Here is a 111561-nt window from a genome sequence, read left to right on the forward strand (position 1 = left end):
GGGCATCGCGCAACACCTGGCGCGGGAAATGCCATTCCACCGTGATGGCCTCGTCGTCGTCGGGCTTTGCATAGGCCGGGCGGGTGTGGGTGGCGCGAAAGACGTGCAACTTCTCGTCGCAAAACCCTGGTGAGAGGTAAAAGCCCGTCAGGTATTCCAGATCTCCAGTGAGCTGGGCTTCTTCGGCCAGCTCCCGCCGGGCGGCCTCTTCGGGGGTCTCGCCGGGGTCAATCAGGCCTGCTGGAATCTCCAGGGTCTCGCTGCCGATGGCCGGGCGGTACTGGCGCACGAAAAGCAGCTTACCCTCCCGCTCAACCAGCACCGCCACCGCGTCGGCGTGCTCGACGATCTCGTAGCGGCCCTCGAGGGCCAGATTAAGAATGCGGCCTTTGTACAGGTACTGCCGTTCGGGCATGCCATCAAGCTAAAGGCAAACGGTACCGGCGTCAAATCGCCGCAGCGTCCTCGACAAGTCATATTGGGGAATCGCTTCCATACCGGTTAGACTATCGCTGGATGAACGAGGAAAGGCTGTTCGAACAGCTCAAACGCGAAGTGGACGTGCTGGGTCGGGCTTTGGGAAAGGCCATCCGCACACTTTCCGGGCCGCGCATCTTCGAACTGGAAGAACAGGTGCGCGAGCTGACCAAAAGCCTGCGACAGGGCTATTCCCCTGAGGCCCGGCAGCAGCTCCTCGAGATCGTGCGGGGCCTCTCGCTGTCCGAGGCCGAGAACGTGATCCGGGCCTTTTCGACCTACTTTCACCTGGTCAACCTGGCCGAGGAGCGCCACCGGGTGCGGGTCAATCGAGAGCGTGAGAAAAACAGCACCCTGGGGGCCCCCCGGGGGGAATCGTTTCTGGCGTTGGTCGGAACACTTAAGCAGCAAGGGCTGGACTACGAGCAAACCGTCGATCTGCTCTCCAGGCTCCGGCTGCACCTAACCTTTACCGCCCACCCCACCGAGACCCGCCGCCGCACCCAGCGCCACCACATCCACGAGATTGAGAAGCTGCTGGACAGCCTCTACCTCGATGACCTTACAACGGCTGCGGATAGCTCGGCCCTCGATGCGCGGGTGGCCCTGCTGTGGGGCACCTCCGAGCTGCGCAAATCCCGCCCGAGCGTGGAGGACGAGGTCAAGGGGGGGCTTTTTTATATCACTTCTACCCTTTGGAAGGCGGTTCCCCGGCTGGTGGATGGGCTCGAGCGGGCCGTGGAGGCCCATTATGGTCAGCGGCCCAACCTCTCACCCCCGCTGGTCTTTCGTAGCTGGATTGGGGGCGACCGGGACGGCAACCCCAACGTGCTGCCCGCAGTGACGAGCTGGGCGCAAACCTACGCCCGCGAAACCGCCCTGCGCAGGTTTGTGGAGGACGTGGACGCTCTGATCCGGGACTTATCCCTTAGCGATGAGCGGGTTACCATCACCCATGAGCTGCGGCTGGCCCTGGAGGATCACGCCAAACGCCTGGCGCTGCCTGAGCGGTTTCAGGGCGAGCCTTACCGGCAGTTTGGTATGGGCCTGCGCTACAAGCTGCGGGCGCTGCTGGGCGAACAGCCAGGCCCCGGCTATAGCAGCACCGGGGAATTTGTGGGGGATCTTGGCAAAGCCGAGCGCAGCCTGGAGCAGCTTGGCTTAAGGGAGATTGCCCGGGCCTGCCTCAAGCCCATCCGTCTCAACGCCGAGGCTTTCGGCCTGGATCTGGTGAGCCTGGATCTGCGGGAGGAGTCGCGCGCGCTGACCGAGGCGGCCGCCGAGCTGCTCAAAATCGGCGGTGTGCACGAGCAGTACGCCGCGCTCCCCCCTCAGCAAAGGGAAGCCTTGCTAACCCAGGAACTCGCCACGGCCCGGCCCCTGGCCCCGGTGGGCTACCGGCCCCAGAGCAAAAGCCTGCAAACCGCCCTCGAGGCCCTGCGCAACTGGAAAGCCCGCGGGGCCCACGTGGTCTCGATGACCCATTACCCCAGCGACCTGCTGGAGGTGATGTTGCTGGCGCGGGAGGTGGGGCTCTTCCGTCCCGGACGGGCCCTGCCCTTCGATGTGGTGCCGCTGTTCGAAACCCTGGACGACCTGCAAAACGCGCCGGAGGTGGTCGCGCGGCTGCTGGATAATCCGGTTTTCAGGGCCCATGTGCAGGGGCGGGGGGGCCTCGAGGTGATGATCGGCTACTCCGACTCCAACAAGGATGCGGGCTTTTTGGCGGCCAACTGGGCGCTGTACCGGGCCCAGGAGGCCATCACCAGGGTAGCCCAGGAACGCGGCGTGACGGTCTACTATTTCCACGGACGGGGCACCTCCACCGCCCGCGGCGGGGGCACCGCGGGGCGGGCCATCGCCAGCCTGCCGCCCGGCACGGTGGGCAGCCGGATGCGCCTGACCGAACAGGGCGAGGCCCTGGCCGACCGCTACGCCCACCCCGAGCTGGCCTACCGCAACCTCGAGCAGATGCTCTACCACATGGCCCTGGCCTCGGCCCGCGACCTCTACGGGCAGGCCCGGCCCCTCAAACCCGAGTGGCTCGAGGCCATGGAGCGGGCCGCCGAACGCTCCACCCAGGTCTACCGGGAGCTGCTGCTGCGCCCGGGCTTCTTCGAGTTCTACGAACAGCTCACCCCCATCCGCGAGATTGGCGCGCTCAACATCGCCAGCCGCCCGGTCTACCGCTCGGGGCGGGTGCGCGAGATCAAGGATCTACGGGCCATTCCGTGGGTAATGTCCTGGACGCAGGTTCGCTTGCTGCTGCCCGGCTGGTATGGGCTGGCCGAAGGATTACAGGAAATTCCGCTGGCGCTGCGCCAGGAGATGTTTGAACAGTGGCCCTTTTTTGCCACCACCCTGGACAGCGCAGCCATCGCTTTAGCCAAAGCCGACCTGGGCATCGCCCGCGAGTACCTGCGGCTGGTCAAGCCCGAGCTGGCCGAGCGCTTCTTCCCCGATATCGCCCGCTCGTTCGAGCAAACCAAGGCCATTCTGGAAGAAACCTTTCAGAACACCCTGCTCTTCAAACACCCCGTGCTGGCCCGCCAGACCGAGCTGCGCAACCCCTACGTTGACCCCATCTCGCTGGTGCAGGTCGAGCTTTTGGAGCGCTACCGCCGCACCCCGCCCGAGGCCCCCGAACGCACCGGCCTCGAGCGCGCCCTGATGCTCTCCCTGCTGGGTATTGCGGCCGGGCTGCGCAATGCGGGCTAGCGCGCCTTCTACCCATATCATGGGTACGGTATGGTCGAGGTACACAACCGTCACGTCACCTTTCACCCCCCCGCTGGGGCCCGGTTTCTGATTGGCGACTTCACCGACTGGAACCGCCGCCCCATCCCGATCCAGGAACCCCTGACCCTGGAGTTCCCCGCCGGGGCTTACGTGGAGTACGCCTTCCTGGACGAAAACCATCAGCCCTTCCCCGACCCCGACAACCCCCACAAGGCCCAGAACCCCTGGTGGACGTATCCCCGGGCTATCGAGCTGCCCGGTTTTCACTACAGCACGCCACCCCAGCCCTCGCGCACCGTGGAGGTGCAGCGGCACCGGCTGGAGTCGCGGGCCTTTGGCAGCACCCGCCGCTACTACGTCTACAACCCCGAACCGCCGGCCCAGGCCACCCTCTACGTCCACGATGGGGTGGCCTACTACCGCACCGCCCGGCTGGCCGAGGTGGCCCAGGGGCTTTTGGAGCAGGGGGAAATAAAACCGGTGCGGATTGTGTTCATCGAGCCCGAGGATCGCCGCAGCGAGTACTGGTTCAACAGCGCTTACGAACAGCATGTGCTGGAGGAGATTATTCCTGCGGTGGAGGCGCAGTACGGCCCCACGCCGGAAAAGGGCTTGCTGGGGGCCAGCCTGGGGGGTCTGGTCTCGGCCTGGCTGGGCTGGCGGCATCCCCAGACTTTCCAGAAAATCGCCACCCAGTCGGCCTGCCTGACCGCCTCACCCGGGGGGGGCGACTCCTTTACCGACCCCGAGTGGCTCACCGAGCAGTACCAGGCCACCCCGACCCTGCCTTTGCGCTTTTACTGCGAGACCGGACAGATCGAGTGGCTGCTGGCCCCCAACCGCCGTTTTGCCGCCATGCTGGCCGATAAGGGCTACCCCCACGCCTACCTCGAGCGCCCCTCCGGCCACAACTGGATGACCTGGCGGCAGGGCCTGGCCCCGGCTCTGGTGTACCTGTTCGGAAACTGAAGTGGGATGATAGGCTAGAGCTCATGGACTTTGGCTCAGCACTTATAGCCATTCTGGTTATCGTTGCGCTCGAGGCTGTTTTATCTGTAGACAACGCCATGGTGCTGGCCGTGATGGTGCGGCCTTTGCCGGAACACCTGCGCCCAAAGGCCCTGCTCTACGGCATCATCGGGGCCTATGTGCTGCGCGGGCTGGCCCTGCTCTTCGCCACCATCATCATCCAGATCTGGTGGATACAGTTGCTGGGCGGGCTTTATTTGGTCTATCTGGCCGTGAATCACCTCTTCCGGCACAAACCCTCCCAGGCTTCCGAGTCGGAGCAGGCCCAGCTACAACAGGCCGCCGCCGCCAGCTTTTGGCGCGTTGTGGTGATGATCAACGTGGTGGATCTGGCCTTCGCGGTGGACTCGGTGCTGGTGGTGATCGCCTTTAGCCGGGAGTTCTGGGTGATATTCACCGGGGTGGCCATCGGGATTCTGCTCATCCGGCTGGCCGCCGGCATCATGGTCACCATCCTCGAGCGCTACCCCAGGCTCGAGTCGGTGGCCTATGCGGTGGTGGGTTGGGCCGGGCTCAAGCTGATGCTCGAAGGCTGGGGCCACGGCAGCGAGGTCTGGCTGCACCGCCCCGAGCTGGCTTTGCACCTGCCCCAATCCTTTTTCCTCAGCGTCACCTTCGCCATCCTGGTGCTGGGCAGCCTGTGGGCCTTCCGCCGCTCATCCTGACCATGCCCAAAGACTGGGACGCCCACTACCTGAGCCAGCCGCCCCATAGCCAGCCCGCTCAGGTGGTAGCGGCCTATACCCACCGGCTTCCAGCAGGGCCGGTGCTCGACCTGGCCGGCGGCCTGGGCCGCAACGCCTTTTTTCTGGCCCGGCGGGGGCATCCGGTGATTTTGCTCGAGCAAAGCCGGGTGGCCCTGGAGTTCGTGCAACGTGAGGCCCTTCACCAACAGCTTCCGGTCTGGGCCCTCGAGGCCGACCTGGAAGCCCCCTCCCCCAGCCTGCCCCCGGGCCCGCTGGCTGGGATCGTCAAGTCGTACTTCCTGCACCGCCCCTTGCTGGGAATGTTTGTCGAGCGGCTGATGCCGGGCGGTCTGGTGCTCCTCGAGGGCTTCACTGTGGTGGAAGCCCGGCGGCGCGGCAGCCAGGCCGCACATTACTGGCAGTCTGGTGAACTCCTGCACCCGCCCCAAGGCCTCCGCCTGCGGGCCTGGGCCGAGGGCTGGATGGACGGGCACCACCGCACCTGGGCGGTCTGGCAAAAACCCAGCTAAATGGTGGCCTCATTCGCTTTTCATCCCGTAAACTCTGCTACCCTACAGGCTGGTTGGGGAGTAACCACCCGGTTTCGGGTTTGATTAATCGTCAATACGAAGCGAACGCTTCCGGTTAATCAGGGCTTATCGCCCAGGTGAGACCACCACGACACGAAGAGGCCGTGGTGGCTTTGTTATTTTTTGCCTAGCCACAACCAGAGGTGCTCATGGAACAAATCGGACAAGCGCTGATTGTTATTGGAATCCTGATTGTCCTGGAGGCGGTGCTCTCAGCCGACAACGCCATGGTGCTGGGGGTGATGGTCAGGCAGCTACCGCCGCCCTGGCGGCAGCGGGCCCTGTTTTACGGCATCCTGGGGGCCTATGTCCTGCGCGGGATGGCCCTGGTTTTCGCGGTATACCTGATCCAGTTCTGGTGGATTCAGGCCCTGGGGGCGGTTTATCTGCTCTACATCGCCATCCGGCACTTCAGCAAACCCAAGCCCAAAGAAGCAGTCCACCTCGAGGCCCCCCAGACCCTCCAGGTGGTCACCCCCCGCCAGTTCTGGACCATCGTAGCCCAGATTGAGCTGGCCGATCTGGCTTTCGCAGTGGATTCGGTTCTGGTGGCGGTGGCGCTTTCGGACAACCTCTGGATTATCTTCACCGGTGTGTTTATCGGCATCCTGGCCCTGCGCTTCGTGGCGGTGCTCTTTGTGGGCCTGCTGGAAAAATACCCGCGCTTCGAGAGTGTGGCTTTTGCAGTGGTGGGCTTTGCCGGGGTCAAGCTGGCCATTGGCGGCTGGGACAAGTTTGCCAAGGAAGTCCTGAGCCGCCCGGAATGGGTCACCGGCATTGATAAAACCCAGTTCTCGCTGTTTATTCTGGCAGTTCTGGTACTGGGCACGCTCTGGGCCATGAGCCAGAAGCCTCGAGCGACCCAAGAACCGCTCGAGCACTCATAAAGGCCCAGAAAACGCATGCCCGACAAATCCAAAATCTGGTAAGGTTGAGCCGATGGTTCTGGTTCTAGCAATTCTGGCCTATCTGCTGGGCGCACTGCCCCTCGGTTACTGGGCCATCCGATGCCTGACCGGGCAGGACCCTCGCCTGGCCTCGGCCTACAACCTGGGCCTCGAGAACACCCTGGAACGCCTGGGCCCAGGCCCGGTGCTCCTGGCCTGGGGGCTGGACTTTCTCAAGGGGCTGCTGGCGGTCTGGATGGGAGGGCAGTTTGGGCTCTCCTGGGCCGTAATCTTTGCGTTCCTGGTCTATCTGGGCCACCTCTACCCTCCCCGGTTTTTTGCCCAGGGAAACCTGCTGCGGGGGCGGGGTGCGGGCGTGCTGGTGGGGGCGGTGCTGGGCCTGTACCTGAGCGGCCTCTCCTACCTGCTCACCCTGGTGGTCTTGCTGGTAGCGGCCCTGGGCCTCGTACTCAGCCGGTACGCCTCGCTGGCTGCCCTGACCATCCCTGGCACGCTGGCCCTTCTGCTAAGCCTCGAGCCTATTACCGGCTGGGCCAGGCTGGCGGCCTGGGGGCTGTTCTTGGCCGCGCTCTGGCGCTACAAGGAGAACATCGGGCGGATGCTGGAGGGCACCGAGCCCCGCCTGGGCGAACCACCGCCGCTGCCCTCGGACAAGCAGGTGGTCTGCGCTTTCATGATTCATCCCCTCACGGTAGACGACCTGTTCCAGAGCCCCCGCTTCCGCTGGGCCCGACCGCTGGTAGAGCGGGGCCTCATCTCCCAAAGCCTGGTGGAAAACCTCGCCGAGGCCATCCGGCCCATGAAGGTGGGGGAGTTGCGCGGGGTCAAGACCAGCGACGGGCGGGAGATTCGCTGTCACCTGATCTCGGCCCCCCTTTTGCCCCACCAGATTACCGGCAAGCCCGAGCTGGCCACCCAGCGGGCCATCCAGGGGGCCCGGCTGGCTAGGGAGCTGGGCTGCACAGTGGTGGGCTTAGGGGCCTTCTGGAGCGTGGTGGGCGAGAAGGGCCGGATGGTGCAGGAGGCCGTGCCGGAGATCGAGGTGACCAACGGCGGGGCCTACACCGCCGGCACGGTGAAGGCGGCCATACCGGGCATCCTGGCCCACTTCGAGCAGTCCGGGCGCCGCCTTCAGGAGGCCGCCGCGGCGGTGGTGGGGGCCAACGGGGTGGTGGCCTTTGGGATTGCCCGGCAGATTGCGCCGCTGGTTGGGAAGCTGATTCTGGTGGGGCGCAACCAGGAGCGCCTGGAGAAAAGCGCCGCCACACTCAAGCAGAACCTCGAGCGCAAAGGCCAGCCCGTCCCTCAGCTTATCGTGAGCACCGATATATCGGCCATCCGCGAGGCCGACCTCATCTTCACCGCCACCTCCGACCCCCAGCCGGTCATCTTCCCCCAGCACGTCAAGCCCGGCGCCTGGATCTACGACGAAGGCGTGCCGCCCGACGTGGACGCCTCGGTGAAGCAGGTGCCGGGGGTGCGGGTGATTCCCGGTGGGGTGGTGCGGCCGCCGGGGGCCATGACCGGCAACCTCGACCTGCACTTTGGCGAGGGGGCGGTGCCGGCCTGCCTGGCCGAGACCATGATTCTGGCCGCCGAAAAGGCCTATGAGCGAAAGAGCCTGGGCGGCGAGACCAAAAGCGAAAACATCCAGTTTTTCGTGGAGCGGGCCGAGGCCCTGGGTTTCAGGGTGGTGGACTGATACCGCCTTTGCCTTATCCGCAAGGTATCCAGCTAGGTATACCGAAGCCAGCGCTTCCCGGGATGTCGGATGAGCAGCGAAGTGCTACTCGTGACCAAGAAGGCCCCGCTTTCTGGCCTCTCGGTCTGCAAGCTCAAACAATAGAACACCAACGCAGAGCACCGCCGTTGTCTCGGCGAGAAGCAGGATCCACCAGTAGGCTTCAACAGCACTGCCTTGCAGTAAGTCTCGAATTACCGAAGCACCCAGCACCAGCGGAAACCACTCGAGCTGTGGCAGGTTGGCAATGACTGCCGGAAAAACCAATAACTGCGCCAGCATAAAAAAGGTTCTGATCTCCTTGAACAGTAACGCTAGCGCCCCTACCACCAGACCCAGACCCAGGGCCGCAATATAAAACAAGCCGATGGCAGGGAGCATTTCCCAGCTCAGACTAAAGTTGATCTTATTGTGGTTGGTCAGTACCAGAAATAAAATTACCGTGTTGAGCAAAATTGGCGCGAGGCGGGCGAGGGCCTGCGTTACAAAAAAAGCTGTAAGGCCATGCCCGGACAGCACCATGTTCTCCAGCGTACCGGACTTTGCTTCCCTGCTAATTTGCGCGGCTATACCACTCAGAGCAGACATCGCAAGCAGTCCCAGCAGATAACCCACCAAAAGTCTGAAAATCGTTTCTGGATTCGAGCTTGATACCCCCGAGAGCTGGGCCACGCCTTTGAGCAAGAAGAAAATGAGGCCCATAAAAACCAGGCCCATCACAAACTGCAGCGGATAACGCACCTCTTCCAGCCAGGCGCGCCAGGCCTCGGCACCAAACAAAATAGCCAGCTTACGCACTGTGCGACTCCTTTCGGGCTGTGTAGCTCCTGAATATCTCGGCTAGCTCGACCTCTCGTTTCTCAATGGAGCGGAGCGGCCTGGGGTGCAGTCGCCTCATCAGTTCGTAGAGCTGCTCAGGATGATCCAAAATCACCTCGAGCACCCTACCCGACTCATCCAGCGTATGTTGAAAAGGCAGCTCGGGCAGGTTCACCGGCTCCTTGAAAGTAACTCGATAGCTTTGCAGGTCAAACATCTCTAAAAGCTCTTCTTTGGCTTTATCCACCACGATGCGCCCACCCGAAAGGATAGCGACTCGGGTACAAAGCCTCTCAGCAACCTCCAACTGGTGGGTTGTGAGCAGAATACCCTTACCCGCCTTTGCCATACCTAAAATTTGCGCCTCGAGCACCTCTGCCGCGTCAATGTCCAGACCCAGCGTCGGCTCATCAAGCAACACAAAAGGGGGATCGTGGGCGATAGCCACAGCAAAAGCCATCTTTGACACCATACCTTTGGACAGTGTTTGCGCTGGCGCGTTTCGCTTTTCCCACAAACCCAATAGGTCTAAAAGGTATTTGGCCCGCTCCCGGGCCTCCGGACGCCGCATACCCCGGACGGCGCAGGTATAAACTAGGTTTTCGAAGGGCGATAGGCGCGGGAAAAGTACTCGATTGGTGTCTATCAGAGCTCCCAACTGCGCCATGTAATTTGGCTGCCCAAATCTCAAACCGTTGATGCTTACCGAACCCTCATCTGGAATCACCAGGCCGCACACGGTGCGAATGGTGGTGGTTTTACCGCTTCCATTGCGCCCCAACAGGGCTACAATTTCACCTGGCTTTACTTCCAGGGAAACACCCGTGAGGGCTCTTACCACATTACGCAGCGAACGAAAGGTTTTACTTATTGAGTCAACCTTGAGCATTTGGACACCCTTACATTGTTTAAACACTCACGCAAAAGCGGTTGCCAGAATAGTTCCGGCAACCAAAGAGCTATTTTCGAAGGCGCTTAATGCAGTTTAGCACCAGCCTAAAACACACAAAACGAAGTCAACCAATGTATAAAGGTAGTCTCGCATTGCTATCCCCCTTAGCTATAACTTAGTCTTCTAGCAGACAGGAACCAGGAAGCAGAAACCTTCCACGATGATGGCAATTATCAAGTCACGCACAGTCGTGATACCCCTACGGTAGTTATTGAGGTAAAAAGTTCACGGCACTTAACACCACCAAGAAACAGAGCACACTATATCTTCAATGAGTTTGGCAATCACATCAATGAGACTCACCTGCACCCTCCTTGTTCTTGATATGAGAAGCTGCTAACGCACTTTCGGAGTTAAGGTACAACTTTCACTTCCTTTCTGAGGTACCTCGAGCGGAGGTTAGCATCTTATTTTTTTTTGTCAAGATGTTGACCATATTTTGATAGAGAGCAAACTAAAGTCAATGCTAAGATATTAAATCGTGCCCACCCTACCGTTGCTCCTGCTCTCTCCCACCCGCCTCGAGGCTCCCTTCCTCAAAGGCCAGAAGTTCGATTTTCACGGACGCGCGGGGCTGCGCGGGGCGGGCTGGGTCTGGCTCGAGTGCGGCATTGGCAAGGCCAACACCGCCGCCACCCTGGCCGCTTTCGTCCAGCGGCGCAGGTTCGAGCGGGTGCTGCTCTTTGGCATTGCGGGGGCCTATGCCGATTCGGGTTTGCAGATAGGCGATTGCGCCCTGGCCGAGCGGGAGATTCAGGCCGACCTGGGCGTGCGGGATGGGGGCCTGAAGGGCCTGGGCTTCCCCAGCCTGGTGGTGGCCTCCAGGCCCTACCACAACCGCTTTCCGCTGGACAAAGCTTTTACAGACGAGCTTAAGAGCAAACTGGGCCTGCCTGGCAAACAGTTTCTGACCCGCGACCTGGTCTCGGAGAACCCCAGCGAGGCCCACCAGCTCGCGCGCAAATGGGAGGCCGACCTCGAGAACATGGAAGGCGCCGCCTTCGCCCAGACCTGCTTGTGGCTGGGCCTGGCCGGGGCCGAGCTGCGGGCGGTATCGAACATAGCCGGTGTGCGCGACAAAGCCCAGTGGCGCATCCGGCAGGCGGTGGAGGCCCTCGAGCACCACATTTTGCGTATCATCGGGTCATGATCGACATCACCCGCCCCATCCACCCCGGCGTGCCGGTATGGCCTGGCGATACCCCGTTTAGCTACGAGCTGGTTGCGCGAATCGCGGGTGGCGACAGCGTGAACGTGGGCAAATTTACCACCACCACCCACCTGGGCACCCACCTGGACGCCCCCTGGCACTACGTGGACGACGGCGGCAAGCTGGAAAGCGTCCCGCTCGAGCTGCTCATGGGCCCCTGCCGGGTGGTGGACGCGCGGGGGCAAGGCCCGCTCACGGTCGAATTCCTCAAAACCATCCAGCTCGCCGAGCGCACCCTGTTCTATAGCGGGCAGCCCAATCGCTGGGAGACGTTTCCACTGGAGTTTATGCACGTCCTACCCGAGGCCGCCGCGTACATGGCCGCGCAGGGCGTCCGGCTCTACGGCACCGACGCCCCCAGCGTAGACCCCCTCACCTCCAAAGACCTGCCCGCGCACAAGGCCTTTGCCCAGGCCGGGGTGTATATCCTGGAGGGGCTGGCCCTGGAGGGGGTGGCCCCGGGCGACTACGAACTCGTCTGCCTGCCGCTGAAGCTCGAGGGGGCCGACGCCGCGCCGGTGCGGGCCATTTTGCGATAGAGCTGTTTCTCATCCCCTTCTGTCGTGCGATTGCGCCAATGCGCTAAGATGGTTCGGATGAAGTTTGGATTACCCGGCATAAAACTTTTCCGCAAACTGGGTTTTTTTCTCAATCAGGCCGCTCTAGGGGGTAGCGCGGCCCTCGAGGGCGTGATGATGAAGGCCGCCGATGCCTGGGCCCTGGCGGTGCGGCTGCCCAACGGCCAGATTCACGTCGAGCGGCACGAGGAAGAAGCCCTGACCAAAAAATACCCCTGGGCCCGGCTGCCCCTCATCCGGGGCGTGGTGGCACTGTGGGACGCCCTGAGCATCTCCTACAAGTCGCTTTCGCGCAGCGCCGAGCTGGCCGGGGAAGAAGAGGAGAAGGTCTCGGGAGCGGCCATGTACGGCACCCTGGCGGTCTCGCTGGTGATTGGCCTGGCCCTGTTTGTCTGGCTGCCGGCCCGGCTGGCGGGCTTGCTGGTGGACGAGGAGCGCTTCCGCTTTTTGTTTTACGTGGTGGCGGGGCTCTTCGAGACCGCCATTCTGATTGGCTATCTGGTCTTTATCGGGCGCATGAAGGAGATGCAGCGCTTCTTCATGTACCACGGGGCCGAACACAAGGCCATCGCCGCGTATGAGAAGGGCCTCGAGCTCACCGTGGAAAACGTGCGGGCCCAGCCGGCCTACCACCCCCGCTGCGGCACCAGCTTCATCGCCTTTACCGCGGTGGTGGGGGTGTTTGTGTACAGCTTCTTCCCGCCCCTTACAGTGGCCTGGTACTGGATCTTCCCGCGCCTGTTGATGATTCCGGTGGTGGCCGCGATCTCCTTCGAGGTGCTGCGCTACTCCGCCGCCCACCACGACCCCCTCTCGAGGTTCTTCCGCTGGCTGGGCTTCAAATTCCAGATGCTCACCGTAAGGGAGCCCACCGACGACATGATCGAGGTGGCCATCGAGAGCACCAAGGCCGCCCTGGCCCAGCAACCCGCCGAAAAGCCCGTAGCGGTGGCCTAAACACCCAGCTTCACCAACTGGGGTCTGGGGCTCGTTAGAACGCTGTACTCCTTCAAGATGGTCTGTAGTATGCTGGTTTTATGGTTGCTGAGGCCAGAAGGCACTCCTGCAGGAGCAACGGCTGTGGGCCTGTGAGGCAGACCATATCGCGGCAGGGGCAACCCTGCCGGGCCACTGTCAACTGGCCGAACGTGGGGGAAGCGAATCGTGTTCTGCATGGTTCTGTCCCTGCAAGCCCTGACCCGAACCTGTTAGGGTTGGGTCGGGGTAGTTGACTCCAGCGCCCGCCACAGATACCAGGCCGCATGAGAGCGGTAGGGTTTGAAGCGCTCCCCCAGCGCCACGAGTGCGTCCCGCTCGGTCACCCCGTACAGCTTCTGGGCTCCTTTACGGATACCCAGATCCAGCACCGGCCAGACATCGGGGCGGCCCAGGCCAAACATCAAAAACATCTGCACCGTCCAGACCCCAATGCCCTTAACCTGGGTCAGGTGTGCAACAAGCGCCTCGTCGGACAGGTGCTCGAGGCCCAGCAGCCCGCCCTCCAGCGCAAAGCGCGACAACTCCTGCACATAGCGGGCTTTGGCGGCGGAGAGCCCCACCGCCCGTAGTTCTTCCAACGGGGCCTGGTACAGCGTCTCGGGCTCGAGGCCAAAACGGCTTATAAGCCGCCCCCAGATGGTGTCGGCGGCCTTGCCTGAGAGCTGCTGGCCCACAATTGAGCTGAGGAGCACCTCGTAGGGCCTGCGCTGGGGAAAGGGGTGCGGTGCAAAGGGGGCCGGGCCGTGCAGCCGGGCCAGCCTCTGCATGATCGCATCGGAAAACTCGACCTGGAGCCTGGGAAACCTCGAGCGGGCCATGCCCAATACTACCCTTCCCGGCGCCACTCCCCCGACTTACCGCCCGATTTGTGCAGCAGGCGCAGATCGGTAATCTCCAGGCCCTTGCTGGCGGCCTTGAGCATGTCGTAGACGGTGAGGGCCGCCACTGCACAGGCCGTAAGGGCCTCCATCTCCACCCCCGTCTCGGCCTTGGTCTTGACGGTGGCGGTGATGTGCACACGGGCTTCCTCTGGGCGGAACTCCAGCCGCACCTCGGCGCCGGTGATGGGCAATGGGTGGCACAGGGGAATCAGTTCACCGGTTTTTTTGGCCGCCATGATCCCGGCCAGCTGCGCCACACTCAGAGGGTCTCCTTTACCCACCCCGCCTTCCCGCAGGGCCTCCACAGCTTCCGGGGTAAGCCGTACGGTCGCCTCGGCCTTGGCCGAGCGCAGGGTGGCGGCCTTTTCGCTCACGTCCACCATGCGCGGCTTGCCATCTGCAAAGTGCGTCAGTTTGCCCATAGACAAAAGCCTACTTCAGATGTCTTTGCGTTCAAAAATCAGCAGGGCCAGCACGGCAAAACCCACCGTATAGATGATGAGTAGGGGCAGGCCCAGCCCCACCGCCGCTGGGCGAATGTAGAGGTCGAGGTAGCTGGTCAGCAAAAACGGCTGAAGGGCCGGAAAAGCGATGAGAAGTCGCATCAGTAAAAGGGTCGAGACCGCTGCCAGGGCCGCCGAAGTGGTGCTCAGGAAGATCACCGCATAGAGCATCGCCAGTGCCGAAAGCGGCCAGAGCACCACCCCTGCCAGCGCATGGGCCCGCAGCAGCTCCAGCAGCGCCTCCGCAGGGCTGAGCTGCCCCACACCGGCAAAGCTGCCCGCCCCCAGGCCGGTGCCACCGAAAAAGCTCCCCAGGCCAAAGGGCAGGCCCGCCACCAACGAACCCGCCAGGCTGACCGCCAACAAAATAAAGGGGTAGGCCAGTACCACGATAATCTTAGCCAGCAACAGGCGGCTGCGGGGACTAGGGCGCAACAACACCGACTTGAGGGTGCCCATCGAGACCTCCGAACCCAGCACCTCCGCCGCGGCCATGGCGGTCAGGAACGGGAATAAGAAGTCCATCCCGGTCAGCAGGGATAAGGCCGGCACCTGCCAGCCCGAGACCAGCTCGAGGCCGTACTGGGCCCGCAGACCTGGGGCAAACGCCCATAAAACCGGCAGCACCAGGGCCGCCAGCAGACCAATCTGTACCGAGCGCAGCCGCACCAGTTTGCCAAACTCCCAGATCAATACCCGTAGCATGCTCTACTCCCAACGGAAAGCGTGTGGTTCTCAAGCCGCAGCCTGGCCTTGCTTCTACACATTTTTTATCCTTTCCCGGTAATAGTCGTACAGGTCGAAGTAGTCGGGTTCCAGGAACTGCACCTGGTAGTGTTCGCGCACCAAGGCGGCCAGGGCCACGTTGGGCGAGCCTTCAAAAATCACGTTCACACCGCGCAGGCTCACGTTTTGCACACCCGGTACAGTTTTCAGGAAGGCCGCCGCCCTGGCTGGATCGTCCACCCGCAGGCGGTAGGTCTCGCCTTTGGTAGAAAGCTTAACCTCCTCCAGCAGCCGTCCTCCGCCCAGAATGCCCACTTTGTCGACGTATGCCGAAACCTCGCGCAGGTGGTGGGTGGAGAGCAGCACCGCCACCCCCTTCCAGGCCAGCTCTGCAAGAATTTCGTGCACCTTGTTGATGCCCTGCGGATCCAGGCCGCTGGTTGGCTCGTCCAGAATCAGGATCTGCGGCTCGTGCAGGATGGCCGAGGCCAGTCCCAGGCGCTGGCGCTGGCCCAGCGAGTAGGTGCGCACCGGCTGGTCGGCCACCGATAGCAGCTCGAGCCGGGCCAGCACCTCCCGTATGCGGGTTTCCATTTTGCTCAGACCGGTCAGGAAGGCAATCATCTCGAGGTTTTGACGCCCGGTCAGGTGAGGGTAAAAAGCGGCCGGGGCCTCCACCACCGCCCCCAAGGCCCGCCTCGCCACATAGCCGCCGTTGTAAACGTCCTGGCCCAGCATCCGCACCACCCCGGAGGTAGGAAAGGCCAGGCCGGTCAGCAGGCGGATCAGGGTGGTCTTGCCGGAGCCGTTGGGCCCGGCCAAAGCGTACACCTCCCCCGGCTGCACGGCAAAGGTGATGTTTTCCAGAACAGGTCTGCGCCCGTACTTTTTCCCCAACCGCTCCGCCTCGAGGGCCGCCACTGCTTCGCTCATGGCTGAGATTATACGTAGGTAACGCGCCGCGATATGTTTAGGTTTGGTAGGTGGTCAAATGCCTCGGGTGGAACCATCAACAATCGGCGGAAGGTTCGGAGTAGACTGTTAGGCGTGATTTTTTCGCTCGAGCAAGCCCCGGCGCAACCCCTGGGCGAAGTGACCGATTTACAGCAGCTCCTCCGAGAAGGCCTGAGCGTGGTGCCCACCCTGGTGCTGCTGGGGGTGGAGACCGAGTTTTACCAACTGGCCAACCTGGCCGAGCAGATCCGACGGGCCTTTGAGGGGGTGTTTGGCGCACGGCTGGACGAGGACAAGCTGGAAAGGGCCTGTGCTTTCGCCGAGAGGTTGCTGCGCGAGTCGTACCTCCTGCCCGAGCGCGCCGAGGAGATTCGCGCGGCCCTGCCGGAAGGCCCGGTGCTGGTGCGCTACGCGGGCGAGGCCCCCTTTGGCCTCGAGACCGGCAAGCAAGAAACCCTGTGGGCGCTCAAGCGGCTGTGGGCCAGCCGCTGGCAGGTGGATGCGGTGCTGCTGCGGGGGCCCCACCTGGCCCCTCCCGAGGCGGCCAGCCTGGTGCAGGTGGCAGGGGATGAGCTGGTTCTGGATGAGTCGCTCTCGGCCCAGGCCAGCCAGATCCTGGGGCGTTCAGTCAAGGTCTGGGCCAGCCAGGGCCGGGTGGTGCGGGTGGTATAGGAGAAAAAATGTACGACAGCCACATGCACACACCCCTCTGCAAGCACGCCGTGGGCACGCCCACGCAGTACGTACAGGCCGCCCAGAAAGCTGGCTTGCAGGGCATCGTCATAACCGACCACAGCCCCATGCCGGCCTGGTTCGACCCCGAGGTGCGCATGGAGCTGGAGGAGCTGCCCTTCTACCACGCCCTGCTCGAGCGGGTGCGGGCAGAGGCCGGCGATTTTTACGTGGGGATTGGCCTCGAGGCCGACTACCACCCCGGCACCGAGTACTTCGTGAAGAGGCTTCTGTCGCGCTACGACTACGATTACATCATCGGCTCGGTGCACTACCTGGGGGCCTGGCCCTTCGATAACCCGCGCTATGCGAGTGAGTTCGAGGAGCGCGACCTGCGCGAGGTCTACCGGGCCTACTTCAAGCTGGTGGCCGAGGCCGCCCGCACGGGCCTGTTCCATGCCATCGGGCACCTGGATCTGCCCAAGGTGATGGGCTACCGCCCCCCCGAGGGCTACGCCGACCTGGCCGAGGAAGCCCTGCAGGTTATTGCCGGTGAGGGGCTGGCCCTGGACGTCAACACCGCTGGCTGGCGTAAAAAAGCCGGCGAGCTTTACCCCAGCCCCGAGCTCCTGCAGCAAGCCCGCGCCCTGGGGATTCCCGTGGTGCTGGGCTCCGACGCCCACCGCCCGGAGGATGTGGCCCACCGCTTTTCCGACGCCGTTGGGATTCTGCGCAGCGTGGGGTACACCGAGGCGGTGGTGTTTCAAGCGGGCCAGCCCCGGCCCTATGCTTTAGGCTGTGGCTATGAACCGTAAAGACCTGGCGGGGATGCTCGAGTACGCCGCCGACTTGATGGAGGTGCTGGGCGAGGGGGAGTTCCGGGCCAGGGCCTACCGCAACGCCGCCCGCAACCTGGAGCAGCAGGAGGCCGACCTGGCCGAGCTGGCCGCACGGGGCTTCAAGGGGGTGCCGGGGGTGGGGCCGGCGCTGGCCCCCCTGCTCACCGAGATTGTGCAGACCCAGGAGTTCCCCTACCTGGCCGAGCTGGAGGGCCGCGTACCGCCGGGGGTGCTCGAGCTCTTCCGGGTGCAGGGTCTGGGCCCCAAGCGCATCCGGGCGCTGTGGGAGAACGGGGTCGGTAGCCTCGAAGAGCTGGTGCTCTGGGCCGAACAGGGCAAAATCCGCGCCCTGCCGGGTTTTGGGGCCAGGAGCGAAGCCAGCCTGCTCGAGGCGGCCCGCTACGCCCTGAGCAGTATGCGCCGGGTGCTGCTGCCGGTGGGGCTGGAGGCCGCCCGGCTGCTACTGGCCGACCTGGAAAACGCCGGGCTGAAGGCCGAACTGGCCGGTAGCGTGCGGCGGGGCCTGGAAACCGTGGGCAACCTGGATCTGGTGGTGGTGGGCACCCCCCAGCAGGTGCGCTCGGTGCTGGGCCGGTTCGTGGAGGAGGTGCAGGGAGAGGTGCTGCTGGGGCGGCTCGAGGGCCTGCCTTTGCGGGTCTTCTGCACCGATGCGGCCTCGTTTGGCAGCGTGCTGGTGCAGGCCACCGGTTCGCGGGAGTGGCTGGAAGCCCTGGGCCCCGTTCCCCCTGCGCTTGCGACCGAAGCAGCGGTGTTCGAGGCCCTGAACCAGCCCTTTGTGCCGGCCTACTGGCGGGAAAAGGAGCACGTGGGGCTGAGCGCGCCCCAGGCCACGCTGCAACCCCCGCAGCTCCGGGGCCTGATTCACGTGCACTCCACCTACTCCGACGGCAGCGCCACCCTGCGCCAGATGGCCGAGGCCGCCATGGCCCAGGGCCTGGAGTACATGGTGATCTGCGACCACTCCCAAAGCGCCGCCTACGCCGGGGGCCTGCGCCCCCAGGATGTGCTGCGCCAGTGGGAGGAGATCGAGGCCCTCAACGCCGAGCTGGCCCCCTTCCGCATCCTGCGCGGCATCGAGTCCGACATCCTGCCCGATGGCTCGCTGGACTACCCCGAGGAACTGCTGGCCCGCTTCGAGGTGGTGGTGGGCAGCCTGCACACCGGGCTGGGCCTGGGCCGGGCCGAGCAGACCCAGCGCCTCCTGCGGGCCCTGGACAACCCCTACCTGAGCATCCTGGGCCACCCCAGCGGGCGCCTTTTGCTCCGGCGCAAAGGGGCCGAGGCCGACTGGGAAGCGGTGCTCGAGCGTGCCCAGCAAAACCACAAGGTGGTGGAGTTCAACTGCAGCCCCTACCGCCTCGACCTGGACTGGCGGCTCATGCTGGCCTGGCGCGACCGCCTCAACTTCTCGCTGGGCCCCGACGCGCACAGCCTCGAGGGCCTTTCCGATATCCAGTACGGCCTGCTCTACGCCCTTAAGGCCGGCCTGCACCCCGATCAGGTTGTGAACACCTGGCCCGCCGAACGGGTGCTGGCGCTAAAGAAGATGGGCTAGGGGTTGGTCTCGGCGCCCACCAAGAGTTCGGCCTCGCGCTGCAAGAAGGCCCGTAGCACATCGGTGACGGTGATGATGCCCACCAGCCTGCCCTCGTGCAGCACCGGCAGGCCCCCCACCTTGTGCTCGAGCATCAGCTTGGCGGCGGCCTGCAGGGGCAGGGTGTCGGCCACGGTGATGGGGTCGCGGGTCATGATCTCACCCACGGTGAGCTTGGAAATTAGGTAGTTGAGCTCCCAGATGGAAAGCGAGGTGGCATCGGAGGGCATGGCCTCTTTGAGGTCGCGGTCGGTCACGATGCCCACCACCCGGCCTTCCTTGACCACCGGCAAGCGGCGGAAACCGCCCTTTTTCATGATCTGCGCGGCCTCGGGCACGGTCGCCTCCGGGCTGACCACCGTGGGGTTGGGGGTCATGAAGTCTTTGACCAGCATGGTTATCACCTCGAGTTAAAGCTACCCCCCAGGGCGGGGGGCAGATGTCTCTACGGTTTCCTCGCTGCCGGAGGGCTCAGAAGACCCGCCCACCCAGGGGCACCTCGCGCTCCACCGAGAGCAGCACCACCCGCCCCTGTTCGTCGGGCAGACCCAGCACCAGCACCTCGGACTTAAAACCGGCAATGTTGCGTTCGCCCAGGTTGGTTGCGCAGATCACCAGCCGCCCCACCAGGGTCTCGGGGGTGTAGAGGTCGGTGAGCTGGGCGCTGCTCTGTTTGATTCCCAGCGGGCCCAGGTCTATCCACAGTTGGTAGGAAGGTTTGCGGGCTTTGGGGTGGGGTTCAGCTTTTTGAATGCGTCCGACGCGCAGCTCGAGGAGTTGAAAGGCTTCATAAGGCGTCATGGTGAAAGTTTCCAGGCTCGCCCGTGCGGCGTCAAGCCGGCCTTGGCCCTGGGGCCTGGCTGTGCTATGCTCGAGGTCGCGCCCTCGGTCTGACGCGGCGCACCAGCGTGAACCGGGTCAGGGCCGGAAGGCAGCAGCCCTAAGCGCCACGGAGCGGGTGCCGTCAGGGAGCCGGGGGCGCTTTTTTTGTTGGGCCTTCTCACTTGGCCGGGCTTTATACTTCGCTCTGGAATGTTGCAGCGTTATCTATTGCGCGAAACGTTGTCGCTGTATCTGCTGGGCGTGCTGCTATTCGTCGGGCTGATTACGTTTGATCTGCTCTCCTCGCTCTCGGGGGCCTTTTTGCGGGCTAAGACGCCTGTGACTGAAATCGCCCAGATGGTGGCCTACCGGGTGCCCTACACCCTGGGCATCGCCCTGCCCTTGGGCCTGGTCTTCGCCCTGCTGGTGGCGCTGGCCCGCTGGATTCGTCAGTCCGAGCTCAAGGCCGCCTATGCCGCAGGCGTGCCTCCGCGCGTTTTCATCGGGCCGGTGTTGCTATTGGGGCTAATAGTGGGAACCGTTGTGCTGCTTAACGAAGGCTGGCTCAAACCCATCGCCCAGGAACGCTTCGAGGCTTTGCAATACAAGATCTACTACGGCTCCGAGCCCTCCGGCGTCCTCACCGACCGCACCTACACGCCCCAGGGCTTGGGGGTGTACTACGCCCAGCGCATCTACCCACCCGCCAAGGGGGGTGAGGGTTCCCAGCTCGAGGGCATCCGGGTGGTGGAGCCGGGTGGCTCGATCTGGAGCGCCGACCGGGGTGTCTGGGTAAACGGGGCCTGGCGGTTGCAAAACGCCTACCGCGTAGACCCCAACGGCCAGATCTACCAGGAAGCCGAGCACCCCCTGCCCTTTCCCCTGGGGGTGCAACCCAAAGCCGTCTCCTACGAGGCCCTGCGCATGCCCGACCTGCACGCCGTAGCCAAGGCCGATCCCGCTGCGCAATTCCCGCTGGCCCGCCGCTACGCCAACGCCGCCGGTACGGTGGTGCTGGCCTGGCTGGCCGTCGTGATTGGCCTCTCGCTGCGCGAGTCGGCCTGGGCTTTTATTGCTGTGGTGGGACTTATTTTTGGTTACTGGACGCTTTTTACCCTCTCCGCCCAGTTTGCCCGCTTTGACCTGCTGGGCGCCTACGGGGCCTGGCTCCCCAACATCGTGTATGGTGGGCTGGCCCTGCTAGGAACCTGGAGGCTGGCCCGATGAGTCGGGGCCGGAGGTAGCTGTGAGCGTGCTGGATCGCTACCTGATCAAAGAAGTAGGGGCCTCGGTGCTGGGTGCCCTGGCCGTGGTGGTACTGGCCTTGCTGGGGGGGGCTTTGTACGAGGTGCTGGCACCCCTCCTGGCCCGTGGTGCCGATCCGTGGGTGGTGAGCCAGTACCTGGCCTTCCGGGTGCCCGAGGCGCTGGTGCGCGGGGCGCCGCTGGCCTTTTTGTTCGCCCTTTTGCTGGTGCTCTCGCGCATGGGGGAGGAGTCCGAGCTGAAAGCCATGCTGGCCGGGGGGGTTTCCAAGCTGCGGGTGCTGTTTCCACTGCTTTTGCTAGGCACCTTTTTGTTTGTGGTATGCCTGGCCGCCGCCGACAGCCTGGTACCGCGCAGCTTGCAGCAGGGCCAGAGTGTGCTGCGCCAGGCCGTGCTGCAAAAACCCAGGGCCCTCCTGCAGCCTGGCACCCGGCTGGTGGATGCCTACGGGCGCGTGGTGTACGTGGGAGAGGTAAGCGATACTGGCATTGGGCAGGTACGGGTGATCACCGCCGAGGAGATCCTGGTGGCCGAGCAGGGCCGCTTCGAACAGGGCACCCTGGTGCTCTCCCAGGGTATGCGGGTGACCTACGGCGGGGCCCGGCCCCGCACCGTCGCGCGCTTTGAACGGGCTACGGTGCCGCTGGTGGAGCTTTCCCTCGAGCCCCCCGGGGGCCTCTTTAGCCTGACCGTGGCCGAGCTGCGCCAGCGCATCGCCCAGTACCGCGCCCAGGGGCTGCCCTACCACGCCGAACTCACCGCCCTGCACCGCAAGTGGGCCGAGCCCGCGGCGGTCTATTCGTTCGCCCTCTTTGCCGTGGGGCTGGCCTTCTTCCTGCTGGGCGGCAGCCGCAGCCTGGGGATGCTGGGGGTGGTGGTGCTGACCTTCATCTACTACGCCACCTGGAGCGTGGGGCGCATCATGGGCGAGCAGGGGGCGCTGCACCCCATCCTGGCGGCCTGGGGGCCCAACCTGCTTTATGCGCTGGCCGGACTGGCCTTGCTGCGGCTGGGGAAACGATGAACAGGAACGGGCGGAGGGGGATTGGGCAACGCGGCGTGCAGGTTAACCCCTGCACAGGCACCTGCGCTGTCCTTCCCCTGTTCCTGCTGCTGTTGCTGTTGTTTTTCTCGCCCGCCTTCGCCCAGGAAGTCGAGGCACCCCAAGGCGGCGGCAAAAAACTGAAGATCCTCGAGGCCGAGCGCCTGGAGCTGCGTAACGAGGCGGGCGAGGAGCTGGTGATTCTGGTGGGCAGCCCGGTCAAGATGGATCGGGACGGCGAGCGCATCGAGGCCCCCCGGGTCATCTACAACCGCACCCGCAAGCGCCTGCTGCTCATGGGCGGGGTGCGCTACCAGGACAAGCAGGGCCAGCTGATCGAGGCTGGGGAGCTCGAGCTTTTCACCGACGACGAGAGCTTCGAGGCCATTGAGGTGAAGATTGAGTCGGGCGAGTTTTATCTGGAGGGCCCCATCTGCCAGCGGGCCGCCGGGCAGATTCTGCTGCAGCAGGGCTACCTGACCCCCTGCCAGCGCTGCGAGCAGGAGGTGGCCGACTACGCCTTCCAGGCCCGCGAGGTGGTGCTCTATCCGGGCGACCGGATCATCGCTCGGGGGGTCTGGGTGTTGTTGCGCGGGGAGCGCACCTTATACCTGCCGGTGTTACTGCTATTTTTGAACGACCGGCGGCCCAGGCTCGAGCTCGGCCAGAGCGAGAGCGATGGGGTCTTCGTGGTGGCCGACCTGCCCTATGTCTCCGACTTTGGCCTGGGCTTTACCCTGCTGCGCTACTTTGAGCGGCGGGGCTGGGGGTTTGGCTTCGACCACTTTGGCATCGGGGCCGCCCTCGAGCGCTACCAGTTCCTGTACCTGCCCCCACCCGCCGGGCCGGTGCTGCCCGACAGCGACCCCCGCAAGGACGGCATCTTCAAGTACCGCTTTAGCTACAAGCTGGAAGAACCCGACTGGCGGCTGGAAGGGCTCATCCTGCGCGACGACAGCGCCCTGGACGAGCCGCGCTTCCTGCAGGGGGCGGGGGGCCAGCCCGACTACACCACTTTTCTGATCGAGGGGGCCACCCGGGGTGCCGAGCCCCTCTACCGTCTGACCTTAGACGGCTACCTCGACCACAACCCCCTGGCCCTACCCAACGAGCGCACCACCCCCCAGCGGCTCCCGGAAGCCGAGGTTACGTTTCCCAGGGGCCTCGAGGGCGAGTTCCGCCTGAACGGGCGGGTTCTGCTGGGCTACTACCAGGCCCCCTCCAACCCCCTCAACCGCAGCGCCCGGCGGCTGGGGCCCTATATTGGGGCGGGCCGGCTCTGGGTGGAGCACCGCGAGAGCTACCGCCCGCTCAGTCCCCCCTGGCCGGGTCTGAGCTTTAGCCTCGAGAACACCTTCATCGGGCGCTACTACAGCACCCAGAACCTCGACGAAAACGGCAACCCCACCGAGTTCGAACGGCTCATCCGCTGGAGCACCAGCGCCAGCCTGGGCCAGACCCTGGGGCCGGTCAGCGCCAACCTGCGGGTAAGCCGCAGCGTGGTGGAAGGGGAAACCCCCTTTCAGTTCGATTACGAGCGGCCCCAGCGCAACAGCCGCCTGGAGGGCTCCTTCAGCTTCAATCCCGACCCGATTTTTTCCTTTACTGCACGGGCCAGCCGCGACCTCGAGCGCCGCGTCTTCGACCCGCTGGCCGAGTTCGCCCTCACCTCGCGCCCCTTCCCCTGGCTCAACCTGACCGCCAGCGCCAGCCGCGATATCGAGCTGGGCCGCTGGGGTCTGCTGCGCAGCAGCCTGGGCCTTTCACCCGCCCCCTTCAGCCTCAACCTGACCTACGAGCGGCAGCTCGAGCTGGGCCTCGACCGCCTGCTCACCCTGAGCGCAGCCTACAACCCCCAGCCCTTCAACTTCTCGCTGCGCACCGGCTACCGCTACTGGGACGTGCAGGAAAAAGAAACCCGCCCCCTCGAGCAGATTCCCCTGATCGCCCGCTACGATCCTCTCGAGCTTTCCGCCAGCTACAACCCCCCCGGCAACACCACCTCGCTCACCCACAGCCGCGACCTGAACAACGGGCAGGCCATCCGCACCGAGCTAAACGTGGTCTTGCAGGAAGCCCCCAACAGCTTCCGCTTGCGCCAGAGCTTTGCCCACCTCTACCAGCCCCTGCCCTCGCTCACCAACCCCAACCCCTTCCCCACCCCCGCCCTGCTGGATGGGCTGGCCCAGCTCACCCTGGGCCTGCATACCTTTGTGTTCGCGCATACCATCGGTTTCAACCCCGGCAGCGAGACCCGCTTCCGGCTGGGCTACCAGTACAGCGCCGATGCGTTGCAGGCCGACCTGCTGTGGAACTACAGCGAGGGGCTGCTGCGCAACCCCCGCCTCTCGCTGCGGGCGGCAGTGCGTGAACCCGAGATCTTCATCAACGAGGTCTCGGCGGAATTCCACTTCCCCGAAAGCGAAAACCCCCTGACCCTGGAGGACGACACCCAGGCCTTCCTGCGCTTTTTGCGCTTTAGCGGCGAGCTGGAGATTTTCCCCGCGCCCTTACGCCCGGAAGACCCGCCCGGCCTCTCGCTGCAAGGGTTTGTGGCCCTCGAGCGCCTATCGGGCAACAGCGGGCGCTTCCGCGTGACCCTGCGGGAGTTTGGCCCCACCATAAGCTTTATGGGCCGGGAAAAAACCCGCCTGTTCTACCGCATCGTTTGGAACGCCCCCGAAAGCGGTGGGACGAACCCCAGGGAGTTTTTTTTACCCAACCTCGAGGGCACCATCCTGCGCCCCCGCTTCGACCTGATCATCGACCGCTGCTGCTGGGCCTTCCGAGCCAGCCTCGATACCCTCAAGCAGGAGTTCAGGTTTTCCTTTGCCTTGGGCGGTGAGGCCGCAGAGTTCCTGTTTAACCAGAACAATATAATCCTGCCCGGCGGCATCAAACTCCCCAGCCCTGGAGGACGTTAGTTAGATGAAAAGGTATATCATACCAATCCTAAGCCTGTTCCTCACCGCCTGCACCGGCAGCCGCGAGGAGCCCACCCGCGCCCTGCTGGCTGCCAGCCTCAACAACCCCAGCGGCAGCACCTACCAGGTTCGCTTTTTTCAGAGCACCACGCTGCAACCCGGTAGCACCGACACCCCCCGCCTGGTCGGGAGCTGGAGCCTGGACGCGCCCATCGTAACGCTCCTTTACCGCCGCAGCCTGGGTGCGGGCAACGACCAACTCTGGGTGCTCACCCCAGACCGCCTGCGGCGCTACAACGCCAGCAACCTGACCATAGACGATGTGGGCACCCCCCAGCTCGACGGCTTCGACGAGGCCCTGGGTGTGGACTGCAGCCGGGGCTATCTGCGCCAGGGTCAGAGCCACATCCTGCTGGTCTGCCCACCGTCCCCCGCCACCCCGCCCCGCCCCATCGAGGAGTACCGGGCCTGGATCATCCCCTTCACGGCCACCGCCCTTCCCACCCCCATCAATTTTCTGGATGCCAACCTGGTGCGCCTGAGCACCCCGGCCCGATTTACCCTGGGCCCCAGCGACCAGCTGCTCTACCTGACCCCCACCCAGTTCGGGCAGTACGATTTTGTCAACCCTTTCATCGAACGGCCCCTGAGCCTGAGCACCTCGAGCCCCTCCGATCTGATTTTTGTGAACGGCCAGGCCCTGGGCCTCTTCGACGACAACGATGCCTTCACCACCGATACCACCCTGGCCGCCTGGAACCTGAGCGCTACCGCAGAGGTAGGCCTGAGCCGGGATAGCAGTATCGCCGCCCGCTCATTTGCCCGGGGGGCCCCGCCGGTCTTCGTGCTGGGCACCGGCCTGGCCCGCTTTGAAGGGGGCTTCCAGCTACCCCGCGAGAGCGAGACCGGGCTTTTGCTTTCGCGCACCCGCCGCTACAGCACCGCCGCCGTGGGGATCGACCAGTTTCTCTACCTGGCCGACCAGGACTCCCCCACCCTCCTGGTCATCGACCTGACCGTGAACATCGCCAGCGCCCTCACCACTGCGGGGGTTCGTTCTTCCTCGCTGGGCAGCTTCCAGGAACGCATCAGCAGCCTGGCCTTTATCCCGGTTGAGTAGTATGGGGCCTATGGAGATTCACCATATTGGCATCGCCGTAGAGGATCTGGAGCAGGCCGCCCGGCCCTACCTGGGCCTGGGGTATGCCCTCGAGGCCAGCGGCACGGTCGAAAGCCAGGGGGTCGAGGTCTGGATGCTCCGGAGCGGGGGAAGCCGGCTCGAGCTTCTCAAGGCCACCCGCCCCGACTCGGCCATTGCCCGCTTCATCGAGAAGCGCGGGCCGGGCCTGCACCACATCGCCCTCGCCACCCCCAACATCCAGGCCGAGCTGAAGCGCCTGGCCGCGGAAGGCACGCCCCTGATTGACACCACCCCCCGCCCCGGCTTTGGGGGCCACCGGGTGGCTTTTATTCATCCCAAGTGGTCGGGTGGGGTGCTGGTCGAGCTGGTGGAGGCCCACACCTGAGCTACCCCGTTCTGCGGCCGGGCCAGCGCAGGTGGCCCGCACGGTAGGCCCGCCAGGCCGCCAGGGCCACGCCAAAGCCCACCCCGGCCAGCAGAATCAGGTAGATGTAGCGCTCGAGGTGGGGAATTTTCGAGCCCACGTAGTAGGACAGCAGGGTCAGGCCCTGCGTCCAGAGCAGGCTACCCAGCAGGCTCAGCACAAAAAAACGCGGCCAGGGCATCTTCACCGTGCCGCACAGAAACGGCACCACCGCCCGAAAAACCGGCACATAGGGGCCAATCAGGATCGAGAGCGGGCCAAAGCGGGCCATAAAGCGCCGGGTGCGCTCTAAATCTTCGTTCTTTACCCTGGCTTTGCTAAGCAAGGCTGGCCCAATCTTACGGCCTAGAAAGTAGCCCAGGTTGTTGCCCAGCACCGAGCCCATAAACAGGGCCGCCAGGGCAATAGACAGTTGTAGTTTTTTGGCCGCCGCCAATAACCCCACCGCAATCAAAAGCGAGTCGCCCGGCAAGAAAAACCCCACCAGCAGGCCGGTTTCCACGAATACCGTGGCAAAAATGCCCAGATACCCTACGGCCTGCACATATGCAGTAACGTCCATAGGCTCCACCCTAAGGCAAAAGGGTGAGAAGCGACAAGCCAATTTGCACAGTAACCGGGGGTTACACCTGGGCTAACGGCAATCCAAAAAAGCTGCGCGACCGCAAGCCGTGCTCAACGCGGCGGGAAGATTTGCAGCTCCATCACCCGGCCCCTGGGGCTGCGGCTGGCCGCATACACCAGGCTCTCGCCGATCTCGGCGGGGTCTACCCAGGCCATGGGGTCGGCCTCGGGCATTTCCTTGCGGTTGGCCGGGGTATCCACGGCGCCCATGGGGTACACGATGGCTACGCGTATGGCGGTACCGGCCAGCTCGGCGTCCAGCGAGCGCAGGTAGGTGGCCACGGCGGCCTTGGCCGCGGCATACAGGGCCACCCCCGGCCCCACCCCATGCCAGGCCGCGGCCGCTGAAATCCCCGCAATAAAGCCATCTTTTTGGCTGAGCAGCTCGGGGATGATGGCCCGGGTCATGTAAAACAGGGTGCGCATGTTCAGGTCGAACATGCGGTCGTAGAGGCTGGGCTCGGTATCTTTGACCGGGGCGTAGGCAAAGCCACCCACCGTGTGAATCAGGCCGTCCACCCGACCAAACTGGGCCTTGACCTGACGCACCAGCATCTCAGCGTCGGGGTAGTGGGTCAGGTTGGCTACAAAAGCCCGCGCGCCAAACTCCTGGGCCCGCTCGGCAATGGTGGTCTCGTAGGCATCGGCCAGGGCCAGCTTGGCGCCGGCCTGGGTAAAAGATCGGGCAATCGCCCCGGCGATGGCGCCACCCCCACCGGTGAGAATATAGACTTTGCCCTCCAACGTCTGCATGGCTCAATTATCCGCACCCAACTCCAAACACCTGTCTTTGGGCTCACATTCAGCAGAATGTGCAGGAATGGAGTTATGTTACCCTCGCGCATCCAATATTATCGGGGGGGCTCCACGAGAGCCCGATCCTACGCTAAGGAGATGTATGGCAACGAAAAAGGTAGTACTGCACCGCTTGGGAGGACACCGGTTTGTGGGCATCAACGAGCAGGGTGACAAGGTCATGGTGGACGGCGACCAACCTTCCACCGGCCTGCGCCCCATGGAGCTCCTGCTGGCCGCGCTGGCGGGCTGCACCGCCTACGATGTGGTGGACATCATGGAGAAAAAGCGCCAGCCCCTGGCCCGCTACCGGGTAGAGGCCGTGGGCGAGCGGGCCGAGGAGCACCCCAAGCGCTATACCCACATCGTGGTGACGCACTACGGCGCAGGGCCCAACGTCACCAAAGAGGCCCTCGAGCGCGCAGTGGAGCTCTCCCACACCAAGTACTGCTCGGTCTCGGCCACCCTCAATGCCCAGATCGAGACCCGGGTGGTGCTGGAGCCCTGGGAGGAGTAGTTCACCAGTGGGCCCTTCCGGGCGCAATTTCGCTCAAGGCCGCCTCCAGGATGGCCTTGTCCAGCCGGAACACCTTGCGATGGCGCAGGTAAACCAGCCGCACCTCGGGCTCGATCTGCCAGGCCTGGCGAACGGCAGCCAGGTACACCCCTAGTTGCACGAAATACTGCTCGGGCCGCATCTCCTGGTCGGTCTTGTAGTCTTCCAGGTACCACTGCTCGCCTACCCGGTACAGCCGGTCGATCACCCCCTGCCAGACCGTGGAGCCCAGGGGCAGGGCCACGGCAAACTCGGGGTAGTCCTCGTCGCGGGGCCAGGGGAGTGCGCGGCCCAGGAGTTCCTGGTAACGCTCCAAAAGCATCTGAACCTCGGACATAATGTCTTCGCGCTCATCGGGGTCGAAGGGAAACATCACCTCCTGGGCCTCGAGGTTGGCCAGGTGTTGGGGGTTGTCGGGGCGCCAGTTCTGCCCGATGGCGTAGTGCACCAGCGTCCCGATGGCCCGGGCCCGGCCCGGAATTTCTTCCCCCTCCTCGGGGTCGGGCAGGGGCAGGGGTTCGGCCTCGAGGCGCTTGTAGGCCGAGGGCGAAAAGAGCGGTGGGAAGGGCTCGGGCTCGAAGCGGGCCTCCACCCAGGCCGAGGGCTGGAGGGGCTCCGGCCGGCTTAGCACGCGCACCGGGGCTACTGGCTGGTAGGGCCAGGTTTGCAGGTGAAAATCCGGGCGGCTGTAGGGCTTGCTGGCCGGGCCCAGGTTCATGGCCTCGAGCACCTTGCCCCAGCCCTCGGGCTGGCCGTGGCTGGCGCTGGCGGTGAGCAGCAGGATGTCGCGGGCCCGCGAGGCCGCCACGTACAGCAGGCGGTAGCTCTCCTCCTCCTCCAGGCGCTTGACCTGCTCCTTGAACCCTTCAAAGGCTGGGGTTTCCGGCAGGGCCACCCATTGCAGCAGGGGCCCCCCTTCGCCGCCCGGCCCCAGGTACAGCGGCTGGGCCTGGTGTACATGCTTCCGCCCCAGGTCGAAGACCGCCACCAGGGGCCATTCCAGCCCCTTGGCGCGGTGGACGGTCAGGATCTGCACCCCCTCACCCGACTGGGGCACATCGCCGGCATCGGCCTGCCGCGAGAGCAGCTCGAGCCGCTCCAGAAGCCCCTCGAGGTTCTCCGGCGGGTGCGGGGCGAAGTAGAAGAGCAGCGCGTCCACGTTCTCCCGCGCGCGCGGCTCGAGGAAGTCGTGGTAGGGGCGGCCGGCCATCAGGGGGAATCGGATCAGAAACTTGAGCACCTCGAGCGGGGCCATCAGGCGCACCTGGGCCTGTATCTGGCGAAGGCGTGCGTACACGCTGGGCCAGTGCTGGGCCAGGTGGCCCAGGGGGTCGTCGGCCCGCAACACCCCCTCGATCTGGGGAAGCTCGAGGGGCTTGAGGGGGCCAGCCTCGGTGTGCTGTCCAAATGGGCTGCGCAAGAAAGCCGCCAGCGACAGGCCCCTGGGGTCGAGGGCGGCCCGCAGGGCGTGGTACAGGTCGCGCACCTCCTGCCGCTCGTAGTAGCCCCGCCCCTGCAGCAGCACGTAGGGGATCTGGGCCTCGGCAAAGGCCTCTTCCAAAAAGCGCACGCTGTTGTACGAGCGCACCAGCACCGCCATCTGGCTGTACTCGATGGGGCCGCGCAGGGCCGCGAGCTGCCTGGCCAGCACCCGCGCCTCCTGCTTGCGCAGCTCCTCCAGCGGGAGCTCCCCCACCACCCAGTGCACCTCCAGCCGCCCCTGCTCAGGCCGCACCCCCTCGACCGGGGGGGCTTCCTTGAGGCCGAAGCCCAGCCCCTTTTCGGCCAGGTACCCGGTGAGGCCGTTCAGAAAGCGCACCAGCACCCGGCTGTGCCGGTAGCTGTGGGTCAGGGGGGGCAGGGGCTGGCCTTCCCGCAGGGCCTTGCGGAAGACCGAGACATCGGCGTTGCGGAAGGCGTAGATGGACTGCTTGGGGTCGCCCACGATCTCGATGGGCAGCCCGGCCCGCTCCAGGGCCGCAAAAAAAGCCCCTTGCAGAGGGTTCACGTCCTGGTACTCGTCCACCAAGAGCACCTCTACCCGCTCCAGAACCCGCTCCAGGGCCTGGGGGTGGCGGGTTAAGTCCAGCGCCCTTTGCTCGAGCTCGGAGGGCGAGAGCAGGTGGGCCCCCAGGCGGGCCTCGTAGGCAGCGTACACGCTCTGGTACACCCGGAGCAGGCGCAGGTTGGCCTCCCCTTCCGCCGGCTCGAACACCTCGGCCAGGGAGCGCTTGGAAAAAAGGTGCAGAAGGGGCTCGGTGAGCTCGTCGGAGGCCAGGCCATAAAACGGGTGGTGGGGATCCTGGGCCAGGTAGCGCAGGGTCTGCCACTCCTCCTCAAAGATGGCCTGGGCCTCCCAGTCGCCCAGCAGGGAAAAGTCGGGGTCGAGGTGCAGCAGCGGGGCCGAGAGGCGCAGGCACTGGGCCATAAAGCCGTGAATGGTGCTGAGGGTGGCCCCGGCAATCTCGCGGGCCGCCTCCTCAAAGGGTTCTAGGGAACCCTTCCGGTAATCAAATGTCAGGTGCCGTCTGCTCTGCAACACCTCCTCGATGGCGGATGCCACCCGCACCCGCAGCTCGTCGGCGGCCTTGCGGGTAAAGGTCACGCCCGCGATGCGGCGCAGCGGCGTACCGGAGGCGATGAGCTCGAGGTAACGCAAGACCAGGCTGGCGGTCTTGCCGGTTCCGGCGGAGGCGATGCGGACTTTCACAGTAGACAGCCCATCAGGCCAGAAGAATAACTGGCTCCCACCATCATAAACCAAACCACGCAACGCAAGCGTCTGTACGGTTTCACAGCCTTCATGGTTTCATATGACATTGAAGCTCGTCCAGCACGCGCGCTAGAATGAGGCTGTTGCACTTGGGCGAGAGCTCGAGTAGGGATTGAAATGTGAAATACGCCAGCATCAACGGAACCATCATCGAACACGACAAGGCCAGCCTGCACATCTCCGACCTGGGTTTGCGGCGGGGGTATGCGGTATTTGAGTTTTTCCGCGTTTTGCGGGGTGTTCCGGTGTTTTTGGAGGATCACCTCGAGCGCTTCGAGCGTTCGGCCCGGCTGCTGGAGCTTACCCCGCCCTTTGGACGGGAAAAGCTCGAGGCCCTGATTCGGGAGCTGATAGAACTCAACGACCTGCGGGAAGCCGGTCTCCAGATGCTGCTCACCGGGGGCTACTCCCCCGACGCCTTCACCCCCGGCCCGCCCAACCTGATTATCGCGCCCATCGCGGTCACCCCACCCCCGGCCCACCTCTACCAGCAGGGGGGCAAGGTCATCCTGCACAAAAACCTGCGCGAGCTACCCGAGGCCAAAACCACCGACTACCTCATCGCGGTGAAACTCGCCAAACGGATGCGGGCCGAAGGGGCCACCGAGGTGATCTACCACGATGGTGAGACCGTGTACGAGGGCGGGCGCAGCAGCCTGCTAATCGTCCAGCAGGGCACCCTGGTCACCGCCCAGGCCGGCGTGCTACCGGGCATCACCCGCAAGCACCTGCTGGAGGTAGCCCGTTCCATCCTGCCCATCCAGGAGCGGCCCATCACCCTGAGCGAGCTCTACTCCGCCGACGAGGTGCTGCTAACCGGGGCCACCCGGCAGGTCATGCCCATCACCCAGATCGAAGACAAAATGGTTGCAGACGGCAAGGTAGGGCCTTACAGCCAGCAGTTGATGAAAGCCTTCCAGGAGCACCTCGAGGCTTATCTAAACCGTCGCGCGGTGCTGCGCTGAGCACGGGTGCGCTTGAGAGGAATCCCGCTGCTTTCACTGCCCCCAGAGGCTAACCGTACTGCGCCTCGCGGCAGGCATCCCGAACGCCACAGCTACGACAACGAAAACCGGGGTTGGGTTCCACCACCCCGGTTTTGTACTGGGCGTAGGTCTCCTGCGCTTTGGCCAAAAGGTTTTCTAGCGCCCCCCAGAGCCGTTCGATGGGCTTGCCATACACCAGCAGGGGGTCGCCCAGCACCGGCCAGGCCCACAGGTAAACGCGTTGGACTTGGACGCGCTTAGGAATAGCCGAGAGCAGGTAACCGGCGGCCCAGCGCTCGCTCCAGCGCTCGCGCACCTGCCGCTCGGCCTCTTCTGCGGGGGTTTCGGGGGCTACAAAGCGGTAGATGTGCACCTCGGCACCCTTGCGCAGCACCCCATCCAGTCGGGCTTCCAGGCCCGCATCTTTCAGCGCGAAACCCAGGTTGAGTTCACTCAACAAAGCGTAGTGGTGGCGCATCCAGCCCTCGGTCTGGGGAAACTGCCGGGCCAGGGCCTCGAGGCGGGCCGGCACCAGCTTCCCGGCCTGGCGCAGCCCGCGTACCCACTGCTGCCACCACTCCAAAGAACCCTCGTCCCAGGTGAACTGCTGGGCCCAGAACTGAAAGCCGCACTCGCGGTAGCGCCGCAGGCTTTCCACACTAGGCGCGGCCAGGTTCACCCGGCCAAAGGGCGCCCGGTAGCCCCCGTTCTGGCCCAGCTCGAGCCGGCTGGCTGGGGGCAGCTTGGGCAGGTAGGACGGTGCGCTGCCCACCAGCACAGGCTCGGGTTCCAGGGGCCCCTCCTGGCTGGCCTCGGGGTAGGTGATGATCACCTCCTCGGCGCGGGTTTTGAGCTCCTGCAACAAGAGGCGGTCGCGCCCCAGAAAGCGCTTGGGCAGCCCCGCGGCTCTAAGGGCCTGCTCGAGGCCCACCCGCAACTCCTCGGGGACGAAATAGTCCTCCTGCTCGCCGGTGCTGTAGGCTCCCTCTACCGCATAGGTCAGGTAGAGCTTCTTCCAGCGCTGCCCCGAGGCCAGGTTGGGTGTGAGCACCGCCACCCCGCCCGCCGGCCGGTGGGCTTCGTAGGTCTCGGCCAGCAGGGCCGCCCACCAGTGCCGGAAATTGGGGCCCAGGGCGATGCGGTGGGCTTCGTAGGCCCGTTCCAGGAGGCTGGCCCGGCGGGGGCTGTGGCGCACCTCGGGCAGCGAGTCCAGCAGCTCCTCGGCCCAGGCCAGCGCGGGGTGGGTGTTGCCCCCCGGCTCCCGCCCTTCGAAGAGCGAACCCGCCTCGCCGGGGGGTTTCAGGCGTGAGAGCCAGGCCGCCCATAGGTCTTGCATCCCCAGCTCGGCGGCCAGGCGGGTGGTAGCCTCGAGGCCCACCAGGCCGCGCTCGAGCGCCGCCCGGCCCAGCGGGGCCAGGTCGGGCACGGCCATCAGGCGGCTGGGCGTGGGGTAGTCGGGCAGCTCGAGGAGCTCCAAGAGCAGCCGCCCCTCGGGGGTGTCGGCGGCGGTGCGGGGCCGGTGATCGATGAGGGGCAGGCCGTACTCGTCGGCCAGGGTGAGCAGGGCCGGAATCCGCGACTCCGGCGCCACCACCGCCAGATCCAGGGCCGCCATGCCCTGCGCCAGGTCGCGCTTGATGGCGCGCAGCACCCAGCGGGCCTCGCTCACCGGGTTCTGGGCCCGGTAAACCTGGACGGGAACCGGGCGCGGGGGCAGCACTTCATCGGGATCGAACCCCGGCGGGGCTTCGGGCAAGCTGACCCAGACCGGAACATGACGCGACAGTGCCCGCAACAGCCGCAACTCCTGCACCCCCAGCTCGCGGAAACCATCCACCACCACCAGGTCGGGCTCGAGCCGCACCGACGCCTGCGTCAGCAGTCCCAGCGCCCCCGCGCGAAAGTCGTCGTAGTCCCAGCGGCCCCAGTTGTTTTTAAGCTCCTCGTAGCGGGCATAGACCTGCCGCAAGCGCTCGGCTTCGGGGCTCTGCTTGGGAATCTCCTCGGGTTTTACCCCGCTGCGCTTGGCCTCGGCGATGGCGCGGGCAAACAGGCGGGCTTCACCGGGCTTGGGCAGCGTGCTACCCAGATCCCGGAGGGCCTCCCCCACCAGCGCCACCCGGCCCGGCCCGGGCAGGACGGGCTTCAGGCTATGGCTGGCCGCCAGCAAGCGGTAGTAGAGCTGCTGCGAGGAGAGCACCTCGAGGCCCAGCACCGCGCCCTTCTGGGTGGCCCGGCGGTAGACGTAGGCTTTTTGCGCGGGCAGGCAGACCCACCAGACCCGTTGGCGGGCGGCCAGATAGGTTTGGGCTAACTCGAGCAGGCGGGTGGTTTTGCCGGAAGCCGGGGGGCCAACCAGGAGGTGCACAGCCTCACTATAGCGAGCCGCCCTTGGCTTCGAAAAGTACTAGCGAAGCTCGGGCGGAAAGCGCACCGGCGAGCGCTGGTAGACCGCCCGCCAGCGGGGGTTGGGAATGGGCTCGAGGTTCGGCCCCAGCAGCAACACCCCCACCACCCGGCCCTGGTGGGTCAAAAAGCAGCGGTAGCCAGTAGGCGCGGCCACGTACCAGTTGCCCAGGCTCAGGCTTTGCGGCACGCCCTCCAGGCTCTGGGCCAGCCGGTTGCGCAAACGCACGGCATCCTGCACCGGACGCTCGAGCACCACCACCGCAATATCTTCCAGGCCCAGCGGAACCGGCCGCAGGTCTATATTGACGGTTAACCGGGTCAGGGAGGCCTCTCCAGCACCCAACACCACCCGCAGCAAGAAGCGCTGGGGGGCTACCCGCTCAGCGTAGGCGAACTGAAGGTGCAGGGCCTGAAAAACCCCCTGGCAGCGCTCGAGCACACCCGGCTCGCTCGACTGTGCCCAGCCCCAAACCCCCAACACCAGCAGAAAAAAACAGCGCCTCAAGCCGCCACCACCAAGCCTTACGACCAGACTGCACAGATACACTGCCCCCAATGCCTCGCTCTATCAATGGTTCCCCTGCCCCTCCCCAGCCCCCATTGGATCCCAGGCTTCAGCCCACTTTATGCGGTGTAGCTTAAGCCCACCTGAAAAGGCATCGGCCCTATAGAGCGGCCACAGCGGGTACCCGGCCAGGCGGAGCTGCTCCCTCAGGCCAGCCACCACCTCAAAGCTGCTGAGGAAGGTTCCGGGGTAGTAATAGCCTAGAATCTGACGGAAGTCCCAGCCCTGTAATGCCAGCCCTCGAGCCCCCCACTGGCTCATACCCACCCCGTGGCCGCTGCCCTGTCCAAACACCTGCCAACCCTCAAAGCGCACACGGGTGGATGGCAGCCCCAAACCCCGCAGCAGACGGGTGGATTGCGGCGCATCCAGCTCCACGCTACCGCTGCTTCCCACGATGCGCAGGCGCAGGGGGCGGCCGCTCTCGCTTACCAGCAGCGGGGTTACAGCCTGCACCAGCCCAACCTGCATGCCCAGCCCGGCCAGCCCCCGCGCCACCGCCTCGGGTGCCAGGGTGCGGCTCCAGCTACTGTTTGGACTCACCGCAAAGGGATCGGGCCGCGCTATCAGATAGGGTACGGTGTTGCCCCAAACTTCAGCAGAAGCCGCTGTGTAGCCGCCTGAGTCGGCGTGGTAGACCGCGGTAATGGGTTTTTGGTTGAAGCTCACGATCAGCGAGCGGGTCGTATACACCGCGCCCGTGTGCCGGGGGTTTTCCGCCGAGCGCCCCAGATAGACCTGGCAGCGTTCTGTAGCACATAGATCGTAGAGCCCCTTGGGATTAAGCCGGTATAAGGCAAACGTACGGGCCAGGATAGCCTGGGCTTGCAAGACCGCGTCCGGGAAAGAAGCCGGCACCTCGGCGGGCACAACCCCCAGCAGGTAGTCCTCGAGCCAAACCCGGTTGATCAAGAGCAGCCGCCCTGCCTGCCACACCACCAGCAGGTTCCCCCGGTAGCTCCGACCCTCCAGGGCAAAACCCTCGGCGGCCACAAACTCAACCCAGGGCCCTACGCCAAGCCCATCCACCAACACCTCGCCCGGGCCGGCCGTCACCCGAAGCAGGCCCGCGCCCCCATCTCGAGCCCCATAGGCTGTCTGCTGCCGATGAGGCCCCAGTCGAAGGCTAGCCGACGGGGCTTCGGCCAGCAAAACCCGCAGCAGCAGGTCTGCCTGGGCTTGTGCAAACCCCAACAGGAGCAGCCCCATCCATAAAAGGCGCATCATAGCAACCTTCTCAAGTATAGGCCCACCGCCAAGGCAATCCGGTTCATCTAGCCTTGTGTTAGCAGCCTCCCGCCCCACCAGCCTACAAAACCAGCGCAATCCGCCCTGCGCTACCCGGTAGGGTTGTGATTTTCATTCTGTTGTGGGATACTCTTATTAGTAATGATTACTATTTGCATGTTAGGCGAAAGGAACCACGTATGAATACAACCTTCACACCGCCAATAGCCGTACAAATGCAGCGGCCATCTTTTTGGAGCCACCAGGTCAACCGGGGGTTTTTACTGTCCGGCCTCACCCTGCTGGGGGTGGTGGGGGGCTTTCTGGCTAAAGGCTACGGGCTGGACTGGCTGCAAAACAGCCTGTGGACACTGGCTTTTTTAGCTGGCGGGATACCTGCCGCGCACAAAGCGATCCTGAGCCTGCTACAGCAACGGAAGCTGGACGTGGATCTCCTGATGGTGGTAGCGGCCCTGGGCGCCGCCTCAGTGGGCCGGGCGGGGGATGGGGCCATCCTGCTTTTTTTGTTCAGCCTTTCCAACACCCTGCAAAGCTGGGCCATGAACCGCACCCGGCGGGCCATCGAAGCCCTTATGACCCTGCACCCCGAGGGGGCGCATGTGCTTCAACCCGACGGTAGCGAGCAGTGGAAGCCCCTGGAGGCGCTCTCACCCGGCGACATCCTGGTTGTACGCCCAGGCGAGCGTTTCGCCGCCGACGGCTTAGTGGTGGATGGCTACACCGACGTCGACGAAAGCGCTCTTACCGGCGAGAGCGTTCCGATAGACAAAAAACCCGGTGATCCTGTGAGAAGCGGTACCCTCAACGGGCACGGGGTGGTGCGGGTGCGGGTGGAGCGCCCGGCCAGTGAAAGCACCCTAGCCAAGCTCATCAAGCTGGTGGAAAGCGCCCAGGCCAGCAAAAGCCGCACCGAGCGCTTTGCCGAGCGTTTTGAGGGCCCCTATACCATTGCGGTGCTACTCTCGGCCCCGGTGGTGTTCGCGGTGGCCCACCTGGTGTTTGGCCTCGAGGCCGCCCAGGCCTGGTACCGCGCCATGACTTTCCTGGTTGTTGCCAGCCCCTGCGCGGTGGTCATCGCCACCCCTGCGGCCGTGTTGTCGGCCATGGCCGCAGGGGCCAGGGCCGGGGCACTGTTCAAAAGCGGGGCCGCCTTGGAGGCCCTGGCCCGGGCCCAGATCTTTGTCTTTGACAAAACCGGCACCCTCACCGAGGGCCGCATGAAGCTGGTGCAGATGGTCGTGCTGCAAGGCAGCGAGGCTGAGGCCCGAGCCCTGGCCGCCGGAATTGAGCGCTATAGCGAGCACCCCATCGCCCAAGCCATCGCCCGGAGCTGGGATGGCCCTACCCCAGAGGTTAGCCAAATACAGGCCGTGCGGGGCCATGGGGTGGTGGGGGTTCTGGCCGACGGGAGGCAGGTCTGGGTAGGCAACCGCCGCCTGTTGGGCAGTCTCGGGGTAACCCTTCCCCTGGAGGTAGAGCGCCGGCTGCAGGCCATGGAGCAGCAGGGCCTAACCACCGCCGTACTGGGAAGCAACCAACAACCCATCGCTTTGCTGGGCGTGGCCGATACCCCGCGCCCGGAAGCCGCCCAGGCCATCGCCAAGCTCAAGCGGCAGGGGGCGCGGGTCATCATGCTCACCGGCGACCGCAAGGCTGTGGCCGAGCATATCGCCGCACAGGTGGGCATTTCAGAGGTTTATGCCGAGCTGTTGCCAGAGGACAAGCTCGAGCACATCCAGCAGCTCCGCCAAGAGGGGACGGTGGTCATGGTTGGGGACGGTCTCAACGATGCCCCCGCCCTCAACGCCGCCGATGTGGGGGTCTCGATGGCCGCGGGTGCCGATGTTTCCCTGGAAAGCGCCGATCTGGTGCTGATGAAAAACGACCTCAACCGCCTGGTCGGGGCTCGGCAACTGGCCCGCGCCACCGCCCGCACCGTCTATTTCAACCTGAGCTTTGCCCTTGGTGTAATCGTTGTGGTGGGTGCCTTTGCCCTGGCCGGTCAGGTGCCCCTGCCGCTGGGGGTGGTGGCCCACGAAGGCGGTACGGTTTTTGTGGTTTTAGTTGGCCTGCGCCTTCTGGCCCACCGGCTGGACAGCTAGCCACATAAACAGGAATCCGGGGGTCTGGTTCCCCCGGATTTTGCTTGCCTGGCTTGGTGGAGCTGAGGGGATTCGAACCCCTGACCTTCTGAATGCCATTCAGACGCGCTCCCAACTGCGCCACAGCCCCGCGCAAACAGCAATGGAAAGTATAGGGGGCCAGCGCCAACTAGTCAAGCCTGGCCGGTAGGCTTCAGCCAGGGTGGCACTAAACAGGTTGGTAAGATACAGGCATTATGGCAGACAACACACGGGCTTTGATGGAGGAGCTACTGGCCGAGATGGAAGAACGCCGCAAGCGCATCGTTGCTGGTGGGGGGCCGGAACGGCTAAAAAAACAACACGAAGCCGGCAAGATGACCGCCCGTGAACGCATCGAATACCTGCTCGACCCAGATAGCTTTGTTGAGCTGCAGCCCTTTGCCGAACACCCCGAAAGCGAGCTGATGCGTGGGGTTCAGGCACCCGCCGATGGGGTGGTTACCGGTTATGGTCAGATTGGGGGCCGCACGGTTTTCGTTTTTAGTCAGGACTTCACTGTGCTAGGCGGGAGCCTGGGCAAAACCCACGGGCAAAAAATCGCCCACCTCATGGATATGGCTGCCAAAGTAGGCGCGCCCATCATCGGCCTCAACGACTCGGCAGGGGCGCGCATCCAGGAGGGCGTGGACAGTCTTTCGGGCTATGGCGAGGTGTTCTACCGCAACGCCATCTACTCCGGGGTGGTGCCGCAAATCTCGGCCATTCTGGGGCCTTGTGCCGGGGGGGCTGTGTACAGCCCGGCCCTTACCGATTTTGTGCTGATGAGCAAAGGCAAAAGCTACATGTTCATCACCGGGCCGGAGGTGATCAAGAGTGTGACCCGCGAGGAGGTCACCTTCGAAGAACTGGGGGGCTCGGAGGTTCACACCACCAAGTCGGGCGTAGCCCACCTCGAGTGCGAGGGCGACCAGGGGGTGCTGGACACCATCAAAAAACTCCTGGTATACCTGCCGCAAAATGCTAGAGAAAAACCCCCCATACGGGAAAACAACGATTCCAAACAGCGCAAAACCCCGGAGCTTTTGAATCTAGTTCATCCCGACCCACGCCGCCCCTACAGCATGCACCAGATCATCGAGACCATCGTGGACGAGGGGGTGTTTTTGGAGCTGCACCCCCAGTTTGCTAAAAACATCATCGTGGGCTTTGCCCACCTGGGGGGCCAGAGTGTGGGGATTGTCGCCAACAACCCCCGCTTCATGGCCGGTGCGCTGGACATCAACGCCTCGGACAAGGCGGCCCGTTTTATTCGCACCTGCGATAGCTTCAACATTCCCATCCTGACCCTGGTGGACGTTACGGGCTTTTTGCCGGGCGTAGCCCAGGAACACCAGGGCATCATCCGCCACGGGGCCAAGATGCTCTACGCCTACGCCGAGGCCACCGTGCCCAAAATCACCCTGATTACCCGCAAGAGCTATGGCGGGGCTTACCTGGCCATGAACTCCCGCGACATGGGGGCCGATGTGGTGCTGGCCTGGCCCACCGGAGCGGTAGCGGTGATGGGGGCGGAGGGGGCCGCCAACATCATCTACCGCAAGGAAATCCAGTCCTCACCCGACCCCGCGGCGACGCGCCAGGCCAAAATTGCCGAGTACAAGAAAGCCTTCGACAACCCCTATGTGGCGGCCAGCCGGGGCTATATTGACGATGTGATTGACCCTGCCGATACCCGCCGGCTCCTGATACGGCACCTCGAGATGCTCTCCAGCAAGCAAGAGCAGCGGCCCTACAAGAAGCACGGGAACATCCCGCTGTAGCGCTACCTCGAGCGCTGCATCCGCCCCTGGGGGCGGCCTGACAACACCTGGTCGAAGCTGCTGCGGGCGCGGGCCTTCATGGCCTCGATCGCACCCCAGTTGGGCTGGCGCTGGGTAAGCACCGCCCTAGCCAGCAGATCGGGGTCGCCGGGCAGGTCTACGTACACCGCCCCGGCGTCGCGGCAGAAGCCGGCCACCTTGGGGTCGTAGGCGATGCCGGCAAAGGGTGTTCCGGCCGCCGCCGCCAGGATGGCCCCGTGCAGGCGCACCGAGATCACATAACCGGCCTGGGCCAGCAGGTAGCTCACCCGGCGCGGATCCCAGGCCAGCTCACGGGTGAAGCTGCTGAACCTTTCCAGCACCGGTTCATCGAAGCCCGGTTGCAGGGCCAGAACCACCACCTCGAGGCCCTCCACCCGCAGCCGGTCGGCCAGCTTGTGCAGGTTGGTGTTGGCCTCCTCGGTGCCGTACTTGGGTACCAGCACCACCATGTTGGGCTCGCGCTCCACCGGGGGCACCGGCAGGAGCAAAGCCGGGTCGGCCCCCAGGTGTACCTCCAGACCCAGGCTGCGCCCATACTCGAGCGAGCCCTCGTCCCGAAAAAAGCAGGGCACCCCCCGCAGGGCCCGCCGCACCCGTCCTTCGCCGCGCTTGCTCAGGGGGCCCAGGGACTGGTTGAACACGTACACAGCCTTGCCCCGCCGCCGGGCCAGGCCCATCATGGTCAGGTAGTACCACAGGCTCAGGCCAGAGGTTTTGTCCTGCAGCAAACCCCCACCGCCCGATAAAAGCAGGTCGATCTGGCCTAGGGCCTTCCAGACCTCGAGGGGGTGGGTGCGTTTGACGGCTTCCACCCCGTAGCGCTGCGCGGTTTCGGCGGGGTTGTTGGAAAACACCACGGCCTGGTGCCCACGGGCCCGCACCTCTTGCACAATGGCCTCGAGGATGGCCTCGTCACCCGCATTCTGAAAGCCGTAATAGCCGCTAACCCCGACGCGCATAAACCCTCCCTTTCATCTTGGCATGGCCGGGCATCAGATGCTTCTACCTGAGCCACCATTCGCGCAGGCGGCGGAGTACCCAGACCCCCACCAGGCCCAGCAACAGGCCGATGAGAATTCCGTTCAACACTCGGAAAAAAGAGATGCTCAAAGGGGTGTGGTAGTGGGAAAAAGTGTTCAGGATGGAACCCATACCCACCGCCACCAGCACCAGCAACGCATTCCTCATCCAGGTCGGCCAGGGCAGCAGCAGGGCCATAGGGGCCAGGGCATGGGCAAAAATCTCTTTGAAACGAGGGCGTACCATTACGTCTTGCAAGAAGGCCCTGAGCTGCAATTCCCACTCCGGCACGATGGAGGGAGCGGCGTCGTTGCCGCGCCGTAAGACGGCCAGGGCCACCACCGCCAGGCCCAGCAGCACGAGAACCGCTTCGCCCAGCTTAAATTGGTAGTTGTAGAGGAAGTTCAGAACAGGCTTGTAGTTGCTGGGCAAGAACGAGAGGGCCACCAAAAGGGGTGGCACCACCAGGGTCAGGGAGACCCCCCGGAAAGGCTCCAGGCCCAGCACGCTCTGGGGGGTGCTACCCAGCGCGGCCAGAAAGACCACCCCGGCCAGGGAGTAAAGCACCGCAGCCAGCCACAAGCGCAGGCCGGTTAGATGGCGCTCGAGGAAGCCCAGGGCCGGGAAAACCATGGCGGCCAGCAGAGGGGCCGCGTCCCCCCGGGCCACTCCCAGGGCCAACAGCACCAGCAGCACAACCACCGGTACACCGAAGGGTTGTGGCAGCCCATTGGCCAGCAAAACCAGACCCGCTACGATGCCCAAAAGGGCGATGTAGCGAAATGGCGAGGGTGTAAAGTCGCGGGCCGAGGGCTTGCCAATGGGGATACCGGAACGCTCCAGATCGCGCCGCAGGAAGCTCAGGAAGGCCTGGGTATCACCCGGTTCCCGGTAGGGCCGCAGGTAGAGCAACTGGTGTCCGCGCTCGCGGGCCGCCAGCACAAACTTATCGGCGGTCTCGGCAGGGGTGAGCTTGTCCTGCCACTCCGGGCGGATGCTAAAAAGCCGTTTGACCGGCAGGGTCTGGGCGAGCTGGGTGAATCCCCGCTGGGGGGTGCCCTCGATCCAGGCGATGGGCTTGCCCCGCAGTCCGGCTGCGACGGCCTCGAGGTGATCCTTATAGCCCAGCGCATCCAGCCCCGCAAACGCCACCGCGTCGGCTTCGGGGGGCACCAGCTCCACATCGTAGGTGCGGTAGGGGTGGTCAAAGGGCCGGGCCACAATGTAAAAGCCCTGGGCCTTTAGCTCGCGGGCCAGGGCCTGGTCGTAGCCAGCCGGGAAAAACTCCACGTTTACCGGGGTCGCCAGCCAGGTTTGGGTTCCGATCAGCACCCGCTCGGTGGGGATATTCCAGCGGGCCACCATGGCATCCAGCAAGGCCGGCGGGCCTGCCAGGTAAAACCATCCCGGCTTAATCTGAGCATTGGGGTAGATCAATTGCAGGGTGTTGGCGGGGTGGTAGGTGAGCACCCCCCGGTTCACCCAGTTGCGCACCGGCTGTTCATAGAGCGCCACCCCCTCCACCCCCAGGGCGCGGTACTCCTCCATGAGTTGGAGGAAGGTCTTGCCGACAAAACGGGCCTGCTCAGTAACTTCCTCACCGTCCATCACCAGCACCACCGGCCCGGGCCGTTCGGCCTGCATCCGGGGCAGCAAGGCCGGTAGGCTCAACACCACCGAGAGCAAAATGATGGCTCTGAGAACTGAATGAAAGTTCATAGGCTTCCTCCATGACCCACCCGCCTGTCCTGCACCAGGCTGCGCACCCGCGCGGTCAGCATGGCCAAGGCCTCCTGGTTATGCCCCCCGTGGGGGATGATCACGTCGGCGTAGCGTTTGGAGGGCTCTACAAAAGACAGGTGCATGGGGCGAACCTGCTCGAGGTACTGCGCTATAACGCTCTCCACAGTGCGCCCACGCTCAACAATATCGCGCTGCAAACGCCGAATAAAGCGCACATCGGCATCGGTATCCACAAACACCTTGAGGTTCATCTCGGCTCGCAGGGTGGCATCCACCAGCAGCATAATGCCCTCGAGCACCACCACCGGCGCAGGCTTTACCAGTATGGTTTCGTGCGAGCGCGTGTATTCCTTGAACGAGTAGACCGGAACCGCCACCGGCTGGCCCGCCACGATCTGGCGGATGTGCTTAAGGTAGAGCTCGAGGTCGAAGGCATCGGGATGGTCGTAGCTTTGTTTAAGGCGCTCCTCAAAAGGTAAATGCGCGTTGTCTTTGTAGTAGTTGTCCATCGGCAATAAGGCCACGTGCTCCGGCCCTACCGCTCTCATCACCGCCTCGGTTACGGTGGTTTTGCCGCTACCGGTTCCACCGGCAATTCCAATCACAAAAGCCCGACTCACAAAGCCAATCATACGCTCTGCAACCGGGCCTGGGTAGGCTCGAGCGGCCAGGTCTTTTGCAATTTCGCAGATTTGTTAGAGTATACGGCGGAATGGTGGTAATCACCGGAGAGATTCTCGTTGAGCTCACAGGTCGCAACGCCTTATCGAAAGCCACGCTCTCCTACAGTGGGGTGCTGGGGGGAGCAGCCCTCAACACCGCCACCATTCTGGCCCGCCTCGGGGTGCCAACGCGGTTTGTGGGCGAGCTCGGGCAGGATTTTTTGGGCGACTGGGCCCTGGCCCGTATTGCTGAGCACAAGATCGAAACCCGCTTTATCCAGCAACTTCCGGAGGTGGCCACCCCTTTACGACTGGCCGAGCTGGCCCCCCAGGGCGACGCCCGGTTGAGCTTTTATCGTACTTTTGGCACGAGTCGCTTCAGTCCGGATTGTGCAGCCATGGCCCGGGCCAGGTGGTTTCATTTTGGCTCGCCATCGGCCTTTGACCCGCGCAACATCCCGGGCCTCCAAAGTCTGCTGGAGATCGCCCTCGAGTTCGACGTGCCGGTGAGTTTCGACCTCAACCTGCACGCCCCTCCCAGCGACGCATACTGGGAGCAATTGCTGGGCTATATGCCGTATGTTTCAGTGCTGAAGGCCAGCCTGAACGACGCCCGGCAGATCTTCCCTCAGGTGCCCGATGAGCCCCAGGTTCTGCTCGAGCACCTGGTCGAACTTGGCGCCCCGGTTACAGTGCTCACCCTGGGGGCCGGCGGGGCCATGGCCGCTTTCCGCACCCGGATGACGCGGGTTCCCTCGGTGCGGGTAGCCGTGGTCGATACCGTGGGGGCGGGCGATGCCTTTATGGCCGGGCTCATCTACAGCATGATGAAGCAAGACATTGGCTCGAGGATGGAACTCCTGACCTGGGATGGCACCCAGCTGCCGGTCATTCTGGCCGCCTCCTGCCACCTCGCCGCCATCACCTGCACAGTGGAGGGGGCCAGCCCCCCCGAGCAGCCCCTACAGGCCTGGTGGGAGCGTTTTGGTTAGGGTGGCTGCTTCGGTCGGGTTGGTTCACCGCCTTCCGGTGCCGAACTAACCGAATCTGGTATCAGAACAACCCCGGACGTCCAGCCGGGGTTGTGTGAACAGGGGTATAGAAACCTTCTAGACTCGCGCCACCGAGCGGCTGTCCTTGACCGTGGCATGGCCGATGGCCTTTTCGTTCCCCTCCACCTCAAAGGCGTGGAGCTTGCTGGTGTCCACCAGGAGTTCCACCGTGTCGCCGGTGCGCACCAGGGCGTGACCATCCACCTTGGCGGTCATCATATGCCCGGCCACATCCGCGTGTACCTCGGTATCGGCCCCCAGCGGCTCGACCACCTCAACCCTTCCCTTAATCACGTTCTCGCCTTCGGGAACGGTGGTCCAGCCCTTAAGGCCGATGTGCTCGGGGCGGATGCCCATCCAGACTTCCTTGCCGTTGTAGGGCATCAGGCTGGCCCCCAGGGTCTGATTGGCCTTGACCTTGAAGCCCTCGCCCACGAAGTAGGCGTTGCCGCCCTCGACCTGCACCCTCGTGCGGATGAAGTTCATGGAAGGAGAGCCAATGAAGCCCGCCACAAACTTGGTCTCGGGGAAGTCGTAGAGGTTGAGGGGGGTGTCCACCTGCAAGACCTCGCCGTCTTTCATCACCACGATGCGCTGGCCCAGGGTCATGGCCTCGACCTGGTCGTGGGTCACGTAGATGGTGGTCACCCCTAAGCGGCGCTGGAGCTTGGAGATTTCGGCCCGCATCTCTACGCGCAGCTTGGCGTCGAGGTTGGAAAGGGGCTCGTCGAACAGGAACACCTTGGGCTCGCGCACGATGGCCCGGCCCATGGCCACCCGCTGGCGCTGACCACCCGATAGTTCGCGGGGTTTGCGGTTTAGCAAATGGTCAATTTTGATGATGCGGGCCGCCTCTTTGACCCGGCGGTCGATTTCATCTCTGGGTACCCGGCGCAACCGCAGGCCAAAGGCCATGTTCTCGTAGACGTTCATATGGGGGTAGAGGGCGTAGTTCTGAAAGACCATGGCGATGTCACGGTCTTTGGGAGGCACGTCGTTGACCAGGCGGTCGCCGATGTAGAGCTTGCCCTCGGTGATATCCTCCAGGCCGGCAATCATGCGCAGGGTGGTGGTCTTGCCGCAGCCCGAGGGGCCTACAAACACCACGAACTCGCCGTCCTCGGTCTCCAGGTTGAAGTCCTTGACCGCCGTCACCTTGCCGTACCGCTTATAAATGTGCTCCAGTCGGATTTTTGCCATTATCGGCCTCCAATCTGATGCCAGGCCCTTATCGGGCTTGGCACGTACCGCGCTCCCACGCTGTGAGACCTCGCCCTAGCGAGCCCATCGGGGATTCATCTGGTACGGGGTCAGTTTACCCAGTTTGCACAGCCAACTTCAATACCTGGCGCGACGCTTACACCCAGGGTCTTGAAGCAGCGCAGCTAGTCGCCAGCCGGGCTGGCCTGCTTGCTTTTTAGCTGCTGCACCACCAGCTCAGAGATATCCAGCACCCTGGGGGCCTGGCCTTCGGCTTCCTGGGCGGTCTCGAGGTTCATCATCTGCATGCAGAAGGGACAGCCCACCGCGATGGTCTCGGCCCCGGTGCCCCTAAGCTCGCGGTAGCGGTTGGTAGAGACCCGCTCGAAGCCGGGCTCCTCTTCCTTCCAGAACTGGGCCCCACCCGCCCCACAGCAGAAGCTGTTGGTGCCGTGGCGTGGGGGTTCTTTCAGGGCCAATCCGGCGGCCTGGATGACCTGGCGGGGCTCCTGCAGCACCCCGTTGTGCCGGCCCAGGTAGCAGGGGTCGTGGTAGGTGACCGCCCCGCTCATGGGAAGGAGCTCGAGCCGCTTAGCATCAATCAGCTCGGCGATAAACTCGGTGTGGTGCTTGACGGTGTACCGGCCGCCAAAGTCTTTGTACTCGTTGGCCAGGGTGTGGAAGCAGTGGGGGCAGGTGGTCACGATGGTCTTGGGCTTATCCGCCATGACCGCGTTCAAAGTCTCCACATTTTCGGTGGCCAGCTGCATGAACAAGAACTCGTTGCCGGCCCGCCGGGCCGCATCCCCCGTGCATTTTTCCTGCTTGCCCAGCACCGCCCAGCTCGTGCCGGACTCGTGCAGAATTTCCGCGAAGGCTCGAGCGGTCTTCTGCGCGCGGGGGTCGTAGGATGGGGCGCAGCCTACCCAGTAGAGCACATCGGCCTCGGGGTTCTCGCTCACGGTCTTGACCGGGAACGGCAGCCCTTCGGCCCAGGCCAGGCGCTTATCGGCCCCCAGGTTCCAGGGGTTGCCGTTGCGCTCCATGCCCTTGAAGGCGTTGTTGAGCTGGGTGGGGAAGGCCCCCTGCATCATCACCTGCTCACGCCGCAGATCCAGGAGGTGCAGCATGGGTTCGTTGCCCACCGGGCAGACCTCCACACAGGCGTTGCAGGTGGTGCAGGCCCAGAGGGCCTCTTCGTTCAGGGCGAAGGAGAGAAGCGGGCGGGGGCTCTCCTCTCCCGCGGCAAAAGCCGGCAGGATCTGGTTGAGCTCGTAGCGCTCGTTGATGATCAGGGCCGAGGGCGAGAGGGCCTTGCCGGTGGTGTAGGCCGGGCAGACCTCCTGGCAGCGGTTGCACATGATGCAGCTATAGGCATCCAGCAGGCGGGGCCAGGTGAAGTCCTCCAGCTTGGCGACCCCGAACTTCTCCAGTTTTTCCAGCTCTTCGAAGTCCTTGGCAATGGGCAGCAGGGCCCCCGGCTTCTCCTTTTTGAAGGCCAGGTTGAGGGGGGCCAAAAACAGGTGGATGTGCTTGGAGCGGGCAAAGTAAGGGATGAAGACCAGGATGGAACCGATGGCAAACCACCAGAAGAGGTGCTCGAGGACGATCAGCTGGTCTACATCCACCCACAAAAACAGGTTGCTGGCCAGGCTGGCTACCGGCTGGAAGGGGTCGGGGCCGTACTCGAGGTTGGCGGCCTGGGCGGCCTTGTGCAGCAGGCGGCTGCCCACGTGGAAGAGAATAAAACCGCCCACAATGGCGCTGTCGGTGGGGATTCCCTCGCGCACCCGCTCGTGCAGGGGGGTCTTCTCGTTCCAGCTAAAGGTTCTGCGCCCCGCCTTCGAGTAGCGCCGAATAAGCAGGCCGGCAATGCCGACCAGGATGAGGGCGGTGAGGATGTCGGCCACCAGGTTGTAGCCGTTCCAGAAGCCCCCCCGGGCCTTGAAGGGGAAGAAGCCCTCGAGCACGTCCACCAGGTTCACGCTCAGGTAAAACACGAAGCCGTAGAACACAAAAGCGTGCAACAGGCTCACCAGCGGCCGTTTCTTGAAGACGGTCTGCATGGTGAGGGTCTGCCACAAAGCTCGGCCCGCTCGAGCCGGCAGGTTGTCGAAACGGTCTTCCGGCTGGCCCCGGCGGATGGCCCTGTAGACGCGGTACAGCGCCCCCCCGCCAAAATACAGCGAGGCCAGCACCAGGAGCAAAAAGAGGATTTTCTCAGGGGTGGTTAGCATGAGACTCCCTTCCGGTAGAAAATTGTACTGGGTATAAGTTTAGAGGTCGCCTCCGTGGATATCAAGTCTGGGGGCTCCGATGCCTCCCATCGTACAATGCAGGGCGATGAGTACCTTCGTGCTGGCCTGGCTGTTGTTGCTGGTGTTTGCGGCTTTCAACAACTACATCATCTACCGGCTCCTGCGGGAGCGCAACCGCACCGACCTGATGTGGATTAGTGCAGTCGCCACGGTCATCCCGGTGGCGCTTTTTGCCCTGTGGCCGGGGGCGCTAACCCTGATGTCGTTCCCGCTTTTGCAGAGCATCGGGATGCTGCTGATCATGCGCCTGGCACAGCGGCAGCCCTAGCGCGGCTGGGCCAGCACCACCGCCCAGGCATGGCCAACCCTGGAAAGCCCGGCGCCGGCCTCGGTGTAGTGGGGGTTCATGATGGCCCGGCAGTGCACCGGGGAACGCAACCACCAGCGCACGGCCCGCGCCGGGTCGCTGTTACGGCCCTTGAAGATGATTTCCGACATGCGCAGGTAACCGTAACCGGCCCTGGCAACCCGCACCCGCGGCCCCACCCCCTGGAAGTAGTGCGACATAAAGCCGTAACGCCCCATGTTGAGGGCATGCTTCTTGGCGGCCAGGGCCAGGGTTGCGTTATGACTCAAGGGGGGTAGCCGGACACCACCACCCCCCCCACGGCAGACCACCCCTCGAGCCCGCGCATCATTAAGCAGGGAGAGAATTTGCGCCTCGAGCTGGGCAGTGGATTGCGCCATGGCCACCGAACAGCTCAAAACAATGAGCACCCAGCTCGCCTTTCCCATAAAATTGCCCAGAGCTTACCACTCCACCGCCCCCGCGAGCAACCAGGGGGTTATACCAGGGCAAAGCTGACAAAGGCAAAGAGAATGCCCAAGACCGCACCTACGGCCACCTCGAGGTAGGTGTGGCCCAGCAGCTCCTTGAGCGGCTCAGGCCGCGGGCCGTGTGCAAAAACCGCACGAAACTCCTCGAACAGATCGTTCAGGCGTGCGGCATGCAGCCCGGCCGCCCGGCGAATGCCGGTGGCGTCGTACATCACGATGATAGCCAGCACCACCGCAATGGCAAAAAAGGCGCTGCCCACCCCCTCAGTAATGCCCACCCCCGTGGCCAAAGCGGCCACCGTCGCGGAGTGGGAGGAGGGCATGCCCCCGGTCTCGGCCAGACGCTCCCACTCCCAGCGGCGCTCCACCCAATAGTAGATAAACAGCTTGAGGAGCTGGGCAAAAACACTGGCCAGAATGGCCGTCCAGAGCACCTGGTTAGAGAGCAACTCACCCATAGTCAGCGCTACCTGCTAGATTCTACCCTCATAGGGTTAGCGCGCTGTCTGCAACCGCTCGCCCATGGGTCTGGCCCGCCGGCGCATAGCCGCCATCACCGTGTTATAAAGCAGCATCGCCACCGTCATGGGGCCCACACCACCGGGCACCGGGGTCAGCGCCGAGGCCACAGCCGCCACCCCAGGGGCCACATCCCCCACCAGGATGTCGCGGCCTTTTTCGTTCTGGCCCACACGGTTGATGCCCACATCCACCACCACTGCGCCCGGCCGCACCATCTCGGGTGTGATGAGACCGGCTTTCCCCACCGCCGCCACCAGGATATCGGCCCTGCGACAAACTGCGGCCAGGTCTTGGGTGCGCGAGTGGGCTATGGTCACGGTGGCGTGTTCTCGTAACATCAGCGCAGCCAGGGGCTTACCCACCAGGTTGCTGCGCCCCACAATCACCACTTCCTTGCCGGCGAGGGGAATCTGGTAGTGCTTCAGGATGCGCATGATCCCAGCCGGTGTGCACGACTCCAGGGCCTCCAACCCCATCCACATCCGCCCGGCATTGACCGGGGTCAGGCCGTCTACGTCCTTCTGGGGATCGATGGCTTCCAGTACCGCGTTGAAGTCCACCTGCTTGGGCACCGGCGACTGCACCAGGATACCGTCCACCTGGGGGTCGGCGTTGAGCTGGGCGATGTGAGCCAACAACTCCTCTTGTGAGGTACTTTCGGGAAACACGTCCACCTGGCTGGAAAGTCCGAGTCTTTTGGCCTGCCGATCCTTTAAACGCACGTAGGCCACCGAGGCCGGATCATCCCCCAGTCGCACCACCCGCAGGTGGGGCACGTAGGGTAAGGTAGCGAGCAGGGCTTGCAACTCCTGATAAACCGCCTCGGCGACGGGAGGGCCGGATAGTTCTAGCATGGCGCACCTCGAGGTCGAAAAAAAGATTTTGCTATGCAAGCGGCCTAGTCGCTCTTGGCTACCGCCGATAGCTCACCCGCTTCAATACGCTTGAGCAAACGGGCCAAAACCCCATTGACAAAGCGTCCAGAGTCCTCACCGCCGTAGCGCTTGGCGATTTTGACCGCCACCTCGATCAAAGGGGCGTAGGGCGTGGGCTCAAAGAGCATCTCATAGGTCGCCAGGCGCAAAACCGCCAGGTCGGTTTTAGCCATCTGGCTGAAGCTCCACCCCTCAATGGTACTGGCCAGTGCTTCATTCACCGTTTGCTCTTGCGCTGCATAGCCCTGCACCAGGCGCTGGGCGAACAAGAGCCCCTCGCGATCGAGCACATCGGCCTCCTGGTCAGCCTCCTCGGGTTCGACCTCCTGGGTGGCATGCTGCCAGGCGGCCTCGAGCGGAACCCCGCCCACAGCGTGCTCAAACAGCACCTTAAAGGCCAGCTCACGCGCTTTACGCCGCATGCGACCCCCGGCTCCAGCAGCACAGATCACAGCTTAGGTCAACGCGCACGAAGCGCCCGGCAAAAAACACGCTAGGCTGCATGGGGCTCCTTATACTCCACAGCCACCACCGTAACGTTGACCGCCTTAACCTTGAGGCCCGTGGAGGCTATTAAAACATCACCCACGGTTCGCTGGGCCTCCTTGGCCGCTTCAATTACGGATTTGCCGTAATCCACGCACACGTTAAGATCCACTACCAGGGTATCCCCTTCACGCTCCACGCGCACCGGGCGTGAGCGCCGCCCCGAGAGCATCTCGCCCACACTCCGGCTACCTGCCTGGGCCAGGCGCAGTCCTTTTTGCCCCTCCAGGGCCAGCGTGACCAGGCTGACCAGGGCCGATTCGGAAAGGTCGTAGTCCACCATGCCCGTAGTTTACCTGCTTGTGAGCCTCGAGCGCACCCACCCCCAGAAAGCAGTTCGGACAGGCAGACCCCCAATCTTCAATACGGCAGCGGCCAGGTGCGGAAGTAGTCCCGTATGCGGCCCCACAAGCCCACCAACCCCCTGGGTTCCAGAATCAGGAACAGGAGAATTAGCACGCCAAAGGCCACGCTGCGCCAGGCCGAGAGCTGGGCCACGTACTGCGGCCCGAAAGCCCCGGCCATCACGCTCAAAATTTCGGGAATCAAGACGATGAACAAAGCCCCCAGAACCGCACCCAGCACCGTTCCGGCCCCGCCCACGATCACGATGGCCAGGTACTGGATGCTAAAGGCCAGCACGAAGTTCTCAGGGGTCACCGCTCCAATCAGGTGCATCAAGATGCCGCCGGCAATGCCTCCGTAGAAGGCCGAAAGGGCAAAAGCCGTGAGCTTGGAGCGCACCAGATCTACACCGGAGAGCTGGGCCGAGAGGTCGTTGTCCCGCACGGCGAACCAGGCCCGGCCCGCCCGGGTGGAGAGCAGGCGCTTGGCGTAGAAGAACATGGGGATGGCAAAGGCCAGGCCCAGGTAGAAGACCACCCGGTCGTCGGCCAGAGGCAGCCCCAGGAAGGTGGCCTCGGCCGGCAGGGTGCGGCCCGCCACACCTCCGGTGAACCCCGTCCAGCGCTTGAAGACGTAGTCGGCCAGTAACTGGAAGGCCAGGGTGGCGATGGCCAGGTAGACCCCCTTGATGCGCAACGAGGGGATACCCAGCACGATGCCAATCAGCGCGGCCACCAGCCCGCCGGCCAGGATACCTAAGGGGGCCAGGTCGCCCGTGAGGTGGCTCGAGACATAGGCACCCACCCCCACAAAGGCAGCCTGGCCCAGCGAGATCTGGCCCGCGCCCCCCACCAGCAGGTGCAGGCCCAGGCCGGCCAGGGCCGCTATCAGAATCTGGGTGGTGACAAATAGGGGGTACGGCGGCAGCAGCAAAGGCAGGGCCAGCACGCCTACGATCGCCACGGCCAGCCAGAAGCGCCCCTGCGGGGTGCTGGCATAGGCCTCATCCTGGCGATAGTCTTCGCGTACCGTGCGAGAAAAGCGGCGACTAAAGGCATCGGTTAGGGTCTGACTCAGGCGGTACATCGGGGGTCTCCTCTTCTCTACGCTTGTACCTTGGGTTCTTCTACCGGCCTGCCCACATCGGCAATCCGCACCTCGGCCTCGAGGGTGCCCTGGCCCTCGAGGTAGCGGATGGGCAGCGTCAGCTTTACCTTTTTGGAGCCATCGTACAGCGCGGCCAAAAGTGCGGCGTAGCGCGACTCCACCGTGCCCCGCTTGACCTTGCGGGTGCGGGTTATTTCTTCGTCGTCGGCGTGCAGCTCCTTGGGCAAAACGGCGAAGCGGCGCACCCTGAGCTCCTCGGGCAGGCTCTCGCAGGCCATCCTGATCTCCTGGGCAATGAGCTCGTAAACCTGGGGGTTGGAGGTCAGGCTCTGGTAGGTGGTAAAGACAATCCCGCGCTTGCGCGCCCAGTTCTGGGTGTTCTCGGGGTCAAGCTCAATCAGGGCCGTTACAAACGGCTTACCGTGGCCGATCACCACAGCCTCGCGGATGTATGGTGAGTATTTGAGGCGGTTCTCCAGGAACTGCGGTGCAAAACGGGTGCCATCGGCCAGGGCCCCCACCTCCTTGAGCCGGCCCAGCAGCACCAGATGACCGTTTTCGTTGAAGAAACCCGCATCACCGGTGCGGAACCAGCCGTCCTCGGTGAAGGTTTCCCGGGTGGCGGCCTCGTTCTTGAAGTACCCCGCGAACACCTGCCCGCCCTTGACCTGGATCTCGCCATCCTCGGCGATGCGCACCTGGGTATTGGGTAGGGGCTTGCCCACCGTCTCGGGCGGGGTGTCGCCGGGCAGGTGGGCCACGCTGGTGGCCGCGGTCTCGGACTGGCCGTAGACCTGGCGGATATCCACCCCCAGGGCGCGGAAAAAGGTGAAGACCTCGGGGCCCAGCGGGGCACCCCCCGTAGCGGCGATGCGGCAGGCCGCCAGCCCCATGCGGGCCCGGAGCGGGCGGGCCACCAGCGGGTAGGCCAGGGCCCGGGCCAGGTTCAGCCCAAAGCCGATGGGTTCTTTGCGGAACTCGCGCTGGGCGCACTCGAGCAGCACCCCCATCCCCCAGCGGTACACCGCTTTCTTAAGCCCATCGGCGTCCTCCATCCGGCTGCGCACGATGGCCGCGGCATCCTCCCACAGCCTTGCCGGGGCCAGATAAAAGTCGGGCTGCACCTCTTTGACGTCCTCGCGCACGGTGATGACATCCTCGGGGAAGTGCACCACCGTACCGTCGGTGAGGTTGCGCACCACCGTGAGCATCTGCTCGCCGATCCAGGGCAGCGGCAGGTACGAAAACACCCACTCCCCGCCGCGGATGCTGATGGTCTGGCGGCCCGCCTCGGCCCCGGCAATCAGCTGGGCGTGGGTCAGCATGGCCAGCTTGCTGCGGGCGGTGGTGCCGGAGGTGGGCGCCAACAGCGCCACCGTATCGGGTTTGACCTGGGCTTGCGCGGCCCGCATAGCCTGGCGGTTTTTCTCGCTCTGGCCCAGCCCCAGCACGCTGCTAAAGGGCCGTATCCGCTCGTTCCAGTACTTGCTCATGCCGGCCTCTTCCCAGACCAGCACAAACCCGAGCTTGTCCAGGTGGGGCAGCACCTTATCCAGTTGTTCTTCGTCCGAGACCACGATGCCCGCGCACTCGGAAAACTCGATAAAGTAGCCCACCTCCTCCGGCATGGCGTCGGCGTAGATGCCCATGGGCATGGCCCCCACGGTCTGGGCGGCCAGCTCGGCGATGACCCATTCCGGAGCGTTCTGGCCCAGGATGGCCAGCACCCCTCCGGGCTTCAGGCCGAGCTCCAAGAGGCCCCCTGCCAGGCACTCGACCTTTTCTTTGAGCTGGGCCCAGGAGGTGGTCTCCCATACCCCCAGGCGCTTGACCCGCATGGCAGGGGCATTGGGCTTGGTCTGGGCGTGATGGGCCAGGAATTCAATCAGGGTCTGACTCATGCACTCCTCCCCAGATAGGCTTCGGCCACGCGGGGGTTCTCCCGCACCCCCGCCGGGGCCCCCTGGTACAAAACCTCCCCGTAGGACATCACCAAAACCCCGGTGGAAAGCTCCAGCACGGCCCTGAGATCGTGCTCCACCAGCACCAGCGTGACGCCCCACTCGCGCCGGGCGTCCAGCAGGAAACGGGCCAGATCCTGCTTTTCCTCCAGGCTCAGCCCAGCCATGGGCTCATCCAGGAGCAGCAGCTTGGGCCGTCCAGCCAGGGCTCGAGCCACCTCCACCCGCTTTTGCAGGCCGTAGGGCAGGGCCCCGGCGGGCACGTGGCGGTACGGCGAGAGGTGCAGGTAGTCCAGCACCTCTTCGGCGTGGTGGCGAATCTTCCATTCGATCTGGGCTTTGGGCACCAGGTCGGTGTAGCCGCCCACGGCCAGCTCGGCCCCCAGCTTGACGTTGTCCAGCACGGTCATACCGCGGAAGAGCTCGAGGTTCTGGAAGGTGCGCCCCAGCCCCTTGCGCACCCGCTGCTGGGGGCTCTGGCCGGCCAGATCCTCACCCAGAAACACCACCCGGCCCTGCTGGGGCCTGTACAGCCCCGACAGCACATTAAGCAGGCTGGTCTTACCCGCGCCGTTGGGGCCAATCACCGCGAAAAGGTCGCCTTCCGACACGCTAAAACTTACGCCCACCAGCGCTTTGACGCCCCGGAAGGAGAGGTGCAGGTCGTGGGCCTCGAGCAGGGTTTTAGACATGGCGGGCCTCCTTGTCGTAAGCCGGTGGCACGGGAAGGATGGGCGGAAGTTTCACACCGGCCCCCCCGCTTACCACGCACCTTTTTCTCGAGACTATACCCATCGCTTTCTCCTCCGATACCGCTTGGCCTCTGCGAAACCTCCGGCCACCGCACCCCCTAAGTAAAACTCCATCACGTCGGCATCGGCCTGGGCTTCTTTGGCGGTGCCCTCAAAGACCACCCGGCCCTGCTCCATCACATAAACCCGCTCCACGATGGAGAAAGCCGCCCGCGCATTCTGCTCCACCAGCACCAAAGTAAGGCCCTTGTCGCGGCGCAACTCGTCCAGCACCCGCATGACCTCCTCGGTCAGCTTGGGCGAAAGGCCCAGGCTGGGCTCGTCCACCACCAGAATCCGGGGCTCGGTGAGGAGGGCCATGCCCAAGAGAAGCATCTGCTGCTCGCCGCCCGAAAGGTAGCCCCCCTGCTCGAAGCGGCGCTCATAGAGGCGGGGAAAGCGGGTAAAAATCTCGTCGGTCAGCTCTTTCTGGCGCTGCGGGGTTAGTTTGTGCCCCGCGGCCCGCAGGTTTTCGGTCACGGTGAGGTAGCGAAAGATGGGGCGGCCCTCGAGGATGGCGGTGAGGCCCAGGCCGGCTACTTTGAGGGCAGGCAGGTGCTGGGTTTCCTGACCATTGATGACAATCTTGCCGTCCAGCACCCGCCCGTCGTACTGGGGTAGCAACCCCGAGATGGCCCGCACCAGGGTGCTTTTGCCCGCGCCGTTGGGCCCCAGCAGCGCCACCGCCTCGCCCGCCCCGGCCCGCATGCTCACACCCTGCAAGGCCAGGATGACCCCCCGGTAAACCACTTTTAGGTTCTCAACGTTAATTTCGGCCATTCAAACACTCCTTGGTTAGGGGGATGCCCTCCCTTCACACCCGCTCGATGCGGTGCTGACCAAACAGGCCATACGGGCGGAACAGCAACACCAAGAGCACGATCAGGAAGGGGATGGCCTGGGTGATGCCCGGCAGGAGGGACTCGAGGTAAAGCTGCGAGAAGGCCTCGATCAAGCCGATGAATAAGCCCGCCACCACCGCGCCCGGCACCGAGTCGAAGCCCCCCAGGATGGCCACCGGAAAGACAATCAGCCCGAGCAGAATAAGGTGATGCCCGGGGCCACCCCCCCCTGCGGCCCCGGCCAGAAAGGCCCCGCCAATGGTGGCCATCACCGCCGAGAGGCCCCAGGCCACCGCCACCACCCGCGGCGCATTGATGCCCATGGCCAGCGCAGCGGTCTCACTCTCCGAGACCGCCCGCAGCAGCACCCCATAACGGCTATATTTGAGCGCCACAACCAGCAAAAGGGCCAGAGGCAAGGCCAGAACCAGACTCCACACCGCTTTGGAGGAGAGGAACACACCCCCCAGGCTGAAGGCCAGGTTGGGCATCTCCTTGGGCAGCTGAAAAACATCCGCAGCCCCCATGGCCTTCTGGTCGGGGCCCCACAGAAGAAGGGTGGCCCCGTCGAGGGCGGCCGCCAGGCCAATGGTCGCCATAACCACCGCCACCACGTTGCGCCCCAGAAGGGGCCGCACAAACCCCCGCTCCACCAGCAGCCCAAAGATAAAGGCCGGCGGTAAGGCCAGCAAAAGCGCTAGCAACAGCGGAAAAAAAAGCGACATGGTGTAGGTCAGGTAGGCGCCGATGAGCATGAACTCCGCAATAGCAAAGTTGACCACGCTGGTCGCACGGTACACCAGGACAAACCCGGAGGCGATCACCGCGTACAGTGCACCGTTGGCCAGACCGTTGAAAGCGGTTTGGATGACAAGGGCCAGATCCATGTTTTCCTTTACGGCTGGCTCGAGGGCGCGGCCAACCTTCGGCCAGCCCTCGAGCCCCCAAAGCAGCTTAGAGTTTTGAACCGTCCACCCAGTCGGTGATGGCATCAAAGCGGCCATCGCGCACATTGGCCCGCCAGAGCTTGGTAAAGGGCAGGCGGTGGTTGACCCAGCGCATATTGCGCGCCTGGCCGCCGGCGTTGTAATCGCCCAGGTTCTCCAGGGCCTCAATCAGGCCGGGGCGGGTCAGCCTGCCCGCCGCATGCGCCCGGCGCATGGCCTCGGCAACTGCATCCAACACCATCCAGGTGCCCATGTAGTAGGTGGTGCGGTAGGAAAGATCCCGCCCCTTGGCCCGGCGCAAAGCCCGGATCTGCTCCACCGCCGACACCGTGGTGTCGTAGTAGTAGGCGTTGTGGTAGGTCACAATGAAGCCATCGGCCGCCGCCCCGGCCCGTTGCATCAGGGCCAGCTCCGCCGAGTAGTAGGTGCCCATGAAGGTAGCCCGGATGCCTTGCTCACGGGCGGCCCGTACCACCAGCGGCTCCACGGTGAGCACGTAGCCTTGCATAATCACGAAGTCGGGCTGGGTCTGGCGCAGCTTGGTTACGATGGGGGTGGCATCGGCGATGGCCAGGGGTGTGACCTCTTCCCCCACGATCTGGAAGCCCAGCTTACCCGCACGATCCTTTATGAAGGGAATCGGGTCGCGGCCGAACTCAGAGTTGGAGTAACAGAGGAAAATCTTGGCTCCACGCCCTCTTTGCAACCGAATCTGCTGCAGCAAGGCTCCAGCCATATCGTTGTAGGTGGGGCCAAAGACGAAGATGGTGGGGTAGGTGTTGGGATCGGCCAGCTCGTTGGAGAAGGAAGTGGCCGAGTAGGGCAGGCGCAAGCGGGTGATCTCGGGGGCCAGGGCCTTGGAAGTACCGGTGGAGTCACCGTAGACAAACACCAGCTCCTCCGGGCTTTCCCGCTGAACGATCCGGTTGAAAGCAGCCGTGGCACGGGCCACATCGTAGCCGCTGTCCTCCACCACCAGCTCAAGACGCCGCCCGCCGATGCCACCGGCATCGTTGATCCGGTCGGCGGCATCGCGGAAGCCCTCCAGGCCTGCGTTACCGGCAAAAGCAAAAGCGCCCGTAAGGGGGAGGATGGCCGCGAACTTGACTGGCCGGGCCTGGGCACGGGCGATCATCCAGGGACTGTACACAGCAGAAGCAGCTAGACCAGCTTTAAGTACTTGCCGACGGTTCATCTTCATGCGCTTCCTCCTTGAGAGCAACTTCGGTTGTGTTGTGCACCTAGAATACTATGACCCCTCGAGTTTTGTGTACCCGGTTCAAAACCACCTGGCTTATGACGTCCACCAAATGGTCTAGCACAGCAGTGCGCCAGGATAAGCCCCTTTTCTCCTGCAGAGGCTATTGAACACACGGGGCCAGATCCCCAGCTTTTTGGCAGGCCCTTTGTCGGAGGGGTAAACTGGACGCATGTATCTACCCCAGCACTTTGCCGTGACCGACCCTGCGGTGCTGTTCGACTTAATGCAGCAGTTTAGCTTTGCCACCCTGGTCTCGGTGCATGAGGGCAGGCCCTTTGCCACCCACATACCCTTTACGGTCTACCCCGAACGCAATCTGCTGGCCAGCCACATAGCCCGTGCCAACCCCCAGTGGACCAGCTTTGACCGGAACCAGGAGGTGCTGGTCATCTTCCAGGGCGACCACAGCTACATCTCCCCCACCTGGTACGAAAAACACCCCAGCGTACCGACCTGGAACTATATGACCGTCCACGCCTACGGCAAGGTGCAGATAGTCGAAGAGCCCACCGCGGTGAAAGCCCTCTTGCATGATCTGGTTGTACAGTACGAGCGGCAGTGGAAAATGGAGGAGCTGCCCCCAGACTACCTGCACGGCATGATGAAAGGTATTGTGGCTTTCCAGATCGAGATTACAAAGCTAGAGGGCAAGTTCAAGCTATCGCAAAACCGCAGCCGGGCCGACCGGGAGCGGGTTATAGCAGCCCTGGAACAAAGCCCCAACCTCGATGACCGGGCCATCGCCAGGCAGATGAAAAAGCATTTAGAGCAGGCATGAACCCCGACCTAACCCAGGCTATCACCTTGGAGGGCAAGCTCGTGCGGCTCGAGCCCCTCACCATGGCGCACCTGCCCGCCCTGCTGGAGATCGCACAGCTCGAGGACTACCCCTACACCGCCGTACCCAAATCGCAGCTGGAGATGCAGCGGTATATTCAAGCTGCCCTGGACGAGCAGGCCCAGGGGCAGGCCCTGCCCTTTGCAACGGTGGATAAACGCGCCAGCCGCGTGGTGGGCAGCACCCGTTTTATGGCCTTTGAGTACTGGCCCTGGCCCAAGAACAGCCCCCACCACCGCCCCTTGCGGCCCGACGCGGTGGAGATCGGCCACACCTGGCTGGCCCCACCGGCCCAGCGCACCGGCCTCAACACCGAGGCCAAACTCCTGATGCTCACCCATGCCTTCGAAAAACTGGGGGTACGCCGGGTAACGCTCAAGACCGACGCCCGCAACCTGCGCTCACGCCGGGCCATTGAGCGGTTGGGAGCGCACCTCGACGGGATTCTCCGCGCACACCGGCCCGCAGCCGATGGCGGCATCCGCGACAGTGCGATGTACAGCATTCTGGCCGAGGAGTGGCCGGCGATTAAGACCCGGCTTCTGGGCTTATTGGCCCAGAAAAACCCCGCTTGAAGGCTGTGGGATCCGCTTTGCCTGAGCGGGGCGGTACACTCGCAAGCCGTGGCCGTCCCGCCCGGCTACAGATGTCTCATACCGGATTCAAAAAGATAATCTTCAAACAAGAAACATTCAGAGGCTATCTTTTTGAATCCTAGAGCACTCCCGTCGGTCGGGTTAGTTCGCCGCCATCCGGCGCCGAACTAACTGAATCTGGTTAGGAGTTACGCAGTTGCCTCTCACCCCTCTACTCGGCTACCCTTTTCTGCAAAGCAAACAGGCCAAGAGGAGTTAGCTGCTATGAACCCCCCAAAGTGCACCGACCTGGACTATATCCACTTCCTCATCGCCGCCCAGAAGGTCTTCACCTGTACCGAAGCCGCCCGCTGCCAACCCGAGGAACCCAGCGCTCCCGCCCACGACGCCTTCACCCGCCTGCTCCAGCGACAGCCTCCCGACACGGAGGCGCTGTGGCAGGAGGCCAGGGCCGTGGTGGAGCCCACCCGGGGGCTTCTGATCCTGGACGACACCACCCTGGATAAACCCTATGCCCAGCGGATGGAGCTGGTGACCTACCACTGGAGCGGCAAGCACCAGCGGGTGGTCAAGGGGATCGCCCTCATGACCCTGCTGTGGACGGAGGGCCAGGCCCTCATCCCCTGCGACTTCAGGATTTATGACAAGCCCTGGGAAGGGAAGACCAAGAACGAGCACTTTATGGAGATGCTGCGGGTAGCCAAGGGACGGGGGTTTGCTCCAGCGTACGTGCTAATGGATAGCTGGTACGCTTCGCTGGAGAACCTGAAGGAGATTGCTCGCCTGGGCTGGCGCTTCCTCACGCGGCTGAAGGGGAACCGGCAGGTGAACCCGGATAGGGAGGGGCTTCGGCCGGTGAGCGAGGTGGAGATACCGCCGGAGGGGCGGGTGGTGCACCTGAGGGGTTTTGGTCTGGTCAGGGTGTTCCGGACGGTTTCGAAAGACGGGGACGCGGAGCACTGGGCGACCAACGACCTGGGGATGACTGAAGGTCGGCGGGGGGAGTTGGAGCGGGCAGGCTGGGGTATCGAGGTCTACCACCGGGGGCTCAAGGGGTGTTGCGGGGTGGAGCGGGCCCAGGTGAGAAAGAGGGCCTCTATCCTGGGCCACCTTCTTCTGTCCCTACGTGCTTTTCTGAGGCTGGAGGTGTACCGCTTGCGAACGGGGGTGAGTTGGTATGAGTCCAAGGCAAGTATTATCCGCGAGGCGATACGAAGTTACCTGGCCAATCCCATACACATCCTTCACCCAACTGCGTAAGTCCTATCTGGTATCAATGTAGTGGTACAGGAGATTCCGTTTCCGCTTGCATCCTTTAGTCACAAGGGCGGGATTTAAGCCGACCAAAAGGGAGTTAGATAAAGCATTTCGGCAGTATCGTCCAGAGTTTCAAAGGTGAACGATACTGCCGAAATGCGCATCAAGCCCCGGCAAAGGAAAGCTCTGCCACCTCGACCATGGGCGAACCCACGATGCCCATCATGGGGTTCCACTCGAGCTCGCTACCCAGCGCGGTGATATTTTGCAGCAGCTCCAGGAAGTTGCCCGACACCGTGAAGTTCTCCACCGGGTAGGCCACCTCGCCCCCCTCCACCCAGAGGCCCAGGGCCTGCAGGCTGAACTCCCCCGAGATGGGGTTGGCCCCGGCGTGCAGGCCCATCAGGTCGGTGACCACCACGCCGCTGTCCATCTGCACGCCCGCGCCGGGCGCTACGAACAGGTTGCTGGGCGCAATGCCCAGCACCCCCTTATAGATGCGAAAGGCATGGCCGGTGTTCTCCACCCCCATTTTGCGAGCGGTCTCGGAGTTGTGGGCAAAGGTGCGCAGGATGCCCTTCTCGATGAAGACCGTGCGCCGGGCCGGGGTGCCTTCGGCGTCGAAGGGGCGCGAGGCCAGCCCGTCCGGCAGGGTGGGGTCGTCTACCAGGGTGAAAAGCTCTGAAGCGATTTTCTGTCCCACCCGGCCCGCCAGCAGGCTCTTGCCCTCGAGCACGTTCTTGGCCGAGAGCAAAAACCAGCCCATCATGCCCAGCAGTTGGGCAAAGGCCTTGGGTTCGAAGTAGGCTTTGTAGCGGCCGGTTTTGAGGGGGCGGGCCCCCAAAAGCCGCCCGGTGCGCTGCAAAAACTGCTGGGCGGTGCGGCCCGGCTCGAGGGCGTGAAACTCCTTGGAAAGGTCGAACTCGTAGCCCTGCTTGAGGCTCTGCCCCTCGCCCATCACGGCGTTGGCCAGGAGCAGGGCGTAGCCGTTGCGGAAGGCCCCCGCAACCCCCTGGGTGGAGCCTAAGGTGGCCTGGGTCTCCTTCTCGGAGTAGCGGGTCATCTGCACCTGCCGCACCCGGGGGTCGGCCCGCAGGCTGGCCTCGAGGTTCAAAGCCGCCTGGCGCTTTTGCTCTAAGGGCGCCGAAAGCCCCTCGCCTAGCAGGTCGTGCTGGCCCAGCCCGCCCCCCGCTGGCAGGAACCCCCCGGTCTCAGACTGCAATAGGGCGTTCTCGTGGGCCTCCTGGAGTACCCAGTCGAGCGCCGCCGGGGTGCGCTCCTCGGTGTAGGCATAGCCGGTTTTGCCCTCCACCACCACCCGCACCCCCACCCCGCCCTGGGTGGCCTGGGTAATTTCTTCCACCTTGCCGCCGTGGGCCTGGATGGTGAGTTCGCGGGTGTGGGTGGCCAGCACCTCGGCTTCAATCCCCATCGCACGGGCTTTTTGCAGCAGATAATCCATGGCTTCTTCGAAGGTCATGCCTGTCCTCCCACCACAATCTCCGAGATCAAAAGGTGCGGCTGGCCCACCTCCACCGGCAGGCTGCCCGAGAGCGAGCCGCACATGCCGGGGCCCATCTCGAGGTCGTCCGAGACCGCCACAATTCTCTGGATGCTCTCGGGGCCCTTGCCCACCAGCATGGCCCCCCGCACCGGCTCCTCGATCCGCCCCTTGCGGATGATGTAGCCCTCCTTGACCGCAAAGTTGTACTCCCCCGAGCCGGGCCGCACCTGCCCCCCGCCCATATCGGCGGCGTAGAGGCCGTACTCGATGCCCTCGAAGAGCTTTTCCTTGGGGGTAGTACCCGGAGCGATAAAGGTGTTGCGCATCCGGCTGGTGGGGGCAAAGGTGTAGTCCTGCCGCCGCCCCGAGCCGGTGGGCCGGTAGCCGGTGAGCAGGCTGCCCAGCCGATCCACCATGTAGCTTTTGAGCACCCCGTTCTCGATCAGCACGGTGCGCTCGGTGGGCATTCCCTCGTCGTCGAACTCCTGCGAGCCCCAGCCGTGGGGGGTGGTGCCGTCGTCGATGTAGGTCACGCAGTCCGAGGCCACCTTTTCCCCCAGCTTATCGGACAAGACGCTGGCTTTTTTGGCCACGGAAGTGGTTTCCAGGAGGTGCCCCAGGGCCTCGTGGAAGATCACCCCGCCAAAGCCGTTGCCGATCACCACCGGCATGGTGCCGGCGGGGGCCGGCTTGGCCCGCAGGTTGGTGAGGGCCTGCAGGCCGGCCCTGCGCCCGACCTCGGCCGGGGGGTAGCGGTCGAAGAGCTCGAGGCCCACACTGAGGCCCGGCCCCGCCACCCCGGTCTGCATCCCGCTTTCGTCCTGGGCAATGGCGGTGACGTAAAGGCGGGTACGCACCCGGCGGTCTTCGGCCCAGGCGCCCTCGCTGGTGGCGACGAGCACCTCCTGCTCCCACTCCATCAGGTTGGTCTGCACCTGCTTGATCTGGGGGCCGACCATCGCCCCGGCCTCGGCCTCTCGGATGCGTTCCAGGCGGTAACGCTTGTCCTTGGCGGTAAAGGGAACCTGGGGGGCGTGCAGCCCCTGGGCCACCGCCTTGCGAAAATCCAGGCCGCCCCGGCCCAGCGCGTCCACCTGGCCCGCCTGGCCCTTGAGCTGGACCAGGGTCTCGGTCACCTCGAGCAGGCTCTGGGGGCTCAGGTCGTTGGTGTAGGCATAGACCACCTCGGTGCCGTAAAAAAGCCGCAGCCCGGCCCCGTATTCGATGCCGCTGGTGGCCTCCTTGACCTCGCCCGAAAGCACCCGCAAGACCCGCCGCCGCCAGCGCTCCACATATAGCTCTGCAAAGTCGGCCCCACCCTGCCGGGCCCGGCGGAGCACATCACCCACCAATGCTTCGTCTAGCACAATAGCCTCCTTGTAGCTTCTACAGCCTAGCAGGCCTGACCCTTCCCAAAAACCCACCCTGGTTGCATTTTGTACCCACAGGGCATCCAACAGTTGGTGAAGACGCCAGCGCCAAAAACTCATCCTGTAGTTTTGCTTCACAATAAACTGAGGCTGCTTTGAAGATGTCTCGCCTGCTTTTGCCTTTACCGATGGCTGCCCTCTTGAGCACCAGTGCTCTGGCCCAGAGCCTGCCGCCTCCCCGCATCGGCGACCAGCCGGGGTTTGCGCGGGTGGTGCTGGATCTGCCCAAAGAGGCGACCTACCAGATCGAGCCGCTGGGCGCTGCGCTGCGGGTGACCCTGCCAAACCAGACCGTCACGCCCGGCCTGCACTTTGTGAGCCTGCCAGAGCTGGCCGGGTATGTGCTCGAGCAGCACGAAGACCAGGCGGTGCTGATCCTGCTCACCCCCCAGGGGGTCACCCCCCGCTCCGGCTACAAGACCATGACCCTGGCCGCCCTGCAGGGCGAGGGGCAGCGGCTGGTGATCGACCTCTCGGGGGCCTTTGTGGACACCAGCCCGCTGCTCTCTTTCCCGGAGTTTCGCTTTGTGAAATCGGGCGGGCGGCGTTTTTCCGTGGTGGTGGACGCCGGGCACGGCGGCCCCGACCCCGGTGCTTTGGGGCCGGTGGCGGAAAAAGTGGTGAACCTCGAGGTGGCCCTGCGGGTGCGCCGCTTTCTGCAAAATGCGGGTGTGGAAGTTATCATGACCCGCGAAAGCGATACGGCCTTTTCGCCGGACAAGCGCACCGACCTGGCCCAGCGCGTGGCCCTGGCCGAGGGCAAAGATTTATTTGTCTCCATCCATGCCAACGCCGCCGTACCCGCCCGCGCCGACGGCTGGTGCGGCCTCGAGGTCTACTACCACAGCCCCGAGACCACCCGCCCCTTTTTCCCCTCCCCGGCGCCGCTCCTGCCCACCCCTCCCTCCCTTGCCCTCAACCCGCTGGAGGCGCTCGAGGCCGCCCAGCCTCCCTCAATGCAAGGCGGCCCCCTCGACCCAGGCGCCCAGCCCAGCCTCGAGGATCCCGGCCCCATCCCACCCCAGAGCCTGCCCGCCCCCACCCCCCAGATGACCTCGCTGCGCCGCATGGAGCTTTCACGCACCCTGGCTGCCCGGGTGCTCTCGTATACGCTAGGGGCCACTGCTGCCGTCAACCGCGGGGTGCGCAGCGCCGACTTCTTCGTGATCCGCTATACCAGCGTTCCGGCCATCCTGGTGGAGATGGGCTACCTGAGCCACCCCATCGAGGGCCAGAACCTGCGCAACCCCCATTACCTCGACCGCATTAGCTACGGCATCGCCCGGGGGATACTGGAGTATCTGGAAAACGACCATCCGTTCAAATAGGCTTTCTCGGCGGAGGGATATGCCCAGCTGCTCTGACCCAACCCAGGCCACCCGGTGTACCATGGTCTATCCAGCCGCTCCTTCTGCTCGAGGAGCCGTCTTCACCCGCCCTGAGGTGGCGGAGTTCATACTGGATCTGGTGGGCTACACCCCCGACCGGCCCCTGCATCAGCAGCGCATTCTGGAACCGTCCTTTGGGGATGGGGTTTTCCTGCTAGCCATCCTGCGCCGGCTGTTATCAGCCGCCAGGCGGTTTGGGGCTTCCGAGCTGTCTGAAGCCATTCGCGGGGTGGAGCTGCACCCTGAAACCTTCGAGGCCACCTACAACGCGGTGGTTGCGCTGTTGCAGCAGGAAGGGTTCAGCCAGCATCTAGCCGACCGCTGGCTGATTCAGGGGGATTACTTGCTGTGTTCGCTCGAGGGGCCTTTCCACTACGTGGTCGGCAACCCGCCCTACGTGCGCCTGGAGGCCATCCCCCCTACCCTGCTGGCCGAGTACAAAAAGCGCTACGCCACCATGTACAACCGCGCCGATCTGTACATCCCTTTCATCGAGCGTTCGCTATCGCTGCTGGCGGAGGGGGGCACCCTGGGGTTCATCTGCGCAGACCGCTGGACCAAAAATCACTACGGTGCCCGGTTGCGCAAATATGTGGCCGACAACTTTCACCTAAAAATTTTCCTCGAGATGGCCCATGCACCGGCCTTTCGCTCTAAAGTAGCTGCTTATCCAGCCATCGTGGTGATCAGCCGGGAAGCACCGCGGACGATCCCCTTCGGGACGGAGCAGGCTCCGTGCACCGAACGGACGATCCCCTTCGGGACGGAGCAGGCTCCGTGCACCGAACGGACGATCCCCTTCGGGACGGAGCACACGCCGCACACCGAAAGCCCCACCCGCATCGCCCGTCTCTCCAGCCTCGAGCCAGGCCAGCTCACCCAGCTTGCGGAGGTGCTGCGGTCTAGAAGCCTGCCCGAAGGCAGCGGGGTGCGGGTGGCCCAGATCACCCGCGGGGCAGCGCCCTGGCTGCTCCTTGCGCCCGAGCAAAGGGCCTTGCTGGAGCGGCTCGAGCGCCGCTTCCCCAGCCTCGAGGAGGCGGGCTGCCGGGTTGGGATTGGGGTGGCCACCGGGGCCGACCAAGCCTTTATCGGCGTGTTCGAGGCCCTCGAGGTAGAACCGGATCGCAAGCTGCCCCTGGTCACAACCCAGGACATCTGCTCGGGTGAGGTGCGGTGGGGCGGCCAGGGCCTCATCAACCCCTTTAGCGAGACGGGTGAGCTCGTTGATCTGCGCTGCTACCCTCGGCTGCGCGCCTATTTGGAAGCGCGCCGGGAGGTCATAGCCGGACGGCACTACGCCCGGCGCTTTCCGGATAGGTGGTACCGCACCATCGACCGGATCGTACCCTCCCTGGCCAGAACGCCCAAGCTCCTCATCCCCGATATCAAAGGCCGGCCCCACGTGGTGCTCGAGGAGGGGTGCCTGTACCCCCACCACAACCTTTACTACATAACCTCCGAATCGTGGGATCTGCGCGCACTCCAGGCGGTGCTCTTGTCGGCGGTGGCCCATCTGTTTGTTGCAGCCTATTCAACCCAGATGCGCGGGGGGTATCTCCGCTTTCAGGCCCAGTATCTGCGACGCATCCGCATTCCACCCTGGAGCGAGGTGCCCCCTCCCATTCGACAGGCCCTCCTCGAGGCCGCCCAGGAGCGCGACGTGCAGGCCTGCAACCAGGCAACATCCCGGCTATACGGCCTTAGCCAGGAAGAAAGCCTCGCGCTCGAAAGGTTATACGCAGACACCTAATTTTTGCTACCCTACTCGGCATGGAGTTGGCATTGAATCTGTTGCTGATCGCCAGCGGCGTGGTACTGCTGTACTTTGGGGGCGAAACGCTGGTCAAAAACGCGGTGATACTGGCCCGCAGCTGGGGCATCAGCACCATGGTGGTGGGCCTGACGGTGGTGGCCTTTGGCACCAGCAGCCCCGAGCTGGCCGCCAGCCTGGCCGCTGCACTCTCGGGTAGCCCGTCCATCGCCATCGGCAACGTGGTGGGCTCAAACATTCTCAACATCCTCTTCATCCTGGGCCTCACCGCCCTGATCGTGCCCATCCGCTCCCAGGCCCAGTTCATCAAGCGCGAGGTGCCCATCATGCTGGGCGCAACCTTGCTGCTGTTTGTCTTCCTATACTTCGACCAGCAGATCACCCGTGGGGAGGCGCTCTTCTCGGTGGGCCTGCTGGGCCTGTACATCTGGTTTTTATACCGCAGCGGCGCAACTGAGATGGCCGAGGTACAACAAGAATACGAGCAGGAGTACGGCCAACCCCCCAGGGCCGGCTGGCCGGCCTACGCGGGGGTGGTGCTGGGGCTGGTGCTCCTGGGGGTAGGGGCCCGCCTGCTGACCCTGGGGGCGGTGGAGCTGGCCCGGGCTTTTGGGGTGCCTGAACTCATCATCGGCCTGACCATTGTGGCCCTGGGCACCAGCCTGCCGGAGGTGGCCGCTTCCATCACCGCCGCCCTGCGCCGAGAGCCCGATATCGCACTGGGCAACATTGTGGGCTCCAACATCTTCAACATCCTGGGCATCCTGGGGATCACGGCCCTTGTCCAGCCTGTGGGCCTACCCTGGGAGAAGATTCAGCGCGATATGTGGGTGATGCTTTTGGCCAGTGTGCTGCTGTGGCCGTTTCTGGCAACCGGGTTTCGCCTGGGGCGCAGGGAGGGCGGGGTTTTCCTGGGGCTGTATGTGGCGTATGTGGCGTTTTTGATCGCGACGGCTACTTAGCGCGATGCGGGCCGGTGAATACCCGCCAGCGCCACGATGGCCCGCTCCAGGGCTAGGCGCATGTCCCGGCCGGTTTTGGCAGCCTCCTCGGCCTCTATCAGGATCTCCAGGGCCCAGGTAACCGCACTGCCCGACAATTTTTTGGCCAGTAGCAAAGTTTGTTTGGCAGCGTAGGGGTGCATGCCCAGGGCGCTGGCGGCCACCCCCTCCCCCATCAGGGGGTCGTCCTGCAGCAAGGCCCAGGCTTTAGCCACCCGCACGTACTGCCAGGAGAGCGCACCCAGAATACGCAAGGGGTCTTCCCCCCGCTCCAGGAGCTCACGGGCAATCTTGAAGGCCAGGGTGGCTTTTCCTTCGGTAATCGAGCGCACCAGGTCGAAGCCGGAGATGGGGGTATCCAGAGCGACCAGGGCCTGTACTTTCTCCAGGGTGATGGGGGGCGTGACCAGGCAGAGTTTGCGCAGCTCCTGGTCGAGGGCCTCGAGGCCCATGGCCGGGTTCTCGGCGCTGCCTTTACCACCCACCAGACCCGCCAGGTACGAAGCCACCGCCCCTGGTAGCTTCAGGTCGTAGTGGCGGGCGCGGTTCACCACCCAGTTGGTCATCTCCTTGGGGCCGGGGGTGGGGTGGTCGCGCTTCTGAGCTTTGTCGGCGTACCACTTGCTGCGCACCGCGCTGGGCCGGGGGTCGAGCAGCAACACCACTGCATCGGGCGGCAGGCCTTCCAGCACCTCCCGGAGGGGCTTCCACTCGGCCTCGCTGAGGTCGCGCAGATCCACCAGAGCCCCGCCCGGGCCAAACAGCCCGCCGCTGGCCTCCTGGGCCACCAGGGCCGGCTCCGGGGGCATCAGGCGGGGGGACAGGCCCTGCAAGCCGGCCTCCTGGAGCAAGGCTTCTCGAGCCAGAAAGCTATCACCGGTGAACACCTGAATCATGGGCAGTAGCAGGGTATTATACCGGAAAGATAATCTTCAAACAAAAAACATTCAGAGGCCATCTTTTTGAATCCCAGAGCACTTCCTTCCGCGCATAAGTTCGGTCGGGTTGGTTCGCCGGCGGAAGGCGCCAAACCAACCGAATCCGGTATCAGAGGGCAGGTCGTTACAGCTTTGGCTGGCAGCCTAAGAGCTTCCCTTGCCCCAAACCACCTCGAGCGCCGCCGGTTCGCAGCTGGGCTCGAGCGGTGCAGCAGGGGTTGGGGCGAGCCCGTGTTTGTTTTCTTTCTCGGCCTCGGGCCTGACCCCCTGGGTGATGGCGTACTCCCACCAGAGCTGCAAAAGCTGGGGCTCGAGGTCGGCTACCATCCCCTGCAGCCGGGTGAGCTCGTTGCGGGCCAGGCCGTTGTTGGCCACCACGCCCACCGGCTTCAGGGTGAACTTGGCCCAGGTGTCCCCGTCGCGGGTTACAAAGATGTGTGGCTTTTCCTGGGCACTGCCCGACTTAACGTAAAAGCGAAAACCACCCCGGCGCATGAGCGTCAACATAATCTTAGTCTATCCATTCGGGGGCCCTTCCGCGGTGCTTCTGACCATCTGGGCATCAAAAAAATATCCGGAGCGAATCTCGGTCAGCACCCGGCGTCAGTTTCAGCAGCCCTACCACGGCGTGATCGGCCAGGGCCGGTCTAAACTGACCCACGGGTCAGTTTAGGAGTATGATGGGCGGGTGCTTGCATTAGCCTTGTTGCGTGACCCCAAATACCGCACCTACTGGATCGCACTGTTCCTTTCCCAGCTGGGCACCTGGATGCAGACCGCCACCCAGGGCTGGCTGGTGCTCGAGCTCACCAACAGCGCCGAGCGGCTGGGTCTGGTGGTGGCCTTGCAGTTTCTACCCTCGCTGTTGTTCTCCATACCCGCGGGCGTGCTCTCCGACCGCTACAGCCGCCGCAACCTGCTTTTTATCACCCAGGGCGGCATGGCCTTGCTGGCCTTGAGCATGTTTGTGCTCATCGCTGGTGGCTGGGTGCGCTACGAGCATGTGCTGGTGTTTGCTTTCTTATACGGCATGTTCAACGCCGCCGACCTGCCGGTACGGCAGGCCTTCACGGTGGAGCTGGCCGGTAAAGAGCGCTATCCGGGGGCCATTGCCCTCAACTCGTTTGGCTTCAACACCTCGAGGCTCGTGGGCCCGGCCCTGGCGGGCTTGCTAATTGCAAGCTTCGGCCTGTCCTGGAGCTATCTAGCCAACGCTCTCTCCTTCCTGCCGCTCATTGTGGTGCTGTTTGGGGTGCCCAATCCCAAAGTGGAGGCCAAGCGCGATGGGGTCTTGCGAGAGGCCCTCGAGGGCATGCATTTTGTCTGGGGGCATCCTTTGGTGCGGCAGGTGGTGGTGCTGGTGGGTCTGACCAGCCTCCTGGGCATGAACTTTCAGACCATCGTGCCGGCCTACGCGCGGCTCGAGCTGGGGCTCGATGCCCAGGGCTTTGGCTTCCTGATGTCGGCGGTGGGGCTCGGCTCTATTGTGGCGGCCCTCATCCAGGCCCTGGCCTCCAGAGCCCGCCCCCTGCGGGCTGTGCTGGGCAGCGGCTTGCTGGGCCTGGCCCTGATCGGTCTGGCCCTGCCACTTCCCCCAGCCTGGGTGGCCTTTATTTTCGGCCTGGCCGGCCTGGGCATGATCACCACCTTGATTAACTCCAACACCACCGTGCAGCTCCTGGCCCCCGACCGCATCCGGGGCCGGGTAATGTCGGTGTACTCGATGGTTCTGCTGGGCTCCGGCCCGCTGGGAGCCTACATTTCAGGCCTGCTGATCGACACCCTGGGGGCCCGCTTTGGCGTGGCCGTTATGGGTCTGCTCACCCTCTCGGCGGCCCTCTGGATGTCTCGTTTCCCCTGGCCCAAAACCCTGGCCCACACGCCGCCCTCCAAGGTCGAACCCTCCGTTCCACCCCCGCAGGTTGCCTCGGACTGACCCGGTGCGGGTATCCTGTGCAAGGTGGAGATGCTACCGGCCCTCGAGGCCCGCTATCAGATGCGCCTGACCCCCTTGGCCGGGGGCGGCGAGGCCCGCACCTTCGCCGGCGATGGGCTGGTATTCAAAGTGTATCCCCCCACCTCCCAACCCGGCGGCATCTACGCCGCGCGGCTCGAGGCCCTCAACATGACCAAGGCCGGGCTGGGCGACTGGGTGGTGGAGACCTACAACCTCAACCAGCACGGCATCCTGGTCACCCGACGCTATCCGGGGGCCAACTTCACCCCCGAGCGCTTCAGTCAGGCCGCCCTGGAGGAGCTGGCCCGTTTTTTCATGCGGCTCCATGCCATCCCGGAGCCCGGCGTGGTCAGCCGCACCCGCCTGCAAAACCGCCTCCAGCAGTTTGGTCGCACCCTGCACGACCTGCCCCAGGCCCGGCAGTTGGTCGGCTGGCTTTGGGAGCATATCGAAGAAGTGGCCGGAACCCCCCAGGCCTTCTGCCACCGCGATCCCCACGCGGGCAACATTCTCCTCAAGCACCCCGAGGCCCAGGGAGTACCGGAGGCCCTGGTGGTGGACTGGATACGGGCCCAGCCCGACGACCCCGCCCGCGACCTGGCCATCCTGACCACCGGAACCCTGGTGATGCTGGGCGAAGCGCAGGCACTGGCCGCCTTGCAATACATCGTGTCGTGCTACCCAGAGCCGCAAGCCCTGTGGCGCCGTCTGCGCTTCTGGGTTCCCCTCACCTACCTGCACGACATGCACTGGTTCCGCACCAAAGAACCCGCCGGCTTCGAGGCCGCCGTCGCCGACAAGATGCCCAAAGCCCTGCGGTTCTACCAGGAGTTTCGCCCGGAGCTGACCTGATATTTGCCCCCACCCTTGCCCCGGTGTTACGATTCACTGAGCATGAAACTGACCGTGGTAGATCACCCCCTGGTACAGCACAAGCTGGCCATCATTCGCGATAAGAACACCGGCAACAAAGAGTTCCGCGAACTCATGGAAGAGGTCACCATGCTCATGGCCTACGAGGCCATGCGCGACCTCGAGCTCGACCCGGTCACCATCGAAACCCCCCTTACCACCATGACCGCCCATATGCTTTCGGGCAAAAAGCTGGCTGTGGTGGCTATTTTGCGGGCTGGCCTCATTATGGTAGATGGCATTCTCAAGCTGGTTCCCGCGGCCAAAGTGGGCCACATTGGCCTTTACCGCGATCCCAACACCTTGCAGCCGGTGGAGTATTACTGCAAGCTGCCTTCCGACATTGCCGAGCGGCGGGTCTTCCTCACCGACCCCATGCTGGCCACCGCAGGCAGCGCCGTGCACGCCCTTTCGATACTGAAGTCCAAAGGGGCCCACCACATCAAACTGATGAGCATCATCGCTGCCCCGGAGGGGATTAAGCGTGTACAGGAAGCCCATCCCGACGTGGAGATTGTGGTCGCCGCGGTGGACAGCCACCTCAACGACCACGGCTATATTGTGCCCGGCCTGGGGGACGCCGGCGACCGAATCTACGGAACCAGGTAAGGCAGTTACATTCCTCACCCATTCGCGGTAGGCTGGGTCAATTGGGATGATCGAGTTTCTGAAGTCCATTGGCATTGCCAACCCCAGCGGTTCGGGCTGGCTCATCGTGGTTTTTACCTTTGTGGTGGCCTGGGTGGTCACCTGGCGGTTCATGCCCAGGGTACGGCAGTTTGCCCTCAAAGTGGGCTGGGCCGACCAGCCCAATGCCCGCCGCCTGAACAAAGAACCCCTGCCCAACGCGGGCGGCCTGGCGATCTTTTCGGGCGTGGTCGCTGCTTTAATCGTAGCCACCACCCTACGCCCCATCCTGATTCAGGAAGTACAGGTGCAGGTGCTGGCCATTTTGCTGGGTGGGGCCATCCTGGTGCTGGTGGGCTTTGTGGATGACCAGTTTGGCCTGCCACCGCTGTTTAGGCTTCTAGTACAACTACTCGCCGCTTTGCTGCTGGTTGCGGTGGACATCCGCTTTCACGCTGCTTTCGGCACCGCGCTCGACCCCTTTTGGGGCGTGATGCTAACGGTGGTATGGGTCATTGGTATCACCAACGCAATTAATCTGATGGACGGCATAGACGGACTGGCCGGCGGTATTGCTTTTATCACCGCCATGAGCCTGCTGGCGGTCTCGGCCCAGAACCCTCAGTGGGCTGCAGCTACGCTGGTACTGGCCGCGCTTGCAGGGGCCGCGCTTGGCTTCTTGCGACACAACTTTTATCCTTCAAAAATCATCATGGGCGACGCCGGGGCTTACTTCTTCGGCTACGTTCTGGCGGCCACGGCCCTGCTGGGCAGCCTCAAAGTGACCACCGCATTCTCCCTGGTTCCCACCGCGCTTTTCTTGCTGCTGCCCATCCTGGACACCACCCAGGTGTTTATTCGTCGGCTACTCAGGCAGCAAAACCCGCTGTCCACCCCAGGCAAAGACCACATCCACCACCGACTCCTGGCCCAGGGCTTCTCGCAGCGCCGCACCACCATCACCCTGTGGATTGTGACCCTGCTGTTCAATCTGCTGGCCATGCAGGTGCAGAAGGTAAGCCCGCTGGTTATAGGGGTTACCGCCGCTGGAATTACCTCCCTGCTGGGGTTTACCGTTTGGCGCCGGCTCAGGGCTGTTTGGAAGGAGGCCAGGCAATCCCCGATAAACCCCAGCCAGGCACCCTGACAGGCTTTCCGCTATGTCCGCACCAGCGCAACCCTGGCCCGGTCGGCCATCTGGTAGAGCTTCTCTTTGGTAAGGGGAAACTTGCCCTCGAGCACCAACCCCTGGCCTTCCTCCCAGTGGGCGTGGTAGTGCACATGCCCACCCGGCACCCGGAACGCCACGTGCTTGAGCTTGGCATGGCGGGGCGAGACCGAGGCGAAAAAGAAGGGTTCACCTCGCTCGTCCGAAAGCGAAACCGCCATCATGGTGGTGGGTAGTTCGTAGGGGCGCTCCATGCGGTAGATGAAGTCGGGGAAGTCGGACTCTTTGCTAAATTGCACGCCTTTTTCGGCAGCGTATTCCTTCATCCATTCGATCACCTGCACCCAGGCCTGGTAGAGCATCTGATCATGGTGGTCGTGCGCAGCACTCATGGCCCTTAGTTTATCGGTTTGGGGGCATAAAGTCTAAAATCGGCCCCGCGCAGCTCCAGGCCATACCTTCAATATCCGGGGTCGCCACGGAAAACGCTTATCCGCCGCCTACTGCAACGAGCCAGGGTGTGAGGTTTCTCGTGAGCAGCACCAGGTCACACAAAGCCCGCAGGGCTGTACTAGGATAGGGCTCAGATGCGGCTCGAAGACCTACCCCCGCTCCCCGAAACGCCGGGCGTATACCTTTGGAAAACCGGCGAGCACATCATTTACGTGGGCAAGGCCAAAAACCTCAAGGCCCGCGTGACCAGCTATTTCCACGCCGAGGGCAAGGGTCTGCGCATCTGCCAGGAGGCCACCCACCTCGACTTTATCGTGGTGCGCGACGAGGTGGAGGCGCTTTTGCTCGAGGCCAATCTCATCAAGCACCACCGCCCCCACTACAACGTCCTGATGAAGGACGACAAGCACTACCCCTTCCTCAAGCTCACCCAGGAGGAGTGGCCCATGCTGATGGTGGTGCGCCGGGTGCAGGACGACGGGGCCCGCTACTGGGGGCCCTTCCCCGAGGCTTCGGTGGTGCGGCGCATCAAGCGCCTGGTGGATCGCTTCTTCCCCTTGCGCAAAAACTCCGGCTACCCCTTCAAGAAAAGGCGCTACCCCTGCCTGAACCACGCCATGGGCCGCTGCCTGGCACCTTGCGTGGGCCAGGCCGACCCGGCGCAGTATCAGATGGCTGTGCAGCAGGTGGAAAACCTGCTGGACGGCAAAATTGAGGCCTTGTACGAGAGCCTCGAGCAGCAGATGCGCCAGGCCGCCAGAAACCAGGACTTCGAGCGGGCCGCGGAAATCCGCGACCAGATCAGCGCGGTGAAGAGCTTTTTCGGCACCGACCAGCAAGCCTACGACCCCGAGCTGGGCGACCTGGACTTCCTGGGCTTTGCCCGGGCCGGCGATTATGCCCTGATCCAGCACTACCAGGTGCGCGGGGGCCAGATGCTGGGGCGCATCAGCCGCTTTGTGGAGGGGGTCAAGGAGGCCAGCGACGCCGAGTTGCTGGAAGCCTTCCTGCGCGACTACTACCTGGAAGCCACCCCCCTACCCCCGTTGGTGCTGCTCCCCTTCGAGCTAGAAGCGCAGGAGGCTTTCTCGGCCTTCCTGAGCTCCAAGGGGCGCAAGGTGGAGGTGCGCGTCCCCCAGCGCGGGGAAAAAACCCGCCTGATCGAGCTGGCCCAGCACAACGCCCAGACCGCCTTGCAGACCGAACTCAAGCTACTGGAGCGCAAGGGCGACCACCCCGGCCTCAAGGGGCTGATGGAGGTGCTGGGGCTCACCCGCCGCCCCTACCGCATCGAGGGCTACGACATATCCAACCTGCTGGGCGAGAGCGTGGTGGGTTCCATCACGGTTTTTGAAGGGGGTCGCCCCAAAAAAGCCGAGTACCGCCGCATCAAAATTAGGGGCCTGAAGGGCCAGCCCGACGACTTTTTCTCCATGGAGCAGACCATCCTCCGGCGCTTCACCGGCAGCCTGGCCGAGCAGATGCCCATCCCCGACCTGATCCTGATTGACGGCGGACTGGGCCAGGTGCGGGCCGCGCAAAAAGCCCTGCAGCAGGCCGGGCTGGAGATCCCGCTGGTGGGGCTGGCCAAGCGTGAAGAAACCCTGGTTCTGCCTGACGGCCGAACCATCGCCCTGCCACTGAGCCATCCTGCGCTGCAGCTGCTCATCTACCAGCGCGACGAGACCCACCGCAACGGGCTGGAGTTCCACCGCAAACTGCGCAATCAGAAAGCCCTCAAGAGCATCTTCGACGATATAAAGGGCATTGGCCCGGCCCGCAAGCTGGCCCTGATGAACCACTTCTCCACCCTGGAAGAGCTCAAGGCCATGAGCGTGGAGGAACTGGCCAAGCTGCCAGGCCTCGACAAGCGCAGCGCCCAGGCCGTGCTAAAGGCGCTCAACGCAACCACGTCTTCCCAATCAACATCTGCTTGAGCGGCTCCCGCTGCCGTCGTGGAGTGTTCGGGCAGATCATCTCGGATTCAAAAAGCCAGCCGTCCAAAGCAAAGACCTGCAGGGGCTATCTTTTCGCATCCCAGCGCACGCCCTTCCAAGGGGCGGTTCACCCTTCGCTACGCGGATAACCTCGGTCGGGTTGGGTTGCCGTCTTCCGGTGCTGAACTAACCGAATCTGGTATTAGACCAACCCCCACACCAGAGGCTGGCATTCCGCTTTTCGAAACGGTAGGCTTACCCCTATGGAAACCGTGCGTGTGGCCCTGATGGGGGGCGGAACGGTCGGGAGCGCTTTTGCACAGCTTTTGCCTGCACACCAGGCCCGCTTTGGTGCGCTGGGCGTTAGGGTCGAGCTGGCTCGAGTGCTGGTGCGCGACATAGAGAAAAGCCGCCCTGGCATTCCCTCGAGGCTGTTGACCAACAACCCTGAGGGTTTCCTGGACGATATAGACGTGCTGGTGGAGGTGGCCGGGGGCACCACCACCGCCGGCGACCTGGTCTTGCAGGCCCTGGAGATGGGCCTGCCGGTGGTCACGGCCAACAAAGCCCTGCTGGCCGAGCGCTGGAACGAGCTGCGCGAATACGCCGAGCAGGGCGACCTGTATTACGAGGCCAGTGTGATGGCCGGAACGCCCATCATCGGCGCCTTGCAAAGCCTGTGGGGCAACCAGACCCTGGAGATGCACGGCATCGTGAATGGCACCTGCAGCTACCTCATCCGGCGCATGGAAGAGGGCGCTACCTATGAACAGGCCTTCAAGGAAGCGAGCGACCTGGGCTACCTCGAGGCCGACCCCAACCTGGATGTGGGCGGCATTGACTCGGCCCACAAGATTTGCGTGCTGGGGCGGCTCACGGTAGACCCTGGGCTCTCCTGGGAAAAGGTCTTGCAGCGCACTCGAGGCATCCAGCACCTCACCCCGGAGTTGCTCCGGCAAGCCCGGGCCGAAGGCCACGCCATCAAGCTGGTGGCCAGCCTCTACCCCGAAAATGGCGAATGGGTGGCGGCGGTACGCCCGGTGCGCCTGCCCGAGTCGCACCCGCTGGTTACCATGGGCAGTGGGCGCAACGCCATGGTCTATAGGGGCGAGCCGGTAGGGCAGTTGGTCTTTGCCGGGGCCGGCGCCGGCGGGGGTGTGACGGCCAGCGCCGTGCTGGGCGACCTGTACCGGGTGCTGCTTGGCACACCCGGCCACCTGCCCATACCGACAGCCGCGCCGATACCGGCACAGGAAGCAGAAAAGCTCGAGGAGGTATAAGGCCTTTGGCAGGCGTTTTACCTGCCGGAGCTACCCATGCACACCCGCAGGCCGAAAGCCCGTATCTTTGCGGTTTGCACCACTCCCTTCGGTCGGGTTAGTTCGCCACCATTCGGTGACGAACTAACCGAATCTGGTATCACCCCAGGCCCCAACCGCTCAGGAGCGCAACAATTGAGCAGTTCGAAGGGGCATGGGGCTTCCAGTTATCATAAATACCCATCATGGTTCGCTACTACAGCACCCGCGACCCCCATAAAAACCTGGTAAGTTTCGAGGAAGCCCTGCTCCAGGGGCTGGCCCCCGATGGGGGGCTGTACATCCCCGAGCGCATTCCCCAAATTGCGCCGGAGGCTTGGTTGGGCGCCCGCTCCATCGCCGAGGTGGGGGTGGCCGTCCTGGGGGAATGGCTTAAGGAGGATATTCCTATCTCCGACCTGGAAGCCATCCTCCACGATGCCCTGAACTTCCCCTGTCCGCTGGTAAAGCTATCGGACGACCTGTACGTGCTCGAGCTCTTCCACGGCCCCACCCTCTCCTTCAAAGATTTTGGGGCCCGCACCATGGCCCGCCTGATGCAGTATTTCCTGCGTAAGCGGAATGAGCACCGCATCATCCTGGTAGCCACCTCGGGCGACACCGGCAGCGCCGTGGCCGATGGCTTCGCCGGGCAGGAAAACATCGAAGTGGTCTTGCTCTACCCCAAGGGCAAGGTAAGCGAGGTGCAGGAGCGCCAGCTCATTGTCCAGCGCCCCGGCGTGCGCAGCTTTGCGGTGGAGGGCACCTTCGACGACTGCCAGCGTATGGTCAAGGAGGCCTTCGTAGACCCCGAACTCGCCCACCTGCCCCTGAGCAGCGCCAACTCCATCAACATTGGGCGCCTGCTACCCCAGGCCCTCTACTACCTGTGGGCCCTTGCCCAACTACACCGCCAGGCATCGCCATCGAAGATCAGTTTTTGCGTTCCCAGCGGCAACCTGGGCAACCTGACGGCCGGAATCCTGGCTGCGCTAATGGGGCAGCCCGTCCACCGGTTCATCGCGGCCCACAACGACAACCACTTCTTCCCCGACTTTTTGCAGGGCAAGGCCGAGGCCTACCAGTTCCACCCCACCATCGCCACCCTTTCCAACGCCATGGACGTGGGCTCGCCCAGCAACTTTGAGCGCCTGTACACCCTGCTGGGGCCGGAAAAGCTGCGCGCCTGGGTCTGGGGCACCACGGTCTCGAATGAAGCCACCCTCGAGCGCATGCAAAAAACCTACGAGGCCACCGGCTACATGGCCTGCCCACACACAGCCGTTGGCCTGGAGGCCCAGGCTCGCTACCGCCAGCAGACCGCCCACCCCACCCCCCTTATCAGCCTGGCCTGTGCCCATCCGGCCAAGTTTCCCGATGTGGTGCTGAAAGCCCTGGGCCAGCACCCCCCCCAAGAGCAGGCGCTGCAGTCACTCCACAGCCGCCCCACCCAGGTGCAGGTTATCGGCCCAACCCTACAGGCCCTCAAAGACTTTCTGCTTTAGAAGGGGTTTGCTTCGTTAAGCAATCCGTTACAGGTGCGTTGGACAAGTCATAACAGCCACAACCACCCTTAACGAAGCAGCCCAACCCTCCAAGCGAAGCAAGCCAGGTCTCGATAACGGCCCAATCACGGCCGGATAGGTACCCTTTTCGCCATACAGATATGCAAATCAGGGGACTGGCATGAAAAAACTCAAGACCTGCCGCTCGTGTGGTTCAGGTGAGCTGATGCTTTTTCTCAGTCTGGGAAGAATTCCCTTCACAAGCATTCTGAGCGCCCACCAACTAGCCATCCCTGAAGAACGCGGCAGCCTCGAGGTCGCCTTTTGTCAGCGTTGCAGCCTGGTACAGCTGGCCGGCGATACCCTCGAGAACCCCCCGGCGGCTCCTCTGCCATGGGCGGAAAGCTTGCTGGAAACCTTGCCAAACAGCCACCGGATCGGCCCCCAGACGGTGGCTGTGGCGCTGGAAGGCAGCAATCCGCTGCAGCTACAGGAAATCGCACAGGCCGGGGCCCGTGTGTTTTACCTCGAGCCCCACCCTGAGCGGGCCAGAGCAGCATCCAGCAAAGGCATTCATATCCGCGAGGAGCCTTTCAATCGCAGCTACGTTAAGGCGCTGCTCGAAGAGGGGTTGCGGGCCGCGGTAATTCTGGCCAATCAGCTACCCACCTACTACAGTGATCTCAACAGCCTGTTTGAAAGCCTGGCTGCCCTGCTCGATCCAGAGGGCGTGGTCGTGCTGGAATTGCCCTATGTGCGTGCGCTGCTCGAGGCCCGGCAGTTTGCGCAGTTTGCACACCACCGGCTCCACTACTTCTCGGTGCATGCCCTCCACCAACTAGCCAGCCGCCACGGCTTGCGGGCCGTGGCACTCGAAGAACTAAACACAGGCCACCTACGATATTTCCTTGGCAAAAACCAACCAGCCGAAACACTGGTAGACCGGTACTTAAAAAAAGAACAGCAGCTTGGTCTGACCGATTCAATCTATTACCTCGAGTTTGCCTCCCACATCGCCGCGATACGCGAAGCCCTGGTTGCCCTGCTCACCGAGCTGCGCGCACGCGGGCGGAGGGTGGCTGCCTTTGGAGCCAGCACCCATGGCATGGTCTTGCTCAACTACGCTGGGTTGGGGCACGAGGTTATCGATTTTGTAGTGGATCGCGATGTCAACACACAAGGGCGCTTTCTAGCCGGGGTGCATATCCCCATTCACGGGACAAAAAAGCTGCTGGAAGCCCGACCCGACTACCTGCTGCTACTAGATCACCTACCCGACGAGATCCCCCCGGTGCTCGAGGCCTATCTCCAGGCGGGGGGAAAGTTTGTGGTAGCCACCCCTCACCCCGAAATTCTGAAGTCCCCCATCCAGCAGTCTGGCCGGTGAGCACCGGTCAAAATACGCTTTAGCGGGGTATTCGTAGGAAACGCTCTAAAAGGAGGATCCCCGGCTGGCGACCGGGGAGCTACATGAAGCGTCTGGCATAATCAATGTATCATATGTTCTATTTTTAATCAACAGTTTGCAATCTATTGCAGATTTATGCACGTAGTGTCTAGATAAAAATGGTTATATGCTACATATTTATTTTACATTTTTCATTTCCGGCCCTCCCCTTTCCAGCCTTCAAAGGCTTCCTGAAAGCGAGCCTCGAGCACCCCCTGCACGCTGAAAACAAAGCTTCGATACCGCTCAATCAGTTCCAGCGCCTCCGCTGTAAGGGCGCTGCCGCCGCCCCCCTCACCGCCCGAGAAGCGCTCGAGCAAAGCAAACCCCAGGCCGGTCTCGGCTTGCCTAAGGCGATCCCATGCTGTGCGGTAGCTTAGCCCAACTGCCTTAGCCCCGGCCTTGAGGCTGCCCTGCTCAGCAACTGCCTGCAGCAGGCGTAGGGTTCCAGGGCCCAGCACAAAGCCACCCGAATCGGACTCGAGCCAGAATTTCATCCTGAGCCGCATGACTTAAGCGTACACGAGGGCCGGGTCAACCGCAGGCTTTCGTTATCTGCATGCGTTACCACATCGTTTCGTACTCGATGGCCTTGCATAGGCAAGTAACGTGGAAAATTGCTTACGTTTAAGGGCTGTGTTCCCCTGGCTTTACGTCGGTGTTATGGGCAGTTAGATACAGTCTTATCACGTGGTCTTCAAATGAAAAGCCTCAAACCTTCGCTTCACGAGATTCAGGATCGCTTTACCAAAGACGTGTTGTACGGTGAAGTGGTTGGTAGTACCAGCGACTGCGGGGTCATCCGGCTGGGGGTAGATGCCGAGGCCAAAATCTCAGTGGAGTCGGGCGCTCTGCGCTTCGCACCACTGGACACCCCTGGCTGGGGCCGGCAGGGCATCGCCTATGGGCCCTTCACAGCCCAGGCCGGCCTGGCCTTTGGGGTTTTCATGCTCAACGGCCACAACAACTCCCAAACCTTCTCCCAGCCCCTCGAAGCTGCACAGCACCCCTCCAGAAGACAGCCCCACCCCAGTCTCAAAAGCCCCTTCAAGGCACATTTTTCATCCACGCTGCTGCAAGAAAATCTGGCGGTGGGTTGGTTTGATCACCCCGCACCCGCACGGCCCCTCGAGGCCGGCCAGGCATTCGTAATGCAAGGGCATCCCATCGCCAACGGTAGACTGTGTGCCGCAACGGTGCAAGGACTGCAGCATCTGCTTTTGGACATGCCAAACATCCCTATCTATTTCCTCTCGGTGCTCCGTGCGAAAGGGGTCATCTTTTACGCTGGATCCAGCGCAGGTCACCGACACCTACCCGCACTGCCCAGACTACGCCCGCTGGCTATAGATCCCTACGATCTGGGCACACCGGTGCTGTACGCCGGAATCCACCAGTCCATCCTGGGGGAAAATGGAGGCCAGGCCGATACCCGCGTGTACGGGGTGCGGGTGGTGCACGTGCCTGAATGGCAAGGGTACGGTACAGCCCTGATTGTAGACCCACAGCCCCAGCTGGGTCGTAAAGCCGCCCTGGGGGGGGTCTGGCGGCTGGAAGGGCCGGGTATGTTACTGACTCCCAGGGAACCAGGGGGGCTGTTCCATGTGCGGCTTACAGCACCGGCCAGCCTCATCTGGCGCTACCGCGACCCGGATCACCACCTAGCCCTCGAGCTCAGCCGCCAGGAGGTTCGGCTGCATCTGCGGTACGGGGGCAAAACATATCTGCTAGCCAGTGAACCCCACCCATACCTCACCCAAGACCCCCACTGGGTGCAGGTGCTGGATGACGGGCAGGCCCTCAACATTACCCTGGACGGTAGCCCACTCTTCAGCGAAAAGCCTCTGCACGAGCCCCGTCTAGGCCAGGAAACTGGGGTGGGGTTAAAAGGACAGGCCGCCGACCTCGAGGTGCACCCCCGGGAAATCAATCTGCCACCCGCACTGGAACTGGGCCACCCCTGGCAGGTAAAAGGCCAGCAGACGGTCTTTGTCCCCCACCTCAACCAGGCCGCCGAAAACCTGCTGCTCACCTGGGAGCCCACCATGGGGCCCGGCGCCTTGATGCCTGCCGAGGGCGGGCTAACCATTGAAGCCGCGGGCCTCGAGCGCACCGTCTACACCATCCCCTGGGAACAAGCCAACTTCGCCGATCTGGAGTGTGAAATCCTACCTCCCGAAAAAAATGGGAAACGGCAAGCGCAAAGCCGGGCCGGGGTCTGTTTCTGGCAGGATGCCCAGCACCACCTGGTGGTGGCCTTATCCCTTGATGAAAGCGAGCACGCGGTAGTAGCCATGCTGCGCCTGGCGGGCTACGAAGACCCCTACAGCAAAGTCTGGACGCATGTACCCGATAAACTCTATTTCGGCGTGCCTGTCCGGCTTCGCGCCGTTTGCGATGGAGGGCAGTTTCAGGTCTACCTCGACGATGAGCCCGTGCTGTACCGGGCCCTTCGCGACATCTACCCAGGCGCCGACCGCCTCGAGATCCGGCGGGTTGGTCTGGCCCTGAGCGGCTATGGCAGAGATACCGGCAGTATCTTTCGCGCCTGGGTTGCTCGCAAGTAACAAATTTCGGCTAGTTCGATGCCGGAAGGCGGCGAACTAACCCGACCGAAGTTATCCGCGTAGCGGAGGGCGATACCGCCCCTTGGAAGGGCCTGCCCTGGGATGCCAAAAGACAGCCTCTTGCTTTGGATGACCCCGGTACAACGCTCTAGCGATCGACAGACACAACAAGCTACCCCGCAATCACCCGTCGGTCATGATGCTCACTTTAGACAAGGCCAAGCGCAGCGGTCGAAAGGACTGGGCGGTCTCTGCTAGGGTTTCTACAGAATGGAGGCGATGCGCTCTAAGGCCTTGCGGATGTTCTCCTCGCTGGTGGCGTAGCTGAAGCGCACGTGGTGGGGGGCGGCAAAATCGGTTCCCGGCACCACCGCTACCCTGGCCTCGTTGAGGAGCTTGAGGGCCGCCCTGTTCTCATCGGGGTCAATTTTGGAGACATCCGAGAGGACATAAAAAGCCCCGCTCACCTTGGGGGTGGGCAGGCCCAGGGCGTTCAGGCCGTCCACAATGATGCCGCGGCGGGCCCGGTAGGCCTCGCGGGCCATGGAGATGAACTTTTGCGCTTCCTCCACGTTGTTCAGGGCCTCCACCATGGCCCACTGGGCGATGGTGTCGGGGCTGGTGGTGGACTGGCTGGAGACATCGATAATGCCCTTGATCACGTCCTTGGGGCCTCCGGCGTAGCCGATGCGCCAGCCGGTCATGGCAAAGGCCTTGGCCGCGCCGTTGACGGTGATGGTACGGTCGGGGGCCACGTGGGCGGGCGAGAAGTGCTCGCCTTCGTAGATGAGGTGCTCGTAAATTTCGTCGGAGACGATGTAGCAGTCGTGCTTGTTGGCCAGTTCGGCGATGGCTGCCAGCACCTCTTTGGGGTACACCGCCCCGGTGGGGTTGCCGGGAGAATTAACCACAATAGCCTTGGTACGGGGGGTTATCCTGCGCTCAATTTCGGCGGGGTCGGGAATGAAGCCCGACTCGGGGCCGGTATTGACCTCCACCGGCACCCCCTCGGCAAAACGCACCATCTCGGGGTAGCTCACCCAGTAAGGGCCAATTACGATTACCTCGTCGCCGGGGTCGAGGATGGCCTGGAACAGGTTGAACAGGGCCTGTTTACCGCCCACGGTCACCACGGTCTGGTCGGGGGGGATATCCAGCCCGTTCTCCCGTTTGAACTTGGCGCTGATGGCCTCGCGCAGCTCGGGGATGCCCGCCGGTGGGGCGTATTTGGTTTTGCCGGCGGCCATGGCCCGGGCGGCGGCGTCCTTGACGAACTGCGGGGTATCGAAGTCGGGCTCGCCTGCGGTCATGGCGATGAGGTCGACACCCTGCCGGCGCAGCTCGAGGGCCTTGGCATTAACCGCCACGGTGGAGGACGGCTTCATGGTTTTGACGCGCTTGGAGAGGCCTCGCATATCCGTAGATTGTCCTGGGTTCGGGGCTTCAGGTCAAGGGTAGTTAGAGCCGCTCGAGCCAGCCTCTCCCCGGCTCAGGGGGTCGCACCGGCCACGCGCCCTGCCGCATGTGCTCTTCAACCTGCTGCACCGCACGCAGGGCCTGCTCCACCCATTCAGCCGGGTAAAGCGGGGCTTTGCCTGCGAACTCCTCGAGGTCGAAGGTCTGGCAGGCGTGGTCGGCCTTGCACTTGACATCTATCTCCAGGTCGTACTGCCAGATGCGCCCGGGCTCGAAGCGCGGGGGCGTCTGGATGTTCCAGTAGTACTCGAGCACCCTGCCCTCCGCATCCAGGTCGGGGCCGCCCGAATACCAACGCCCCACAAAGAACGCAACGTAGGCCTGGTGGCCCACCCGCAGCACCCGCTGCTTGCTCTCGTGGTGAAACTCGAAGCCCAGCGGCATGTGCACCAGCAGCGCGTCCTCGCGCATTTCGTGAACCCGGGCCTCCCACCAGTAGTGCAGGGTGTGGGCCGGGTATTTCCAGAATTCGATGCGCACAACCTGTCCAATCGGGTAGCGGATCACAGGGGTCATCCTAGCAGGCCATGGATACGGCGGCCGTTCCCGGTCTGTGTGTTAATCACTTTGATTTTTGAGGCGCCTCGAGCTAAACTAGCAAAAACTAACGAGCGTTAGTTTGGTAGGTGGGAGGAGATATGCCAATCAAGTACGGAGTACCCAGCGACCCCGACTACAACGAGCGCCTGCGCGAGTTTGAGGCCCGCATCGCCCGCGGGGAAAAGATCGAGCCCGGCGACTGGATGCCCGAGGAGTACCGCCGCCAGCTCATTCGCATGATCTCGCAGCACGCCCACTCCGAGGTGGTGGGGATGCTGCCCGAGGGGGCCTGGATCACCCGCGCCCCCACCCTCAAGCGCAAGATGATCCTGGTGGCCAAGGTGCAGGACGAGGCCGGGCACGGCCAGTACCTCTACCACGCCGCCGAGACCCTGGGCATATCGCGCGAGGCCATGCTGGAAGCCCTGCTCTCGGGCAAGGCCAAGTACTCCTCCATCTTCAACTACCCCACCCTCACCTGGGCCGACATCGGTACCATCGGCTGGCTGGTGGACGGGGCCGCCATCAAGAACCAGACCATGCTGGCCCAGTGCTCCTATGGCCCCTACAGCCGGGCCATGGTGCGCATCTGCGCCGAGGAGACCTTCCACCACAAGCAGGGCAAGGAGATGGTGCTCCTCTACGCCAAGGGCACGCCCAAGCAGCGCCAGATGGCCCAGGACGCCATCAACCGCTGGTGGTGGCCGGCCCTGATGATGATGGGCCCCCACGACAAGGACAGCCCCAACACCGAAATTCTGGTGCGCTGGGGTATCAAGACCAAGACCAACGACCAGGTGCGCCAGGAGTTCATCAACGAGCACGCGCCCGAGATCCTGGAAGCGGGCCTCAGCATCCCCGACCCCGAGCTGCGCTACGACGAACAAACCGGCAACTGGCGGCACGGGCCCATCAACTGGGACGAGTTCTGGCAGGTGGTGAGCGGCAACGGCCCCATGAACAAAGAGCGCCTGGAGGCCCGTCGGCGGGCCCATGCCGAGGGGGCCTGGGTGCGCGAGGCCCTGGAAGCCTACGCCGCCAAGAAGCAAAAGGCCGCCCTTGCCGTGTAGCGCTGCGGAGGAGGCCTTATGGATACACAATGGCCCCGCTGGGAAGTCTTCAAGCAGGACACCCCTTCCAAGCCCCATCAGGCGGTGGGCTCGGTGCACGCCGTCGACCCCGAACACGCCCTCCTGACCGCCCGTAATGTCTTTGCCCGGCGGCCCCAGGCGGTGAGCATGTGGGTGGCTCGAGCCGAAGATGTCTACGCCTGGACCAAAGAGGAGATTCTCGAGGGCCTGGCAACCGCCAAAGCCGATCCCAGCCTGGGCACGGCCTGCCGATACCTGGTCTTTCGCAAAACCAGCCACAAGCGCTCCATGACCTTTGTGGACCATGTGGGCGAGGTGGAGGCCCGCACGCCCGAGGAGGCCCTCCAACAAGCCCAGGCCCGCTTCAGCGACAGCGAGGCCCTGGCCTGGTGGATTGTTCCGGCCGATAAGGTGTACCAGAGCGACCCCAGCCAGGAGACGGTGGAAAGCTGGTTTGCCCCGGCCAGGGATAAAACCTACAAGCAGCAGCAGTACTACGCCACGGTGGGTTCTCACATCAGCAAGCACAAACGGTGGCGGGGGGTGGAAGATGAGGAGTGAAGTCCGTGAGGCCCTGATCGCCAAACTGACCGCGCTGGCCGACGACGAGGTCATCCTGGCCCACCGCAACAGCGAGTGGGTCGGCCATGGGCCTATTCTGGAAGAGGACATCGCCCTGGCCAACATTGTGCAGGACGAGCTGGGCCACGCCACCTTGTGGTATGGTTTGCGCCAGCAGCTCGACGGCTCCGATCCCGACCAACTGGCCTTTTTCCGCGACGCCAACGAGTACCGCTGCTGCGAGCTGGTGGAGCTGCCCAAGGGCGACTGGGCCTTCACCATGCTCAGGCAGTACCTGTTCGACCTCTACGAGGCGCTCTGGCTCGAGGCCGCCCGGCACAGCACCTACCCGCCTCTGGCCGAGGCCGTGCAAAAAATCATCCGCGAGGAGCGCTTCCACCTGCAGCACACCCAGGCCTGGATCGAGCGGCTGGGCCAGGGCACCGAGGAGTCCAACCGGCGCTTGCAGCAGGCCCTGGAGATGCAGTGGAGCTATGCCCAGCAGCTTTTTGTGCCCATCCCTGGTGAAGAGCTGCTAATAGCCGAGGGCCTCGTGCCCGACCTGGCCCCCGTAAAAGAACGCTGGCTCGAGCACAGCACCCGCCACCTGCAAGCCGCTGGCCTCAAGCTGCCCATCAACCCCGGCTACCAGCCCACCTCCCGCGCCTACCACACCGAGCACCTGTGGAGCCTTCTGGCCGAGATGCAGTCCACCGCCCGCTGGGACGCCGAAGCCAAGGTTTGGTAACATGACCACCGAGCAAGTCTGGAAAGCCCTGGCCCAGATTCCCGACCCCGAGATTCCGGTGGTCAACGTGGTCGAGATGGGCATCGTGCGGGGTGTGGAGATCGAGGGCAACAAAGCCACCATCACCATGACCCCCACCTTCTCGGGCTGCCCGGCCCTGCACCTCATCCGAGAACAGCTCGAGCGCACCGCCCGCGCTTTGGGCTTCGATTCGGTCGAGGTTCGGACGGTTCTGTCCCCCCCCTGGAGCACCGACTGGATCACCCCCGAGGCCAAGGAGCGCCTGCGCCGGTACGGGATTGCACCCCCCAAACCCAGCAGCGCGCAGGATTTTTTGATAGAGCTCGAGCCCGCCCCCACCCCCTGCCCCCGCTGCGGCTCCCTCAACACATCGGTAAAAAACACCTTTGGCCCCACCCTGTGCAAGGCCATCTACGTGTGCAACAACTGCCAGGAGCCCTTCGAGGGCTTCAAAACCGTGTAGACAGCAAATATTTGGTATAAAGCCCCAAAACCCATTTTTTGGTCAAATGTAACTAAGTTCCCCCCGGGCGTGGGTGTACAATTTCCTTGCTCCGAAGAGCGAACGGGAGGTATTTATGAAGCGGGCAGGATCCCTCATCGGCATTTTGGTTTTGGCCTTGGCTGGTTGTGGACTGGTCAGCAGCCCGCCCATCAACAACCCTTTTGGGCTGGAAGGGCAGCAAACCTCCATTAACCTTGGCCCCAGCCCGGCCGCCACCGGCAGTCTGAGCGTCAACACCACCTTCCCCGACATCACCCTCAGCCTTCCGGTTACGCCCACCGGGTTCAACTACAACCTGGCTATTTCAGGGGTTGCCCTGAGCGGCTGTCCTTCCACGCCCCCCAGCAGCATCAATGTGACCATGAGCCTTGAGCTCACGGTCTCGGATAACCCCCCTACGGGGCCGCGGGAGGCCGAGGCCAAGGCCGAAAACGTGCAATTCACCCTGACCCAGTCGGGCAGCGGCTATAGCGTGGGCAACATCAGCAACGGCAGCCTCAGCTTCAGCAACCTTGGAACCCTGCTGAACATCCTGCAGAGCGGCGGGCCGAACACCGCTACCCTGAGCGGAACGGTGAATACCACCAGCAACCCCGACCTAGCCGGCTGCACCATGACCATCACCTGGGGCGGCGGACAGGGGGTTCTGGCTTTCTAGTCTTTATCGGCGCTCAAGCGCAAATCAACCCGCCCTAACCGCTTCGGTGTACGGACGGCCCCAGGTGGGCCGTCTATTTATTCCAAGCCCATTAAAGTGGGGGCTCAGAAAAAATAGTCATCCAAGGCCAAGACCTCCAGAGACTTTCTTTCTGAACCCCACAGCAAACCCCTCGCTGCGCTCGGCGAAGTTCGCCGCCTTCCAGCATCGAACTAATCGAATCCGGCATCAGTCTCTCACAGCCATGCGCCGGGCTACATACACCAGGAATGGCGCCCCAAGGCCGGCAATCAAAATTCCCACAGGCGTCTCCAGCGGCTTGTCAATCAGGCGCGCCGCCAGATCTGATAGCAGCATCAGACTCGCGCCCAAAATAGCCGACAAGGGGATCACCCGACGATAATCTGGGCCTACCAGGCCCCGGGCCGCGTGGGGTACCATTAGCCCCAAAAAACCAATGGGCCCCGCCACACTCACCGCGGCACCGGCCAGCAGCACAGCCAGGGTTGTGCTCACCAGTCGAATGACCTCCACCCTGGTTCCCAATCCGCGGGCCACATCCTCCCCAAGGCTGAGCAAGTTAACCTGATGAGACAGGATCAGGGCCAGCAACAAAGCGGGCACAGCCCAGGGTAGCAGCGTCCAGACGTGTTCCCAGGTACGGCCGGCCACACTGCCCGACAGGCTAAACAAAACCCCTCGAGTACGGTCTTCAAAGATAATCAGCAAGAAGCTGGCCGCAGCGCCCAGCATGGAACCCACAGCGATACCGGCCAGGGCCAAGCGAACCGGTGTAAGCCCCACACTCAGGGTGATGCTATAGACCAGCACCGCAGCCCCAACCCCACCTACAGCGGCCACCACCACGGTGCTCCATGGAGGAAGGTCGGGGAAAAAAACCAGGGCTACCAGTATAGCTAGCACGGCCCCCGCATTAACCCCCATAATCCCAGGCTCGCTGAGGGGGTTGCGCGTAATGCCTTGCATCATAGCCCCGGCCACCCCCAGGCAAGCTCCTACCAACGCAGCCACGATTGCTCTTGGCAGGCGCAAGGTGTGCACAATCAGGGCGTTGTTGCTGCCCTCCGGGTAGAACAGCAGACGCCACACCTCATCCAATGGGATGTTGGCGGCCCCCAGGGAGATGGCTAAAAGAAAGGAGAGCACCAGCAGTCCTAGGGCCAGCAGATATACCAGCAGCGTTGGGGCAAACCTTCTAGAGTAGAGCATGGGTTTATGGGGTGGGCATCTTGAAGCTGTAGGCTCCGCTAGCGGGTTTATCAGCCAGCAAGCCGCTGTCAATCAGTTCGGCCAGGATAAAGCGGGTGGCCAGGGGCCCCCGACCGCGGGTCCAGTTGTCTCGATCGAACTCGTAAATCCGCCCCCGCTGGGCCGCTTCCAGTCGAGACCACAAGGGGTTGCGCGCCCAACCTCGCACAACCGGGGTTTCATCAGGCGCAGTAAACACCACCAAGGTGGCTGGATTGAGGGCGACCAGGCCTTCCAATCCCACCTGGTACTGGGTTTGGTTGTTTTGAGGTTTAGCCAGACTTTTGCGCCCCAGGTGTTCTAGTAGGGAGCCGATGAAGCTCTCGTTGGTGTGCACGGTAAAACTATCGGGGGTGGCTACCGCAAGGAGCAGCGGAGGGGCTTTGGGGTTTGCAAAAGCACGCGCTTTGAGGAGCAGGCGCTCCTGATCCTGTAGAAGTTTCTGCGCCTGGGCCTCACGCCCTACCAAGCGACCCATTTCTACCACCTGTTTGTTCAGGTCATCGAAACTTCCTCGCCGGGAAGAAAAAGCCACCACCGGGGCAATGCGCTGGAGCTGGGGAATCAGGTCCCTGTGTACAAAGGTATCGGCAATAATGACCTGCGGTTGCAACGCCAGAATCGCTTCCAGGCTGGGCACCGCCCTCGAGCCAACCGAGGTTACTCCAACCACCCGGCTTCGCAGGTACGGCGGCACCCCCCGATCACCCCCCTGTGTTCCAATGGCCGCACCCACAGGGGGAACCCCCAAAGCTATTAGCGTGTCCAGAAAACTGTACTCCAAAACCACCACCCGCTTTGCGGGTGCGCCCAGGCTCAGGGTACCCAGATCGTGACGAACTTGAATCTGAGCCAAGGCCAAACCACTTAGAACCAGCAACGCCAGCAGGCGGTTTATCATGCTTTCTCCTCCACTCGTTCGTCCACTATTAGAGGCTCCTTGCGTGCAAGGGCGTAGGGAATGCAGTAGGGCCGGCCGGTCTCTGGATCCTGCAAGAAATGCGCCTTAAGGCCAAATACTTCCCGGAGTATTTGCTCGTTCAGCACCTCCTCGGGCAGCCCCTGGGCCACCACCCGCCCCCCATTCACCACAATCAACTGATGAGCAAAGCGGGAGGCCTGATTGAGGTCGTGCAGCACCATGACCACTGTCTTACCTTCCTCCCGGTTGAGCCGCACCAGCAAATGCAGCACCTCCAGCTGGTGGCTGAGGTCGAGGTAGGTAGTAGGCTCATCGAGCAGCAAAATGGGGGTCTGCTGGGCCAAGGCCATGGCTATCCAGGCCCGCTGGCGCTGCCCCCCCGATAGGGTCTCCAGGGCGCGGCTGGCAAAAACCGTCATGCCGGTCTGGGCCAGGGCCCACTCCACCGCTTCCCGATCGGATTGAGTGCGCCCACCCAGGGCAGACTGGTAGGGATAGCGCCCAAACCACACCAACTGCTCCACGCTCAGCCCCTCGGGGGCCTGTGGCATCTGAGGCAGTATCGCCAGTTTTTTAGCTACCACCTTGGTCGGAAGGTGCTGGATCATCTTTCCATCCAGCAGCACAGAACCCTGCCTGGGCGGTAAGAGCCGGGCCAGTGATCGCAAAATTGTGGACTTTCCACAACCGTTAGGCCCAATCAAGACCGATATCTGCCCCGGTGCAATGGAAAGATTAAGATCCTCGACGATCAGGCGTCCATCGTAGCCCAGGTATAGCCGATTGGTGGATAGATTCATCGTGCTCGTCCTACCCTTCGCATTAGATACAGGAAATAAGGCGCACCCACCAGGGTGGTCAGCAGCCCGGCAGGTATCTCTAAAGGCGGCACCAACCCTCGAGCCAGGGTGTCTGCCACAACCACCAGGATGGCCCCCAGCAGTAAAGAGGCCGGCAGTAGTAAATGGAACCTCGAGCTCACCAGCAAACGGGCCGCATGGGGCGCAATCAGGCCCACGAAGCCCAGAATGCCCGTCCCTGTCACAGCCACGGAGGCCAGGGCCACCCCCAGCAAAAGGGCCACCAGCCGGCCCAGCTCCAAGCGCATACCCAGGCTCTTGGCAGTGGAATCACCAAAACTGAGCACGTCAAGCTTCTGATGAAGGATCAGCGCCAACGGGATAAGGAGAAGCGCAAAAGGCAGCACCCGCCAGAGGCGTTCCCAGTCCGCCCCGTACACCGTACCCACCAGGAAAGTTAGGGCCTGGGCCACCCCATCATCGGCCCGCACCAGAATCAAGCGACGCAAAGCGTCCAGCGAGGCTTCTACCGCCACACCAATCAGGGCCAGGCGTATAGGCAACACCTCCCCGGTTCTGATAGAAAGCAGGTAGACCAGCACAAAGGCTAAGAACCCCCCCAGGCAGGCGCCCACCGGCAGGGCCCAGAGCGGGGCCTGGGGTAGCAGAATCAGGGTAAAGACTGCCGCCAGACCTGCCCCAGCCGCCACGCCCACAATGTCTGGCGAGGCCAGCGGGTTGCGCACAACACCCTGCAAGATGGCCCCGGAGGCAGCAAACATAGCCCCGCACAGAGCCCCCACCAGGATGCGCGGCATGCGCAAATCGTAGAGGATGCGGCCATGGGTATCGTCGGCATTTCCCAGGTTGCCCAGGGCTTGCAGCACCTCGGCCAAGCTCATGCGCACCGCCCCCACCCCTAGCGCGGCGATACCGACCACCACCAGCCCCAGGGTTAGCAGAGGGATGATTGCGAGTTTCAGGCCAGCCCGTGCGGCCTTCATAGGGACAACACCCCTGGGGTACGAAGACCCCCCTGGTTCGGGGCCTTCACCCTCTAACCCCCGCTATAAGCCCCATCTCCTGCACCACCTGCGCCACCCAGCGCTGGATGCGCGTATCGGTCAGGTGGGGCTGATTATCGTCGTCCAAAGCCAGGCCAACGAAGTGTTCACCGCGTTGGCCCCGGGATTTGAAATGTTCATATCCCTCAACCGACCAAAAGCCCACCAGCTCGGCCCCGCGCTCTTCGAGCATGTCGGCCAGGATACCCAGCGCATCCTGGAAGCTATCGCCGTAGCCAAGCTGGTCACCGGCGCCGAAAAGCGCGACCTGCTTACCATGGAAATCCAGGCGCTCGAGCCGGCTCCACTGGGCCTGCCAGTCATCCTGCAGCTCACCGATGTTCCAGGTAGAGCAGCCCAGCAGCAGCTTGTCGTAGGCCACCAGCTCCTCCACCTGGCTATGGGCAATGTCCTTCAGGTCGTGCTCGAGGCCCATCTGGCCCAGATAAAAACTTATCTTTTCCGCCGCCGCCGCAGTATTGCCGTAGGTGGAACCGTAAAAAATGGCGATTTTCATCTGATCTTTCCTGCCTCTCAGTTGATCATGCGCCAGGCCGCTTCCCCCTGGGCCATCGGAGGGGATTGACGCAAGCGCTGCCGGGCTACAAAGCAAAGGTGCCGAAGTTCGGCCCACTCGAGCGGCTCCAATCGAAGGCCGACGTTCCCTATCCACAACCGGGTGGCACGGGCCTGTGGACTGGCCTCGAGGAAACCGTCCTGCCTGGGCTCCGATAGGGTGCGGTTGGAGGCCAAGAAATCCTCGAGGCGGGCAAAATCCTTGGGGGCTAGGTGCAGGGTGAGATTATCCCAGGCCAGATGAATGATGCCGTCGCAACAGTTGCAATAGCCGACAAAGCGGTACTCCGAAAGCTTTGCGATGATCCGGGTGTGGTTGCACATAGCTCACCTACGCAACATGGCAGTGATAACCGCGTTCACCAGGGTCTCGGCCGAAAGGGGGCCGCCGAAGGTCCAGGTCTGACCGGAGAGCCGGTAAGCCCGGTTATTCCTGACAGGTTCCAGGTTCTTCCACAAAGGCTCCACGCTGGGGCTTAAAAAGACGTTGTCATCATCCTGCACGATGTAAAAAAAGTTATCGGCCTTAATAGAAGCCAGGCCTTCCAGCCCCATCGTGCTGTAGCCGTACACTTGGGGGCGATCCGACCAGGCGTTTTTCAAACCAATGCGCTCGAGAATTTCAGAAGCGATGCTGTTGCGGGTAAAAAGCCGCATGGTGCCCACGTTCTGGCTGGTAAAAGCTTGCACCAGAACAAAGCTCTCACCACTGCGCTTGGCCTGCTCGAGGAGCCGCCGAGCCTGGGCAAAGCGGGTCTCCATCTGAATCCGCACCCGGCGGCCCTGATCGCCTTTACCCACCAGTTCTGCTACAGTCTGAAAATCCCGCAAGACGCGGTCAAACTGGCTGCTGCCATCCTCAGGAAACGGATTAAAAGCAATGGTAGGCGCTATTTGGGAAAGCCGGCCATAGGTCTGGGTGACCCGAAAGCTGGGTGCCAGAATCAGGTCGGGCTTAATGGCCGCAATTCGCTCGAGGCTGGGCTGCTGGCGGGTACCCACATCGGGCACACTGCGGTCGAGCGCAACCGGGATCTTGACCCACTCATGGTAACCGCGAATATCGGCCATGGCCGCCGGCTGTACCCCCAGCGCCAGCAGGTATTCGACGTAGGTCCATTCCAGGGCCACCACCCGCTTAGGGGTACCTGTCACACAGGTCTCACCCAAAGCATGTTGCACAAGCCGGCCTGTGCAAGCCTGGGCAGCAGCCAGCGAGGCCAGAATAAACAGAAACCCGGAAATTAATCGCTTCATCCGATTGGGGTCTGGGGCGCTAGAACCCCTGGGCAAGTACCGACAGGGGATCGCCCCCAGGCCGCCCTCAGGCGGCCACACCCACTCACCTCCTTTGCGGTAAAACCTTCGATGGGAACGCTCTTCCCATGTATCCTGACAGCCGTTGTGCGGGGTTCCTGGCACGACCTGAAAGGCTTGCTCCCAATGCACCCACCCTGCGGGATGGCCTTAGGAGCAGATACATCCCCCAAAACCCGGGCGCCAGGGGCCTGGCCGCCGGGCGCCGTGCGCCCAACCTGTACAGAGCAGCCCGGATTCGGGGGATGTCTTCTCTGCATGGTCGTTCCTTGGAAAGCCCTAAATAGAGCTCGTCAGCGTTTAGTTAGGGTGGTTTGCGCAGTCTCCTTATAAACTAGGGGGTTCTTAACAAGAACCGTTCCAGATCATCTAGCACCCGGCCGGCTGCGAGCGGCCCTATACCCAGATACCAGTGGTCGTCCTCAACCCGGATGGCCCGTCCACGCTGCACCGCAGATAAGCGGCGCCACAGGGGATGGTTTAGCACCGCGTTTAGAATCTACAAACCACCTTACCCAAATCAGGCACTGCAGTTATGTTTAGAGCATGAACCGCCGTGCTTACCCATCGGACGTCCGTGATGAGGAATGGGCTCTGGTGCTGCCCTATTTGACCCTCGCCCCGCTGGAAGCACCCCAGCGCAAGTACGACCTGCGCGAAGTGTTCAACGCCCTGCGCTGGATGGTTCGAACCGGTGCTCAGTGGGACTACCTGCCCCACGACTTCCCACCCCCCCATATCGTTCAGGCGCAAGCCTACCGCTGGATGAACCGGGGGGTCTTCGAAGACCTGGTACACGACCTGCGCATGACCCTGCGAATGCTCCAGGGCAAAGCCGCCCATCCCAGCGCTGCCATCTACGATGCTCGCACCCTACAGTCCACCCCGCAAAGTGGGGAGCGGGCCGGATACGATGGGTACAAACGACGCAAGGGAAGCAAAGTTCACCTGGCGGTAGATACCCTGGGGCATCTGCTGGCCCTGGTAGTAACGGCGGCCAGTGAACAGGAACGGGCCCAGGTGGGAGCCCTCAGTCAACAGGTGCAGGAAGTGACGGGGGAGCAGGTGGAAGTGGCCTTTGTGGATCAGGGTTACACTGGGGAGGAAGCGGCACAAGCGGCAGAGGCGGAAGGCATCGCCCTGTGTGTGGTCAAGGTGGAAGGGGCCAAACGAGGATTCGTGCTGCTGCCGAAGCGTTGGGTGGTGGAACGTTCGTTTGCCTGGACATCCCGGTTTCGCAGGCTGGCGCGAGACTATGAGCGGCTGGCTGAGACCTTGCGAGGTTGGCACTGGTTGGCTTTTTCGATTCTGATGACAGCGAAAACTGTGGAGCTTTTACGAACAGCTAGTTAGCAGGCTCTAGCTCAGTTTGGTTGGGATCCCCATAGGCAGCATAAAAGATGTAATCGGCATCCATATCGGCAATGCGCTCCTGGGAGATAAATTCGGCGAATTTGTCGCTGTCCTGGCTTTTGGGCCTGGGCAAGCCTATATCCGCCAGAATGGTGCCAATAAAGTTGGCCTTGCAGTACAGGCGAATCTGGCCTGGAACGAAACGCACCATACTCACACTGGGCAGGTGTCCACGACCCCCCAGGCGGTTGCGCAACTGGGTGACCCGTCGTTGGTACTGGGCTAGCAACACCTTGGCCTGGGTGCTGCGCCCCAGGGCTTCCCCCACCAGGAGCAGGTTGTCCTTCCAAACCACCCCCACCGTCTCGGCCATTACGGTTGGGGCAATGCGCGAAAGCTGTGGATAAATCTGACCATGCCGCAACTTGTTGCTGAGAATCAGGTCGGGCTTCAGGGCCAGTATTTTTTCCAAATTAGGCTGCTGGATGGTGCCCACCGACTGGATTCCTTCGGTTAGGCTCAGCAAGTAGCCCTGGAAAGGCTGGCCCGGCGCGGTGACCGCCCCAACCGGCTTAACGCCCAGGGCCAGCGCGCTGTCGAGTTCTCCGGTGTCTAACACCACAACCCGCTGAGCCACCTTGGGCACGCAGGTTTCGCCCATCGCATGCTGAACCAGGCGGCCCTGGCAGGTCTGGGCCAGCGCCGTCGCAGCCAGACCTGCCATAGCAAATAGTACCAACGCTCTTTTCATGTGGTTTCCTCTACCAAGCCTTTCAGATGCCTGAGCATGGCTTGGCAAATCTTTTGATTGCCACGCTCCAGGTTCTCGAGGGTGTATCTGGCATAATGCGGGGTTTCCATCGAGCAGTGCACCTCGGTATGACCATCCACCTCCCGCAAGGTAAACAAGAACTCCCTTGTAGCGAAGCTCAGGCCGAATACCTCGGGCGGCTGTAAGCGGGTGAGCCTACCAGGAAAGCGCGGGTGCTTGGGGAAGCTAAAGTAGAGCTCAGCCCCCTCGCACAAAGAACCCTCGAGGCGCAGTAGGGTGTTTTTGATCCAACGCGGGGCCAGCTCAAAATCGGTCAGAACAGCCCAAACCCGATCGCGCTCACAGGAGATCAGCAGACTGCTTTCAACGCGAACAGAAACCATCGTCAGCGCACCTTCTCCAGGATCAACCGGGTTAGGTCGTTGGAGTTGCGCAGGCTCACCAGCGGGCCGCTGTAGGGGCTATAGGCCTCGGGAAGGTAAAGAATGCTCTGGTCTTTCAGGCGTTTGCCCACAGGGCTTTCAAAAAACGCTTTGGAACCGTCGTACTGACCGCCCGGAGGAAACACCACCACCAGGGTCTCTTTATCTAAGGAGAGCAAGGCCTCATCGCTGATAGGGGCCCCGACATTGAGGGTGATCTTTTCCGGGGTAAAGCCATCCTTGAAGCCCAGCTCGCGCAGGTCTGGCATCAGCCGTACCCCGGTGTAAATCCAGTTGGCCCCTCCGGCAAAAGGTGCAATAACCACCGCCTTGGGGTACTTCTGGAAGACACCGGCGGCCCTCAGCCGGGCGGCGTTGCGCCGGTTGTTTACCGCTACCTGCTCGATAATCGCCTCGGCCTGGGCAGTGCGGCCAAAAATCCGCCCCAGGTCGCGGAGCCCCCGCTGCCAGAACCCCTCGCCCCCCTCTTGGTAGCCAATGGTGGGCGCGATAGCCGAGAGCTTGTCGTAGTGTTGGTTGCCCTGCCAGGTCAAACGCACGATGAGATCGGGCTTCAAAGCCAGAATGGTCTCGAGGTTCGGCTGGATCCAGCTACCCACATACACCGGATTGTTCAGGCGGGCACGGGCCAAAAAACCCTTCCTCAGAACCTCTGGTTTTACCCGCCCGGCCTCGACATCGGCTGGCGTAAGGTAGGCGCTACCCAGGCCCACAATTCGGTCGGAAACGCCCAGGGCCGTCAGCCACCCCAGGGCTTCTTCATCCAAAACCACCACGCGCTGTGGGGTTTTATTTAGGGTCACGCTGCCTTCGTCGTGTTTGATGGTCAGGGGAAAAGCACCCTGGGCCAGCGCTACACACAAAAAACCAAAAAGTACCACCAAGATTGCTTTTTTCACTGTTTGCTCCTCTTTTGGCAAGCGCTTCTGTGCTGCACTCGAGCGGCATTGGCAAAGGGAAGTCTATTGGGTGTTGGCTTGCAAAGTCAAGTATTCCACTCGGATTTATCGGCCTTATTCCGGGCCAGGCACCGCGACCGCGGTAGCTACTCAGCCTTCAGCCCGCACAAAGCCCTAGGCCGGCGTTGTATCCAGCCTGCGCTGATAGGCTTCGGGATCCCAGGGAACGCGCGTCCGCTTTACGGTCGGATCAGGAATGGGCACGGCCGAGAGCAGGGCCTTGGTGTAGTCGTCCTGCGGGTTCCGGTAGATGGTGTGAGCATCCGCCAGTTCTACCAAACGCCCCCTATACATAACCGCCACCCGATCCGAGATGCTCTCTACCACGGCCAGGTCGTGCGAGATGAAAAGCAAGGTCAGCCCCAGGGTTTTCTTTAGTTCCCTGATCAGCTCGAGAATTTCTGCACGAATGGAGACATCCAATGCAGAAACACACTCATCGGCCACAATAAAGTCGGGGTTGAGCGCCAGGGCTCGTGCGATACCGATGCGCTGGCGTTGCCCACCAGAAAACTCGTGCGGGTAACGGCGGGCCATATCGGGATCGAGCTGCACCATCTCCAGCAGTTCAGCCACCCGCTGGTTGCGCGCTGCGGCTGTTTTGTGGGTATTGTGAATTAGCAAAGGCTCAGCCAGGATATCCCCCACGGTCATGCGCGGGTTTAAGCTGGCGAAAGGATCCTGGAAGATTATCTGTAGCCGCCGGCGCAACGGCCGCAGCTCGTGCTTTGGCAGATGGGTGATGTCCTGCCCATCAAATATGATGCGGCCGCCCGTGGGCTCAATCAGCCGCAAGATGCACCGGCCTACCGTGGTCTTACCGGAACCGCTTTCACCCACCAGACCCAGCACCTCTCCCTTGTGTATTTTCAGGCTCACGTCGGATACAGCCTTTACATAGCCCTGAACACGGTTTAGCAGGCCACCCCGTAGCGGAAACCATTTCTGCAGGTGCTCAATTTCCAGGAGTACGGGCGGCTCCTCTTGTTTGGGCGGGGCCGGTCTAGCCATGTCAATGCGTGGAACAGAGGCGATGAGACGCTGGGTGTAAGCTTCTTTAGGGGTCGCGAAAATCTCTTTAACCCCCCCCTCTTCCACCTTAACCCCGTGCTGCATAACCACCACTCGATCGGCCATCTCGGCCACCACCCCGAGATCGTGGGTGATAAAGAGCACGCTGGTCTGGATCTCCGACTTAAGCTTGTTAATCAGCTCCAGAATCTGGGCCTGAATAATCACATCCAACGCGGTAGTGGGCTCATCGGCAATCAGCAGGCTGGGCTTGCAGGAAAGCGCCATGGCGATCATGACCCGCTGCCGCATACCTCCAGACATCTGGTGGGGATAATCTGCAAATCGCCGGTGTGGATCGGGAATTTCCACCAGGTTGAGCATCTCTATAGCCAGGGCCTTGGCCTCCTGGCGGCTTTTTCCCTGATGGAGCCGGATGGCCTCCACAATCTGGTCACCCACGGTGTAGACCGGGTTTAGCGAGGTCATCGGTTCCTGAAAAATCATGGCGATGTCGTTCCCGCGAATGCGGCGCATCTGCGCTTCCGTCAGACCGATTAGATCCTTCGGCTGCCCATCCTTGCCCCGAAACCAGACCTGGCCGGATACAATCCGCCCCGGCGGGCTGGGTATGAGTCGCATGATGGCTAAGCTGGTTACACTTTTGCCCGACCCCGACTCCCCAACCACCGCCAGCGTCTCGCCTTTATCAATGTGGAAGGACAGGTCGCGCACGGCCTGAACCACCCCGTTATCGGTGGTGAACTCAACTGTTAGCTGGCTGACTTCCAGTATTCGTTCCTGCTTCATGTAGCTCCTTTCAGCGTCCCAACAGCAAACGGGCTATTTTTTCCGCCCTCCGCAGGTCGGTGATGGGGCCCCCCTGGGGCTCTTGCACATCCAGCTCGTAGCGGTACAAGGGCACCTGTGTTGCTTTGAGCACACGCTCACTGGTCAGTTCCGGATACCGGCCATCGGGGGTTTTGGCCCGTAGGTACAGGACAAAGTCGGTGTTGCTTCGGTTTATGGTAGCAAGGGCTTCCGGCGAGACCGGCTGATACGAACCATCTTTGATCTCCACGCCCGGTACGTTGGCCAGACGAAAACCTAACCGGGTCAGCGCGATGGAGTAGTTGAACTTTGGACCAAACACCCCGGTAAACTGCTCGTTGTACAGAAAAAGCGAGGTAACACGAGGGTTCTTCGCCACAAAAGGAGCCAGCCGCCCGCGCCAAACCCGCATCTGGGCATCGTAATCGCGCAGAACTTTTTGAGCCTGCTGGGTTTGATTGAGGGCCCTTGCAGTTTCTAAAAAAGCCGTGCGCCACCCGGTAACCGGATCGCGGTTAAACTCCCAAGCCAGTACCGGAGCTATTTTCTTCAAGCCCTCTATGGCCTCCGAGGTTCCCCAGACCAGTATTAGGTCGGGCTTGAGTGAGAGCACGGCCTCTAGCGAGGGTTGCATGGAGTTGCCCACATAGATGGCGGGGCCAAGCTGGCTGGGCGAGTAGTAAGTAAGGCCGCTGACCACTTCGCCCGGCCGGGCAGCCTGTATTCGGCTAGAACCATAGCCAACCGGCTTTATGCCCAGGGGTATCAAGAGTTCTAATAACTCCTCTCCCAGGGCCACCACGCGCTCGGGCTTTTTTACGATCGTGGTTTCGCCCGCATCGTGCCGAATGGTCAGTGGGTAGGCGGTCTGTGCACTGGCTAGCAGACTCCAGCAAAAGGCTACAATAATCAGGTTCCTTATCATCGTTCATCGTTCTCCTTTCTCATCCCCGAGGACAGGCTCAAGGACGGGATCGCCCAGAAGGTGAATTGCCACGCCCTGGGTCTGGGCCCGATCCAGCCTGCCCTCGAGCGGATGACGGGTGCGCAGGATGAGTGTTTGTAAACCCTCTTCAATCGAGGTCTGCAGGTACAGCAGATGCGCTCCAATGGTAAAAATGGCACGCCGCCCTTGGGCAGTGTTCTCAAAAAACCCTTGCTGCCCTAAAAGCCGGCGAAAGCGGAGGGTTTGACCCAGCAGGTTGGGGGTATGTAAACAAAGCGCGTGCAGTCCCACCACCCCATTGGGGTGCTGGGATGGAAGGTGGATGGGCTGTGGCATCAGTGGATTGAACAGCAGGGGCAGTGGAAACCAGGGCAGGGCCAGATGCGGGCACCATCCACCTAGGGTCTCATAGCTCAGATCCTGGGCCCGAAGGTGGGCCTCGAGTTCAGCAAAAGAAGCTTTTGGGGTAAGGCAAAAGTCCAGCAAGCGGCGCTGCCCGTATTGGCTTAGGCGGCTTTGCAGAATCTCCCCTCCTCGAGCCAGGAAGCGTTCCAGTCCGCCCTGGTGCGGTAAGAACTCCAGCAATACGCCATCGGGCAGGTATATCCAGGCCCCGCCCCAATGGGGGCTGCGCACCACTGCAAACCCGAGATCGCGGAAGTTTTGTACGGCCGCCTCGAGGTTCTCAAAGCGAAGCAGGACATGGGAAACGCGAAATTCAAGCATTCACATCCCCCTTACCCGCCACACCAAGCCTGGCCTCAAACCACCCAGAAATCTGGGGCCCAGCTTTAAGACAGGGCTCCACCCAGTCCGCGCACTATGCAGCCGCGCGGCCCTGGTCTTAAAAACGATTTCTCCACCCAGATTAGTCGGATTTTGGGCGCAAGGCGCACCCAACTTACCTGCAAAACCTTGCCCCCAGCAAGCCGCCTGGGGTTTTAGCAAACGTCGGCCGCCCTGAACCACCATCTGAGGGGGTGGCAGGGCTTGGCTGGGCACACCCAACACCCCTAACCCCTCCAGACCACTTTCTCTTCCCACGGTCTGCGGCGGGCTTTTGGCCAGGGAATCGCCGGGCGGCCAACATACAGGAAACCCAGCAGTTTATCGGGCGGCTCCAGGCCCACAAAGCGGGCGGTATTTTCGTGCCGCACTGGCAGCCCAGAGGTCCAGAAAGCCCCCAAACCCAGGCTGGCCGCAACCAGATGTGCATTCTGTACCGCGCAGGCCACAGCCGCTATCTCTTCCCACTCGGGAATCTTGGGATGGGTGCCTACCCGCACACCGATCGAGATCCAGACCGGCGCCTTCCAGACCCGTTCCTTCTGGGCAATCCAGGCCGATTCCTGAAAGGCCTCACCGGTAAACGCCAGGCGGTAGCTCTGGGCAAACGCTTCACCCAAGGCGCGCCTCTCTTCGCCGCTAAAAACCGTAAAACGCCAGGGCTCGGTTAGGCCGTGGGTTGGGGCGTAGTTTGCAGCCTCGAGCATCCACCGGATGTATTCCATTGGGATGGGCTCGGGAGAAAGCTGGTCTTGGGAGATGCTGCGGCGCCTACGGATAACGTCCATGAGCATTTCCAACTCCGCGGGTAGGGCCGTGTCTTCTATCATTAGAACACCTCCGTGGCCTGCGTTCTGCAAGAACAGGCGGAAAGATTGAGGCTTCTTTCGAGCAGGCCGTTGGGGTTGGGAGGGCTTTTCACCACAGGAGCAAGCTGTTTACCAAGTCCTGCAAGGGGTATTCAGCCTTCACAACGACCACAGTGTAAAATCACCAATCCGCAAAAGTCAACTATTCCAGTCGGATTTTATCAATATAAAAATGATAACCATTCTCAGTAGGTAAAAGCACCCGCGCCCAGGCCTGGTGTGCTTTAGGGCTAAAAGCGATTTGTGCCGGCTTCCCAAAGATAGCCAACCGTGGCAAAGACCCCCAGAGGCCAGCTTTTTGCAGCCCTCCGCTGCGCTTGGCAAAGAAAGTGTATCCCGCTCGGGTGGGTTCGCCGCCTTCTGGCATCAAACCAACCGAATCTGGTATTGCTCAATACCAATCTGATTTACACAGTCTTGGCACAGGCAGGACTAAACTTGACCCATGACCAAGGCCCGAACCCTCGGCGAACTCAAGCGCACCTACCCCCTGGAGAAACTCCGCCGCAGCGTAAAGGACGAAGCACGGGAGAACCTGATCGCCAAGCTCCGCGCGGGTGAGCGGCTTTTCCCCGGCATCCAGGGCTACAACGACTCGGTGATTCCCCACCTGGTCAATGCCATCCTGGCCCGGCACAACTTCATTCTTCTGGGTTTGCGCGGGCAGGCCAAAAGCCGCATCTTGCGCCAGCTAACCGAGCTGCTGGACGACGAGGTACCGGCCCTGCCCACCGAGATCCGCGACAACCCCCTCTTCCCCCTCTCGGCCGAGGCCAAGCGCCTGCTGGAGGAGGCCGGCGACGAGGCCCCCATCGTCTGGATTCCCCGCTCGGAACGTTACGTGGAAAAGCTGGCCACCCCCGACACCACCGTGGCCGATATTCTGGGCGACATTGACCCCATCAAGGCCGCCAAGCGCGGCACCGGGCTGGCCGACCTCGAGGCCGTGCACTACGGCCTCCTGCCCCGCGCCAACCGCGGTATCTTCGCCATCAACGAGGTGGCCGACCTGGCCCCCAAGGTGCAGGTGGCGCTCTTCAACATCCTGCAAGAGGGTGATGTGCAGATCCGGGGCTACCCGGTGCGCCTCGAGCTCGACGTCTGGATCGCCTTCACCGCCAACCCCCAGGACTACACCGCCCGGGGCAAGATCGTCACGCCCCTCAAAGACCGCATCGGCTCGGAGATCCGCACCCACTACCCCCGCACCCTCGAGGAGGGCCTTTCCATCACGCGGCAGGAGGCCTGGATTGCCCGCGAGGAAGGGATGTACATCCCCGCCTACGTGGCCGAGGCCTCGGAGGCGGTGGCCTTTGTGGCCCGCGAGGACAAGCGGGTGGACAAGACCTCGGGGGTCTCGCAGCGCCTCTCCATCAGCCTGCTGGAGCTGGTGGCCTCCAACGCCGAGCGGCGGGCCCTCCTCTTGGGGGAGCGCCCGGTGGCCCGGCCCCTCGACCTCTACGCGGCCCTACCGGCCATCACCGGCAAAATCGAACTCGAGTACGAGGGCGAACTCCAGGGAGCCGAGCGGGTGGCCAAAGACCTCTTGCAAAAAGCCTTTGGCCTGGCTTATGGCGAGCGGGCGCGGGGCCTGCAGGTAGACGAGATCGTGCAGTACTTCGCCGATGGCAACCTCCTGACCCTGCCCGAGGGCAGCGCCAAAGCGGTGCTGAAGGAGATGGAAAAAGTGCCGGGGCTGCTGGCTGCTGCCCAGAAGCTCGAGCCCCAGACCACCCCCGAGGCCCTGGTGGCCGCCGGGGAGTTCATCCTCGAGGGTCTGGCCGGCCGCCGCAAGATCGCCCGCGGCGAGGAGAGCTACAGCGCCCCCATCGAGCGGGAGCGCGAACGCTGGGGGAGCGGCAACTGAAAAGGAGCAGTATGCGCGTCCGATACTCCAAATACGAGCCGGGCTTCGACGACCTTACCGGCGCCGACCTGATGGACATGATCCAGGACTTCCTGATGGACTCGGGCTTTTCCGACCCCTACAACCGCTACCAGCCCGACCCCAACCGCGCCCCCACCGCCGAAGACCTGATGGACGCCCTGCTGCAAGCCCTGCTGGAACGGGATCGCATCCCCGAGGAGTGGCTGCGCGAGGCCCGAAACGCCCGGAACTTTCAGGAAACCCGCCTGGGCCAGGAGTTGCAGCGCCTGATGCAACGCCTGCAAGACGAGGGCTACATCCGGCTGCCCGGCGACGATCCCACCAGCCCCCGGGGCCAGGGTATGCAAGGTATGGCCCAGGAGACCCGGTTGGAGCTCACCAATAAGTCGGTGGACTTTCTGGGCCTCAAGAGCCTGCGCACCCTGCTGGGCTCCCTGGGCAAAAACGTCCCTGGCGCCCATGTCACGCGGCACTTTGCCTCGGGTGTGGAGAGCAGTGGCGAGACCAAACCCTACGAGTTCGGCGACCAGCCCAACATCAACATCGGCGAGACGCTCAAGCAGGTGGTGATGAAGGGGCTGGAGAACATCGAGGAACGCGACCTGACCATCGAGCTATCCGAGTACACCGCTGCCATGAACACCGTGGTGCTGCTGGACTGCTCCCACTCCATGATCCTCTACGGCGAGGACCGCTTCACCCCGGCCAAGCGGGTGGCGCTGGGGCTGGCGCACCTGATCCGCACCCAGTACCCCGGCGACCAGGTACGCTTCGGGATCTTCCACGACAGCGCCGAGGAAGTACCGCTGGGCCGCCTCCCTACCGTGCAGGTTGGGCCTTACCACACCAACACCGCCGAGGGCCTCAAGCTGGCCCGCAAGATGCTCAGGAAGATGAGCGGCGAGATGAAGCAGATCATCATGATTACCGACGGCAAGCCCTCCGCGCTCACCCTGCCCTCGGGGCAGATCTACAAAAACGCCTGGGGCCTCGACCCCGTGATCCTGGCCGAGACCCTCAAAGAGGCCACCCTGGCCCGCAAGGAAGGCATCCCCATCCACACCTTCATGCTGGCCCGCGAGCCCGAGCTGCTGGCCTTCGTCAAAAAAATCACCCAGATCACCAAGGGCAAGGCCTACCTGACCACCCCCGGCAACATCGGGCGGTATGTGCTGATGGACTTCTTGAACCGCAAGGTGAGCCGGAACTAAACGGCACCTGACCAGGCCTGTAGAGCACCTTTTGCCTTGCTTGAACTCTCTGGGGCAAAAATTCCCCCCACCTTCGAGAAATGGTTAGTAATGGTATCGCGCTTGCAGGAAATCAACCCGCTCGTCCGAGACGCGGTAAACCAGGCGGTGCTCCTGGGTGATGCGGCGTGACCATATACCAGGGCCAAGGTATTTGAGTGGTTCAGGCTTTCCTATCCCAGCAAAGGGTTCGCGCAAGACCGATTCGATAAGGTCGAAAATTTTGAGCGCAACCTTGCGGTCGGCATCCACCCAGAAGCGAAGATCCTCGAGAAAGACCGGCGTGAACAGAGCCTCGCGCGGCTTATTGGCCTTGGCCACCCAGTACCTCGAGGCGCAGATCTGCAGCGCTGCCCTTCAGGCCCTCGCCTTTTTGAGCCTGCTCGAGCGCCTTCAACAGCCGCTCGGCGTTCTTGGGAGAGCGCAGCAAATGTACGGTTTCCATAAGGCGCTCGTACTCATCGGCGTCAATCATAGCCACGCGCTTCCCGTTGCGGCGGTTGATGATGACCACCTCCAGATCGTTGGTTACGCGATCGAGCAGGGTGGCAAGCTGCTCTCTAGCCCAGCTGTAGCTCGTCTCAATAGCCATAACCCTATTGTACAATAAACCTGTACAAGTTCGAGGGCGATGGCCACCGGTCGGCACTCATGCTTTGCCCTTGGCTTCCGGCTACACTACCCGTTATGAAGACGGCCCGCGCCTGGGGAATTGCCGCCTACCTGGCCCTCCTCATCGAGCGCCTCTCCCAGGCTGTGCAGTTTCGGCCCCGGCCGGCCCTCAACCCTGCGCAGATCCGCCGCTACGAAGGGGTGCGGTGGGAGTTGAGCCTCGAGGTGCCCTACTACCCCGCGCAAGGCCCGCAGGGCTATGTGTTGATTCCCAAGGACGGCTACTTCCAGCAAACCGAGGAGGTTCTGGAGCATCTTTAGGGCGCGCGCATACCGGCGGGCCATCGTGTACTGCATCCTATCCGAACCTGACCCTCCCCCAGTACCCTGTACCCATGCACCGGGTATGGGCTGCAAGACGGGCTTGGCGGGTGCGGCTCTGGCTGGCTATAGGGCTGGCCTTGCTGCTTTTTCCGCTGGCCTGGCTGGTGCATCCGGCCTGGGTACTGGGGTCGTTGCTGGGTTTGCTGTACCCCTCCCGCTGGGAGGAGCGGCGCGCCCTGGCCGACCTGGATCGGCAGTACGGCCTGGCCTACCGCAGCGCGCTGGAGGCCCCTCCCAACCACCCCTGGCGCAATCAGTTGCAGCTCGAGTCAGAGGCCAGCCTGCGCGGAGCCCGGCTGCCCGCTTTGCCCTGGGTTTTTGTGGCCCTCTATCTGGCGCTGGTGGGGCTGGCTTGGCTCATGCCCCCACCCCCCTCCTCGCCTGCGGTGGCCTCCACCCCAGGCTCGAGCCCCCCTTCCCCTCCCGCATCACAAACCAACCCTACAACCGATCCAGCCCAGCCCCCGCAGGGGAACCCATCCGAAAGCCAGCCGCCCGGTTCGGAGCCGGGGGCAGCCCCCACCCCCACAGAAAAGACGCAGCCAGACGAAGCTGTACAGGAAGCGCAGGAAAGGGATGCACAAGGCCAGAACCAGCCACAGGAAGTAGCTAGCCAGGACGCAACACGCCCCGGTCAAACGGGTGAAAACCCGCAAGGCCGCGAACAGCCTTCATCCAGTCCAAATGGGCAGGATCCCGCCCAGCCCGGGCAGAATTCGCCCAATCCAACAGGGCAGCCGCCGACCAACCAGCCGGGTCAAGCACAGCCACCTCAACCCGGACAAGCGCAGCCAACACAGCCTGGAGAGCCACAACCCTCGCAAGCAGGCCGTCCACAATCGGAGCCAGCCCAGCCCAGCCCGCCGGGGCAACCGCCCCAGAACCAACCTGAACCAGCGCAGCCACCCCAACCTGGACAAGCGCAGCCACCCCAACCTGAAGCAGCGCAGCCAGGGCAGGGCCAGCCTTCGAGAGATAATCCGGGCCAGGGTCAGGCTCGCGGCGACGAAGGCGGCAGCCCCCAAGGACAGACCCCGCAGACCCGCCCACCCCAGAATCTGCCCTTGCGTACCGAAGGGCCGGCAGGCGAAGCGCCGCTCGGCCGGGGGGAAAACCGACAGGGTAGACCAGCACCCCTGCCCAGCCCCTGGGCCTCGGGCCAGCCCCCGCAGAACGTGCAGCGTCAGGCCGAGAAGTACCTCGAGTCTGAGCCCCTGCCTCCAGAGGTGCGCAACCTTGTCCGTCGCTACTTTGAACTACCCCCCTAGGGGATTGGGCCGCATAGGCAGCTCGCTATGCCCCACAGCGATTGTGGCTAATGCTATTAGTTATCAATTTCAAATGCCATATATTCCAACCGGATTACTTGACTTTATAACAGCGCCTTCCTAGACTGGGCCTTGAAAAAGGAAGGAACGCCATGAAATGGCCCACCCTCGCGCTGTTATCGCTATCGTTATGGTTCCCCTCAGCCCAGGCCCAGGTTGAAAGTGTAAAAAGTTATCTGATTGAGCGTGTGACGCAACAAAAAGCCGCCACGGCTCAACTGGCCGAAGCCGCTGGGCGCTACGAGGCCATCGTTCGCAACGCCGGGTTCCAGTACGCCAGCCTGGCCCAACAGCATGGCCCGGCCATCCGCAACGCTTTGCGGGACGCGCGGATGGCCTGGATTAAAGCCAGCCCAATTTACGAGAGCGTGGAGGGTATTGTGGCCGGAGTCGAGCTGCTGAGCGATTTCGACCTCAATCTGGATGCCGGTGCTTCGGGGGCCGAGGGGGGTGATGCCGTGGTCACCTTCGACCTTAAGCTTGCCAATGGCAAGGTTCTCCCCCGCCCCGGCAACCTTTTTGGTGTTTTAGAAGGCAGTCTGTGGGGCAGCGAACGCGCTTTCTCCTCCGGGGTGGCTTTTGATGTGGATGGTGATGGCCGTATAGGGTTTGGCGATCATCTACCGGATGCGCTCATACTGCGGGCTGCTGCGGAAAAGCTGGATGCCATGACCGGGGAGCTGCTAGCCACCGCCCGCACATGGAAGCCCACCGCACAGGATGTGTTCAGGGCTTTAGCTGCCAACGTACCCACGGTGGCGCCGGTGTTTATCGAGCGCTGGAAAACCAGTCGGTTTGTGCTGGGCAACAAGGCCACCCGCCGCGACTTCAACGTGATCTCCTCGCTGGACGACCTGATCAACAACATCACCTCCTGGCAGAAGCTTTACGGAGGGGTGGCACAGCTCGTGCAAGCCAAGAACCCCTCCCTCGACCGGCAGATTCGCGATGGACTGGCCAGCCTCAAAACCTGGGTGCAGCGCCTTGCTGCACAGGAGAAAACCCGTCGCTTCACACCCGAGCAAGCCGAGATGATCCTCAAAGAGGGTGATAACCGCGCCACAGCTGTGACCGGAAAAATCGTTCAGGCTGCTGCCTTGCTGGGCATCAAGGTGGAGTAATGCGCTGGATAACAACAATACTGGTGGTGCTTGGGTGCTGGGCGCTGGCCCAGCAAAGCCCTGCAGAGGCCGCCGAGCAACTGCGAGCTGCCTTAAGTCAGGCTGCCCTCGAGCTCAACTTCGACCCCGGTGCGGCCAGGAATCTTCTGCAGGAAGCGAAGCAGGCTGCGCTACAGCTAGAAAAGCTGGGCCTTGGCTTTGAGCAGGGCGCTTTTGCCCGGCTCGAAGAGCAGATTACCCAGAAAAACCCAGCCGGTTTTGCTCAGTTGCAGGCCCGGCTCTGGACGGATCTACTAGCCCAGAGCTACCGGCATCTCGAGGGGGCCCTGCGCACGGGGAACCTCGAGGAAGCCAGGAATTGGGCCAGCCTGCGGGAGTACCGCCCAGCCACCCCCTACGCCCCCCCTGCCTATGACGCCACCCTGGCACTGGAAGAGCTGGCACAAAACAAACTGACTGTGCAGGAAGCCCTGACCGCTGTGCAATCGGATCTGCTCGGCGCATACCAGGCACGCCTGGCGCAGGCCCTCGAGGCCGCGCAGCAGGCCCAGCAGCAGGGCCACCATGTGCGCCTGGCCGAGCAGGTCGCCCTGGCCCAGGGTTATTTTGCAATTCTGGCCGATGCATACCGCCAACAGCGCGGAGAAGCTGCCCTCGCCCAGGCCCAGCGGGCCTTCGCCTCTGGGCAACCCGCCGCCATGCTAAAGGCGCTCGAGGGTTTTCAAGCAGCCCCCCTGTCGCCGCGCGAGCGGGCCAAGCGGGCCAACCAAACCCTGCGTTTTTTACAACTCGTGGCCGTGGAGTACCGCCGGGGGGTGCGGGGTGCCGAGGGGGAGGTGCGCGTTACCAATGAGCTCGAGATCATCGAAGCGCGCACCTTTTTACGCAGCGCCCAGAGCGCCTGGAAGGTGCTCGAGCCGCTGCTCATCAAAGAGCAGCAGGCCCAGGTGGGCTTGGTCAACCAGCGCTTCGCCTGGCTCGAGCAGGCCCTGTACGCCAATACCCCCCCTTCAGCCGATAGGCTCTCGGACGAGATAGAAGCGACCGTGCGCCTGTTATCGGATATACTGCCCGAGTCCTGGCGGCGGGCCGATCCATCTGGTGACCTCGAGGTCATACGTCAGCAGTTGCGGTCGCTGGAAAACGCTGTTGCAGCCGGCCGCTACGACCTGGCCGAAACGGCCCGCCTGGATGCCTACGCCATGCTGGAATCGGGGGCCGAGGCCCGTCTGCGTGCCTTCAACCCTCAGCTTGCGCTCGACCTGGAATCGCTGTTTTGGAATGGGGTGAACCCCCCAGGCCTGGCCCGCCTGATCCGGGATAAAGCCAGCCCCCTCGAGGTACGCAACACCCGTCGTGCGCTGGAGGGCAAGCTCAATGAAGCCGCCCGCATACTGGGCCGCGAAACCTCTCCGACCACCATCGGCATCAATGCAGCCATTATCGTATTCCGAGAGGGCCTGGAAGCGGTGTTGATCATTGCAGCGCTGCTGGCCTCTTTTCGTCGCCCGGAAAACCTGCATCTGCGCCGACCGGTCTGGTGGGGGGTCGGCCTGGCCCTGATAGCCAGCCTGCTTACCTGGGCCGCCATGTGGGGAACCATCCAGCAGTTTGCACGGTTCGGCGAGCGGGTAGAGGCCGTGGTATCCTTGCTGGCCATCGGCGTGCTGTTGCTAATCCTGAACTGGTTTTACCATAAGATCTACTGGACTGACCGCCTGGCCGACTTTCACCAGCATAAGCAGCAGGCAGTGCAAAAAACCGGCTGGGCTGCCATACTCGGGCTGGTTGCGGTGGGTTTTGAAAGCATCTACCGTGAGGGCTTTGAAACGGTTCTGTTTTTGCAGTCGCTGGTGCTGCAAGGGGGCTTCCGCGATGTGCTTTGGGGCATCCTGGCGGGCCTAAGCACCGTGATTCTCCTGGGAATCGCCATCTTCCGCTTCCAAATTAAGCTACCCCAAAAAAAGATGCTGTTCTTCACCGGGGTGCTGATCCTGCTGGTGCTGGTGGTAATGGTGGGCCAGACTGCGCACGTCATGCAGGTGGTGGGCTGGCTACCCATACACGCTTTTCCCCTCGAGATACCCTTCTGGCTGAGCAGCTGGTTCGGCCTGTACGCGACCTGGGAAGGAATCGTCTTACAGGCGCTATCAGCAGGTGTGGTGCTTGGAAGCTATTTCTGGGCAGAGCGAATCAAGCACAGTCACCTGGGGCGTCTGAAAACGAAAACCGCCTGAAGCCCCCCAATGTGGAAGCAAAGGGGTGGCCTGGCCCTGTGCTAAAACAGACCGGCATCCTGCAACACCGCCACCACCAGCCGCCCTGGCCCATGCACCCCCTTGACCATAATCTGGCCAATGTCGGCGGATTTGCTGGGGCCGGAGTGCAGCCCGATGGCCGA

General features: G+C 63.1%; 105 protein-coding genes, 1 tRNA gene, 1 other RNA gene and 2 pseudogenes (2 of these 109 cut by a window edge). 51 read left to right on the forward strand and 58 right to left on the reverse strand.

Annotation, left to right across the window (positions count from 1 at the left end; genetic code table 11):
- Positions 1-415: the 5' portion of an NUDIX hydrolase gene (locus MTAI_RS09875; protein WP_027888031.1), read on the reverse strand. The gene continues 98 nt to the left of window position 1, outside the view; the window shows 415 of its 513 coding nt (coding positions 1-415); its start codon is at positions 413-415; its stop codon lies beyond the left edge, outside the window.
- Positions 416-516: 101 nt separating this feature from the next.
- On the opposite strand from MTAI_RS09875, the gene MTAI_RS09880 reads away from it, so the two are divergent.
- The 6 genes from MTAI_RS09880 to MTAI_RS09905 all read left to right on the forward strand — a co-directional run bounded on the left by MTAI_RS09880 (position 517) and on the right by MTAI_RS09905 (position 8131).
- Positions 517-3195 carry a phosphoenolpyruvate carboxylase gene (locus tag MTAI_RS09880; RefSeq protein ID WP_027888032.1) on the forward strand — a complete coding sequence of 893 codons (2679 nt, stop codon included), beginning with the start codon at positions 517-519 and terminating at the stop codon, positions 3193-3195.
- Between the two features lie 30 nt (positions 3196-3225).
- The gene (locus MTAI_RS09885) at positions 3226-4185 is read left to right on the forward strand and encodes an alpha/beta hydrolase (protein ID WP_027888033.1); all 960 of its coding nucleotides are present in this window, start codon (positions 3226-3228) and stop codon (positions 4183-4185) included.
- A gap of 23 nt (positions 4186-4208) precedes the next feature.
- A complete protein-coding gene (locus MTAI_RS09890; RefSeq protein ID WP_187388540.1) occupies positions 4209-4910 on the forward strand; it encodes a TerC family protein in 702 nt (233 codons plus the stop codon).
- Between the two features lie 2 nt (positions 4911-4912).
- Positions 4913-5461 (forward strand): class I SAM-dependent methyltransferase, encoded by a 549-nt coding sequence (locus MTAI_RS09895; protein ID WP_187388622.1) that lies wholly within the window; start codon positions 4913-4915, stop codon positions 5459-5461.
- Positions 5462-5670: 209 nt separating this feature from the next.
- The gene (locus MTAI_RS09900; RefSeq protein ID WP_187388541.1) at positions 5671-6408 is read left to right on the forward strand and encodes a TerC family protein; all 738 of its coding nucleotides are present in this window, start codon (positions 5671-5673) and stop codon (positions 6406-6408) included.
- A gap of 52 nt (positions 6409-6460) precedes the next feature.
- Complete coding sequence (locus MTAI_RS09905; protein ID WP_187388542.1) at positions 6461-8131, forward strand: glycerol-3-phosphate acyltransferase; 1671 nt, start codon at positions 6461-6463, stop codon at positions 8129-8131.
- Between the two features lie 84 nt (positions 8132-8215).
- Here the strand turns inward: MTAI_RS09905 and MTAI_RS09910 are convergent, their stop codons facing one another.
- On the reverse strand, positions 8216-8968 hold the full coding sequence (locus MTAI_RS09910; RefSeq protein WP_051349830.1) for an ABC transporter permease: 753 nt from the start codon (positions 8966-8968) through the stop codon (positions 8216-8218).
- The gene (locus MTAI_RS09915) at positions 8961-9878 is read right to left on the reverse strand and encodes an ABC transporter ATP-binding protein (RefSeq protein WP_027888039.1); all 918 of its coding nucleotides are present in this window, start codon (positions 9876-9878) and stop codon (positions 8961-8963) included. The genes MTAI_RS09910 and MTAI_RS09915 overlap by 8 nt, the downstream gene beginning before the upstream one ends.
- A gap of 544 nt (positions 9879-10422) precedes the next feature.
- Between MTAI_RS09915 and mqnB the strand changes: the two genes are divergently transcribed.
- Genes mqnB through MTAI_RS09930 form a run of 3 tightly spaced genes read left to right on the forward strand, consistent with a single transcriptional unit; the run spans position 10423 to position 12686 of the window.
- Positions 10423-11091 carry a futalosine hydrolase gene (gene mqnB / locus MTAI_RS09920; RefSeq protein ID WP_027888040.1) on the forward strand — a complete coding sequence of 223 codons (669 nt, stop codon included), beginning with the start codon at positions 10423-10425 and terminating at the stop codon, positions 11089-11091.
- A complete protein-coding gene (locus tag MTAI_RS09925) occupies positions 11088-11690 on the forward strand; it encodes a cyclase family protein (protein ID WP_027888041.1) in 603 nt (200 codons plus the stop codon). The genes mqnB and MTAI_RS09925 overlap by 4 nt, the downstream gene beginning before the upstream one ends.
- A 57-nt stretch (positions 11691-11747) precedes the next feature.
- On the forward strand, positions 11748-12686 hold the full coding sequence (locus MTAI_RS09930) for a DUF1385 domain-containing protein (protein WP_051349831.1): 939 nt from the start codon (positions 11748-11750) through the stop codon (positions 12684-12686).
- Between the two features lie 251 nt (positions 12687-12937).
- Here the strand turns inward: MTAI_RS09930 and MTAI_RS09935 are convergent, their stop codons facing one another.
- The 4 genes from MTAI_RS09935 to MTAI_RS09950 are packed head-to-tail and all read right to left on the reverse strand — an operon-like array spanning position 12938 to position 15759.
- Positions 12938-13546, reverse strand: coding sequence for a DNA-3-methyladenine glycosylase family protein (locus MTAI_RS09935; RefSeq protein WP_376738256.1), 609 nt, complete (start codon positions 13544-13546; stop codon positions 12938-12940).
- Between the two features lie 8 nt (positions 13547-13554).
- Positions 13555-14031 carry a cyclic pyranopterin monophosphate synthase MoaC gene (moaC, locus tag MTAI_RS09940; RefSeq protein WP_027888044.1) on the reverse strand — a complete coding sequence of 159 codons (477 nt, stop codon included), beginning with the start codon at positions 14029-14031 and terminating at the stop codon, positions 13555-13557.
- A gap of 15 nt (positions 14032-14046) precedes the next feature.
- Positions 14047-14817 (reverse strand): ABC transporter permease, encoded by a 771-nt coding sequence (locus MTAI_RS09945; protein ID WP_013014586.1) that lies wholly within the window; start codon positions 14815-14817, stop codon positions 14047-14049.
- Between the two features lie 54 nt (positions 14818-14871).
- On the reverse strand, positions 14872-15759 hold the full coding sequence (locus MTAI_RS09950) for an ABC transporter ATP-binding protein (protein ID WP_027888045.1): 888 nt from the start codon (positions 15757-15759) through the stop codon (positions 14872-14874).
- 126 nt (positions 15760-15885) lie between these two features.
- Here MTAI_RS09950 and MTAI_RS09955 point away from each other — a divergent pair, with 126 nt between their 5' ends.
- Genes MTAI_RS09955 through MTAI_RS09965 form a run of 3 tightly spaced genes read left to right on the forward strand, consistent with a single transcriptional unit; the run spans position 15886 to position 18879 of the window.
- Positions 15886-16464, forward strand: a complete 579-nt coding sequence (locus tag MTAI_RS09955) for a hypothetical protein (protein ID WP_027888046.1) — start codon at positions 15886-15888, stop codon at positions 16462-16464.
- An 8-nt stretch (positions 16465-16472) separates the two neighbouring features.
- Positions 16473-17279 carry a histidinol-phosphatase gene (locus MTAI_RS09960; protein WP_027888047.1) on the forward strand — a complete coding sequence of 269 codons (807 nt, stop codon included), beginning with the start codon at positions 16473-16475 and terminating at the stop codon, positions 17277-17279.
- A complete protein-coding gene (locus MTAI_RS09965; protein ID WP_027888048.1) occupies positions 17269-18879 on the forward strand; it encodes a DNA polymerase/3'-5' exonuclease PolX in 1611 nt (536 codons plus the stop codon). Before MTAI_RS09960 ends, MTAI_RS09965 begins: the two co-directional genes overlap by 11 nt.
- Here MTAI_RS09965 and MTAI_RS09970 read toward each other — a convergent pair.
- The gene (locus MTAI_RS09970) at positions 18876-19313 is read right to left on the reverse strand and encodes a CBS domain-containing protein (RefSeq protein ID WP_027888049.1); all 438 of its coding nucleotides are present in this window, start codon (positions 19311-19313) and stop codon (positions 18876-18878) included. The genes MTAI_RS09965 and MTAI_RS09970 overlap by 4 nt on opposite strands.
- A gap of 76 nt (positions 19314-19389) precedes the next feature.
- Complete coding sequence (locus tag MTAI_RS09975) at positions 19390-19719, reverse strand: tRNA-binding protein (protein WP_027888050.1); 330 nt, start codon at positions 19717-19719, stop codon at positions 19390-19392.
- Positions 19720-19800: 81 nt separating this feature from the next.
- Between MTAI_RS09975 and ffs the strand changes: the two genes are divergently transcribed.
- From ffs to mce, 6 genes are all read left to right on the forward strand, one after another.
- Positions 19801-19900: signal recognition particle sRNA small type (gene ffs, locus MTAI_RS09980), an RNA gene on the forward strand.
- 50 nt (positions 19901-19950) lie between these two features.
- Positions 19951-20967, forward strand: coding sequence for an LptF/LptG family permease (locus MTAI_RS09985; protein ID WP_027888051.1), 1017 nt, complete (start codon positions 19951-19953; stop codon positions 20965-20967).
- 19 nt (positions 20968-20986) lie between these two features.
- Complete coding sequence (locus tag MTAI_RS09990) at positions 20987-22027, forward strand: LptF/LptG family permease (protein WP_027888052.1); 1041 nt, start codon at positions 20987-20989, stop codon at positions 22025-22027.
- Positions 22024-24969 (forward strand): LPS-assembly protein LptD, encoded by a 2946-nt coding sequence (locus MTAI_RS09995; protein WP_051349832.1) that lies wholly within the window; start codon positions 22024-22026, stop codon positions 24967-24969. Before MTAI_RS09990 ends, MTAI_RS09995 begins: the two co-directional genes overlap by 4 nt.
- A 4-nt stretch (positions 24970-24973) precedes the next feature.
- Positions 24974-26089: a hypothetical protein gene (locus MTAI_RS10000; protein WP_027888053.1), complete on the forward strand. Its 1116-nt coding sequence runs from the start codon at positions 24974-24976 to the stop codon at positions 26087-26089.
- A gap of 10 nt (positions 26090-26099) precedes the next feature.
- On the forward strand, positions 26100-26495 hold the full coding sequence (gene mce / locus MTAI_RS10005) for a methylmalonyl-CoA epimerase (RefSeq protein WP_027888054.1): 396 nt from the start codon (positions 26100-26102) through the stop codon (positions 26493-26495).
- Position 26496: 1 nt separating this feature from the next.
- Here mce and MTAI_RS10010 read toward each other — a convergent pair whose 3' ends face one another.
- Together MTAI_RS10010 and MTAI_RS10015 are read right to left on the reverse strand one after the other, a co-directional pair.
- Positions 26497-27096, reverse strand: a complete 600-nt coding sequence (locus tag MTAI_RS10010; RefSeq protein ID WP_027888055.1) for a DedA family protein — start codon at positions 27094-27096, stop codon at positions 26497-26499.
- A gap of 113 nt (positions 27097-27209) precedes the next feature.
- Complete coding sequence (locus MTAI_RS10015; protein ID WP_027888056.1) at positions 27210-27911, reverse strand: SDR family oxidoreductase; 702 nt, start codon at positions 27909-27911, stop codon at positions 27210-27212.
- A gap of 145 nt (positions 27912-28056) precedes the next feature.
- On the opposite strand from MTAI_RS10015, the gene MTAI_RS10020 reads away from it, so the two are divergent.
- Positions 28057-28470, forward strand: coding sequence for an OsmC family protein (locus tag MTAI_RS10020; RefSeq protein ID WP_027888057.1), 414 nt, complete (start codon positions 28057-28059; stop codon positions 28468-28470).
- Position 28471: 1 nt separating this feature from the next.
- Here the strand turns inward: MTAI_RS10020 and MTAI_RS10025 are convergent, their stop codons facing one another.
- A complete protein-coding gene (locus MTAI_RS10025) occupies positions 28472-31219 on the reverse strand; it encodes a UvrD-helicase domain-containing protein (protein ID WP_027888058.1) in 2748 nt (915 codons plus the stop codon).
- A 182-nt stretch (positions 31220-31401) separates the two neighbouring features.
- Here MTAI_RS10025 and MTAI_RS10030 point away from each other — a divergent pair, with 182 nt between their 5' ends.
- On the forward strand, positions 31402-32247 hold the full coding sequence (locus tag MTAI_RS10030; RefSeq protein ID WP_027888059.1) for an aminotransferase class IV: 846 nt from the start codon (positions 31402-31404) through the stop codon (positions 32245-32247).
- Between the two features lie 49 nt (positions 32248-32296).
- Here the strand turns inward: MTAI_RS10030 and MTAI_RS10035 are convergent, their stop codons facing one another.
- The 3 genes from MTAI_RS10035 to MTAI_RS10045 all read right to left on the reverse strand — a co-directional run bounded on the left by MTAI_RS10035 (position 32297) and on the right by MTAI_RS10045 (position 36469).
- Positions 32297-34636: a PD-(D/E)XK nuclease family protein gene (locus MTAI_RS10035; RefSeq protein WP_027888060.1), complete on the reverse strand. Its 2340-nt coding sequence runs from the start codon at positions 34634-34636 to the stop codon at positions 32297-32299.
- A 39-nt stretch (positions 34637-34675) separates the two neighbouring features.
- Positions 34676-35182 (reverse strand): hypothetical protein, encoded by a 507-nt coding sequence (locus MTAI_RS10040; protein ID WP_223299573.1) that lies wholly within the window; start codon positions 35180-35182, stop codon positions 34676-34678.
- 63 nt (positions 35183-35245) lie between these two features.
- Positions 35246-36469, reverse strand: coding sequence for a SpoIID/LytB domain-containing protein (locus MTAI_RS10045; protein WP_027888062.1), 1224 nt, complete (start codon positions 36467-36469; stop codon positions 35246-35248).
- 236 nt (positions 36470-36705) lie between these two features.
- On the opposite strand from MTAI_RS10045, the gene MTAI_RS10050 reads away from it, so the two are divergent.
- On the forward strand, positions 36706-38592 hold the full coding sequence (locus tag MTAI_RS10050) for a heavy metal translocating P-type ATPase (RefSeq protein ID WP_043983477.1): 1887 nt from the start codon (positions 36706-36708) through the stop codon (positions 38590-38592).
- Between the two features lie 54 nt (positions 38593-38646).
- On the opposite strand, the gene MTAI_RS10055 is transcribed toward MTAI_RS10050, so the two are convergent.
- A tRNA-Ala gene (locus tag MTAI_RS10055) sits at positions 38647-38722 on the reverse strand.
- A gap of 106 nt (positions 38723-38828) precedes the next feature.
- On the opposite strand from MTAI_RS10055, the gene MTAI_RS10060 reads away from it, so the two are divergent.
- Positions 38829-40394 (forward strand): acyl-CoA carboxylase subunit beta, encoded by a 1566-nt coding sequence (locus MTAI_RS10060; RefSeq protein WP_027888694.1) that lies wholly within the window; start codon positions 38829-38831, stop codon positions 40392-40394.
- 2 nt (positions 40395-40396) lie between these two features.
- Here the strand turns inward: MTAI_RS10060 and csaB are convergent, their stop codons facing one another.
- The 3 genes from csaB to udk are packed head-to-tail and all read right to left on the reverse strand — an operon-like array spanning position 40397 to position 43831.
- Positions 40397-41395, reverse strand: a complete 999-nt coding sequence (gene csaB, locus MTAI_RS10065; RefSeq protein WP_027888693.1) for a polysaccharide pyruvyl transferase CsaB — start codon at positions 41393-41395, stop codon at positions 40397-40399.
- A gap of 43 nt (positions 41396-41438) precedes the next feature.
- The gene (locus MTAI_RS10070; RefSeq protein ID WP_027888692.1) at positions 41439-43175 is read right to left on the reverse strand and encodes a DUF5693 family protein; all 1737 of its coding nucleotides are present in this window, start codon (positions 43173-43175) and stop codon (positions 41439-41441) included.
- On the reverse strand, positions 43172-43831 hold the full coding sequence (gene udk / locus MTAI_RS10075; protein ID WP_027888691.1) for a uridine kinase: 660 nt from the start codon (positions 43829-43831) through the stop codon (positions 43172-43174). The genes MTAI_RS10070 and udk overlap by 4 nt, the downstream gene beginning before the upstream one ends.
- Before the next feature lie 80 nt (positions 43832-43911).
- Here udk and MTAI_RS10080 point away from each other — a divergent pair, with 80 nt between their 5' ends.
- On the forward strand, positions 43912-44853 hold the full coding sequence (locus tag MTAI_RS10080; RefSeq protein ID WP_027888690.1) for a carbohydrate kinase family protein: 942 nt from the start codon (positions 43912-43914) through the stop codon (positions 44851-44853).
- 117 nt (positions 44854-44970) lie between these two features.
- On the opposite strand, the gene MTAI_RS10085 is transcribed toward MTAI_RS10080, so the two are convergent.
- Entirely contained in the window at positions 44971-46113 is a 1143-nt protein-coding gene (locus MTAI_RS10085) for an ABC transporter ATP-binding protein (protein ID WP_027888689.1), read from the reverse strand.
- A gap of 185 nt (positions 46114-46298) precedes the next feature.
- Positions 46299-48350, reverse strand: coding sequence for a (Fe-S)-binding protein (locus tag MTAI_RS10090; RefSeq protein ID WP_027888688.1), 2052 nt, complete (start codon positions 48348-48350; stop codon positions 46299-46301).
- 106 nt (positions 48351-48456) lie between these two features.
- Between MTAI_RS10090 and MTAI_RS10095 the strand changes: the two genes are divergently transcribed.
- Positions 48457-48699: a hypothetical protein gene (locus MTAI_RS10095; protein WP_027888687.1), complete on the forward strand. Its 243-nt coding sequence runs from the start codon at positions 48457-48459 to the stop codon at positions 48697-48699.
- On the opposite strand, the gene MTAI_RS10100 is transcribed toward MTAI_RS10095, so the two are convergent.
- The 11 genes from MTAI_RS10100 to MTAI_RS10150 all read right to left on the reverse strand — a co-directional run bounded on the left by MTAI_RS10100 (position 48696) and on the right by MTAI_RS10150 (position 58399).
- Positions 48696-49166 (reverse strand): CAP domain-containing protein, encoded by a 471-nt coding sequence (locus MTAI_RS10100; protein ID WP_027888686.1) that lies wholly within the window; start codon positions 49164-49166, stop codon positions 48696-48698. The two genes, MTAI_RS10095 and MTAI_RS10100, sit on opposite strands and share 4 nt — an antisense overlap.
- Positions 49167-49216: 50 nt before the next feature.
- Complete coding sequence (locus tag MTAI_RS10105; RefSeq protein WP_027888685.1) at positions 49217-49666, reverse strand: divergent PAP2 family protein; 450 nt, start codon at positions 49664-49666, stop codon at positions 49217-49219.
- 36 nt (positions 49667-49702) lie between these two features.
- On the reverse strand, positions 49703-50584 hold the full coding sequence (folD, locus tag MTAI_RS10110; RefSeq protein WP_027888684.1) for a bifunctional methylenetetrahydrofolate dehydrogenase/methenyltetrahydrofolate cyclohydrolase FolD: 882 nt from the start codon (positions 50582-50584) through the stop codon (positions 49703-49705).
- 44 nt (positions 50585-50628) lie between these two features.
- A complete protein-coding gene (gene nusB / locus MTAI_RS10115) occupies positions 50629-51087 on the reverse strand; it encodes a transcription antitermination factor NusB (RefSeq protein ID WP_027888683.1) in 459 nt (152 codons plus the stop codon).
- A 71-nt stretch (positions 51088-51158) separates the two neighbouring features.
- The gene (locus tag MTAI_RS10120) at positions 51159-51494 is read right to left on the reverse strand and encodes an Asp23/Gls24 family envelope stress response protein (RefSeq protein ID WP_027888682.1); all 336 of its coding nucleotides are present in this window, start codon (positions 51492-51494) and stop codon (positions 51159-51161) included.
- Positions 51495-51571: 77 nt separating this feature from the next.
- Complete coding sequence (locus MTAI_RS10125; protein ID WP_027888681.1) at positions 51572-52642, reverse strand: branched-chain amino acid ABC transporter permease; 1071 nt, start codon at positions 52640-52642, stop codon at positions 51572-51574.
- A 17-nt stretch (positions 52643-52659) separates the two neighbouring features.
- Positions 52660-54564: an AMP-binding protein gene (locus MTAI_RS10130; protein ID WP_027888680.1), complete on the reverse strand. Its 1905-nt coding sequence runs from the start codon at positions 54562-54564 to the stop codon at positions 52660-52662.
- Positions 54561-55316, reverse strand: a complete 756-nt coding sequence (locus MTAI_RS10135; RefSeq protein WP_027888679.1) for an ABC transporter ATP-binding protein — start codon at positions 55314-55316, stop codon at positions 54561-54563. The genes MTAI_RS10130 and MTAI_RS10135 overlap by 4 nt, the downstream gene beginning before the upstream one ends.
- Before the next feature lie 93 nt (positions 55317-55409).
- The gene (locus tag MTAI_RS10140; protein ID WP_027888678.1) at positions 55410-56195 is read right to left on the reverse strand and encodes an ABC transporter ATP-binding protein; all 786 of its coding nucleotides are present in this window, start codon (positions 56193-56195) and stop codon (positions 55410-55412) included.
- A gap of 34 nt (positions 56196-56229) precedes the next feature.
- Positions 56230-57144: a branched-chain amino acid ABC transporter permease gene (locus tag MTAI_RS10145; protein ID WP_036197439.1), complete on the reverse strand. Its 915-nt coding sequence runs from the start codon at positions 57142-57144 to the stop codon at positions 56230-56232.
- Between the two features lie 67 nt (positions 57145-57211).
- Positions 57212-58399, reverse strand: coding sequence for an ABC transporter substrate-binding protein (locus tag MTAI_RS10150; protein ID WP_027888676.1), 1188 nt, complete (start codon positions 58397-58399; stop codon positions 57212-57214).
- A gap of 235 nt (positions 58400-58634) precedes the next feature.
- On the opposite strand from MTAI_RS10150, the gene MTAI_RS10155 reads away from it, so the two are divergent.
- The 3 genes from MTAI_RS10155 (at position 58635) to MTAI_RS10165 (ending at position 61159) form a co-directional block, all read left to right on the forward strand.
- A complete protein-coding gene (locus MTAI_RS10155; protein ID WP_027888675.1) occupies positions 58635-59243 on the forward strand; it encodes an FMN-binding negative transcriptional regulator in 609 nt (202 codons plus the stop codon).
- Positions 59240-59878, forward strand: coding sequence for a GNAT family N-acetyltransferase (locus MTAI_RS10160; RefSeq protein WP_027888674.1), 639 nt, complete (start codon positions 59240-59242; stop codon positions 59876-59878). The genes MTAI_RS10155 and MTAI_RS10160 overlap by 4 nt, the downstream gene beginning before the upstream one ends.
- Positions 59879-60163: 285 nt before the next feature.
- Positions 60164-61159 carry an IS701 family transposase gene (locus MTAI_RS10165; protein ID WP_187388538.1) on the forward strand — a complete coding sequence of 332 codons (996 nt, stop codon included), beginning with the start codon at positions 60164-60166 and terminating at the stop codon, positions 61157-61159.
- A gap of 160 nt (positions 61160-61319) precedes the next feature.
- On the opposite strand, the gene MTAI_RS10170 is transcribed toward MTAI_RS10165, so the two are convergent.
- Together MTAI_RS10170 and MTAI_RS10175 are read right to left on the reverse strand one after the other, a co-directional pair.
- Positions 61320-62636 carry a TldD/PmbA family protein gene (locus MTAI_RS10170; RefSeq protein WP_027887521.1) on the reverse strand — a complete coding sequence of 439 codons (1317 nt, stop codon included), beginning with the start codon at positions 62634-62636 and terminating at the stop codon, positions 61320-61322.
- Positions 62633-64027, reverse strand: a complete 1395-nt coding sequence (locus MTAI_RS10175) for a TldD/PmbA family protein (protein WP_027887522.1) — start codon at positions 64025-64027, stop codon at positions 62633-62635. The genes MTAI_RS10170 and MTAI_RS10175 overlap by 4 nt, the downstream gene beginning before the upstream one ends.
- 191 nt (positions 64028-64218) lie before the next feature.
- Here MTAI_RS10175 and MTAI_RS10180 point away from each other — a divergent pair, with 191 nt between their 5' ends.
- From MTAI_RS10180 to MTAI_RS10195, 3 genes are read left to right on the forward strand one after another with little or no spacing between them, the layout of a single operon-like run.
- On the forward strand, positions 64219-65418 hold the full coding sequence (locus MTAI_RS10180; protein ID WP_027887523.1) for an N-acetylmuramoyl-L-alanine amidase family protein: 1200 nt from the start codon (positions 64219-64221) through the stop codon (positions 65416-65418).
- Positions 65419-65437: 19 nt separating this feature from the next.
- Positions 65438-67228: an Eco57I restriction-modification methylase domain-containing protein gene (locus tag MTAI_RS15325; protein ID WP_245453110.1), complete on the forward strand. Its 1791-nt coding sequence runs from the start codon at positions 65438-65440 to the stop codon at positions 67226-67228.
- Between the two features lie 20 nt (positions 67229-67248).
- Positions 67249-68211: a calcium/sodium antiporter gene (locus MTAI_RS10195; RefSeq protein WP_027887525.1), complete on the forward strand. Its 963-nt coding sequence runs from the start codon at positions 67249-67251 to the stop codon at positions 68209-68211.
- Here MTAI_RS10195 and holA read toward each other — a convergent pair.
- Both holA and MTAI_RS10205 read right to left on the reverse strand, forming a co-directional pair.
- Positions 68208-69146: a DNA polymerase III subunit delta gene (holA, locus tag MTAI_RS10200; protein ID WP_027887526.1), complete on the reverse strand. Its 939-nt coding sequence runs from the start codon at positions 69144-69146 to the stop codon at positions 68208-68210. The two genes, MTAI_RS10195 and holA, sit on opposite strands and share 4 nt — an antisense overlap.
- Positions 69147-69332: 186 nt before the next feature.
- On the reverse strand, positions 69333-69695 hold the full coding sequence (locus tag MTAI_RS10205) for a DUF4160 domain-containing protein (RefSeq protein ID WP_027887527.1): 363 nt from the start codon (positions 69693-69695) through the stop codon (positions 69333-69335).
- Between the two features lie 181 nt (positions 69696-69876).
- Between MTAI_RS10205 and MTAI_RS10210 the strand changes: the two genes are divergently transcribed.
- The 4 genes from MTAI_RS10210 to MTAI_RS10225 are packed head-to-tail and all read left to right on the forward strand — an operon-like array spanning position 69877 to position 73831.
- A complete protein-coding gene (locus MTAI_RS10210; RefSeq protein ID WP_027887528.1) occupies positions 69877-71124 on the forward strand; it encodes an MFS transporter in 1248 nt (415 codons plus the stop codon).
- 30 nt (positions 71125-71154) lie between these two features.
- Entirely contained in the window at positions 71155-71997 is an 843-nt protein-coding gene (locus tag MTAI_RS10215; RefSeq protein WP_027887529.1) for a phosphotransferase family protein, read from the forward strand.
- A 42-nt stretch (positions 71998-72039) separates the two neighbouring features.
- On the forward strand, positions 72040-72666 hold the full coding sequence (gene upp / locus MTAI_RS10220; protein ID WP_027887530.1) for a uracil phosphoribosyltransferase: 627 nt from the start codon (positions 72040-72042) through the stop codon (positions 72664-72666).
- 46 nt (positions 72667-72712) lie between these two features.
- Entirely contained in the window at positions 72713-73831 is a 1119-nt protein-coding gene (locus MTAI_RS10225) for an MraY family glycosyltransferase (RefSeq protein ID WP_027887531.1), read from the forward strand.
- Positions 73832-73842: 11 nt separating this feature from the next.
- Here MTAI_RS10225 and MTAI_RS10230 read toward each other — a convergent pair whose 3' ends face one another.
- Positions 73843-74244 (reverse strand): NADH-quinone oxidoreductase subunit 15, encoded by a 402-nt coding sequence (locus MTAI_RS10230; RefSeq protein ID WP_027887532.1) that lies wholly within the window; start codon positions 74242-74244, stop codon positions 73843-73845.
- 195 nt (positions 74245-74439) lie between these two features.
- Here MTAI_RS10230 and uvrC point away from each other — a divergent pair, with 195 nt between their 5' ends.
- From uvrC to MTAI_RS10250, 4 genes are all read left to right on the forward strand, one after another.
- Complete coding sequence (gene uvrC / locus MTAI_RS10235; protein ID WP_027887533.1) at positions 74440-76242, forward strand: excinuclease ABC subunit UvrC; 1803 nt, start codon at positions 74440-74442, stop codon at positions 76240-76242.
- Between the two features lie 263 nt (positions 76243-76505).
- Complete coding sequence (locus MTAI_RS10240) at positions 76506-77522, forward strand: homoserine dehydrogenase (RefSeq protein WP_027887534.1); 1017 nt, start codon at positions 76506-76508, stop codon at positions 77520-77522.
- A gap of 224 nt (positions 77523-77746) precedes the next feature.
- A complete protein-coding gene (gene thrC / locus MTAI_RS10245) occupies positions 77747-79045 on the forward strand; it encodes a threonine synthase (protein ID WP_027887535.1) in 1299 nt (432 codons plus the stop codon).
- Positions 79046-79226: 181 nt separating this feature from the next.
- The gene (locus MTAI_RS10250; RefSeq protein ID WP_027887536.1) at positions 79227-80432 is read left to right on the forward strand and encodes a class I SAM-dependent methyltransferase; all 1206 of its coding nucleotides are present in this window, start codon (positions 79227-79229) and stop codon (positions 80430-80432) included.
- A 212-nt stretch (positions 80433-80644) separates the two neighbouring features.
- On the opposite strand, the gene MTAI_RS10255 is transcribed toward MTAI_RS10250, so the two are convergent.
- Positions 80645-81001, reverse strand: a complete 357-nt coding sequence (locus MTAI_RS10255; RefSeq protein WP_027887537.1) for a winged helix-turn-helix domain-containing protein — start codon at positions 80999-81001, stop codon at positions 80645-80647.
- Positions 81002-81193: 192 nt separating this feature from the next.
- On the opposite strand from MTAI_RS10255, the gene MTAI_RS10260 reads away from it, so the two are divergent.
- Positions 81194-83059, forward strand: coding sequence for a LamG domain-containing protein (locus MTAI_RS10260; protein ID WP_187388543.1), 1866 nt, complete (start codon positions 81194-81196; stop codon positions 83057-83059).
- Between the two features lie 263 nt (positions 83060-83322).
- On the opposite strand, the gene MTAI_RS10265 is transcribed toward MTAI_RS10260, so the two are convergent.
- Together MTAI_RS10265 and MTAI_RS10270 are read right to left on the reverse strand one after the other, a co-directional pair.
- Positions 83323-84474 carry a pyridoxal phosphate-dependent aminotransferase gene (locus tag MTAI_RS10265; RefSeq protein WP_027887539.1) on the reverse strand — a complete coding sequence of 384 codons (1152 nt, stop codon included), beginning with the start codon at positions 84472-84474 and terminating at the stop codon, positions 83323-83325.
- A 43-nt stretch (positions 84475-84517) separates the two neighbouring features.
- The gene (locus MTAI_RS10270) at positions 84518-85051 is read right to left on the reverse strand and encodes a ribonuclease FAU-1 family protein (protein WP_027887540.1); all 534 of its coding nucleotides are present in this window, start codon (positions 85049-85051) and stop codon (positions 84518-84520) included.
- 122 nt (positions 85052-85173) lie between these two features.
- Here MTAI_RS10270 and paaA point away from each other — a divergent pair, with 122 nt between their 5' ends.
- The 5 genes from paaA (at position 85174) to MTAI_RS10295 (ending at position 88659) form a co-directional block, all read left to right on the forward strand.
- A complete protein-coding gene (gene paaA / locus MTAI_RS10275) occupies positions 85174-86145 on the forward strand; it encodes a 1,2-phenylacetyl-CoA epoxidase subunit PaaA (RefSeq protein ID WP_027887541.1) in 972 nt (323 codons plus the stop codon).
- Between the two features lie 18 nt (positions 86146-86163).
- A complete protein-coding gene (locus tag MTAI_RS10280; RefSeq protein ID WP_027887542.1) occupies positions 86164-86727 on the forward strand; it encodes a phenylacetic acid degradation protein in 564 nt (187 codons plus the stop codon).
- Positions 86717-87475 (forward strand): 1,2-phenylacetyl-CoA epoxidase subunit PaaC, encoded by a 759-nt coding sequence (paaC, locus tag MTAI_RS10285; RefSeq protein WP_027887543.1) that lies wholly within the window; start codon positions 86717-86719, stop codon positions 87473-87475. The genes MTAI_RS10280 and paaC overlap by 11 nt, the downstream gene beginning before the upstream one ends.
- Position 87476: 1 nt before the next feature.
- Positions 87477-87959 carry a 1,2-phenylacetyl-CoA epoxidase subunit PaaD gene (gene paaD, locus MTAI_RS10290; RefSeq protein WP_027887544.1) on the forward strand — a complete coding sequence of 161 codons (483 nt, stop codon included), beginning with the start codon at positions 87477-87479 and terminating at the stop codon, positions 87957-87959.
- A 115-nt stretch (positions 87960-88074) separates the two neighbouring features.
- Entirely contained in the window at positions 88075-88659 is a 585-nt protein-coding gene (locus MTAI_RS10295; RefSeq protein WP_027887545.1) for a hypothetical protein, read from the forward strand.
- Positions 88660-88887: 228 nt separating this feature from the next.
- Here MTAI_RS10295 and MTAI_RS10300 read toward each other — a convergent pair whose 3' ends face one another.
- Genes MTAI_RS10300 through MTAI_RS10330 form a run of 7 tightly spaced genes read right to left on the reverse strand, consistent with a single transcriptional unit; the run spans position 88888 to position 94547 of the window.
- Positions 88888-89889, reverse strand: coding sequence for a FecCD family ABC transporter permease (locus tag MTAI_RS10300; protein ID WP_027887546.1), 1002 nt, complete (start codon positions 89887-89889; stop codon positions 88888-88890).
- A gap of 4 nt (positions 89890-89893) precedes the next feature.
- Entirely contained in the window at positions 89894-90829 is a 936-nt protein-coding gene (locus tag MTAI_RS10305; protein ID WP_027887547.1) for an ABC transporter substrate-binding protein, read from the reverse strand.
- Complete coding sequence (locus tag MTAI_RS10310) at positions 90826-91650, reverse strand: ABC transporter ATP-binding protein (protein WP_027887548.1); 825 nt, start codon at positions 91648-91650, stop codon at positions 90826-90828. Before MTAI_RS10310 ends, MTAI_RS10305 begins: the two co-directional genes overlap by 4 nt.
- Positions 91647-92654 (reverse strand): FecCD family ABC transporter permease, encoded by a 1008-nt coding sequence (locus tag MTAI_RS10315; RefSeq protein ID WP_027887549.1) that lies wholly within the window; start codon positions 92652-92654, stop codon positions 91647-91649. Before MTAI_RS10315 ends, MTAI_RS10310 begins: the two co-directional genes overlap by 4 nt.
- 46 nt (positions 92655-92700) lie before the next feature.
- Positions 92701-93231: a flavodoxin gene (locus MTAI_RS10320; RefSeq protein WP_027887550.1), complete on the reverse strand. Its 531-nt coding sequence runs from the start codon at positions 93229-93231 to the stop codon at positions 92701-92703.
- Between the two features lie 17 nt (positions 93232-93248).
- Entirely contained in the window at positions 93249-93614 is a 366-nt protein-coding gene (locus MTAI_RS10325; RefSeq protein ID WP_027887551.1) for a hypothetical protein, read from the reverse strand.
- Positions 93615-93617: 3 nt separating this feature from the next.
- Positions 93618-94547, reverse strand: a complete 930-nt coding sequence (locus tag MTAI_RS10330; protein ID WP_027887552.1) for an ABC transporter substrate-binding protein — start codon at positions 94545-94547, stop codon at positions 93618-93620.
- A 606-nt stretch (positions 94548-95153) separates the two neighbouring features.
- Between MTAI_RS10330 and MTAI_RS10335 the strand changes: the two genes are divergently transcribed.
- Positions 95154-95960, forward strand: a complete 807-nt coding sequence (locus MTAI_RS10335; protein ID WP_119342530.1) for an IS5 family transposase — start codon at positions 95154-95156, stop codon at positions 95958-95960.
- Here the strand turns inward: MTAI_RS10335 and MTAI_RS10340 are convergent.
- From MTAI_RS10340 to MTAI_RS10370, 8 genes and pseudogenes are all read right to left on the reverse strand, one after another.
- Positions 95953-96711: an ABC transporter substrate-binding protein gene (locus MTAI_RS10340; RefSeq protein WP_245453111.1), complete on the reverse strand. Its 759-nt coding sequence runs from the start codon at positions 96709-96711 to the stop codon at positions 95953-95955. The two genes, MTAI_RS10335 and MTAI_RS10340, sit on opposite strands and share 8 nt — an antisense overlap.
- On the reverse strand, positions 96708-97115 hold the full coding sequence (locus MTAI_RS10345) for an SRPBCC domain-containing protein (RefSeq protein ID WP_027887554.1): 408 nt from the start codon (positions 97113-97115) through the stop codon (positions 96708-96710). Before MTAI_RS10345 ends, MTAI_RS10340 begins: the two co-directional genes overlap by 4 nt.
- A gap of 2 nt (positions 97116-97117) precedes the next feature.
- Positions 97118-98074 (reverse strand): ABC transporter substrate-binding protein, encoded by a 957-nt coding sequence (locus MTAI_RS10350; protein ID WP_027887555.1) that lies wholly within the window; start codon positions 98072-98074, stop codon positions 97118-97120.
- A 225-nt stretch (positions 98075-98299) separates the two neighbouring features.
- Positions 98300-99106: pseudogene (locus MTAI_RS15680) on the reverse strand (ABC transporter ATP-binding protein); the annotation flags it as partial.
- A pseudogene (locus MTAI_RS15685) lies at positions 99107-99955 on the reverse strand (ATP-binding cassette domain-containing protein); the annotation flags it as partial.
- 10 nt (positions 99956-99965) lie between these two features.
- Positions 99966-100901 carry an ABC transporter substrate-binding protein gene (locus MTAI_RS10360; RefSeq protein WP_027887556.1) on the reverse strand — a complete coding sequence of 312 codons (936 nt, stop codon included), beginning with the start codon at positions 100899-100901 and terminating at the stop codon, positions 99966-99968.
- A gap of 3 nt (positions 100902-100904) precedes the next feature.
- Positions 100905-101648 (reverse strand): VOC family protein, encoded by a 744-nt coding sequence (locus tag MTAI_RS10365; protein ID WP_027887557.1) that lies wholly within the window; start codon positions 101646-101648, stop codon positions 100905-100907.
- A gap of 287 nt (positions 101649-101935) precedes the next feature.
- Positions 101936-102538, reverse strand: coding sequence for a nitroreductase family protein (locus tag MTAI_RS10370; protein WP_027887558.1), 603 nt, complete (start codon positions 102536-102538; stop codon positions 101936-101938).
- Positions 102539-103022: 484 nt separating this feature from the next.
- Between MTAI_RS10370 and MTAI_RS10375 the strand changes: the two genes are divergently transcribed.
- On the forward strand, positions 103023-104444 hold the full coding sequence (locus tag MTAI_RS10375; RefSeq protein ID WP_027887559.1) for a sigma 54-interacting transcriptional regulator: 1422 nt from the start codon (positions 103023-103025) through the stop codon (positions 104442-104444).
- Between the two features lie 11 nt (positions 104445-104455).
- Positions 104456-105676 (forward strand): vWA domain-containing protein, encoded by a 1221-nt coding sequence (locus MTAI_RS10380; RefSeq protein ID WP_027887560.1) that lies wholly within the window; start codon positions 104456-104458, stop codon positions 105674-105676.
- Positions 105677-105760: 84 nt separating this feature from the next.
- On the opposite strand, the gene MTAI_RS10385 is transcribed toward MTAI_RS10380, so the two are convergent.
- Complete coding sequence (locus MTAI_RS10385; protein WP_027887561.1) at positions 105761-106036, reverse strand: Txe/YoeB family addiction module toxin; 276 nt, start codon at positions 106034-106036, stop codon at positions 105761-105763.
- Positions 106020-106307: a type II toxin-antitoxin system Phd/YefM family antitoxin gene (locus MTAI_RS10390; protein WP_027887562.1), complete on the reverse strand. Its 288-nt coding sequence runs from the start codon at positions 106305-106307 to the stop codon at positions 106020-106022. The genes MTAI_RS10385 and MTAI_RS10390 overlap by 17 nt, the downstream gene beginning before the upstream one ends.
- A gap of 95 nt (positions 106308-106402) precedes the next feature.
- Here MTAI_RS10390 and MTAI_RS10395 point away from each other — a divergent pair, with 95 nt between their 5' ends.
- The 4 genes from MTAI_RS10395 (at position 106403) to MTAI_RS10410 (ending at position 111397) form a co-directional block, all read left to right on the forward strand.
- Entirely contained in the window at positions 106403-106648 is a 246-nt protein-coding gene (locus MTAI_RS10395; protein ID WP_027887563.1) for a hypothetical protein, read from the forward strand.
- 74 nt (positions 106649-106722) lie between these two features.
- Positions 106723-107979 carry a hypothetical protein gene (locus MTAI_RS10400; RefSeq protein WP_155915727.1) on the forward strand — a complete coding sequence of 419 codons (1257 nt, stop codon included), beginning with the start codon at positions 106723-106725 and terminating at the stop codon, positions 107977-107979.
- 152 nt (positions 107980-108131) lie between these two features.
- Positions 108132-109160: an EfeM/EfeO family lipoprotein gene (locus tag MTAI_RS10405; protein WP_036196941.1), complete on the forward strand. Its 1029-nt coding sequence runs from the start codon at positions 108132-108134 to the stop codon at positions 109158-109160.
- Positions 109160-111397, forward strand: coding sequence for an FTR1 family protein (locus MTAI_RS10410; protein WP_036196942.1), 2238 nt, complete (start codon positions 109160-109162; stop codon positions 111395-111397). The genes MTAI_RS10405 and MTAI_RS10410 overlap by 1 nt, the downstream gene beginning before the upstream one ends.
- A gap of 41 nt (positions 111398-111438) precedes the next feature.
- Here the strand turns inward: MTAI_RS10410 and MTAI_RS10415 are convergent, their stop codons facing one another.
- Positions 111439-111561, reverse strand: partial view of a LutC/YkgG family protein gene (locus tag MTAI_RS10415; protein ID WP_027887566.1) — the 3' portion only. 462 nt of this gene lie beyond the right edge of the window; the window shows 123 of its 585 coding nt (coding positions 463-585); the start codon falls outside the window, past its right edge; the stop codon is at positions 111439-111441.

Origin of the sequence: Meiothermus taiwanensis WR-220 (assembly GCF_003568585.1) — a bacterium.
In the GTDB taxonomy this organism is placed as follows: Bacteria; Deinococcota; Deinococci; order Deinococcales; family Thermaceae; genus Meiothermus; species Meiothermus taiwanensis.

What these genes read in the sequence shown, in the direction of transcription:
- MTAI_RS09985 (WP_027888051.1), top strand. Translation starts at nt 19,951, where the DNA reads ATGTTGCAGCGTTATCTATTGCGCGAAACGTTGTCGCTGTATCTGCTG.
- MTAI_RS10405 (WP_036196941.1), top strand. Translation starts at nt 108,132, where the DNA reads ATGAAATGGCCCACCCTCGCGCTGTTATCGCTATCGTTATGGTTCCCC.
- MTAI_RS10305 (WP_027887547.1), bottom strand. Translation starts at nt 90,829, where the DNA reads ATGATAAACCGCCTGCTGGCGTTGCTGGTTCTAAGTGGTTTGGCCTTG.
- upp (WP_027887530.1), top strand. Translation starts at nt 72,040, where the DNA reads ATGAAACTGACCGTGGTAGATCACCCCCTGGTACAGCACAAGCTGGCC.
- MTAI_RS10150 (WP_027888676.1), bottom strand. Translation starts at nt 58,399, where the DNA reads ATGAACCGTCGGCAAGTACTTAAAGCTGGTCTAGCTGCTTCTGCTGTG.
- MTAI_RS10170 (WP_027887521.1), bottom strand. Translation starts at nt 62,636, where the DNA reads ATGACCTTCGAAGAAGCCATGGATTATCTGCTGCAAAAAGCCCGTGCG.
- MTAI_RS10180 (WP_027887523.1), top strand. Translation starts at nt 64,219, where the DNA reads ATGGCTGCCCTCTTGAGCACCAGTGCTCTGGCCCAGAGCCTGCCGCCT.
- MTAI_RS09885 (WP_027888033.1), top strand. Translation starts at nt 3,226, where the DNA reads ATGGTCGAGGTACACAACCGTCACGTCACCTTTCACCCCCCCGCTGGG.
- holA (WP_027887526.1), bottom strand. Translation starts at nt 69,146, where the DNA reads ATGATTCAGGTGTTCACCGGTGATAGCTTTCTGGCTCGAGAAGCCTTG.
- MTAI_RS09915 (WP_027888039.1), bottom strand. Translation starts at nt 9,878, where the DNA reads ATGCTCAAGGTTGACTCAATAAGTAAAACCTTTCGTTCGCTGCGTAAT.
- MTAI_RS10380 (WP_027887560.1), top strand. Translation starts at nt 104,456, where the DNA reads ATGCGCGTCCGATACTCCAAATACGAGCCGGGCTTCGACGACCTTACC.
- udk (WP_027888691.1), bottom strand. Translation starts at nt 43,831, where the DNA reads ATGATTGGCTTTGTGAGTCGGGCTTTTGTGATTGGAATTGCCGGTGGA.
- MTAI_RS09900 (WP_187388541.1), top strand. Translation starts at nt 5,671, where the DNA reads ATGGAACAAATCGGACAAGCGCTGATTGTTATTGGAATCCTGATTGTC.
- MTAI_RS10280 (WP_027887542.1), top strand. Translation starts at nt 86,164, where the DNA reads ATGGATACACAATGGCCCCGCTGGGAAGTCTTCAAGCAGGACACCCCT.
- MTAI_RS10390 (WP_027887562.1), bottom strand. Translation starts at nt 106,307, where the DNA reads ATGGCTATTGAGACGAGCTACAGCTGGGCTAGAGAGCAGCTTGCCACC.
- MTAI_RS10395 (WP_027887563.1), top strand. Translation starts at nt 106,403, where the DNA reads ATGAAGACGGCCCGCGCCTGGGGAATTGCCGCCTACCTGGCCCTCCTC.
- moaC (WP_027888044.1), bottom strand. Translation starts at nt 14,031, where the DNA reads ATGGGCAAACTGACGCACTTTGCAGATGGCAAGCCGCGCATGGTGGAC.
- MTAI_RS10070 (WP_027888692.1), bottom strand. Translation starts at nt 43,175, where the DNA reads ATGAACTTTCATTCAGTTCTCAGAGCCATCATTTTGCTCTCGGTGGTG.
- MTAI_RS10090 (WP_027888688.1), bottom strand. Translation starts at nt 48,350, where the DNA reads ATGCTAACCACCCCTGAGAAAATCCTCTTTTTGCTCCTGGTGCTGGCC.
- MTAI_RS10165 (WP_187388538.1), top strand. Translation starts at nt 60,164, where the DNA reads ATGAACCCCCCAAAGTGCACCGACCTGGACTATATCCACTTCCTCATC.
- MTAI_RS10130 (WP_027888680.1), bottom strand. Translation starts at nt 54,564, where the DNA reads ATGAGTCAGACCCTGATTGAATTCCTGGCCCATCACGCCCAGACCAAG.
- MTAI_RS10335 (WP_119342530.1), top strand. Translation starts at nt 95,154, where the DNA reads ATGAACCGCCGTGCTTACCCATCGGACGTCCGTGATGAGGAATGGGCT.
- MTAI_RS09880 (WP_027888032.1), top strand. Translation starts at nt 517, where the DNA reads ATGAACGAGGAAAGGCTGTTCGAACAGCTCAAACGCGAAGTGGACGTG.
- MTAI_RS10325 (WP_027887551.1), bottom strand. Translation starts at nt 93,614, where the DNA reads ATGTGCAACCACACCCGGATCATCGCAAAGCTTTCGGAGTACCGCTTT.
- MTAI_RS10010 (WP_027888055.1), bottom strand. Translation starts at nt 27,096, where the DNA reads ATGGACGTTACTGCATATGTGCAGGCCGTAGGGTATCTGGGCATTTTT.
- nusB (WP_027888683.1), bottom strand. Translation starts at nt 51,087, where the DNA reads ATGCGGCGTAAAGCGCGTGAGCTGGCCTTTAAGGTGCTGTTTGAGCAC.
- MTAI_RS10085 (WP_027888689.1), bottom strand. Translation starts at nt 46,113, where the DNA reads ATGGCAAAAATCCGACTGGAGCACATTTATAAGCGGTACGGCAAGGTG.
- MTAI_RS10155 (WP_027888675.1), top strand. Translation starts at nt 58,635, where the DNA reads ATGTATCTACCCCAGCACTTTGCCGTGACCGACCCTGCGGTGCTGTTC.
- MTAI_RS09945 (WP_013014586.1), bottom strand. Translation starts at nt 14,817, where the DNA reads ATGCTACGGGTATTGATCTGGGAGTTTGGCAAACTGGTGCGGCTGCGC.
- MTAI_RS09905 (WP_187388542.1), top strand. Translation starts at nt 6,461, where the DNA reads ATGGTTCTGGTTCTAGCAATTCTGGCCTATCTGCTGGGCGCACTGCCC.
- MTAI_RS10145 (WP_036197439.1), bottom strand. Translation starts at nt 57,144, where the DNA reads ATGGATCTGGCCCTTGTCATCCAAACCGCTTTCAACGGTCTGGCCAAC.
- MTAI_RS10225 (WP_027887531.1), top strand. Translation starts at nt 72,713, where the DNA reads ATGATCGAGTTTCTGAAGTCCATTGGCATTGCCAACCCCAGCGGTTCG.
- MTAI_RS10365 (WP_027887557.1), bottom strand. Translation starts at nt 101,648, where the DNA reads ATGCTTGAATTTCGCGTTTCCCATGTCCTGCTTCGCTTTGAGAACCTC.
- MTAI_RS10160 (WP_027888674.1), top strand. Translation starts at nt 59,240, where the DNA reads ATGAACCCCGACCTAACCCAGGCTATCACCTTGGAGGGCAAGCTCGTG.
- MTAI_RS10320 (WP_027887550.1), bottom strand. Translation starts at nt 93,231, where the DNA reads ATGAAAATCGCCATTTTTTACGGTTCCACCTACGGCAATACTGCGGCG.
- MTAI_RS09925 (WP_027888041.1), top strand. Translation starts at nt 11,088, where the DNA reads ATGATCGACATCACCCGCCCCATCCACCCCGGCGTGCCGGTATGGCCT.
- MTAI_RS10095 (WP_027888687.1), top strand. Translation starts at nt 48,457, where the DNA reads ATGAGTACCTTCGTGCTGGCCTGGCTGTTGTTGCTGGTGTTTGCGGCT.
- MTAI_RS09995 (WP_051349832.1), top strand. Translation starts at nt 22,024, where the DNA reads ATGAACAGGAACGGGCGGAGGGGGATTGGGCAACGCGGCGTGCAGGTT.
- MTAI_RS10195 (WP_027887525.1), top strand. Translation starts at nt 67,249, where the DNA reads ATGGAGTTGGCATTGAATCTGTTGCTGATCGCCAGCGGCGTGGTACTG.
- MTAI_RS09890 (WP_187388540.1), top strand. Translation starts at nt 4,209, where the DNA reads ATGGACTTTGGCTCAGCACTTATAGCCATTCTGGTTATCGTTGCGCTC.
- MTAI_RS10050 (WP_043983477.1), top strand. Translation starts at nt 36,706, where the DNA reads ATGCAGCGGCCATCTTTTTGGAGCCACCAGGTCAACCGGGGGTTTTTA.
- MTAI_RS10100 (WP_027888686.1), bottom strand. Translation starts at nt 49,166, where the DNA reads ATGGGAAAGGCGAGCTGGGTGCTCATTGTTTTGAGCTGTTCGGTGGCC.
- MTAI_RS10105 (WP_027888685.1), bottom strand. Translation starts at nt 49,666, where the DNA reads ATGGGTGAGTTGCTCTCTAACCAGGTGCTCTGGACGGCCATTCTGGCC.
- MTAI_RS10240 (WP_027887534.1), top strand. Translation starts at nt 76,506, where the DNA reads ATGGAAACCGTGCGTGTGGCCCTGATGGGGGGCGGAACGGTCGGGAGC.
- MTAI_RS10260 (WP_187388543.1), top strand. Translation starts at nt 81,194, where the DNA reads ATGAAAAGCCTCAAACCTTCGCTTCACGAGATTCAGGATCGCTTTACC.
- paaD (WP_027887544.1), top strand. Translation starts at nt 87,477, where the DNA reads ATGACCACCGAGCAAGTCTGGAAAGCCCTGGCCCAGATTCCCGACCCC.
- MTAI_RS09975 (WP_027888050.1), bottom strand. Translation starts at nt 19,719, where the DNA reads ATGACGCCTTATGAAGCCTTTCAACTCCTCGAGCTGCGCGTCGGACGC.
- MTAI_RS10265 (WP_027887539.1), bottom strand. Translation starts at nt 84,474, where the DNA reads ATGCGAGGCCTCTCCAAGCGCGTCAAAACCATGAAGCCGTCCTCCACC.
- MTAI_RS10060 (WP_027888694.1), top strand. Translation starts at nt 38,829, where the DNA reads ATGGCAGACAACACACGGGCTTTGATGGAGGAGCTACTGGCCGAGATG.
- MTAI_RS10270 (WP_027887540.1), bottom strand. Translation starts at nt 85,051, where the DNA reads ATGACCCCTGTGATCCGCTACCCGATTGGACAGGTTGTGCGCATCGAA.
- MTAI_RS10000 (WP_027888053.1), top strand. Translation starts at nt 24,974, where the DNA reads ATGAAAAGGTATATCATACCAATCCTAAGCCTGTTCCTCACCGCCTGC.
- MTAI_RS10120 (WP_027888682.1), bottom strand. Translation starts at nt 51,494, where the DNA reads ATGGTGGACTACGACCTTTCCGAATCGGCCCTGGTCAGCCTGGTCACG.
- folD (WP_027888684.1), bottom strand. Translation starts at nt 50,584, where the DNA reads ATGCTAGAACTATCCGGCCCTCCCGTCGCCGAGGCGGTTTATCAGGAG.
- thrC (WP_027887535.1), top strand. Translation starts at nt 77,747, where the DNA reads ATGGTTCGCTACTACAGCACCCGCGACCCCCATAAAAACCTGGTAAGT.
- MTAI_RS10375 (WP_027887559.1), top strand. Translation starts at nt 103,023, where the DNA reads ATGACCAAGGCCCGAACCCTCGGCGAACTCAAGCGCACCTACCCCCTG.
- mce (WP_027888054.1), top strand. Translation starts at nt 26,100, where the DNA reads ATGGAGATTCACCATATTGGCATCGCCGTAGAGGATCTGGAGCAGGCC.
- paaA (WP_027887541.1), top strand. Translation starts at nt 85,174, where the DNA reads ATGCCAATCAAGTACGGAGTACCCAGCGACCCCGACTACAACGAGCGC.
- MTAI_RS09930 (WP_051349831.1), top strand. Translation starts at nt 11,748, where the DNA reads ATGAAGTTTGGATTACCCGGCATAAAACTTTTCCGCAAACTGGGTTTT.
- MTAI_RS10400 (WP_155915727.1), top strand. Translation starts at nt 106,723, where the DNA reads ATGCACCGGGTATGGGCTGCAAGACGGGCTTGGCGGGTGCGGCTCTGG.
- MTAI_RS10135 (WP_027888679.1), bottom strand. Translation starts at nt 55,316, where the DNA reads ATGTCTAAAACCCTGCTCGAGGCCCACGACCTGCACCTCTCCTTCCGG.
- MTAI_RS10370 (WP_027887558.1), bottom strand. Translation starts at nt 102,538, where the DNA reads ATGATAGAAGACACGGCCCTACCCGCGGAGTTGGAAATGCTCATGGAC.
- MTAI_RS10255 (WP_027887537.1), bottom strand. Translation starts at nt 81,001, where the DNA reads ATGCGGCTCAGGATGAAATTCTGGCTCGAGTCCGATTCGGGTGGCTTT.
- paaC (WP_027887543.1), top strand. Translation starts at nt 86,717, where the DNA reads ATGAGGAGTGAAGTCCGTGAGGCCCTGATCGCCAAACTGACCGCGCTG.
- MTAI_RS10230 (WP_027887532.1), bottom strand. Translation starts at nt 74,244, where the DNA reads ATGAGTGCTGCGCACGACCACCATGATCAGATGCTCTACCAGGCCTGG.
- MTAI_RS10340 (WP_245453111.1), bottom strand. Translation starts at nt 96,711, where the DNA reads ATGAAAAGAGCGTTGGTACTATTTGCTATGGCAGGTCTGGCTGCGACG.
- csaB (WP_027888693.1), bottom strand. Translation starts at nt 41,395, where the DNA reads ATGCGCGTCGGGGTTAGCGGCTATTACGGCTTTCAGAATGCGGGTGAC.
- MTAI_RS10205 (WP_027887527.1), bottom strand. Translation starts at nt 69,695, where the DNA reads ATGTTGACGCTCATGCGCCGGGGTGGTTTTCGCTTTTACGTTAAGTCG.
- MTAI_RS10140 (WP_027888678.1), bottom strand. Translation starts at nt 56,195, where the DNA reads ATGGCCGAAATTAACGTTGAGAACCTAAAAGTGGTTTACCGGGGGGTC.
- MTAI_RS10045 (WP_027888062.1), bottom strand. Translation starts at nt 36,469, where the DNA reads ATGATGCGCCTTTTATGGATGGGGCTGCTCCTGTTGGGGTTTGCACAA.
- MTAI_RS10360 (WP_027887556.1), bottom strand. Translation starts at nt 100,901, where the DNA reads ATGATAAGGAACCTGATTATTGTAGCCTTTTGCTGGAGTCTGCTAGCC.
- MTAI_RS10020 (WP_027888057.1), top strand. Translation starts at nt 28,057, where the DNA reads ATGGCAACGAAAAAGGTAGTACTGCACCGCTTGGGAGGACACCGGTTT.
- MTAI_RS10345 (WP_027887554.1), bottom strand. Translation starts at nt 97,115, where the DNA reads ATGGTTTCTGTTCGCGTTGAAAGCAGTCTGCTGATCTCCTGTGAGCGC.
- MTAI_RS09965 (WP_027888048.1), top strand. Translation starts at nt 17,269, where the DNA reads ATGAACCGTAAAGACCTGGCGGGGATGCTCGAGTACGCCGCCGACTTG.
- MTAI_RS10300 (WP_027887546.1), bottom strand. Translation starts at nt 89,889, where the DNA reads ATGCTCTACTCTAGAAGGTTTGCCCCAACGCTGCTGGTATATCTGCTG.
- MTAI_RS10125 (WP_027888681.1), bottom strand. Translation starts at nt 52,642, where the DNA reads ATGTACCGCCTGAGTCAGACCCTAACCGATGCCTTTAGTCGCCGCTTT.
- MTAI_RS10330 (WP_027887552.1), bottom strand. Translation starts at nt 94,547, where the DNA reads ATGAAGCGATTAATTTCCGGGTTTCTGTTTATTCTGGCCTCGCTGGCT.
- MTAI_RS09970 (WP_027888049.1), bottom strand. Translation starts at nt 19,313, where the DNA reads ATGCTGGTCAAAGACTTCATGACCCCCAACCCCACGGTGGTCAGCCCG.
- MTAI_RS15325 (WP_245453110.1), top strand. Translation starts at nt 65,438, where the DNA reads ATGCCCAGCTGCTCTGACCCAACCCAGGCCACCCGGTGTACCATGGTC.
- MTAI_RS10410 (WP_036196942.1), top strand. Translation starts at nt 109,160, where the DNA reads ATGCGCTGGATAACAACAATACTGGTGGTGCTTGGGTGCTGGGCGCTG.
- MTAI_RS10315 (WP_027887549.1), bottom strand. Translation starts at nt 92,654, where the DNA reads ATGAAGGCCGCACGGGCTGGCCTGAAACTCGCAATCATCCCTCTGCTA.
- MTAI_RS09935 (WP_376738256.1), bottom strand. Translation starts at nt 13,546, where the DNA reads ATGGCCCGCTCGAGGTTTCCCAGGCTCCAGGTCGAGTTTTCCGATGCG.
- MTAI_RS09960 (WP_027888047.1), top strand. Translation starts at nt 16,473, where the DNA reads ATGTACGACAGCCACATGCACACACCCCTCTGCAAGCACGCCGTGGGC.
- MTAI_RS10310 (WP_027887548.1), bottom strand. Translation starts at nt 91,650, where the DNA reads ATGAATCTATCCACCAATCGGCTATACCTGGGCTACGATGGACGCCTG.
- MTAI_RS10080 (WP_027888690.1), top strand. Translation starts at nt 43,912, where the DNA reads ATGGTGGTAATCACCGGAGAGATTCTCGTTGAGCTCACAGGTCGCAAC.
- MTAI_RS10015 (WP_027888056.1), bottom strand. Translation starts at nt 27,911, where the DNA reads ATGCAGACGTTGGAGGGCAAAGTCTATATTCTCACCGGTGGGGGTGGC.
- MTAI_RS10295 (WP_027887545.1), top strand. Translation starts at nt 88,075, where the DNA reads ATGAAGCGGGCAGGATCCCTCATCGGCATTTTGGTTTTGGCCTTGGCT.
- uvrC (WP_027887533.1), top strand. Translation starts at nt 74,440, where the DNA reads ATGCGGCTCGAAGACCTACCCCCGCTCCCCGAAACGCCGGGCGTATAC.
- MTAI_RS09895 (WP_187388622.1), top strand. Translation starts at nt 4,913, where the DNA reads ATGCCCAAAGACTGGGACGCCCACTACCTGAGCCAGCCGCCCCATAGC.
- MTAI_RS10250 (WP_027887536.1), top strand. Translation starts at nt 79,227, where the DNA reads ATGAAAAAACTCAAGACCTGCCGCTCGTGTGGTTCAGGTGAGCTGATG.
- MTAI_RS10215 (WP_027887529.1), top strand. Translation starts at nt 71,155, where the DNA reads ATGCTACCGGCCCTCGAGGCCCGCTATCAGATGCGCCTGACCCCCTTG.